General features: G+C 59.4%; 81 protein-coding genes, 1 tRNA gene and 2 pseudogenes (2 of these 84 only partly in view). 55 read left to right on the top strand and 29 right to left on the bottom strand.

Annotated elements, in window-relative coordinates:
- On the top strand, positions 1 to 2,025 hold the 3' portion of the coding sequence (locus tag C4S68_RS06230; RefSeq protein WP_160115028.1) for a two-component regulator propeller domain-containing protein. The gene continues 1,086 nt to the left of window position 1, outside the view; only the last 2,025 of its 3,111 coding nucleotides appear in the window; the start codon falls outside the window, past its left edge; its stop codon occupies positions 2,023 to 2,025.
- A gap of 22 nt (positions 2,026 to 2,047) precedes the next feature.
- Here the strand turns inward: C4S68_RS06230 and egtD are convergent, their stop codons facing one another.
- On the bottom strand, positions 2,048 to 3,139 hold the full coding sequence (gene egtD, locus C4S68_RS06225) for an L-histidine N(alpha)-methyltransferase (RefSeq protein ID WP_235011395.1): 1,092 nt from the start codon (positions 3,137 to 3,139) through the stop codon (positions 2,048 to 2,050).
- 117 nt (positions 3,140 to 3,256) lie between these two features.
- Positions 3,257 to 4,384 carry an NAD(P)H-dependent flavin oxidoreductase gene (locus C4S68_RS06220; RefSeq protein ID WP_103932049.1) on the bottom strand — a complete coding sequence of 376 codons (1,128 nt, stop codon included), beginning with the start codon at positions 4,382 to 4,384 and terminating at the stop codon, positions 3,257 to 3,259.
- Positions 4,385 to 4,948: 564 nt separating this feature from the next.
- Here C4S68_RS06220 and C4S68_RS06215 point away from each other — a divergent pair.
- The 4 genes and pseudogenes from C4S68_RS06215 to C4S68_RS06200 all read left to right on the top strand — a co-directional run bounded on the left by C4S68_RS06215 (position 4,949) and on the right by C4S68_RS06200 (position 10,166).
- Complete coding sequence (locus C4S68_RS06215; RefSeq protein WP_103932048.1) at positions 4,949 to 5,758, top strand: serine/threonine protein kinase; 810 nt, start codon at positions 4,949 to 4,951, stop codon at positions 5,756 to 5,758.
- A pseudogene (locus C4S68_RS23785) lies at positions 5,759 to 6,238 on the top strand (ATP-binding protein); the annotation flags it as partial.
- A 2,699-nt stretch (positions 6,239 to 8,937) separates the two neighbouring features.
- Positions 8,938 to 9,093, top strand: a pseudogene (locus C4S68_RS23780) (hypothetical protein); the annotation flags it as partial.
- Between the two features lie 257 nt (positions 9,094 to 9,350).
- Positions 9,351 to 10,166, top strand: a complete 816-nt coding sequence (locus C4S68_RS06200) for a sensor histidine kinase (protein WP_103932045.1) — start codon at positions 9,351 to 9,353, stop codon at positions 10,164 to 10,166.
- Between the two features lie 132 nt (positions 10,167 to 10,298).
- On the opposite strand, the gene C4S68_RS06195 is transcribed toward C4S68_RS06200, so the two are convergent.
- The gene (locus tag C4S68_RS06195; RefSeq protein WP_103932044.1) at positions 10,299 to 10,802 is read right to left on the bottom strand and encodes a GlcG/HbpS family heme-binding protein; all 504 of its coding nucleotides are present in this window, start codon (positions 10,800 to 10,802) and stop codon (positions 10,299 to 10,301) included.
- Positions 10,803 to 11,102: 300 nt separating this feature from the next.
- Between C4S68_RS06195 and C4S68_RS06190 the strand changes: the two genes are divergently transcribed.
- The 4 genes from C4S68_RS06190 to C4S68_RS06175 all read left to right on the top strand — a co-directional run bounded on the left by C4S68_RS06190 (position 11,103) and on the right by C4S68_RS06175 (position 14,539).
- Entirely contained in the window at positions 11,103 to 11,960 is an 858-nt protein-coding gene (locus tag C4S68_RS06190; RefSeq protein ID WP_103932043.1) for an enoyl-CoA hydratase/isomerase family protein, read from the top strand.
- 76 nt (positions 11,961 to 12,036) lie between these two features.
- Complete coding sequence (locus C4S68_RS06185) at positions 12,037 to 12,903, top strand: N-acyl homoserine lactonase family protein (protein ID WP_103932042.1); 867 nt, start codon at positions 12,037 to 12,039, stop codon at positions 12,901 to 12,903.
- Between the two features lie 230 nt (positions 12,904 to 13,133).
- Positions 13,134 to 14,018 carry an alpha/beta fold hydrolase gene (locus tag C4S68_RS06180; RefSeq protein ID WP_235011392.1) on the top strand — a complete coding sequence of 295 codons (885 nt, stop codon included), beginning with the start codon at positions 13,134 to 13,136 and terminating at the stop codon, positions 14,016 to 14,018.
- 47 nt (positions 14,019 to 14,065) lie between these two features.
- Positions 14,066 to 14,539, top strand: coding sequence for a DUF4126 family protein (locus C4S68_RS06175; RefSeq protein WP_103932041.1), 474 nt, complete (start codon positions 14,066 to 14,068; stop codon positions 14,537 to 14,539).
- A 261-nt stretch (positions 14,540 to 14,800) separates the two neighbouring features.
- On the opposite strand, the gene C4S68_RS06170 is transcribed toward C4S68_RS06175, so the two are convergent.
- The 3 genes from C4S68_RS06170 to C4S68_RS06165 all read right to left on the bottom strand — a co-directional run bounded on the left by C4S68_RS06170 (position 14,801) and on the right by C4S68_RS06165 (position 16,594).
- Positions 14,801 to 15,739, bottom strand: coding sequence for an aldo/keto reductase (locus C4S68_RS06170; protein WP_103932040.1), 939 nt, complete (start codon positions 15,737 to 15,739; stop codon positions 14,801 to 14,803).
- 76 nt (positions 15,740 to 15,815) lie between these two features.
- Complete coding sequence (locus C4S68_RS23125; protein ID WP_160115025.1) at positions 15,816 to 15,992, bottom strand: hypothetical protein; 177 nt, start codon at positions 15,990 to 15,992, stop codon at positions 15,816 to 15,818.
- Positions 15,993 to 16,171: 179 nt separating this feature from the next.
- The gene (locus C4S68_RS06165) at positions 16,172 to 16,594 is read right to left on the bottom strand and encodes a redoxin domain-containing protein (protein ID WP_200821484.1); all 423 of its coding nucleotides are present in this window, start codon (positions 16,592 to 16,594) and stop codon (positions 16,172 to 16,174) included.
- A gap of 359 nt (positions 16,595 to 16,953) precedes the next feature.
- On the opposite strand from C4S68_RS06165, the gene C4S68_RS06160 reads away from it, so the two are divergent.
- The 9 genes from C4S68_RS06160 (at position 16,954) to C4S68_RS23935 (ending at position 23,790) form a co-directional block, all read left to right on the top strand.
- Entirely contained in the window at positions 16,954 to 17,499 is a 546-nt protein-coding gene (locus tag C4S68_RS06160; RefSeq protein WP_103932039.1) for a YceI family protein, read from the top strand.
- A 364-nt stretch (positions 17,500 to 17,863) separates the two neighbouring features.
- A complete protein-coding gene (locus tag C4S68_RS06155) occupies positions 17,864 to 18,316 on the top strand; it encodes a type 1 glutamine amidotransferase family protein (RefSeq protein ID WP_200821483.1) in 453 nt (150 codons plus the stop codon).
- Between the two features lie 43 nt (positions 18,317 to 18,359).
- Positions 18,360 to 18,506, top strand: coding sequence for a hypothetical protein (locus C4S68_RS23365; protein ID WP_200821482.1), 147 nt, complete (start codon positions 18,360 to 18,362; stop codon positions 18,504 to 18,506).
- 134 nt (positions 18,507 to 18,640) lie between these two features.
- The gene (locus tag C4S68_RS06150) at positions 18,641 to 19,363 is read left to right on the top strand and encodes an SDR family NAD(P)-dependent oxidoreductase (RefSeq protein ID WP_103932038.1); all 723 of its coding nucleotides are present in this window, start codon (positions 18,641 to 18,643) and stop codon (positions 19,361 to 19,363) included.
- Positions 19,357 to 19,842 (top strand): RidA family protein, encoded by a 486-nt coding sequence (locus C4S68_RS06145; protein WP_103932037.1) that lies wholly within the window; start codon positions 19,357 to 19,359, stop codon positions 19,840 to 19,842. Before C4S68_RS06150 ends, C4S68_RS06145 begins: the two co-directional genes overlap by 7 nt.
- A gap of 137 nt (positions 19,843 to 19,979) precedes the next feature.
- A complete protein-coding gene (locus C4S68_RS06140) occupies positions 19,980 to 20,891 on the top strand; it encodes an RNA polymerase sigma factor (RefSeq protein ID WP_103932036.1) in 912 nt (303 codons plus the stop codon).
- Positions 20,892 to 20,952: 61 nt separating this feature from the next.
- Positions 20,953 to 21,732 (top strand): alpha/beta fold hydrolase, encoded by a 780-nt coding sequence (locus C4S68_RS06135; protein WP_235011391.1) that lies wholly within the window; start codon positions 20,953 to 20,955, stop codon positions 21,730 to 21,732.
- Positions 21,733 to 21,909: 177 nt separating this feature from the next.
- Entirely contained in the window at positions 21,910 to 23,274 is a 1,365-nt protein-coding gene (locus C4S68_RS06130) for an epoxide hydrolase family protein (protein ID WP_103932231.1), read from the top strand.
- A 60-nt stretch (positions 23,275 to 23,334) separates the two neighbouring features.
- Positions 23,335 to 23,790, top strand: a complete 456-nt coding sequence (locus C4S68_RS23935) for a response regulator (RefSeq protein ID WP_407641097.1) — start codon at positions 23,335 to 23,337, stop codon at positions 23,788 to 23,790.
- Between the two features lie 165 nt (positions 23,791 to 23,955).
- On the opposite strand, the gene C4S68_RS06120 is transcribed toward C4S68_RS23935, so the two are convergent.
- The 3 genes from C4S68_RS06120 to C4S68_RS06110 all read right to left on the bottom strand — a co-directional run bounded on the left by C4S68_RS06120 (position 23,956) and on the right by C4S68_RS06110 (position 27,747).
- A complete protein-coding gene (locus tag C4S68_RS06120) occupies positions 23,956 to 24,585 on the bottom strand; it encodes a response regulator transcription factor (RefSeq protein ID WP_103932033.1) in 630 nt (209 codons plus the stop codon).
- Positions 24,586 to 24,662: 77 nt separating this feature from the next.
- The gene (locus tag C4S68_RS06115; RefSeq protein ID WP_103932032.1) at positions 24,663 to 25,037 is read right to left on the bottom strand and encodes a response regulator transcription factor; all 375 of its coding nucleotides are present in this window, start codon (positions 25,035 to 25,037) and stop codon (positions 24,663 to 24,665) included.
- A gap of 337 nt (positions 25,038 to 25,374) precedes the next feature.
- Positions 25,375 to 27,747, bottom strand: coding sequence for a PAS domain-containing protein (locus C4S68_RS06110; protein ID WP_103932031.1), 2,373 nt, complete (start codon positions 27,745 to 27,747; stop codon positions 25,375 to 25,377).
- 294 nt (positions 27,748 to 28,041) lie between these two features.
- On the opposite strand from C4S68_RS06110, the gene C4S68_RS06105 reads away from it, so the two are divergent.
- Entirely contained in the window at positions 28,042 to 32,100 is a 4,059-nt protein-coding gene (locus tag C4S68_RS06105; RefSeq protein ID WP_103932030.1) for a carboxypeptidase-like regulatory domain-containing protein, read from the top strand.
- Between the two features lie 27 nt (positions 32,101 to 32,127).
- Here C4S68_RS06105 and C4S68_RS06100 read toward each other — a convergent pair whose 3' ends face one another.
- A complete protein-coding gene (locus C4S68_RS06100) occupies positions 32,128 to 32,790 on the bottom strand; it encodes a hypothetical protein (protein WP_146072037.1) in 663 nt (220 codons plus the stop codon).
- 140 nt (positions 32,791 to 32,930) lie between these two features.
- Between C4S68_RS06100 and C4S68_RS06095 the strand changes: the two genes are divergently transcribed.
- The 5 genes from C4S68_RS06095 to C4S68_RS06075 all read left to right on the top strand — a co-directional run bounded on the left by C4S68_RS06095 (position 32,931) and on the right by C4S68_RS06075 (position 41,448).
- On the top strand, positions 32,931 to 34,229 hold the full coding sequence (locus C4S68_RS06095) for an MFS transporter (protein WP_103932028.1): 1,299 nt from the start codon (positions 32,931 to 32,933) through the stop codon (positions 34,227 to 34,229).
- Between the two features lie 229 nt (positions 34,230 to 34,458).
- Positions 34,459 to 35,883 (top strand): TolC family protein, encoded by a 1,425-nt coding sequence (locus C4S68_RS06090; protein ID WP_160115023.1) that lies wholly within the window; start codon positions 34,459 to 34,461, stop codon positions 35,881 to 35,883.
- A 25-nt stretch (positions 35,884 to 35,908) separates the two neighbouring features.
- Positions 35,909 to 37,201 (top strand): HlyD family secretion protein, encoded by a 1,293-nt coding sequence (locus C4S68_RS06085; RefSeq protein ID WP_160115022.1) that lies wholly within the window; start codon positions 35,909 to 35,911, stop codon positions 37,199 to 37,201.
- Between the two features lie 12 nt (positions 37,202 to 37,213).
- Positions 37,214 to 38,797 (top strand): DHA2 family efflux MFS transporter permease subunit, encoded by a 1,584-nt coding sequence (locus C4S68_RS06080; RefSeq protein WP_103932025.1) that lies wholly within the window; start codon positions 37,214 to 37,216, stop codon positions 38,795 to 38,797.
- 95 nt (positions 38,798 to 38,892) lie between these two features.
- Positions 38,893 to 41,448, top strand: coding sequence for a glycogen/starch/alpha-glucan phosphorylase (locus C4S68_RS06075; RefSeq protein ID WP_407641093.1), 2,556 nt, complete (start codon positions 38,893 to 38,895; stop codon positions 41,446 to 41,448).
- Positions 41,449 to 41,486: 38 nt separating this feature from the next.
- Here C4S68_RS06075 and C4S68_RS06070 read toward each other — a convergent pair whose 3' ends face one another.
- Positions 41,487 to 41,873: a DoxX family protein gene (locus C4S68_RS06070; RefSeq protein WP_103932023.1), complete on the bottom strand. Its 387-nt coding sequence runs from the start codon at positions 41,871 to 41,873 to the stop codon at positions 41,487 to 41,489.
- Positions 41,874 to 42,174: 301 nt separating this feature from the next.
- On the opposite strand from C4S68_RS06070, the gene tkt reads away from it, so the two are divergent.
- From tkt to C4S68_RS06045, 5 genes are all read left to right on the top strand, one after another.
- Positions 42,175 to 44,172, top strand: a complete 1,998-nt coding sequence (tkt, locus tag C4S68_RS06065; RefSeq protein WP_103932022.1) for a transketolase — start codon at positions 42,175 to 42,177, stop codon at positions 44,170 to 44,172.
- A 124-nt stretch (positions 44,173 to 44,296) separates the two neighbouring features.
- The gene (locus tag C4S68_RS06060) at positions 44,297 to 45,202 is read left to right on the top strand and encodes an NADP-dependent oxidoreductase (protein WP_103932021.1); all 906 of its coding nucleotides are present in this window, start codon (positions 44,297 to 44,299) and stop codon (positions 45,200 to 45,202) included.
- A 60-nt stretch (positions 45,203 to 45,262) separates the two neighbouring features.
- The gene (locus tag C4S68_RS06055; RefSeq protein WP_103932020.1) at positions 45,263 to 45,739 is read left to right on the top strand and encodes a VOC family protein; all 477 of its coding nucleotides are present in this window, start codon (positions 45,263 to 45,265) and stop codon (positions 45,737 to 45,739) included.
- Positions 45,740 to 45,817: 78 nt separating this feature from the next.
- Positions 45,818 to 46,708, top strand: coding sequence for an MBL fold metallo-hydrolase (locus tag C4S68_RS06050; protein ID WP_200821481.1), 891 nt, complete (start codon positions 45,818 to 45,820; stop codon positions 46,706 to 46,708).
- Positions 46,678 to 47,430, top strand: coding sequence for a DNA-3-methyladenine glycosylase (locus C4S68_RS06045; protein ID WP_235011390.1), 753 nt, complete (start codon positions 46,678 to 46,680; stop codon positions 47,428 to 47,430). The genes C4S68_RS06050 and C4S68_RS06045 overlap by 31 nt, the downstream gene beginning before the upstream one ends.
- A gap of 15 nt (positions 47,431 to 47,445) precedes the next feature.
- On the opposite strand, the gene glgX is transcribed toward C4S68_RS06045, so the two are convergent.
- Positions 47,446 to 49,506, bottom strand: a complete 2,061-nt coding sequence (glgX, locus tag C4S68_RS06040) for a glycogen debranching protein GlgX (protein ID WP_103932019.1) — start codon at positions 49,504 to 49,506, stop codon at positions 47,446 to 47,448.
- Positions 49,507 to 49,691: 185 nt separating this feature from the next.
- Between glgX and C4S68_RS06035 the strand changes: the two genes are divergently transcribed.
- Both C4S68_RS06035 and C4S68_RS23120 read left to right on the top strand, forming a co-directional pair.
- Positions 49,692 to 50,600 (top strand): class II fructose-bisphosphate aldolase, encoded by a 909-nt coding sequence (locus tag C4S68_RS06035; protein WP_103932228.1) that lies wholly within the window; start codon positions 49,692 to 49,694, stop codon positions 50,598 to 50,600.
- Between the two features lie 1,148 nt (positions 50,601 to 51,748).
- Positions 51,749 to 51,831: transfer RNA gene (locus C4S68_RS23120), tRNA-Glu, on the top strand.
- A 90-nt stretch (positions 51,832 to 51,921) separates the two neighbouring features.
- On the opposite strand, the gene C4S68_RS23775 is transcribed toward C4S68_RS23120, so the two are convergent.
- The 4 genes from C4S68_RS23775 to C4S68_RS06010 form a co-directional block, all read right to left on the bottom strand.
- A complete protein-coding gene (locus C4S68_RS23775) occupies positions 51,922 to 52,149 on the bottom strand; it encodes a tyrosine-type recombinase/integrase (RefSeq protein ID WP_160115021.1) in 228 nt (75 codons plus the stop codon).
- Positions 52,150 to 52,157: 8 nt separating this feature from the next.
- Complete coding sequence (locus C4S68_RS23770) at positions 52,158 to 52,910, bottom strand: tyrosine-type recombinase/integrase (protein WP_103932016.1); 753 nt, start codon at positions 52,908 to 52,910, stop codon at positions 52,158 to 52,160.
- A 339-nt stretch (positions 52,911 to 53,249) separates the two neighbouring features.
- Entirely contained in the window at positions 53,250 to 54,788 is a 1,539-nt protein-coding gene (locus tag C4S68_RS06015) for a TolB-like translocation protein (protein ID WP_103932015.1), read from the bottom strand.
- Between the two features lie 15 nt (positions 54,789 to 54,803).
- Entirely contained in the window at positions 54,804 to 55,676 is an 873-nt protein-coding gene (locus tag C4S68_RS06010) for a winged helix-turn-helix domain-containing protein (RefSeq protein WP_160115020.1), read from the bottom strand.
- Between the two features lie 507 nt (positions 55,677 to 56,183).
- On the opposite strand from C4S68_RS06010, the gene C4S68_RS06005 reads away from it, so the two are divergent.
- The 5 genes from C4S68_RS06005 (at position 56,184) to C4S68_RS05985 (ending at position 66,967) form a co-directional block, all read left to right on the top strand.
- A complete protein-coding gene (locus C4S68_RS06005; protein ID WP_160115019.1) occupies positions 56,184 to 61,823 on the top strand; it encodes a beta strand repeat-containing protein in 5,640 nt (1,879 codons plus the stop codon).
- Between the two features lie 35 nt (positions 61,824 to 61,858).
- A complete protein-coding gene (locus C4S68_RS06000) occupies positions 61,859 to 63,193 on the top strand; it encodes an NHL repeat-containing protein (RefSeq protein WP_103932012.1) in 1,335 nt (444 codons plus the stop codon).
- Between the two features lie 9 nt (positions 63,194 to 63,202).
- Entirely contained in the window at positions 63,203 to 63,385 is a 183-nt protein-coding gene (locus C4S68_RS05995; RefSeq protein WP_103932011.1) for a hypothetical protein, read from the top strand.
- A 43-nt stretch (positions 63,386 to 63,428) separates the two neighbouring features.
- On the top strand, positions 63,429 to 65,315 hold the full coding sequence (locus tag C4S68_RS05990) for an NHL repeat-containing protein (RefSeq protein WP_103932010.1): 1,887 nt from the start codon (positions 63,429 to 63,431) through the stop codon (positions 65,313 to 65,315).
- Positions 65,316 to 65,764: 449 nt separating this feature from the next.
- Complete coding sequence (locus C4S68_RS05985) at positions 65,765 to 66,967, top strand: serine/threonine-protein kinase (protein WP_103932009.1); 1,203 nt, start codon at positions 65,765 to 65,767, stop codon at positions 66,965 to 66,967.
- Positions 66,968 to 67,569: 602 nt separating this feature from the next.
- Here C4S68_RS05985 and C4S68_RS05975 read toward each other — a convergent pair.
- Together C4S68_RS05975 and C4S68_RS05970 are read right to left on the bottom strand one after the other, a co-directional pair.
- A complete protein-coding gene (locus C4S68_RS05975) occupies positions 67,570 to 69,096 on the bottom strand; it encodes an acetyl-CoA hydrolase/transferase C-terminal domain-containing protein (RefSeq protein WP_200821479.1) in 1,527 nt (508 codons plus the stop codon).
- A gap of 81 nt (positions 69,097 to 69,177) precedes the next feature.
- Positions 69,178 to 70,857: a hypothetical protein gene (locus C4S68_RS05970; protein ID WP_103932007.1), complete on the bottom strand. Its 1,680-nt coding sequence runs from the start codon at positions 70,855 to 70,857 to the stop codon at positions 69,178 to 69,180.
- Positions 70,858 to 70,994: 137 nt separating this feature from the next.
- Here C4S68_RS05970 and aceA point away from each other — a divergent pair, with 137 nt between their 5' ends.
- Both aceA and aceB read left to right on the top strand, forming a co-directional pair.
- On the top strand, positions 70,995 to 72,284 hold the full coding sequence (gene aceA / locus C4S68_RS05965) for an isocitrate lyase (RefSeq protein WP_103932006.1): 1,290 nt from the start codon (positions 70,995 to 70,997) through the stop codon (positions 72,282 to 72,284).
- Between the two features lie 84 nt (positions 72,285 to 72,368).
- On the top strand, positions 72,369 to 73,961 hold the full coding sequence (gene aceB, locus C4S68_RS05960) for a malate synthase A (RefSeq protein ID WP_103932005.1): 1,593 nt from the start codon (positions 72,369 to 72,371) through the stop codon (positions 73,959 to 73,961).
- Positions 73,962 to 74,050: 89 nt separating this feature from the next.
- On the opposite strand, the gene adhP is transcribed toward aceB, so the two are convergent.
- From adhP to C4S68_RS05945, 3 genes are all read right to left on the bottom strand, one after another.
- A complete protein-coding gene (gene adhP / locus C4S68_RS05955; protein WP_103932004.1) occupies positions 74,051 to 75,085 on the bottom strand; it encodes an alcohol dehydrogenase AdhP in 1,035 nt (344 codons plus the stop codon).
- A gap of 62 nt (positions 75,086 to 75,147) precedes the next feature.
- Entirely contained in the window at positions 75,148 to 75,525 is a 378-nt protein-coding gene (locus tag C4S68_RS05950) for a DUF779 domain-containing protein (RefSeq protein ID WP_103932003.1), read from the bottom strand.
- Positions 75,525 to 76,217 (bottom strand): aldehyde dehydrogenase family protein, encoded by a 693-nt coding sequence (locus C4S68_RS05945; protein WP_103932002.1) that lies wholly within the window; start codon positions 76,215 to 76,217, stop codon positions 75,525 to 75,527. Before C4S68_RS05945 ends, C4S68_RS05950 begins: the two co-directional genes overlap by 1 nt.
- 80 nt (positions 76,218 to 76,297) lie before the next feature.
- On the opposite strand from C4S68_RS05945, the gene C4S68_RS05940 reads away from it, so the two are divergent.
- The 4 genes from C4S68_RS05940 (at position 76,298) to C4S68_RS23925 (ending at position 79,272) form a co-directional block, all read left to right on the top strand.
- Positions 76,298 to 77,575 carry an RNA polymerase sigma factor gene (locus C4S68_RS05940; RefSeq protein WP_103932001.1) on the top strand — a complete coding sequence of 426 codons (1,278 nt, stop codon included), beginning with the start codon at positions 76,298 to 76,300 and terminating at the stop codon, positions 77,573 to 77,575.
- A gap of 56 nt (positions 77,576 to 77,631) precedes the next feature.
- Positions 77,632 to 78,033, top strand: a complete 402-nt coding sequence (locus tag C4S68_RS05935) for a YciI family protein (protein WP_103932000.1) — start codon at positions 77,632 to 77,634, stop codon at positions 78,031 to 78,033.
- 44 nt (positions 78,034 to 78,077) lie between these two features.
- The gene (locus tag C4S68_RS05930; RefSeq protein ID WP_103931999.1) at positions 78,078 to 78,809 is read left to right on the top strand and encodes a dihydrofolate reductase family protein; all 732 of its coding nucleotides are present in this window, start codon (positions 78,078 to 78,080) and stop codon (positions 78,807 to 78,809) included.
- Between the two features lie 190 nt (positions 78,810 to 78,999).
- A complete protein-coding gene (locus C4S68_RS23925) occupies positions 79,000 to 79,272 on the top strand; it encodes a GNAT family N-acetyltransferase (RefSeq protein ID WP_146072032.1) in 273 nt (90 codons plus the stop codon).
- On the opposite strand, the gene C4S68_RS23920 is transcribed toward C4S68_RS23925, so the two are convergent.
- From C4S68_RS23920 to C4S68_RS23560, 6 genes are all read right to left on the bottom strand, one after another.
- Positions 79,179 to 79,580 (bottom strand): integrase core domain-containing protein, encoded by a 402-nt coding sequence (locus C4S68_RS23920; RefSeq protein ID WP_103931998.1) that lies wholly within the window; start codon positions 79,578 to 79,580, stop codon positions 79,179 to 79,181. The two genes, C4S68_RS23925 and C4S68_RS23920, sit on opposite strands and share 94 nt — an antisense overlap.
- A gap of 497 nt (positions 79,581 to 80,077) precedes the next feature.
- Positions 80,078 to 81,838, bottom strand: coding sequence for a capsule assembly Wzi family protein (locus C4S68_RS05915; RefSeq protein WP_235011389.1), 1,761 nt, complete (start codon positions 81,836 to 81,838; stop codon positions 80,078 to 80,080).
- A 134-nt stretch (positions 81,839 to 81,972) separates the two neighbouring features.
- The gene (locus tag C4S68_RS05910) at positions 81,973 to 85,179 is read right to left on the bottom strand and encodes an efflux RND transporter permease subunit (protein WP_103931996.1); all 3,207 of its coding nucleotides are present in this window, start codon (positions 85,177 to 85,179) and stop codon (positions 81,973 to 81,975) included.
- Positions 85,176 to 86,321, bottom strand: a complete 1,146-nt coding sequence (locus C4S68_RS05905) for an efflux RND transporter periplasmic adaptor subunit (protein WP_235011388.1) — start codon at positions 86,319 to 86,321, stop codon at positions 85,176 to 85,178. Before C4S68_RS05905 ends, C4S68_RS05910 begins: the two co-directional genes overlap by 4 nt.
- The gene (locus C4S68_RS05900) at positions 86,318 to 87,559 is read right to left on the bottom strand and encodes a TolC family protein (protein WP_103932225.1); all 1,242 of its coding nucleotides are present in this window, start codon (positions 87,557 to 87,559) and stop codon (positions 86,318 to 86,320) included. Before C4S68_RS05900 ends, C4S68_RS05905 begins: the two co-directional genes overlap by 4 nt.
- A gap of 618 nt (positions 87,560 to 88,177) precedes the next feature.
- Positions 88,178 to 88,435 carry a hypothetical protein gene (locus C4S68_RS23560; RefSeq protein WP_235011421.1) on the bottom strand — a complete coding sequence of 86 codons (258 nt, stop codon included), beginning with the start codon at positions 88,433 to 88,435 and terminating at the stop codon, positions 88,178 to 88,180.
- Here C4S68_RS23560 and C4S68_RS05895 point away from each other — a divergent pair.
- The 9 genes from C4S68_RS05895 (at position 88,355) to C4S68_RS05855 (ending at position 103,154) form a co-directional block, all read left to right on the top strand.
- Positions 88,355 to 89,359, top strand: coding sequence for an ATP-binding protein (locus tag C4S68_RS05895; RefSeq protein WP_235011415.1), 1,005 nt, complete (start codon positions 88,355 to 88,357; stop codon positions 89,357 to 89,359). The genes C4S68_RS23560 and C4S68_RS05895 overlap by 81 nt on opposite strands.
- Positions 89,356 to 90,021, top strand: a complete 666-nt coding sequence (locus C4S68_RS05890) for a response regulator transcription factor (RefSeq protein WP_103931994.1) — start codon at positions 89,356 to 89,358, stop codon at positions 90,019 to 90,021. Before C4S68_RS05895 ends, C4S68_RS05890 begins: the two co-directional genes overlap by 4 nt.
- Positions 90,022 to 90,912: 891 nt before the next feature.
- On the top strand, positions 90,913 to 91,944 hold the full coding sequence (locus C4S68_RS05885; RefSeq protein WP_103931993.1) for a LacI family DNA-binding transcriptional regulator: 1,032 nt from the start codon (positions 90,913 to 90,915) through the stop codon (positions 91,942 to 91,944).
- An 18-nt stretch (positions 91,945 to 91,962) separates the two neighbouring features.
- Positions 91,963 to 92,940: a carbohydrate kinase family protein gene (locus C4S68_RS05880; protein ID WP_103931992.1), complete on the top strand. Its 978-nt coding sequence runs from the start codon at positions 91,963 to 91,965 to the stop codon at positions 92,938 to 92,940.
- A gap of 311 nt (positions 92,941 to 93,251) precedes the next feature.
- Positions 93,252 to 96,590: a TonB-dependent receptor gene (locus tag C4S68_RS05875; protein ID WP_103931991.1), complete on the top strand. Its 3,339-nt coding sequence runs from the start codon at positions 93,252 to 93,254 to the stop codon at positions 96,588 to 96,590.
- 78 nt (positions 96,591 to 96,668) lie between these two features.
- Positions 96,669 to 99,512, top strand: coding sequence for a PIG-L family deacetylase (locus tag C4S68_RS05870; RefSeq protein ID WP_160115017.1), 2,844 nt, complete (start codon positions 96,669 to 96,671; stop codon positions 99,510 to 99,512).
- Positions 99,513 to 99,536: 24 nt separating this feature from the next.
- Positions 99,537 to 100,889, top strand: coding sequence for an APC family permease (locus tag C4S68_RS05865; RefSeq protein WP_103931989.1), 1,353 nt, complete (start codon positions 99,537 to 99,539; stop codon positions 100,887 to 100,889).
- Positions 100,886 to 101,803 carry a carbohydrate kinase family protein gene (locus C4S68_RS05860; RefSeq protein WP_103931988.1) on the top strand — a complete coding sequence of 306 codons (918 nt, stop codon included), beginning with the start codon at positions 100,886 to 100,888 and terminating at the stop codon, positions 101,801 to 101,803. Before C4S68_RS05865 ends, C4S68_RS05860 begins: the two co-directional genes overlap by 4 nt.
- The gene (locus tag C4S68_RS05855) at positions 101,793 to 103,154 is read left to right on the top strand and encodes a family 4 glycosyl hydrolase (protein WP_103931987.1); all 1,362 of its coding nucleotides are present in this window, start codon (positions 101,793 to 101,795) and stop codon (positions 103,152 to 103,154) included. Before C4S68_RS05860 ends, C4S68_RS05855 begins: the two co-directional genes overlap by 11 nt.
- A gap of 773 nt (positions 103,155 to 103,927) precedes the next feature.
- Here the strand turns inward: C4S68_RS05855 and C4S68_RS05850 are convergent.
- Both C4S68_RS05850 and C4S68_RS05845 read right to left on the bottom strand, forming a co-directional pair.
- Positions 103,928 to 105,022, bottom strand: coding sequence for a beta-propeller domain-containing protein (locus C4S68_RS05850; RefSeq protein WP_103931986.1), 1,095 nt, complete (start codon positions 105,020 to 105,022; stop codon positions 103,928 to 103,930).
- 107 nt (positions 105,023 to 105,129) lie between these two features.
- The gene (locus C4S68_RS05845) at positions 105,130 to 107,532 is read right to left on the bottom strand and encodes a glycoside hydrolase family 95 protein (RefSeq protein WP_103931985.1); all 2,403 of its coding nucleotides are present in this window, start codon (positions 107,530 to 107,532) and stop codon (positions 105,130 to 105,132) included.
- Between the two features lie 541 nt (positions 107,533 to 108,073).
- Between C4S68_RS05845 and C4S68_RS05840 the strand changes: the two genes are divergently transcribed.
- The 4 genes from C4S68_RS05840 to C4S68_RS05825 form a co-directional block, all read left to right on the top strand.
- On the top strand, positions 108,074 to 108,586 hold the full coding sequence (locus C4S68_RS05840) for a hypothetical protein (protein WP_103931984.1): 513 nt from the start codon (positions 108,074 to 108,076) through the stop codon (positions 108,584 to 108,586).
- A 132-nt stretch (positions 108,587 to 108,718) separates the two neighbouring features.
- Positions 108,719 to 109,774 carry a Gfo/Idh/MocA family protein gene (locus C4S68_RS05835; RefSeq protein ID WP_235011414.1) on the top strand — a complete coding sequence of 352 codons (1,056 nt, stop codon included), beginning with the start codon at positions 108,719 to 108,721 and terminating at the stop codon, positions 109,772 to 109,774.
- A gap of 566 nt (positions 109,775 to 110,340) precedes the next feature.
- Positions 110,341 to 113,709 (top strand): TonB-dependent receptor, encoded by a 3,369-nt coding sequence (locus C4S68_RS05830; RefSeq protein ID WP_103931982.1) that lies wholly within the window; start codon positions 110,341 to 110,343, stop codon positions 113,707 to 113,709.
- A gap of 819 nt (positions 113,710 to 114,528) precedes the next feature.
- Positions 114,529 to 115,343, top strand: the 5' portion of a protein-coding gene (locus tag C4S68_RS05825) for an MFS transporter (protein ID WP_103932224.1). Its footprint extends 502 nt past the window's final position; 815 of the gene's 1,317 nt are visible here — the first part of the coding sequence; its start codon is at positions 114,529 to 114,531; its stop codon lies off the right edge, out of view.

The raw sequence follows: 115,343 nt of genomic DNA, 5'->3' as shown, positions 1-115,343 counted from the left end.
CACTTCAGCGGGAGTTCAAGAGGGCCTGACGGACGATTGTGGTTTGCCAACAACAGCGTGGCGCAAACGATCGATCCGGCTCATATGGCAGGCAACACGTTGCCGCCGCCGGTGTATATCACCGGTGTTGTAGCAGATCGAAAGAGCTCCCCGCCACAGGAGGGTCTCAGGCTGCCTGCACTCACCCACGATCTCGAGATCGACTACACGGCACTTAGCTTCTCCGCTCCGAAAAAGGTGATGTTTCGGTACATGCTTGAGGGCCGCGACACGAGCTGGCAGGAGCCAGGGCCGCGACGCCAGGCGTTTTATAACGATCTGGGTCCCCGTCATTATCGCTTCCGCGTGATCGCCTGCAACAACGACGGAGTTTGGAACGAGATTGGAGCGTCACTGGACTTCTCCATCGCTCCGGCTTACTACCAGACGGCGTGGTTCCGTGTTTTGTGCGGCGCGGCGTTTCTGGCTTTGCTTTGGGGTTTGTATCAACGGCGGCTTCGGCAGGTGCAGTCGCAGTTCGACGCGAGTCTGGCGGAACGGGCGCGGATCGTTGAAGAACTTCGGAGGGTGATCGACAGCATTCCGGGGTTCGTATGCGCGATGAGTCCCGAGGGTGAAGTCGTGCTTCTCAATCGGCAGCTCCTTGACTATTTCGGCAAGACGTTCGAGGAGATGAGAGGAGGTTGGGCGACCAACGAATCCATTCATCCAGAAGACCGGGCCCGCTCACTCGAAATCTTCAAGCACTCGATCACGACCGGAACTCCTCACGAGTACGAACAACGTTATCTCCGAGCGGATGGCGTCTACCGGTGGTTCCGCCGAAGCGCACGACCCATGCGAGACGCGGAGGGCAGAATCACAGGCTGGTATGCACTGATGACCGACATCGAAGACCGGAAGCGTGCCCAGGTGGAGTTACAGCGGAACGAGGCTTTCCTCGCAGAGGGGCAACAACTCAGCTCGACCGGCACCTTTTCCTGGAGCCTGGAGAAAGAGGATGTTGTGGTTTCAGAAGAGGCACGCCGCATCTTTGACTTTGGAGCGAATGAGCCAGTGACGCTGGATCGGATCGGCGACCGGATCCATCCGGAGGATGCTTCGATGTTTGCGGAAAAGATGGGACAGACGCGAGATTCGGGACATGACCAGGACTACGAGATTCGACTGCGTCTGGCGGACGGCATCGTGAAGTATGTGCACGTCACCTCCAAAGCGAGCCAACGGGAAGATGGCCGCCTGGAGTATATCGGGGCGATTCAGGATGTCACCGAACGCCGGCTTGCGGAAGAGGCTCTGAGCCAACTTCGGTCGGAGCTCGCGCATATGGCACGGGTGACGAGCCTTGGGGCTTTGACGGCATCGATCACGCACGAGATCAGCCAGCCCCTGTCCGGGATCGTGACGAACGCCAGCATCTGCGTCCGCACGCTCTCGACGGGGGCTCCAAACATCGACTCGGCGCAGGAGGCGGCTCGGCGCATTATTCGTGACGGCAACCGGGCATCCGACGTGATCACTCGGCTGCGCGCCCTTTTCAGCAAGAAGGAGTTCACGGCCGAAGTGGTCGACTTGAATGATGCTGTCCGCGAGGTCATTGCGCTCAGTTCGGATGATCTGGCACGGGACCGGGTGATCCTCCGGCAGGAGCTTGCGAACTATCTGCCTCGAGCTCTCGGGGACCGCGTGCAGTTACAGCAGGTCATCCTCAACCTGCTCCGCAATGGCTCCGATGCGATGCAGCGCGTCGACGATCGTCCGAGGGAGATGGTCATCCGGACGGAGGCGGACGGAGATGGCTACGTGCGGCTGACAGTTCAGGATTCGGGCGTGGGCATCTCGCCGCAGGGCATTGAGAAGCTGTTTGAAGCTTTCTACACGACGAAGGGCGACGGCATGGGGATGGGCCTCTCCATCAGCAGATCCATCGTAGATCGTCATCATGGCCGGTTGTGGGCGACGCCGAATGATGGGCCAGGGGCTACGTTCTCCTTCTCTATACCCTGCGCGACGAATACCCCTTAGCATCTCTGGCTTCAAGGCAAGCTCAGTCGAGTCGATCCCATTTGCATCTGCGGTTGAGGGTGAGAGCGTACCAGCGGCGGGGGTCTTTCCAGGTGGTTTCAATCTGAAAGCCAGCGGCTGACAGAAGATCGCCAAGTGTCTGATCGGTGAACTTATAGCTGTTTTCCGTATGGATGGTTTCACCGCGTAAGAAGTCAAGCTCAAGTCCGAGCTGGCGAACCGAGACGGTCTGGCGGCGCAGACTCTCGAGGTGCATCTCCATTCGAGACTCGAGGGGATTCCAGAGAGCACGATGCCTGAAGCCCATGAGATCGAAGTCGGCGTCAAGCTCCCTGTTGAGTCGATTGAGGATATTGAGATTGAACGCAGCTGTGACACCTTGGCAGTCGTCATAGGCCGCGATCAACGTGGGCTCCTCTTTCACGAGATCGGTCCCAAGGAGAAGGGCATCGCCGTGGTCTAACTGGGCAGCAAGATTGCGGAGGATAGGTTGTGACTCCTTCGGCGTGAAATTACCGATGCTTGTGCCGAGATAGAGGGCGAGCGTTCTGCCATCGAACGGCTCCAGCTGGGGCGGGGTGTCAACGTAATTCACGACGAGCGGCTCCAGGAGGACGTGGGGAAAAGCACTTTCAACATTGCTGCAGGCCATCTCGAGAGCTTCTGCTGAAACGTCGAGGGGCATATAGATCACGTCGATGTTCTTGCGAGCTGCGGCGGAGAGCAGCATGCACGTCTTTGCGGCGGACCCTGCACCGAGCTCGACGATACGGAGCGGTTGTGGACCATCGAAGACTGAGCTCAGGATGGCATCCGCGTGGCCTGCGAGCAGTGTGCGTTCCGTGCGTGTGGGATAGTACTCGGGCAGGGAGGTGATTTGCTCGAAGAGATGCGATCCGGCTTCGTCATAAAGCATCCAGGGCTTGAGAGAGCGCGGCCGCGATTGGAGTCCATTCCGGACCTCCATGGCAAGTTGAGAGGCTACATCGCGAGGAGCGGGAGGTGTGCCTTCCTGTGAGGGATCAACACGGACAAATGCGCCCGAATCGGGGAAGTTACTCAAGGCAGGCAATGTAGGCGGATAGGTCGTCCGTGCGGTGTAGGCGTTATTCATCGGCTTCTCCTGTACCCCTCCAGTAGGCCGGGAGCAGCAAAGGAAAACAATCAGCCAATGGTATGGGCTATACGTTCGTATCCGCGTGAGGATGCTGCATCAATAGGAAGTGTCCGGCTAGATTGCAGGGGTGGGGGCCTTGTCCTGGCTATAGGAGTCTCGTGTCGAGGGGATCCGCGCAGCTGCACCTCGGACGAGCGAGTTAAGTAGATCTTCCACGGCGACGCAATGGACGAGATTAGCGCTCTGGCCCGCCCAGAGGGCGAGTAACTCAGCCTTCCCAGCTTGCTGTGCGGGCGCTGCGAGATGGCGCATGAGGGATCGCTGCAGCGGGTAGGGCAAAATCTCCGCGCCGCTGCGGTTCATGGATTCCATAAGCTCATTCTGGATACCCCGGGCTAACCTTCCCGTGAACCCGCGAGTGAGTCCGGTATGCCCGGCGTGATGGCTCAGGATTGCTTCTCGATGGACTGGCGGCGCTCCAGATTCTTTGCACGCGAGAAAAGCCGTGCCTATCTGGACACCTTCTGCGCCAAGGGCAAACGCTGCGGCGATGCCGCGAGCATCGGCGATGCCGCCGGCCGCTATGACCGGGATCGTAACAGCATCGACGGTCTGCGGAACGAGTGAGATGGTCCCGGTTAGAGAGTCCTCGGAGGACCGCAGGAACGATCCCCGGTGACCACCCGCTTCAAAGCCCGATGCAACCACCAGATCGACGCCGGCCTGCTCGAGAACCACAGCCTCTTCAACCGTGGTTACTGTGCCGATCGTTACGATTCCTTGTTTGCGGGCTTCTTCCAGAATCTCCCTGGGTGGGACACCATAGATGAAGGAAAACACGGGTACTTTGGCATCGAGCAAGACGCGGGCCTGATCTTCGAAGCGCAGGCGCTTATAAGGCGAAAATGCCGGCTGTTTGCCTCCGACCGCGTCGATATGCGGAGCGAGATGCGACAACGCTTGATGGAATGCGGCCGCGTCGGAAGATGCTGCGCCATCGTCCTCCATTGACAGCCATAAGTTCATCGCGAAGGGTTTTGATGTCAGCGATGCGATCTCGCCGATGATGTCCTGGATGGCATGGGGATCAAGACCATGGGCGCCAAAGGATCCAAGGCCACCGAAGTTGGACACTGCCGCAGTGAGTCGCTGCGACGAGAGGCCTCCGAGCGGGCCTTGGATGATGGGGTAGTCGATGCCGAGCGTTGCAGCGACCCGGGTTTCATTCCACGTCTTGGGCATATCACCTCTCGCAGCCGGAAGCTGACTCCGACACACTGCCTAACAGATTCCAGAGATGATGGGAGGGATTCGACGCAAGCGGAATCAATTTCTCCCAACGCCCGAGTGGAGGCGGCACGACGAGGTGGCGGGACCAGTCGGCTTTCGGCGTTGCGATTCTAGGTCCTTGTCTGCGGCTCTGGGCAGCGAGTCTTGTTGTAATCGATGGTCCCTGACTCATGCAGCAAGTCGAAAGATTGAATAGACAGGACGCTTTAGCGCCTTCCGCCTCCAAGTGTGCTTCCATAGAATGGTCGTCCACAGAGAGACTTTCGCTGAGCCTCTTCTGAGCCAATATGTGGGTAACGGTTTCCCAGACAACAGGCGGGCCCGGTTGCTGCGGCCCCGGCTAGTGAGGATACGTTCGATGGCTGTCCCTTCCGGTTACTCGGCTGAGTTACTTCGCGAGGGCGGTGAGTTCACTTTGTATCGCGGTATAGAACTCGGCAACCAAATGCCGATCCTGGCGGTGGAGGTTACAGCGGATGACCCATCGTCTCAAGGTCTCCGGCGGCTGGAACATGAGTGCTCACTCGGGGGGAGCTCGATGCAGCATGGGCCGCTCAGCCGCTTACACTCACGCGGCAACACGGACGGGCGACCCTCATTCTCCGTGATCCGGGCGGAGAACCTCTGGATTCGTTGATCGAACGGCGTAAGGGACAGGGGATCGATTTGACTTGGTTCCTGAGTATTGCGAATGGTCTAACGACCGCGCTTAGCGAAGCCCACCGCAAAGGGATTATTCACAAAGATGTGAAGCCTGCCAACGCACTCGTCGACGGGTCCGGGCGTACATGGTTGATGGGCTTCGGTTTCGCGTCTCGGCTTCCGCGCGAGCGTTTAGCGCCCGCCCCTCCTGAGATCATTGCGGGTACGCTGGCCTACATGTCCCCGGAGCAGACGGGGCGGATGAATCGCTCGCTGGACACCAGGAGCGATCTCTACTCCTTGGGCGTGACGCTGTATGAAATGCTGACGGGTACGCTCCCATTTACTGCCGGCGATCCTCTCGAATGGGTTCACTGCCACATCGCACGCTGGCCAGCGGCGCCGACTGATCGCCGTGCAGTTCCTGAGACATTGTCGGCCATCATCATGAGGCTGCTCGCCAAGAATCCGGAGGAGCGCTATCAGACAGCGACCGGGCTGGAGAGCGACCTTCGGCGGTGCTTAGCGGAATGGCAGACCGACGGCCGCGTCCGGCCATTTCAACTCCGCCTGGCAGACCTGCCGCACACGCTCCTGATACCGGAGAAGCTCTACGGGAGGGAGCGCGAAGTGGATGCGCTCCTCGCGGCGTTCGATCGCGTTGTGGCGCAGGGAAGCACCTAGCTGATCCTTGTCTCTGGCTATTCAGGCGTGGGCAAATCTTCTGTCGTGAATGAACTGTACAAAGCTCTGGTTCCAACGCGAGGTCACTTCGCGGGAGGCAAATTCGAGCAGTATCAGCGAGACGTTCCCTACGCTACGCTGGCTCAGGCATTGCGCGCGCTGGTGCGTCAGATCCTCGTCAAGAGCGAAGCCGAGGTAGGGCAATGGCGACGGTCCCTGCTGGAAGCGTTGGGGCCGAACGGCCAGTTGGTGGTGAGCCTCATCCCCGAACTCAAATTCGTGATCGGCGAACAGGCCCCGGTGGGAGAGCTGCCGCCGCAGGAAGCGCGTGCGCGGTTCCACCTCGTGCTGAAGCGTCTCCTGGGAGCCTTCGCGACCTCGGAGCACCCCCTAGCATTGTTCCTCGACGACCTGCAATGGATCGATACTGAAACGCTGGAGTTGCTGAAGAGTCTGGTTGCTGATACGGATGCGCGCCCCGTGCTGTTCGTTGGCGCTTACCGCGACAACGAGGTGGGTGCGTCCCATCCGCTGACGCGGACCCTGGCGGCCATCCGTGAAGCGGGGGCAAGGATGCAGGAGATCGTATTGTCGCCGCTCAGTCCGGACGATGTGAACCAGCTCACAGCCGACGCGCTCCGCAGCGGGAACAGCGTGGTTCGCCCGCTGACGGACCTCGTCTACGAAAGGACCGGCGGTAACCCATTTTTCACGATCCAGTTCCTCAAGGAACTGGAACACCAGGGGCTACTCCGGTTCTCACCGAGGGCCGCGATCTGGAGCTGGGACGTTGATCGGATCCGCGCAAAAGGGTACACGGGCAACGTCGTCGACCTGATGGTAGAGAAGCTGAGCCGATTCTCGGATGAAACGCAGGCGTCGTTGAAACAACTTGCGTGCCTCGGGAACAGCGCGCAGTTTGCTGTGTTGCGAGCGGTGTATGTGAATTCCATGGAGAGGATTCATGACCAGCTTTGGGAGGCAATCCGGACGGGCCTCGTGTTTCGGACACAGGTCTCTTATCGATTCGCCCATGATCGCGTCCAAGAAGCGGCCTACTCGTTGATCCCAGAGGAACAGCGAGCTCTGGCTCATTTGCAGATCGGCAGAGTTCTCGTGAAAAGTACGCCGAAAGACAGGCTGGACGAAGCGATATTCGACATCGTCAACCAGCTCAACCGGGGATCGTGCCTCATGACTGATGGTGGCGAGCTCGAGCGGACAGCCGAACTGAATCTGATCGCCGGCAGACGAGCGAAGGCATCCACAGCCTACGCCTCGGCATTGAGCTATCTTCTTGCGGGCCGCGCTTTGTTGAGCGAAGAGGCTTGGGGGGATCACTATGATCTTGTCTTCGCCATCGAGACTCTCATCGCTGAGTGCGAACTGCACACGGCGGAATTGAGCGCGGTCGAAGGCCGACTCACTATGTTGGCGCAGCATGCCAGGAACGCCCACGACGTAGCGGTTCTGACACGTCTGCAGATCACTCTTTATACGACGTCGGATCGCAGCGACCGAGCAATCGATGTGTTCCTCGACTACCTGCGACGCAGCGAAACGGAGTGGTCTCGGCACCCCACGCGAGATGTCGTCCTGCAGGAGTACAACCGGATTTGGTCGCTGGTCGGCAAACGTGAGATAGAGGACCTTGTGGATCTGCCGTTAATCGAGGATCCGGATGTGCTCGACATGCTGGATGTCTTCACGGAAATTGTCCATCCAGCCATGTCCTTCGATGAGAATCTATCGACCCTGGTGGTCTGCCGGTTGGCTAGTCTCTGTATGGAGCACGGCAACTGTGACGCGGCGAGTTTTGGGTATGTATGGTTTGGCATGTTTGCGGGACCGCGCTTCAACAACTACGAAGATGGCTACCGATTCGGCCAACTCGGCTACCAACTCGTCGAGAAGCGCAACCTGACTCGCTATCAAGCCAGAACATACATCTCGTTTGGCACACTCACACCCTGGGCAAGGCACGCGATGGAGGGACGAGAGCTATTTCGAAGGGCGTTCGTTGTCGCGCATCGAACGCGAGATCTCACGTTCTCCGCTTATGGCTGGCATGCATTGATCACAAACTACCTTGCTGTGGGAGACCCGCTCGCCGTGGTGCAGTCGGAGGCGGAAGAGGGTCTTCGCTTCCTGAAGAAAGCAGGCTTCGGGCTGGTCACAGAGAACTGCGCGGCCCAGTTGGGACTCATCAGGACGCTTCGCGGCCTGACCTCGACATTCGGATGTCTTGATGCTTTCGACTACGACGAGTTGGAGACTGAGCGGCGTCTAGCGAGTAACCCGTTGCTCGCGCTGGCTGAATTTTTCTATCGGACACGGAAGTTACAGGCGAGATTCATTTCCGGCGACTATGCTTCGGCCGTCGAAGCGTCTCTGAAGGCACACCTCTCGCTATGGCCGGCCGCATCGCAGGTGGAGACGGGAGACTTTCGCTTCTATGCCGCACTTGCGCATGCCGCCGCGTGGAACTCAGCGACCTTCGAAGAGAAGCGTGAGCACATCGCAAATCTGACGGACCACTATAGGCAGTTGGAGACCTGGGCGCTCCACTGTCCTGCAAACTTCCGAACAAAGGTCGCACTTGTAGGAGCAGAGATCGCTCGGATCGAAGGCCGAGTCGTTGACGCGGAACATCTGTACGAGGCCGCGAGCGGTGCAGCGCGCGACAACGGCTTTCCTCATTACGAGGCAGCGGCAAACGAATGTGCAGCGGAGTTCTATTCCGCAAGAGGCTTTGCCAAGATCGCTCACATGTATTGGAGAGATGCGCGCGAGTCTTACATGCGCTGGGGTGCGACCGCAAAAGTACGGCAGATCGAGGAGCGGCACCCGGAGGTCAGGGCACGAGGGAGTTCATCCGACCCCGGCACGATCTTCGCGTCCGTGGATCAACTTGACCTGGCGACGGTGATGCGCATATCGGAGGCTGTCTCGGGTGAGATCGAACAGGAGAAGTTAGTCAGTACCCTGATTCGTACAGCTATCGAATATGCTGGCGCCGGCCGAGGTCTATTGATCCTCGCATGCGGAGGCGGATATCGAATTGAAGCCGAGGCGATTGCGAGCTTGACTGGGATCACTGTCACGCGGCGGCAGGCCGACATCAGCGACACGGAGTTACCAACAGCCGTGTTGCAGTTCGCCCTGCGAACGGGGAAAGCCTGCTCCTGCACGATGCCGGATCACAGGGCTCCTTCACCACAGATGTGTACATTCGCCAGCGTCGCGCGCGATCCATACTGTGTTTGCCTATTGTGAAGCAGACGAAGGTTGTTGGAGCACTTTATCTGGAGAACGATCTCTCACCGAATGTGTTCACTCCGGACCGGGTTGCAGTATTAAAGCTACTGACGTCGCAGGCTTCGTTTTCGCTCGAAAACGCTGCCCTTTATACCGATCTGCAACTTCAAGTGGAGTTGTTGCAGCTTCTCCCCGCCTCCGCCTGGACACTCAAACCTGATGGGACGCCAGATTTCGTAAATAAGGTGTGGCTTCAATTCGCCGGGCACGCTCTTGACTTCGTTCGATCCCATCCTGAGGCGTGGATGACCGCGGTTCACCCTGAGGATCGGAGATGGCGGCGAGGGTTCTTGGGGAAGGTGTGCAATCGGGGCAGGATTTTGCGTTCGAGACGAGATCTCTTCGCGCCCAGGACGGCACCTACCGCTGGCACCTCCAACGGGCCGTGGCTCTGCGTGATGCTCAAGGAAGTGTCCTGAAATTCGTCGGCACCACCATTGACATCGATGACCTGAAGCATGCCGAGGCTGCTCTACGCCAGGCGCAGGACGACCTCGCGCGAATCAACCGGGTGTCGACCATGGGAGAACTGGCAGCATCGCTCGCTCATGAGGTCAGTCAGCCGATCAGCGGTGTCATCACGAACGGGAGCGTCTCCCTGCGCAAGCTCGGGCGCGATGAACCGGATGTAGAAGGGGCCCGCGTAGCTGTAGACAGGATCGTAAGAGATGCGCATCGTGCTGCTGAGATCCTCGACAGGATTCGGTCTCAGTTTCAAAAGGGCCCGCCGAAGAAGCAGCTGCTCAATGTGAATGAGATCATCGTGGAAACGGTGGCGCTCTTGCGTAGTGAGGCTGTGCGATATGGGATCTCAGTCCGGACTGAACTGGCGAGCGAGCTTCCGCAGATCATCGGAGATCGCGTGCAGTTGCAACAGGTCGTGATGAACCTCATCGTCAACAGCGTCGAAGCGATGAGAGACTTCGACGGAACGCGGGAACTGGTCATCAAGTCAGAATGCGGTGAAAGTGGGCGGGTTCTTGTTTCGGTCAGCGATAAGGGAGCAGGCATCGCTCCCGCGATCGCAGAGCAGATCTTCGACCCAGTCTTTACGACAAAACCGCATGGCACAGGCATGGGCTTCGCATGAGCCGGTCGATTGTCGAGTCGCATGGCGGTCGCTTGTGGGCCGTGAGCACACGGGGGCCGGGTGCTACGTTTCACTTCGATATCCCCGGTTCAATTCCACAGCGCAGGTAAACGCCCCCGCAGAGACGTCCTTTCAAGCGATGATGGCTGCGCCGGCCTTGCTGACGACCTCATCCTGCGAGTCGGCGCCTCCTGAGCAGCCGATGGCGCCGATGATGACGCCGTTCTCGATCAGGGGAATGCCCCCCCGCGATGCGATGATGCCGTCGAACGCGAGCAGATAGTTCAAGCGCGAGAGTTGAACGCCATCTTCGAAGACTTTGGTTGCGCGGCGGAAGGTGGCGGCTGCCCGCGCCTTATGCTCCGCAATCGCGATTGACGCGTACATCGCGCCATCCATCCGTTGGAACGCGACCAATAGACCGCTCGGATCGACAACCGCCACATTCATCTTCCAACTACGAGCCTTCGCTTCTTGAACGGCCGCGTGGATCACGGACTGGGCCCGGTCGAGCGAGATCGGCGATCCGTAGGGCACATCGAAGGGCATCTCGGTGGGGATCGCATCGAGCGGGTCCAGCGGGTTCAGCGGTGTCGGCTGCGCGTGGGCGGGGAGGGCGACCGTTTGTGTCGGCATATATCTTCCTTTCGTGGTCGCACAGAACTCGAACACGGACCCTTGATCTTCGGTCAGGGGTCGATCAAACCAGACGCGGCATCGAGAAGCAATGAGCCGTTGGTATCGGCGATACGTTCGTGTCGAGTACGCGGGCAGGGTGCGTGGGCATGGAGGGGGTGCAGGTACCCATACAAAAGTGCCGCCCGACACCATGGTCTGATTGCGTGCGAGGTAGCGTTCTGGCGGAATGAACGAGTTGAAGGCCGCCTGGCCAGAGCCGGCTTCAGTCGATGGCGGGCAGACACAAAGGAGCACTTCATGACAGACGTAGCGGGAACAAAGACCTCAACGCAGCTTCGCATCACACGGCAATCGCCTTCCTATTGGCGCGTGACGATCGACAACCCGCCGATCAACGTGATGGGGCCGGAGATGGTCGTCCAGTTCCAGGAAGTGATCGGTGCGCTCGAGTCCGATGAGGATGTCAAGGTCGTCGTGTTCGACAGCGCTGTCGACGACTACTTCCTGAATCATTCGGACTTCCTGGCCAAGCTTGAGGACCTGACATCTTTGCCCGCGGGTCCCACGGGCCTGCCACCATGGCCTGACTTTCTTGCAAGGCTGACCCGGCTGCCTGTTGTGTCGATTGCGCTCATACGCGGTCGTGCGACCGGCAACGGCAGCGAGATCACGTTGGCCTGCGACATGAGCTTTGCCAGCCGCGAGAAGACCATCATCTCGCAATGGGAGGTCGGCGTAGGCATGGTCGCAGGTGGTGGCCCCATGGCGCGGTTGCCGCATTTGATCGGACGAAGCCGCGCTCTCGAGATTCTCTTGAGCTCCGAGGACTTGAGAGCGGAGCAGGCTGAGGCTTACGGGTACATCAATCGCGCTCTGCCTGATGTTGAGCTCGATGCTTTCGTTGAGGCGCTTGCGACCAGGATTGCGAAGTTTGATAAGTGGGCGATCGCGAACACCAAGCGATTAGTGAACACCAGCCTGCCGCCGGATGTCGAGTTAGGAGCAGGGTGGGAAGCTTGCATCGCTTCGCTCGGCCGGCCTGCCGCGCAGGTGGGAATCAAGGCGCTGTTGGCGTTGGGCTTTCATAAGCCCGGCGACGCGGAAGATCGACTCGGATACTACCTGGGCGAGATCGCGCATTCACCGAGGGACTAGCGGTTGCCCAGCGTGCCGCGGGCATGAAGCGCGATCACTCATCATCACACCAAAGAAGTCTCGAATCGGGGAGCTCATGAAGGCGAGCGTTAGAAGGACGTTTCTGATTGTCGCGCTGGCGTTGGCGGCTGTCATTCCTAGGGCGCGGCTTCTTGCGTCTTCCAATGCGAGGAACTCCTCTGGAGTGGACCGGCTTTACGTAATCGACTGCGGAGACGGTAGCGGCCCGGACGAGTCGCGCTGGACACCTGGAGCCAATGTCGGAATTTCTGTGGGCTTCCCCGGACATTGCTACCTCATCCACCATCGTCGAGGATGGTTTCTCTGGGACACAGGCGTCGACGATGCGGTTGCCCGTTTGCCCAACCATGAACTGGTGTTGCACGAATGGGGTCTGGGCACAGGCCCCATCTGGCGCAAGCCGGTGACCCTCGCCGCTCAACTGGAGGAGATCCAAGTCAGGCCATCGGACATCAAGCTGATGGCGGTGTCGCACAGTCATCCTGATCACGCAGGGAACGTCGAGATGTTTCCGAATGCGGTCATGCTGGTGCAGCGTGCCGAATACGGATGGGCTGGGAGCCGGCAGGACACGGTTGCGTTCAACAGGAAGCATCCGGTAAAACTCATTGCTGGCGACTACGACATCTTCGGCGACGGGAGCCTGGTGTTGCTGTTCACTCCCGGGCACACCCCTGGCCATCAATCCTTGCTTGTCAGGCTGCCGAAGACAGGGCCGGTAATTCTTAGTGGCGATGTCGCGCACTTCCAGACAAGCTTCGAGCATCGCTATGTTCCCTCCAACAATTGGGACAGGCAGGCCTCGCTGCGGTCGATGGACAAGATCGCCGCGGTGCTTGCTCGGGAGCACGCGCAACTCTGGATTAACCACGACCAGAGCCAAAGCGACGCGCAGAAGAAATTGCCCGCCTATTACGAATGATGCCGACACCAGCGTTAGCGGCACGCGCAACAACATCGAGGAGAGTGATGATGGAACGGACAATCAATGGGCCATCGAGGCGTCAGTTCGCGTTGGCAGGGATCTCCGCGGGAGCTGCGCTCCTCGCACCACGCGCCCTTCTTGCGGGCGAACCTGGGCGTGCTACAGAAACGTGGGAGCATGGGCCAGAGTCTAGCGCGGAGCGAGCGATACCGACGTCATTCGCTTCCTTGAAGCAGGTCAATGCGGGACTGCTGAGCGTCGGCTACGTAGAGGATGGTCCGGCGGGCGGCCCAGTTGTGATCCTTCTGCACGGGTGGCCTTACGATATACATAGCTTCGTCGATGTGGTGCCGGCGCTCGCCTCCAAGGGGTACAGGGTGGTCGTCCCGCATCTGCGTGGATTCGGAACGACAACCTTTCTATCCGAGAGCACGATCCGTAACGGTCAGCAGTCCGTGGTCGCGATCGACATCATTGCGCTCATGGACGCGTTGAACATCGGGAAGGCAATCGTCGCTGGTTTCGATTGGGGTGCGCGAACGGCAGACATCATGGCGGCTCTCTGGCCCGAGCGTTGCCGTGGGCTTGTCTCCGTGAGCGGGTATCTGATCGGCAGCCAGGCGGCCGGGAAGGCACCGCTGCCCCCGAAGGCCGAGCTGCAGTGGTGGTATCAGTTTTACTTTGCCACTGACCGTGGACAGGACGGATACGCGAAATACCGACGGGACTTCGCGAAGCTCATCTGGCAACTCGCGTCGCCAAAGTGGGCGTTTGACGATGCGACGTTCGAACGAAGCGCAGCAGCGTTCGACAGTCCTGACCACGTGCAGATTGTGATCCACAACTATCGCTGGCGCCTGGGGCTGGCTGAGGGTGAGCCGAAGTACGACGAGATCGAGAAACGGTTGGCTGTGGCGCCCGTGATAACAGTGCCATCCATCACGATGGAGGGCGATGCCAATGGGGCTCCGCATCTCGAGGCGAGTGCGTATGCCGGTAAGTTCTCGGGAAAATATTCCCATCGCGTTGTGACCGGCGGTGTGGGACACAATCTGCCCCAGGAAGCGCCAAACGAGTTTGTCCAGGCCATCCTGGACGTGGACGCGTTCTAGTCAGCGCATCTCTCGCGCAGCCTGGGATGGTTTTGAGGGAGGTAGCAATGGTCGTCGGTGTGCTCGCGTTTGCGATAGGGTTTACGGCTGGCCTTCGCTGCTTCACGGCGCCCGCCGCGATCGGCGTGGCCGCTCGTTGGGGCAGCCTCCACTTGGCGAATACATGGTTGGCATTTCTGGGCTACGCTTGGACGCCATGGCTTCTGACAGGCGCGGCTGTGGGTGAGATCGTCAACGACAAGCTACCCAACACACCGAGCCGCAAGAGTCCCCCGCAGTTTACCTTTCGCATCGTGAGTGGTGCTCTGTCCGGAGCCTCGGTCGGTGCGGTCTCGGGCTGCCCCTTCAGTGGGATGTTTGCCGGCATACTGGGTGCGATCGCGGGGACATTTAGCGGGGCATCTGGGCGGCAGAAGCTGGTCAGGATCTTCGGAGGGCGCGAATTGTGGGCGGCCCTAAGCGAAGACCTCGTTACGATCCTCATGGTGATCCTCGTTCTGCTCTGCGTCGTGAAGGAGTGAGGGGACAGACGTCACAGAGCGTGGTTGAACGCACGCAAGGCCATGCAGCTAACACGCGGAATGCGCGCGTTGCGCTTCGCCCGAGGAGCGAGGGCGTTGCGACCGCAAATGCTGCGCGCGGTGAGTTTCCTGGTTTGCAACGTCTGAATGATAAGAAAGGGCATGGGAGTACTAACGGCCCCGCCAGCGCCTAGCGCCCAGGCGGGGCCTCATGTTTCTGTAGCTCAACCGCACGTCGCGGAGGTCATCACTGGATACGCGCTATCTGCCTTGAGCAATGAAGCCAGGTACGCCCGTCGTCACAACACTGTTGAGCCGGACCCGCGTTTCGATGCGGTTGATCTGGTCGAACGCATCCTGCGGCAGGGGGGTGATATCAAAGTTCTCCCTCGCGCGCTCAGCCGACTTCGGCGTCGTGAGGACCGCGGTGCCGCGCTGCACAGCCCACGCCAGTAGAACCTGTGCGGCCGTTTTTCCCACTCGCCCTGCAATCCTCAAGATCACTGGGTCCTCAAGGAGCCCGGGCCTTATCCCGTGACCTAATGGAGCGAACGCGAGAAGCACGATGCCCCTTTGCTTGCAATAGTCAAAGAGCTCCCTGTCGGGGAGGTATGGATGAGCTTCGACCTGGACCACCGCAGGTTTGATCCTGGCTGCGTCGTGGATCGGGGCGAGATCGCTCAGCGTAATGTCTGAGAGCCCGATGGCGCGGCAATTGCCGCGATCCACGAGGTCTTCCATGGCTCGCCATGTATCGAGCAACGTGACACCCTTGTCGTAGAGGACCTTCCCCTCGGCGTCACGTGGATCCGGGTTGTCTCCGGCCTGAAAGGCGAATGGGGTGTGGATGAGATAGAGGTCCAGATAGCTTATCCCGAGCCTCTGGAGGCTCGCTTCGAACGCGGGGCGTACACGCTCGGGACGATGGTTGGTGTTCCACAACTTCGTTGTAATGAAGAGATCTTCACGAGTCGTCGCGCTGGCATTGAGCGATTCGCGCAACGCGTCACCGACCTCGGTCTCGTTTCGGTATCGCTCGGCGCAATCGAGGTGTCGAAATCCGGCTTGAAGTGCATCTCGAGTGGCACTCCGGGTCAAAGAAGGGTCAGGGATAAGCGTGCCAAATCCAAGCGCAGGCATCTGTCCGACGCCCTGGTGGAGAGGCAACCTCAGTTTGCGAAAATCCAATGATTCGGTCATTCAACCTCCTGGGCGAGGCCTCTGCCCAGCCTTTTGGAGCGTCGCTATCGACGCGGCGACGCCACACTGACGGACGTTACCAGATTGCTGAAGCAATCCAGAGTGCCAACAGCAGGACGAGCAGAATCAGCCCAATCGCTCCGAGATACTCGAAAAGAACAGTATTGGGGTGTTTGTAGAAATAGTCGTCGTCGTCCGACATCTGATACACGCGCAACGGGCGCTTCTGCTTCTGCGGAGGGGCGGGTGCCATAACAAGTCTCCTTACTCAGTTGCTGACGATGACGCTTTCTTGTTCCAACCATGGAAAGGAGATCGATCCCCTGAATTCCACGCGCCGCGGAGGCCGGTGGCACTTAGGTCCCAGTCGGGCCGAACCTCGCTCGTGACGGTGCGGAGATCGTGCCAGAGATCGATGGAAGATGGGCGACCTCAGAACCAATAGCCGTTATATATCCGATGAATCACCAGCCCGGGTTTGAGTATGAGCGTGTGGGGAATCATCGGATTGTGCTCAGGATCGGTGTACTCCTGGATGTCCAGGTCTCGTTGCACCGTCCGCCCAGGATCTGAGAGGAACGTCCACTGCGCACCCACGGACGCACGCAGCTCCTGAAGATCGTGATGATCGTCGGTGGAGATCGTAACAACCTGAGTGTAAGCAACTGCGATCTTCGGATAGAGCGCGGCCAACTCGAGATGTTGCTGGTGCTCCTTCGGACAGTAGTTCCCGCGCGCAAGAGTCAGAATGAGGGGATCGTCGCCCTGTAACTCACTCAGCTTCCGAAGCGTGAGCGTGTGGTCGGGAAGTTGATAGTCGGGAAAGACACGCCCAGGAACAATGTCAAAGCGCATAGCAAGATCCCTCCATGATGAGTGGACGCTGACGAAGCTGCACGAGACGGAGCCACATGCAGCCAAACAGCCCCTCTACGATCCTGATTAGGCCATGGGAATAACCTCTGATCTATTGGACGATGGTGTCGGCCCACACTTAGGTATTCATCGATACCAAAGCTCTATAGATTCGGGCCGAGTCTTCTAGTCTGATCCTCCATGCGAGCTCCAAAGCGCATGCCTCTGTGCCCTTTGAGTGGTTCACCGTCTCAATTCTGCCGTGATGGCGCTGTGACGCTTCCACGAAACTCGCATCATCAGGGACCAGTTACTTTCGGCTCCGCCTCACAAAATTCGATCAAATGGAGATACGCCTCATGATTCCCACGCAGACTTTCAACCTTTGGAAGATCGATCCTGCTCATTCAGTAGCTGGGTTCAAGGTCCGGCACATGATGATCTCGTACGTGAAGGGACATTTCACTGGGCTTACCGGTGTGCTGAAGCTGGACAACACCGACTTCTCCCAATCCAAGGTCGAGGCCTCGGTCCCAACGGCCGGTGTTCAGACTGGCGATTCCAACCGCGACGAGCATATGCAGGCGGCTGAATTTCTCAATGTCGCGGAGTTTCCGACGATCGATTTCAAGTCCTCAGACATCCGACCGACCGGAGCTTCCAGCTATCTGGTGGTCGGCGACCTCACCATCCTTGGCGTTACGAAGCGCGTGACCGTGACCATTGAGGATGTGAGCGAGCCCGCGGGCGATCCCTGGGGCAATCAACGCATCGGACTTTCTGGATTCGCCAAGATTGATCGCCGAGAGTTCGGACTCGTATGGAACACGGCATTGGAGACCGGCGGGGTGCTGGTGGGCGACGAGGTTACGATCACACTCGATGTCCAACTGATCAAGCAGTAAGGCGGCAGATGGCGTTCGTATCTCCGTCCACGCTGCAGTTCGCAGCAATGCGGATTCGCAGAGGATGAGCACGCGCTCATCTCGAACACGGCAGGGACAGACAAAGTCATGGCGCGGCGTTCCAGGCCGCGCCGACATCTGCAGCCTATGTGCATCCGGTTCTCCCGGCGGGCAGATCCCCGATACCTGGCATGCCCTTGGCCCCGTTCCGAAGTTATCTCCCATACCTTGGTATTCCTGCGGTTATACCAAGGTATGGGCGATACCTACGTCCAATTGTTTCGCAGGAACCGCCCTGCTTTGATGTCGCTAGTGGATCCACTCCAGTTGAGGATCTGTAACGCAGACGTGAAGGAGACGGCAGATGAAGATCGCAATGGTACTTACTTCACATGATCAGTTCGGGAACACAGGTCTCAAGTCCGGTTTCTTGTTTGAGGAGTTTGCGGCGCCTCACTTCGTGTTTCGGGATGCCGGTGTGGATCTGACGCTTGCGTCTCAGAACGGCGGGCAGCCTCCTCTCGACCCCAAAAGTGATGTCGCCGCAGACCAGACGCCGGCCATGGAGCGATTCAGGCAGGATGAAGTTGCCGAGAGTGCTGTTTCGCAAGAGGTGAAGCTCGCCGACCTGAAGTCGGAAGACTTCGATACGGTGTTCTACGTGGGGGCGGCCCTGGCCCGATGTCGGATCTGGCCGAGAGCCCGGTCTCGATCGTACTGCTCGAGTCTTTCTACAACTTGGGCGAGCCCATTCGCGTTGGTGTGCGATTCTCCCGGGCACTTCGGCATGTCACGTGCCAGGGGGAACCGGTCGTGAAGGGCGAGCACGTGACGGGTCTACCGATGGCGAAGATGCAGAGATGCAGTTCACCCCTGTGGCCCCGTTCCTTGTCGACGGGCTCATGCGGCTCAGCGCGATCTTTGAGAAGAAGGCAGACTTGCGGCCGCTCGTCATTGTCGATGGACGTTTGGTGACGGGCAAAAACCTGCGTCGTCGACCTCTATAGCCGAGGCCGTCCTCGATCTGCTCTCCGGCAAAAAAAATGGAGGCTGCGTGAAGGCGGCGTTGGCCGCGGCTGATGTCACAGGATTTTCGCCGGCGATCTCTTTTTGAAGCACCGAAACAGAATTGGGGTTGGATATGGCAAAGAAAAAAACAGTCATCGTGACGGGCGCCTCACAGGGCATCGGAGCGGTCGTCGTTCGTGAGTTCCTCGACCGCGGCTATCGAGTGGTTGCGACGTCGCGCAACGCAACGAAGGCAGGCTTTGCGCTCTCACCTGACCTTGCGATCGTGGATGGGGATATCGGTTCGGTAGCGACGGCCGAGCGTGTTACTCAGACCGCGATCAGCCATTTTGGTTCGATCGACCACGTCGTGAATAATGCGGGGATCTTCTTGGCAAAGCCCTTCACGGACTACACACTCGAAGAGTTTCGGGGTTTCGTCTCGACCAATCTGGAAGGGTTCGTCTTCATCACCCAACTGGCGGTTAAGCAGATGCTCGCTCAGGGGACTGGAGGCAGCGTCACGACGATCACGTCCTCGCTGGTGGATAACCCCATCGCGGGCGTCACGGCATCGATTCCGATGATCACCAAGGGCGGGCTCGAGGCGGTCACCCGCAGCCTCGCCAGCGAGTATGCGAAGGAGCACATACGCTTCAACGCGATCGCGCCAGGCATCGTCGATACGCCTCTTCATCGGAACACTCCGAGAGACTTCATGAAGACCCTCTCGCCGATGGGGTCGATCGTTGAACCGAAGGACATTGCCGATGCCGTGCTGTATGTGACCGAAGCGAACCATGTCACCGGGGAGGTGCTGCACGTGGACGGCGGTGCGCACACGGGCCGATGGTAGCGGCCGGGGAGTCCCGGTCAGGGAATGCCGAACAGCGGTTGCAGGAGCTTGGCATTCAGCTGCCGGATGCGCCCACACCCCTGGGCTCCTATGTGGAAGCTGTACAGACGGGGCGGCTCCTCTTTCTCAGCGGGATGCTCCCTATCGCAGACCACAAGCCGAAGTACGTGGGGCGGGTTGGGGCAGAGCTTGATGGAGACGCGGCCAGGGATGCTGCCTACACAACGGCGTTGAACGCACTGGCCACGGCGAGGCAGTATCTGGGGTCGCTCAATCGGGTGACTCGTGTCGTGAGGCTCGGGGTATTCATCGCGACCTCCGGGGATTTCTTCGATCAACCACGGGTAGCGGACGGAGCGTCGGACCTCTTCCGGGAGGTGTTCGGAAGAGAGAAGCTGCCGGTCCGTCTTGTCCTGGGTGTCGCAAGCCTTCCGCTCGGCGTGCCGATCGAACTCGAGGTCATTCTCGAGGTGACGTAGATCTGCAGCACCGCTGCATCGCACCGTTCGCATCGCGGACCGTCTCGTTTGTCGGGCCCGTTGCTGATGGCCCACGAACATCGACTTAGGAATGAGCTCTAGACCAGAAATGCGCCGATCGGCGAATTGAGGGAGCAATGGATCTGCATAGTGATCACAGCTTTCGGCTCTTGACACCATTCATCCCAGATGGTGGTGCCAACAAGGGAGTCGGTCAACGCCCATTACTGAAACACCGCGACCTGGTCGCGGCTGCACAGGCCGGCTCTCACGGAGCGTTTGACGACCTGTGGGCGCTGTACTCGCGGCGGATCTTTCGAACGGCGCTGGGGATTACACGAAACCCGCATGATGCGGAAGACGCTGTTCAGGATGCTTTCATGCGCGCATTCCTGGCTATTGGGAGCTTCGAGAGCCGCGCCAACTTCTATACGTGGCTGACCCGAATCGCAATCAATTCGGCGTTAGGCATCCTGCGTAAGCGCCGCTCTCGACCGGAGGAAGTCTCCATCGTTTTTAGCCCATCCGGCGAGGGCGACGGCGTAGACGAGGGTGCGAGGGACCTGGCCCCCGATCCTGAACGGGTCTATGCGGAACAGGAGGAGCGCGAAAAACTCATGTGCGCGATTGGCAAGCTTCCGGGGCACCTTCGGATCGTGACACGCGCAGTGATCACAGAGGATTGCTCGGTGAAGGACGTCGCATGTCGCCTGAACATCTCTGTTCCGGCGGTCAAATCGCGGCTATACAGAGCTCGCATCATGCTCCGTGCCTTGACGGCTTCGCCGCATGTCGTGGGGGTGAGCCACCGGCGCATGGTCGCGAATGAAGCGCCGGCAAGGAAGGTAATTTCCGCATCCTCTTGTAAGTCCATGGAACCCGTGAAGGGGTGCAGCAACACGGTAGCGTTCGTGCGCCAGGAAGGAAGTACGAGATATGTGCAGATTGTTTCATCGGATCGCTGCGGCTCTAGCGATTGCGCTGGCCGGCAGTGGGGAGCTCCATGCACAGGAGAGAGGGAGACCAATGGAACAGCAAGTCTTCTATAGGACTGTGAAAGTTGACGGGCTGTCCGTGTTCTACAGGGAAGTGGGCCCAAAGGATGCTCCTGTGATTCTGTTGCTGCACGGACTTCCGTCATCGTCGCGAATGTTTCAGTCGCTGCTGGCAAGACTTGGGGATCAGTACCATCTGATTGCTCCGGACTACCCGGGCTATGGTCATAGCGACTGGCCCGATCCCAGGCAGTTCAGCTACACGTTCGACGCCATCGCCAACGTGATGAACGGCTTAACGGTCGCGCTTCGCCTGTCGCACTACACGCTCTACATGCAGGACTATGGCGGGCCAGTTGGCTTTCGGATGGCATTGGCGCATCCGGAGCGTGTGCAGGCTCTGATCGTGCAGGATGCAGTCGCTCACAACGAGGGCCTGGGAGCCAATTGGGCAACGAGGCGAGCGTTCTGGGCAGATCGGCCTGCCGGTGAAACGGCGCTACGGAGCGACCTGCTGTCGCTTGCGGCTACGAAGAGACGGCATGTCGGTGATGATCCAACGGTAGAGCTCTACGACCCGGATCTGTGGATGGACGAATATGCCTTCCTGAACTCTCCAGGGCAGGCGCAGATCCAGAGCGATCTCTTCTATGACTACCGCACGAACGTTGAGGCATACCCGACGTGGCAGGCATGGATGCAAAAGACGCATCCGAAGCTCCTCGTGCTTTGGGGCCGGCACGACCTTTCATTCGATCCAGGAGAACCGGAGCGTTATCGCAGAGATGTCCCGAGCGCCGAAGTTCACGTGCTTGATGCTGGCCACTTTGCATTGGATACGAAGGCCGATGAGATCGCGACGTTGGTCCGTGGCTTCATGAAGGGCCAGAAGTGATCTTCGTGTTTATCGAAAGTACCGTCTCGAGCTCTCGCGGCGATTGGGCGAAGGTATCGATCGACACCAGCGTTCAATAGCGTGCTCTGCACTCACCTGGTCTGATCACAACTGCCGAACGCGTCACGAAGAAAAGCAATGCCCGAAGCGACGTTCATTTGCGAAGGAGAAGACATCATGTTGCATGACGACGTACAGATCCCAAACGGCGCGGCCATACCTGCAGCTAGCAGCGGAGCCACTCGGCGCAGCTTCCTTGCGAGCTCGGCGGCCGCCGGCGTTCTCAGCCTCTTCTCGGTCGGCTCGTCCGCCGCCGGTCCAGCGTCTGCCGGCGGATCGACGAAGCCTGAGGATGCGGGCTTCGGGACCGCGGCAGTACGCTCCTTCAGCGTCAGCTTCCCGAAGGCTGACTTGGCCGACCTGCGTAAACGTGTCAGCGCGACACGCTGGCCAGAGCGCGAGACTGTCGGCGATACCACGCAGGGCGTTCAACTCGCGACCATGCAGAAGCTTGCCCAGTATTGGGCGAACGACTACGACTGGAAAAAGATAGAGGCGAAGCTGAACGCTTTGCCGCAGTTTGTCACGACGATCGACGGACTCGACATTCACTTCATCCACGTCCGTTCGAAGCACGCGAACGCGTTGCCCGTCATCATCACGCATGGCTGGCCGGGATCGATCATCGAGCAGCTAAAGGTCATCGGTCCGCTCACCGACCCGACGTTGTATGGGGGGACGACCGAGGATGCGTTCGACGTGGTGATTCCTTCGCTTCCTGGATACGGGTTTTCCGGGAAGCCTACGACGACGGGCTGGGATCCAGCCCGGATCGCGCGGGCGTGGATCGTGCTCATGAAGCGGCTGGGATACACGCGGTTTGTGGCCCAGGGCGGCGACTGGGGGAACTCTGTGACGGAGTTGATGGCTCTCCAGACTCCTCCCGAACTGTTGGCCATCCACACCAACATGGCAGCCACTGTTCCACCCGAGATCGAGAGGGCGCTCAACCTGCACCAGCCTCCGCCGTATGAGCTCTCTGCCGACGAGAAGCGCGCGTGGGATCAGCTGGATTTCTTCTATCAGCATGGGTTGGGGTATGCCGAAGAGATGGCGGCCCGCCCGGAGACACTGTTCGGCATCGAGGATTCGCCGATCGGCCTCGCTGCGTGGATCCTCGATCATGATGCGGCGAGTGAGGCGCTCATCGCACGCGTCTTTGACGGACAAGCCGAAGGGCTGACGCGAGATGACATCCTGGACAACATCACGCTGTACTGGCTGACGAGGACGGCTATCTCCTCGGCTCGTCTCTACTGGGAATACAAGGGCGGCTTCTTTGATCCGAGGGGTGTCTCTATCCCTGTCGCCGTGAGTGCGTTTCCTGACGAGATCTATCAGGCGCCCAAGAGCTGGGCCCAAGAGGCATATCCCAAGCTCATCTTCTACAACCGGCCGCCCAAGGGTGGGCACTTCGCTGCATGGGAACAGCCCCAGCTGTTTACTGAGGATTTGCGAGCCGCGTTCAGGCCGCTTCGGTGATCCGTTCGGAACCGGCTGGATCAGCGAGAGGAGACAGGCGTGGCGAGCGAATGGGACGATATGGTGATCGTTGAAGAGAACCCGGTGCTGGCGAGTGCGCTTGCCGGGATCTTCAGGGAAATCGGGTATACCGTCCGCGTCGCATGTGAGGGGTTAGCTGCGTTGAGGTGCTTGCGAGAGCGAGTCCCCGATGTGCTCCTATCGGACCTGGAGATGCCCTGCATGTCCGGCTTTGAGCTTCTGCCGGTTGTGCGGCGGCGATACGCCTTGATCGGCGTAATTGCGATGAGCGGAGCCTATTCCGGCGTGGCTGTTCCACTTGGCGTCCCAGCCGATGCGTTCTACGCCAAGGGATGTGGTCCTGTCACACGGCTCCTCGAGCTGCTACATGCAATGAAGGATGAGCCGAAACGTCATGCTGTGCGCTCCACGGTCCGAGTTGATTCTGACGCGACCACGCGCGCGCGCTGGGAGCCAAACAAGCTCAGGCCCCGAGTTGAGCCGGAGGCCGAATGATCAACATTCTGCTCACTTCCGCTATGTTCGCCTTGATGAAGTGGGCATTCGCGAGGCTGCCTGGATAGGCGCTCAGCCCATCCGAGCAGGCCCACAGCAGGGAAGACTCACTGATGTCAGATGGAATGATTCTGGAGCCGCCGCGGATGAGTCCCGCGCGACGTGTCATGCCTGGTGAACCGATGTAATGCGAAGTCTCGCCGCGATCTTGACGAGGCCGGCAAGCGAATCCGCCTGCATCTTCTGCATCACCTTGCCCCTGTGAGCCTTAACGGTGATTTCGCTGATGCCCAACTCCATACCCACCTGCTTATTGGAAAGTCCGGAGACGACAAGGGCCAACACCTCTTTTTCCCGGGGGGTCAGTGAGATATAGCAGTCGCGCAGCGCCCCAGTCTCAGCATCGCGGCGGAGCATCGCGAGGCTTCGTTCAAGGGAATGGCGGATAGCGTTGAGCAGCACCTCGTCGCTGAAGGGTTTCATCAGGAATTCGACCGCGCCCGCTTTCATCGCCTTGACTGTCATGGGGATGTCCCCGTGACCTGTGATGAATATGATCGGCATGTCTTTCCGGCCGGGACCAATGCGTTGTTGCAGGTCGAGGCCATTCAGATCCGGGAGCGAGACGTCGAGGATCAGGCAACTCGGAGCAACGACACGCGGACGGTCAAGGAATTCCTGTGCGGACGCAAAGGTCTCCGGCTCCCAGCCCTCACAACGAATCAATGATTCCAGCGACTCCCGTATCGAGATGTCGTCGTCGACAATGAACACGATCGGCGTGGACTGCGGCATAGCGGTGACCTCGAGGGACGTTCAATCAGGGTTGGTGTCGGGGCTGTGGTTTGTGCCCAGGTACGTGGAGGGGTGGTCTATCCAGTGTGTAGCGCCATATTCACGGCCGTCAAAATGTCCTCTTCGCTGAAGGGTTTTAGTAGGTATTCGACAGCCCCAAGTTCGAGCAGGCGCGGGCGCGCCGTTTCGTCTCTCTGCGCGGTGATGAAGACGATTGGGATGTTGTTGCCACGGAGCTTCAATTCGCGTTGGAGTTCAGGCCCGGACATTCCTGGCATCGCAATGTCCAGGATGAGGCAATCAGCTTGAGTCAGATCGTCGGACGCGAGGAACTCTCCCGCGGATGAAAAGGCGTGCGCGGAAAAACCGAACTCCCTCAGCAAGTCCGGCAGCGACTCGCGTATGGATTCGTCGTCGTCAACGACGGAGATGAGCGAACACCTACTCTGCATAGCTTCTCATCCCACTTTGCTTGCTGCTCAAATCGGCCCTCGAAAGAAGGTAAAGATTGCCGCAGTCCACGGAACAAGCAATTCAAAACGAAATCTGTGCCACGGTCTGCGCGAGTCGATACCCGTAGATCACAACGAGCACGACTCGCCAGCTCTATTGTTCGGTCGACTTTGTCCGCCAGTCTGTGATTCCACGGCAGTTCCGTGTCAACAGAATGCGCGAAAGGTGGTGCCGCTGTCGATCCTACTTAGGTATCGACCGCGCCGAAGTGGCTGAGACCGGCTGCCTCCGGGCATTGTCACGGGTTGCCTGCAGGGGCGCAGCGGGATCGGAGCATCAGAGCGCGGCGCGCGGAATGCAGAAGGCGAACGTGGCGCCGCGATCCTGGTTGGCTTCTGCCCAAAGGCGGCCATCATGTCTTGCGATGATGGAACGGCTGATAGAGAGACCAACGCCCATTCCTTTGGCCTTGGTGGTATAAAACGCGCCGAACAGTTTTTCGACGGTATCAGGATCTACGCCGATCCCGGAATCCTTGACCAGGAGCTTGACGCTATCGGCGTCGTGTAGCGCGGTCCGAACCAGCAGCGCCCTCGGGCGATCGTCAACTCCAGCCATCGCATCCGCGGCATTCAAGAGGAGGTTGAGGATGACTTGCTGCAATTGGACCCGATCAATGCTCACCGGTGGTAGTTCGTCCGCGAATTCTGTTTGCAGGATGGCACCGTTCCGGCGTAGCTCGCCGAGGGAAAGTGCAATGACCTCTCTCGCGACGTCATTGAGATCCGCGATCTCCATGACGGGCGGCTTCGTCGAAAACAGGGCTCGCAGACGCTGAATCACATCTGTCGCACGGTTGGCATCCCGGATCGCGCGCCTAGCCGTCTCGGCTGCGCCAGGCAAATTCGGAGGTGTCGCGGCCAGCATGCGGACACAAGTGTTCGCGTTGGTCAGGATCCCGGACAACGGTTGACTGACCTCGTGGGCGATGGACGCGGTCATGGCATTCAGGGTAGCGACTCGCGCCACATGGGCAAGCTCGCCGCGAGTCCGGTTCAGTGCTTCCTCAGCTTGTTTGCTCTGCGTGATGTCCTGCACTGCACCCATGAGGATCGGGCGACCGCCGATGTGTTCGATGATCTGTGCGACCCCGCGGAGGTGCTTCTCGTTGCCCTCGGCAGTGAGGATACGGAAATTGAAGTCGGACCCACTCCCTTCGAGCCGGCGGTGCGTTTCCGCATCGAACAGCTGCAAGTCATCTGGATGGACCTGGGCGCGGATCACGTCCAGGTGTGCCGGCGTACCTGGATCAATTTCAAAGATGTGGTAGAGCTCTGCCGACCAGTTGTGTCGATCCTGCTGGAGGTCCGCGGTGAAGCTGCCAGTCTTACTCAACCGCTGCCCCTCCGAGAGCTGCACGAGGGCTTCGCGCAACTCACGCTCGCGTGCCTGGAGGACTGCGTCGCTCTCGGCGCGATCGATGGCGATGCCCGCGATTTTCGTAAACCGGTCGACGAGATCCGCTTCCTGCAGGACTCGGGTTGCGTGCCCGGATCGATGGGCAGCAACGACACCAGACACCTCGCCGGAGGCCGATTGTATGGGCAGCGCGCAGCACGAGTCGAAGTCGAGGCCGGTCATGACACGAAGCCACGGACAGTCGGTCCAGCGTGGGTCTTGGGTGAGGTCCGTCGTGATGACGGGAGTTTTCTCGATCACTGCCAGTGAGCACGGATCCTCGCGACGATCAATGGAGATCGCTTCGAGGGAATCGCGGAAGACGTTCGGCAGCTTGGGAGCAGCCCCGAGGTGGAAGCGCTTCCTATCGGCGGCAACAACCAGAACGATGCAGAAGCAGCCGACGCATAACTCCTCGACATGACGACTGAGGGCGTCGAGTATCTGTCCGAGAGGTTCGCTCCGCGCCACTCTTTCCAGCAACCTGACTTCTGCAGCGAGCAGATCTTCCGCGCGCTTTAGATCGTCGACATCGATCTGAAATGTGACATACCGGACGACGTTGCCCTGAGCATCACGTACTGGCACGCACTTTGCGCGCGTCCACCGGTAGACCCCGTCCGGGTAGAGCATGCGAATCTGCGAGTCAAACATCTCGCCCGTCGTGAGCAGGGCTGTCATATTTTCGAGGTTGTTCTGGTGGTCGTCAACGTGAATGATCCCAGACGTCGTCCACTGCTTCAACTCCTCAAAGGTCATGTCGAAGTCCTTGAGGGACTGAAGGTTAGTGAATTCCAGGACTCCGGCCGTGTTCAAGAATCCTGCTTGAAGAGGCACCATGTCGAACAGGCGACGCAAACGCCCGTCCGTTGCAGTCCTCTCATCGGCGTCGGAGCCGAGCCAGCACCAGCGCTGGTGGAGGAGATCGTCTTCAGGTAAAGGCGAAGGGCGGAACACAAACCAACGATGTTGTCCGTCAAAGCGGCGTAACCGCGCGTCGATCTCATTAGGTACGCCGGAGCGCCTGATGCTGTCCCAGGTCTGCATGAAGAGCGCCACGTCATCTGGATGGATCGCGGTCTGCCAACCCAACCCGACCGTCTCCTCGATGGCGAGTCCTGTGTATTCGGACCATGCGCGGTTAGCGAAGCTACTCTGGCCGTCAGCGTGTGTCATCCAGATCAACGCAGGGAGTGCATCGACGACACTTCCGAAATCGAGCGAGGTGCCCGCATGTGATTCTCTACGCATTGCCTCGGATGATAGCCGGGGAGTTGTGGGGATGGACCGATACCAAGGTGCCGATCAATACCTTCGTCTTATAGATCGCCCGCTCCCGCTTCTGTCTTAATCACACTGTCAATCAGGTATCCATCGATCCGAACTGAACAACTTGATGTCTCTAGCCCCGCGTTTGGAGCAGGCTCGTCAGTGAACTACCGAGGGTCTCAGTCCTTGCGGAGTCCGTCTAGCCGAGTCGCCTTGCAAGCAAACCGGCGAAGGATTCAGTGGCATCATGCAGCTTCGACCGCATATGGAGGTTTTGTGCGTCTCAAAGAACACCGCGTCTCCACACTTCTGCTGCCGGTAGCGTTGTTTGGCCTGGCACACATGCGGACCTTCGCACAAACTACATCAGTATCGGGCGAAGTGATTGATCCGGGTGCGGCCGTTGTAGTGGGAACGGTGGTGAAGCTCACGGACACAGCTACGAGGCAAGCGCTAACCGCCACGACCAACGGTGCTGGCCGTTACTTCGTCTCAAGCGTCGCGCCCGGCGTTTACAGCATCACGTTCAGCAAGGCCGGATTCTCGACGCGGAGGATCGACAACCAGCGCGTCGATGTGGGCCTCGGGCTGACACTGAATACAGTGCTGAATCTGGGGTCTGTTTCGACCGTGGTGGACGTAGATCCGTCTGCGGGAGCGGAGTTGCAGACGATGAATTCGACGGTCAGCAGCGTGGTCTCGGGAGAATCGCTGACGCTGCTGCCAAACACCGGACGAGATGCCGCAACCTTCGCGATCCTGCAGCCGGGGGTGTCACCAGAGGGAGCGAACGCCGGTGCCTCCTACGACCAGAACACGTTCCGGCTCGATGGGGGCAACAACTCCAACGACGTCGACGGAAGTTCGAACATCTACACTCCGAGCTTTGCGACGGCCTTGTCTCCGGCGGGTGGCATCTTCGGCCACAACGAAGGAATGTCGGCCCCGACCGGAACGGTACCGACTCCTGTCGAGAGTATCGAGCAGATCAAGGTCGCGAGCAGCGGCATGACAGCGGATTTCAACTCTTCGTCGGGAAGCGAAGTCCAAATGGTGACGAAGCGCGGCACCAATCAATTCCATGGGGCGGTGTATGAATACTACTTTGCCAGCAATGTAGGCGCGGCGAATTCATGGGACGACGATCACACACCGCATGGAAACCTTCCATATACTCCGCTCCCAGTTACGCACAATAATCGATTCGGTGCGGCGATCGGCGGGCCGGTGTTGCCAAAGATGCTCGGGGGAAAGACCTACCTCTTCTTTAACTACGAAGGGTTTAGATTTCCGCAATCTCAAGTGTGGGATGCCACCGTCCCGACAGCCATGATGCGTGCGGGGGTGGTTCAAATCGATCAGGCGGGCACGTACATTCCCTACAATCTCAATCCCTATCCTGTCACCGTTGGCGGTGTGACCTATGCGGCTGGCTCGTGCCCTGGCGCCTGCGACCCGCGAGGCATCGGGCTCAATCCCATCGTCTCGCAGATCTGGCAGAGATTCATGCCGCTGCCCAACAACTTTTCCGGTCCCGGCGATCATTACAATACTGCCGGATATCTCTCCACGATCAAGACTCCCGTGTCGTCAAACAACTTCGTGGGGCGGGTCGACCATGACTTCGGGGAGAAGTGGCGGTGGTTTGGCAGCTATCGGGCGTATCACGCTACCGTGACAACCACGAGCCAAGTGGACATCGGCGGTGCCATCGGAAATGACAAATTTGGTGTCCCAACCGCTTTGTCACAGCGGCCGCAGGTTCCCGAGTATTGGGTGACAGGACTAACTACGAACATTAGTTCCACTACCACCAATACGTTCAACTTCAGTTTCCTCCGCAACTTCTGGCAGTGGGGTGATGCAGCTGCTCCTCCTCAACTTCCGTCGCTGGGCTCAGCGGTCGAAATCGGCGGGGAGAGCAGCAACGCATTGATCCCGTATGACGTCGACACGGCAGATACCCGCCAGCGCTTCTGGGATGGCCACGACGCGACGTTTCGTGACGACGTCAGCAAGATCATTGGCAATCATCTCCTGCAGTTCGGTGGCATCTATGAGCACAACTACGACTACCACGTGCGCAACGACAATGGTGGTGGCATCCAGAACATGCCCGTGGACAACATCAGTACGGCAGCAGGCGGCGTGACCTATCCCTCTCAGTATCAGCCTGCCAACCTGCCCGCTTCGCAGATCGGTACCTACAATACGCTCTACACGGAGGTTCTCGGCATCACTGGCGAGTCTCAGCAGTTGTATACCCGAAGCGGACCGAACCTGACTCTGAATCCGCCAGGGTCTGAGATGTTCGACCAAAGCACCATCCCCTTCTACAACGTATATATCTCCGATACCTGGCATGCGAAGCCCACGTTAACGTTGACGTATGGTCTGGGTTACGCGATTGAAATGCCTCCGGTGGAACGAAACGGGAAGCAGGTCGAACTGACGGACACTGCGGGGATCCCGATTGTAGCCAGCGATTATCTGGCCAAGCGACAGGCTGCAGCGCTCAACGATCAGGTCTACAATCCCACTCTTGCCTTCGCCACCATCCGGAACGTGACCGGTGGCGCCAGCACCAAGTACCCCTACAAGCCCGACTATGCGGAGGTCAGTCCACGTGTCTCTGCGGCTTGGAGTCCGAAGTTCACTCAAGGCGCGCTGGGGGCCATCTTCGGGGATGGCATGACCGTGATCCGCGGCGGCTATGGCCGTGTCTACGGACGGTTGAATGGAGTGGCCCAGGTCGTGTTTCCTTTGCTCGGAACGGGGCTTGGCCAGGCGATCGCGTGCATTGGCGCAACATCGAGTGGCCAATGCCTCGGGCAATCCAGCGTGAATCCGACCAATGCCTTCCGCATTGGTGTGGATGGAATGACAGCACCTCTGCCCGCGATTTCACAGACCCTTCCTCAGCCGTACATCCCCGGTTTCAACGGAAATGCGTCAGCTGGCTCAGGGACGGTCATTGACCCGAACTTCAAGCCATCCCGGACCGACAATTTCAATGTCGGCATCCAGCGCGAGATCTCGCCCAAACTGATCGTTGAGGCAGGATATATCGGGCGAATCATCCGCAATGATTTCCAGGGAATTGATCTGGATGCCGTGCCGACCATGACCACACTGAATGGTCAGAGCTTCGCCTCGGCGTTTGCCCAAACGTACATTCAATTGTGTGGGCTCGGCCCTTCTTGCCTGGGCAACAGCACCGTTTCGCCACAGCCTTTCTTTGAATCGGCTCTGGGCGGTCCACTGTCGACCTTCTGCAGCCACTACAGCAGTTGCACGAGCGCCCTTCTGCAGAACTCGACCACGAGGAATCAGATCTCGACGACCAGCGTCTACGACTTGTGGGCCACACTGAACCAATCGTCTTCCTGGACGTTGGGCCGCACCATGCCGAGTTCTCCGATCAATGGCGGCAGCGGACAACTCTCCGCCATTTACATGAATACAAGTGAAGGCTACGGGAACTATAACGCCGCGTATGTCTCGTTCACGGCGCACGATTGGCACGGTCTCATAGCGCACACCAATCTTACGTATGGCAAGGCGCTCGGAACGGACACACGCCCGCAGGCGCAAACCAGTTACACCGCTCTCAACCCGTGGGACCTGCATTCCATGTATGGGCCTTACGCGTACGACTATCGATTCATCTTCAACCTGGTGATGCTCTATCAGGATCCGTTTTATAAGATACAGAGAGGGTTGGTCGGTCATCTGGCGGGCGGCTGGAGTATCGCACCACTCTTTACCGCCCACACAGGCAGCCCGTGGCAAGTCTATAACTACAATAACTCCTGCGAGTCTTTCGGCGAAGGGAATTGTAGCGCGGAGGTAAGCCTGGACGGCGCGGTGCTCTCATCCCGATTCACCGGGGGAAACTCGCCGCACTACAATTTGAAAATCTCCCAGAGCGCGGCCGCCAATCCTTTGGGCGTCGGCGTAAACACGAACCCCAATAACGGCGGGGGCGGCGTGAATATGTTCTCTAACCCGATCCAGGTGTATAACGAGTTCCGCCCCTGCATCCTGGGGTACGACACCAGCTGCGGAACGACGGGACAGATCCGCGCGCCGGGCTTCTGGAATCTGGGCACCACAGTCTCAAAGGATATAGGGGTCTGGAAAGATGGGCGGGTTGGCGCGACGCTGATTTTCCAGTTCACCAATATTCTCAATCACACCGCGATGAACGCGCCGTCTATGGCCCTCGACGACCCGGCTGACTTTGGCAATATGAGCAGCAACAATGCCTATTTTGGCGTAGGTGAGGCCTTTCACCCGCGTCAGACGGAGTTCGGGCTGCGCGTGCATTATTAGCGGTATGAGCCGGATCGTAACGAGAACTTATCGGACTTCGATCTCAATGAGCTTCGCTTCGGTTTGGGTAGAGATGCTGCAGGGGGCGCCCGCTGAAGCTAGGATCCATTGCCCAGGTTTGCGGAGTGGCTTCTTGCCGACAGTCACATGCCCAGAGACGAGGATCACGACAGTTGGCTTGTTGTGAACCTGTTCCGTCTCTCTCGTCGCAGCGCTGAGTGTCACCGCATAAATCAGGAAGGCCCTACTCTCTTTCGCAAGGACTGTGGCGGGAGACGAAGAGGGTGGGTCCGTGGACCAACCGCTGTTTCGCATGTTTTCGACCATGACGGTATGAAATATACCAGCGCCGACATTTTCAACGGCGTGGATAACGGGAGCTCCCGCGAATTCCGCCACGACAATGTCGCCGAGGGAACAAGGCTTCACGATGTCACTCCAGTCGGCCTTATGGTTTCGAGTTCGCATGTTTGAGCCGCTGAAGCACACGCTTGCGGAATCGTGCGCATGCACATGTTCTGGTTGGGAGGTCCCGGAAGGCATGGTGGGTTCGAGCACGCTCAGGACGTCACTCTCGAATTTCAGATGTTCACTCGGGAGCTTTTCTATCGGCAATTGCGCGGTTGCTCCCACCCACGCGACGAGGATCGCTCCTGCTGACAAGCAATGTAATCCAGTCATGTTGTTCATCCAAAAACACGCTATCACGCTCGACCATTCGCAGCCTCACAAGGAGATTCGCGTTGCGTCCGGAGCGACAGACTGGCGCTCCTAACTGCTTACTCCCCACGATCTGGTCTCGGCACGTGGAGACACGCCAGGAGAGATTGATGCTCCGAGTCAGCTCGTTTTACGGTTGGAGGCTGCTTGCCGCCCTTGCTGCGATTGCTTCCGTCAACCAGGGAATGACGTACCTGGGCGCGGGGGTCATCAACGCTCCCATGGCAAGAAATCTGGGGCTTAGCCGCGGCATCTTGGGACTGGGTTCCACGTTCTTTGTTCTATGTATCGGCCTCTCGGCACCGCTCGTTGGAGGCTTGGTGAATGCGTTCGGCTCGCGCCTGTGCCTTGTATTTGGTTCATTGCTCGTTGCGCTGGGTGCAATCCTCCTGGCGACAGGCGCGAGTCAAGGCTGGCACTTTGTCGTCTGCTATGGGCTTCTACTCGGTATGGGCTGCGGATTCGGCTCCATGATTCCGGCGCAGTCCTGTGCCTCGCTTTGGTTCGAAAGAAGGCGCGCTACAGCTCTGGGACTTGTCCTGGTCGGGACTGGTGTGGGGGGCGCAATCTCGGCACCTCTGCTCACTCATGTAATCGTGACGGCACATGGGAATTGGCGCGCAGGTTGGTGGTGCGTCTCTGCTGCTGCGTTTTTGGCTGGGATGGTGTCCATCGCATTCGTGAAGGATAGCCCCGACGATCTGGGGCAGGTTCCTGATGGACAGGAAAAGCTGGTCGGCGAGATCGCCGATGACGCCGCCGCCCGGCACTCGCGTGTCTATCGGACTCGAGATCATTGGACAGTCAGGGAGGCAGTTCGCACACCCGCGTTCTGGCTACTCACTTTGGCCGCCGTCGGCGAATCCGTTCCGGGCACGGCGGCGGTAGCCCACGCGATACCCCATCTGCGTGACCTCGGCCACACCGCAGAAGCGGCTGGCTCCGCGCTCGGAATTTTCTCGGTGTGTTCGATCCTGGGAAGTTTGATCGTGGGATTCTTCTGTGACCGGATGGATCCACGCATTGCTTGGGCCGTCTCCATCGTGATTATTGGATCTTCTTTGTTGATCGCGACCCGCGCCGAAAGTAATGTCGGCATGTACCTGTTTACGGGCATGCTTGGGTTCGGGTCGGGATCTGCCCTGACTTGTTGGCATGCGACGGTGGCAAACTATTTTGGGCCGGCCTCATTCCCCTCGATCTTGTGCGCACAGATGCCAATCAGCACCACGATCGCTGCGGCGTCTCCCTTCCTTGTGGGCGTGGCCTACGACGTCCATGGTACCTATACTCCGGCCTTTCTCGCGGTGTCCGCGCTTTCGGTGTCGACGGCAATCCTCTTGCTCGTCGCCGGCCCACCGATGCATACCGTCCGTACCGACCCGAGCCGATTGATGGCGAATTCCTGAGGCGTACGGCAACTGATGTTGAAGTCGTAAAGTCTGTCCACAATAACCGGGGTGGGATCACACGTGATCCGCGATCACGACCCCATCGGCGATCGCGATGACCGACACCTAGGTGCCTATCAATACCAAAGCTCAATGGATTCCGCTTAGCCCCTCTGCTCTGATTGTGGAGAGAATCTGGATCCGCATGGGGTGTGCGCGTTCACTTGCCCCGAGGGAGCGATCGACGATGAAATCGGAAATCAAATTCCGGACGAGCCAATGGTTAGTTGTTGCGACTCTCCTTGTCCCATACTCAACGATTCTTTTCGGCTTGCGGCCCCAATTTTTGAAAGCGCAGAATCTCCAAGCTGGCGTCGCGCCCGTTGAACCGGCGACGCCGTCGAACGCACCTTATCGCAGTGACGCCCTCACACTTGCGGGAGCGGTTGACTTTGCACTGAAGCAGAACCTCGATCTCCAGATCGCCAATATTGAAACTGCAAAGCGTCAGCAGGACGTTGAAATCGCACGGTCAGCGCTGCTACCGACTGTGGGCTTCGAGGCAGATGAAAGTGTCAATCGGCATAACCTGAGGGCTCTGCTCGGCATCGAGATCCCGATCCCCACTGTCCCACATAACATCGGACCTTATCAGGCGGTTCATGTCGGGCCTACGTTCGCGGTTCCGGTGTTTGACCTCACGTTGGTTCGTCGTTACCAGGCCAGTGGGCATCGCTTGCTTGCTGGCGGGGCCGATGAGTCGACAGTTCGGGAAGAAACTGTCCTGTTGCTTGTCAGCGAATACATGGCACACCTGCGTGCAATCGCGGCCATCACGGCGGCTGAGTCGCGCGTCGAATTGGCCACGCGCCTGGCCCACCAAGCGGATGACCTGCTAAAGGATGGCGTAGCAAGCAGGATCGATGTATCGCGTTCCCAGGTGAGACTCAGAGAGGAACAGCAACGATTGATTGACGCGCAGCGCGATGCCGACACCTCGCTGTACGCATTGCGGCGCATCATGAACATGCCTGACAGCGAGAAGATTGCATTTACCGACCGGCAGGACTTCTTCCGGACGCCGTCATTCGATGTCTCAGACCCTCTGGCGACCGCATTGCTGCAGCGCCCCGAGCTGAAATCCCTGAACGAGGGGATCAAGGTGGCCCAATCGGACCATAAGGCCGCCGTGGCGGAGTCTGTGCCGAAACTCACTTTTGATGGGTTTTGGGATGAACAGGGGCAGACATTCAACACCTCCGCTCCGGGATACCAGTATCAAGTCACCATGAGCGTACCCATCTTCACCGGTGGGCGGCTCAGTGCTGAGCGGAGGAGCACGCAATTGGCGGAGCAGCGGGCGCAGAAACAACTCGCACAGGAACGAGATGTGATCACCGAGCAGGTACACGACGCGCAGATAGAGTTACAGGCCGCGCTCCACCAGGTGGAGCTTGGTCGCGAGGAAGTGCAGCTGGCCCATGAGGAAGTGTCGCTTTCGCAGGGGCGCTTTCAGGCCGGCGTGACCGACAACATCGAGGTCACGGCCGCGCAGGACTCGCTTGCTCACGCTAACGATGCGGAGATTGGGGCGCTATTTCGCTACAACATCGCACGAGCAGAACTCGCCCGGGCCACGGGCGCCGCCGGGCAGACCTACGCCCATCCCTAACACTTATTCGAGAAAGGAGACGACCATGAGTGAAGCGGTTGTAGACCCATCGACCGAAGAATCGGCGACGGCCCACGGCGCTGTAGAAGCAGAAGGTATCACGGGGCGCAAGAAGACTCTGCTTATCTGCGGCGGTGCGGTGGTGCTGATCCTGTTGCTGGTCTTCGGCATTCGATATGTGGTGTGGTCATTCCACCACGAAGAGACAGATGATGCCTATCTGGCGGGACATCTTCATCCAATCAGCGCGCGCGTTTCGGATACGGTGCAGCGCGTCTTGATCGACGACAACGAGCATGTCGTTGCGGGGCAGACACTCGTCATTCTCGATCCCAACGACTATAAGGTGAGATTGGATCAGGCCAAGGCTGCGCTCGATGCGGCCAGCCGCGGGGCTGCGACGGCGGACGCAGCGATCCTCTCTACGTCGCAGTCTGCGACGGCGCAGACGACCGAAGCGGTGGGCAGCATTGGAGAGGCGAAGGCTTTGATCCAGGCATCGAAGGCCGCCGTAACCGCAGCCGAGGCGGGGGTTCCGCGTGCGCAGGCTCAGCTTCGGGAAGCAGATGCAACATTGCAACGCGACGATACCGACCTGCAGAGGTACGAGGACCTCTACGCGAAGGAACAGATCTCAAAGCAGACCGTTGATCATCAGCGCGCCAGCTATAAGGTGGCCCTTGCCGGACAAGCCGCGGCACAGGAACAGGTGCGACAGGCCCAGGCCCAGCTGATAGCAGCTCAGCAAGGCGTCGTGCACGCGGAGGCCCTGCTGACGAACTCCCAGGGCGGGTTGCAGTCCGCGCAAGCTGTAAGGCTCGAAACACGTGTGCGCGAAAGACAATTTGCGACAGCAAAGGCCGCGGTCGCGCAGGCCACGGCGGCGATGGAGGACGCGAAGCTTCAACTTTCCTACACCATCATCACAGCTCCAGTAAGTGGACGCATTGGCAGGAAGTCGGTTGAGGCAGGGCAGCGCGTACAGATCGGGCAGCCGCTGATGGCGATTGTCGAGGATCAGCCATGGGTTGTCGCCAACTTCAAAGAGACGCAACTGGAGAAGATGCGCGCCGGCCAGAGCGTCGATGTTGAAATCGACACGTTCCCGAAGCACAAATTTCATGGACACGTGGACAGTCTCGCCCCGGGTTCTGGGAATGAATTCGCGCTTCTGCCTCCAGACAACGCCACTGGAAATTTCACCAAGATCGTGCAGCGAATTCCGGTCAAAATCGTTCTCGATCAGGACAGCGTGCGTCGGTACGAGAACCTGCTTTCGCCTGGCATGTCGTCAGTCGTCACTGTGGCCACGAGATAGAGGAGAACTTCCATGGCAACCGCAACGATCAACCCAGCGACGGGTGCAAGAAGTAACGCGGCGGAAACCGGCGATCATGTGTCGTTGAAGACTTGGATCTGTGTGACCGGGGTTCTTCTCGGCTGCTTTATGGCTGTGCTCGATATCATCGTCACGAACTCTTCGCTTCGTGACATTGCCGGAACATTGGCCGCAAGCTCGGATGAGATCTCATGGGTGCCGACGGCGTATCTGGTTGCCGAGATCGTCGTGATTTCTTTGACCTCGTGGCTCGCTGCGGTGTTTTCACTCAAGAGATATCTCCTGGTGAACTCGATCCTTTTTGTCATCTTCTCAGTGTGCTGCGGCCAAACGCATTCGCTGAGCCTGATGATCCTCTTCCGTGTCCTGCAGGGTTTCACGGGCGGCGTCCTGATCCCACTCTCATTCGTCGTCATCCTCACGTATCTTCCTCCGTCGAAGAGGGCCATTGGCATGGCGATGTTCACCATCACCGCAACGTTCGCTCCTGCCCTGGGGCCGCTCCTCGGCGGATGGTTGACTGACAATTATGGATGGCCATTCATCTTCTACATTAACGTCGTTCCCGGGATTCTGCTGATCGCCGCAGTGTGGTTCACCATGGAGCAGCAGCCCATGAACTTAGCGCTGCTGAAAAAGGGTGACTGGTGGGGAATCGTCACTATGGCTATAGGTCTGGCGGCGTTCGAAATCGTACTCGAAGATGGAAATCGTAAGGACTGGTTTGGCGATCCGGGGATTGTAAAGCTTGCATCGGTCGCTGCCATCTTCATTCCCGCCTTCATCCTGATTGAACTACGACAGAAGGAACCCCTCGTCGACCTGCGCCTCTTTGCGCGCCGGAACTTCGGGCTCGGCAGTATCGTCAACCTGACCCTTGGGATTGGTCTCTACGGCGTCGTGTTTATTCTGCCGCTATACCTGGGACAGATCCATGGCTATGATGCAACGCAGATTGGGACGGTCATCATCTGGCTGGGGCTACCGCAGCTCGTTGTTATCCCGCTGATCCCAAAACTAATGAAGGTCGTCGACGCGCGAATCATCATCGGCACAGGCATCCTACTCTTCGGCGGCAGTTCTTTCTTGGATATCCATCTCAATTCGAATTTCGCAGGGCCGCAGTTCTATATTCCACTCATCATCCGTGCGGTGGGGCAGCCCCTCATTATGACTCCTCTATCTGCCGTCACAACGGCCGGCATGGCGGAGGGCCGCGAGAGCGGGTCGGCATCTGCACTCTTCAACATGATGCGCAACATAGGCGGGTCGATCGGGATCGCCGGTCTGTCCACCCTGCTGTCCGTGAGAGAGCGGTTTCACTCGGAACGCATCGGAGAGTCCGTGACGATCTACTCGCAAGCTCTGCAGGTACGCCTGCAGGAAGTGGGGACCTACTTCATGTCTCATGGCAGCGATCCCGCGTCCGCCCAGGGACGGGCGATCGATGTCGTTGGTGGAGCGATTCAGCGTCAGGCGTTCCTGTTTGCCTACAGCGACTGCTTTCTGGTTCTGGGCTGCGTTTTGCTCGCTAGCGGGGCGACCCTGTTCTTTATGAGAAAGACGAAGCTGTAGGGGGCGGTGGGCGGCCACTGAGGTCCGCGATACGATTCTCTCGCCGCTCTCGCGAAATTCACCATCTCAATCCGCGTCGGTGCATCCCATTAAAAATGGGTGGACGAAATCCAGCGTTCGACGGAGAAGGCGGTAACCGTATGCCGGAACAAAAGCACCGAGCTCCAACAGCCCAGAATGATGGTCAACCACGGGGAGACGCGCCCGCCGGTGACGACCGCACTGGCACGACCGCCGAGGAGATCGCAGCGTCTTTCCATGGCCACCTGACACGAACTGTTGGCCGGCCACTAGAGCGAAGCAGCGTGATCGATCAATATCATGCGCTTTCGTTCACGGTACGCGATAGTTTGATGGACCAGTGGCTGGAAACGATCGAGACCTACAGGCAGGAAGATGTGCGTGTTCTTGGGTATCTCAGTGCCGAGTATCTTCTTGGGCCGCACCTGCCGAACGACTTGTTGAATCTTGATCTGACGCCAGAGACCGAGCAGGCGATGAAGAGTGTGGGCTTCGACCTGGAAAGCATAGCTGCCGAGGAGCCCGAGCCTGGTCTCGGTAACGGCGGCCTCGGCCGACTGGCGGCATGTTTTCTCGATTCGCTCTCTACGTTGGATGTACCGGTGATCGGTTACGGCCTCCGTTACGAGTTTGGGATCTTCCGTCAGGAGATTGTGGATGGCTGGCAGGTAGAGACGTCCGACAAATGGTTGCAATTTGGCAATCCATGGGAGATCCAGGCCTCCATGTCACTGGTGGTTGGCCTATTTGGCCATACCGAGACCTACACGGACGACCAGGGCGCTGTCCGGCACAGATGGGTTCCCGGCTACAAGGTGAAAGGCATTCCGTTCGATACGCCGATCCCGGGGTATAAGACGCGTACGGTCAATCGACTGAGGCTCTGGAAGTCGGAAGCCGTCGATTCGTTTGATTTAGGCGTCTTCAACAGTGGCGACTATGCCGGCGCCGTACGTTCCAAGATGGAGTCGGAGACGATCAGCAAGGTGCTGTATCCGCCAGACGAGAAGGTGGAGGGCAAACGGTTGCGGTTGACCCAGCAGTTCTTCTTCACATCATGCTCTTTGCAGGACATGGTGCGGATACACCTGTCGCTGGGAAAGCCGCTCGAAGAGTTCGACAGGAAATGGACGGTGCAGTTAAACGACACTCATCCGTCGATCGGTATTGCCGAGCTCATGCGTCTACTGATGGATGAACATGAGATGGGTTGGGACGATGCCTGGCGCGTGACGCAGACCTCGTTTGGATACACCAACCACACGCTGCTGCCCGAGGCGCTGGAGCGGTGGCCGTTGGACTTGTTTGGAAATCTCCTGCCGCGGCATCTTGAGATCATCTTTGAGATCAATCAGCGGTTTCTCGACGATATGCGTCGCCGCTATCCTAACGACGACGCGCGAATGCGCCGCATGAGCATCATCGGAGAAGACGGCGAGCGCACCGTGCAGATGGCGCATCTGGCCGTTGTGGGTAGCAAGGCGGTCAACGGAGTTGCCGAACTCCACACGCAACTACTGGAAGAAACAACACTGAGTGACTACTACGAGGCGTTCCCTGAGCGATTCAGCAACAAGACAAACGGCGTGACGCCGCGCCGCTGGCTGATGCTCTCCAATCCGGAGCTCACGGGGTTGATCAACGAGGCCATCGGCACAGATTGGCACAAGGATTTGTATGGCCTGAAGTTGCTGGAGCCGTATGCAAGGGACACAGAATTCCTCAACCGCTGGCGGAAGACGCAGGAGGGCTCAAAGGGCCGGCTCGCCGCGTACATCAAGGAGATGATGTCGATCGATGTAGATCCCACATCGATGTTCGATGTGCAGGTCAAGCGGCTGCATGAGTACAAGCGGCAGCATCTGAATGCGCTGCACATTCTTTCGCTCTACTGCCAGATAAAGAGCGGCGCGGTGAAGGACCTCACGCCGCGCACCTTCCTTTTTGGCGGCAAAGCCGCGCCGAGTTACACGATGGCGAAGCTCATCATCAAGCTCATCTGCCAGATTGGCGCGCTCGTCAACAGCGACCCGCAGGTGAACCATCTTCTGAAGGTCATCTTCCTTCCGAACTATTCTGTCTCTCTCGGACAGCGCATCTATCCAGCGGCCGATCTCTCCGAGCAGATCTCCACCGCTGGCTTCGAAGCAAGCGGCACGGGTTGCATGAAGTTCATGATGAATGGAGCCGTCACCTTGGGGACGCTTGACGGCGCCAACATCGAGATCCGCAAAGAGGTTGGGGAAGAGAACTTCTTTCTCTTCGGCTTGACCGCGCCGGAGATCAGCGATCTTCGGCATGCAGGCTACAACCCACGCGGCTACTACGAGAAGAGTCCGCTGCTGCGTGAAGCGCTGGATGGATTGCGGGATGGGCGGTTCTCAAACGGGGATCGCGGTTTATTTGCGCCCCTGGTGAACGACCTGTTGAACTCCGATCGCTACCTCGTGCTCGCTGACTTCGACGCGTATGTTGCGGCCCAGCTGGAAGCAGGCAAGGCCTACTCCGACCCCTCTCGCTGGGGACCGATGTCGCTCCTGAACACGGCGAGATCGGGCAAGTTTTCCTCCGATCGAACCATCCGCCAATATTGTGAGGACATCTGGGAGCTGCCGGTGGGGAAACGATAACCTCCATCTGACGGGCGCGTAGCTCGGCATGCTGTCCCTTACTTCAGCAGCACATACTTTCCACCATCCGTGGCCGCGATCAGCAGATTCATCAGGATGAAGATTAGCTCGTAGTGCCAGCCGTACGTCTTGTCTCCCCAGAATCCAATGTGCCAGGAGAAAATTTTCTTCTGCATCGCTCCGAGCATGAGGAGGATCAGTCCAAAGGCCGCAAGCTGCGTCAGAACGCCGAAGGTGATTCCCAGACTGCCGGCGACCTCGGCGATTCCCAGAAAAATGGTGAAGCCCTTCGACATCTCGATGCTCTTCGAGCGCGCTTCCGGGTCCTTCAGGTGGCTGTAGCCGCTGGTGATGAATACAAGCCCGACCATAAGTCGAAGTAACAGGATGCTGAGATCGGTGAAGTGGGCGAGTTGAGGGAACATCGGGACGTTCTCCTGGCAGTGCGTTGCGCTTCCGACTAGTATCGATCGGCGGCCTCAATTAGGTCAGAATACCGCTGACGAATCTATTGGACGAACGTATCGGGGGTCGTCGATGCGCAGCAGGCATAAGCATGGCCTCGTGGGGTCTGACACCTTGGTATGGCCAATACTATTGGCCAATTGATCCGCCGCAGGACCAGCGGTGTAATCGTCCCATTGCGGTTGGCCTGATCGAGTGGCTGAGGCTCTGAAGCAGCCGCCGCCCAGACCGTGCGTAGCCGTCAAGGCGTGTGAGGGGACGATGACTGATCAGCAAGACAATGGCTCCCTTGATCAACTCTCAATCAACACCTTGCGAATGCTCGCGATCGATCAGGTGCAAAAGGCCAGGAGCGGCCATCCTGGTGCGCCGCTGGGTTGCGCGCCGATCGCCTATGTGCTCTACCACCGCGTGATGAAGTACAACCCGAAGGATCCTCACTGGTCCGATCGCGATCGCTTCGTCCTGTCGAATGGGCATGCCTCGGCCTTACTCTATGGGGTGCTTCACCTCACTGGTTACGATCTGCCCATGTCGCAGTTGGAGTGCTTTCGCCAGTGGGGATCCCAGACGCCCGGCCACCCAGAGTACGGTCATACGCCTGGCGTTGAAGTTACAACCGGTCCGCTGGGTCAGGGCCTAGCGATGGCTTGCGGTATCGCGATGGCCGAACGGTGCCTCGCAGCGGTCTACAACCACGAGAACCACACGCCGGTGGATCACTACACGTATGTCCTCTGCGGTGATGGCGACCTGATGGAAGGCGTGTCGCACGAAGCGGCGTCACTGGCTGGAACACTTGGTCTCGGCAAGCTCATCGTGCTCTATGACGACAACCTGATCACGCTTGACGGCCCCACGGAACTCAGCTTCACCGAGGATGTGACGGAGCGCTTTCATGGTTATCACTGGCACGTGCAGATGGTTGAAGACGGCAACGATCTCGTCGCGATCGAGAAGGCAATTCTTGCGGCCAAGGCTGAGTCCGGCAGGCCGTCGCTCATTCGCGTTCGTACGATCATTGGCTATGGGTCCCCTGGCGCAGGAACCAATAAGGTCCACGGGGAAGCGCTTGGCGTGGAAGCGGTAAGGGCCACGAAGCGGAACTTCGGGTTCCCCGAGGATAAGAGCTTCTACATTCCTGAAGACGCGCGCAGGAATTGGCTGCAGGCTGTAGAGAAGGGCGAGAAAGCCCAGGCAGAGTGGCAGGCCAGGTTGAACGAGTACAGCAAGTCATACCCAACGCTTGGGAGTCAGTACCTTCGGACGTTTGGTGCCAGGCTGGAAGAAGGTTGGGAGAAGAGTCTGCCGACGTTTCCACTGGAAGCGCCCCTTGCAACGCGCAACGCGGGTCAGGCAGTGATGAAGGCGATTGAGAACGTTGTGCCCGAGCTCTTTGGCGGCGCCGCCGATCTGACAACCTCGACCAAGACGATCTTCAAGGACTCGCTCAGTTTCCACGTTGATCCAAACGGCCGCAACGTGTTCTTCGGAGTGCGTGAGTTTGGCATGATGGCAATGGTGAACGGCATGGCCGCTCACGGCGGACTGATCCCATACGGTTCAACGTTCTTCACCTTCGTGGACTATTGCCGCTCCGCCTTGCGCACGGCGGCCCTCATGGGCACGCACTCGCTGTTCGTATTCACACATGATTCCGTAGGCCTCGGCGAAGACGGACCAACACACCAGCCCGTAGAGCACCTGATGAGCCTGCGGGTGATCCCCGGGCTTACTGACTTTCGCCCTGCGGATGCGAATGAAACTTCGGCCTGCTGGAAGCTTGCGCTGGAGCGCCATTCACCAAGCTTCATGGCACTGTCGCGACAGGACCTCCCGGTTCTCGACGTCGAACAGTTCAACGTGTTCGAAGGCTGCGCGAAGGGAGCGTATGTGCTCGATGCGTTCGGGCGGGACATCATCCTGGTTGCAACAGGGTCAGAGGTAAGTATCGCGCGCACGGCGGCGATGGAGTTGAAGGCGGTCGGCATCAACGCCACCGTCGTGTCCATGCCAAGCTTCAAGATCTTCGAAGAGCAAAGCAGCGAGTACAAGCTGTCGGTCTTCCCGCACGACGTACCGAAGATCTCCATCGAGGCCGGTGCGACGCTGGGCTGGTACAAGTACATCGGGTCGGACGGCATCGCAGTGGGGATCGATCGCTTCGGAGCATCGGCCCCAGGCCCGATTGCGCTCGAAAAGCTAGGCATATCGGTACACCATGTGGTGGATGCCGCAAGGAGCCTGGTCAAGAAGTAGGGACGACGTTCGCGCGCTGGGAATGTATTTACGGAGCAATGCGTGCTCGAGGCGCAGCAGCGACCGATGCCGCTGCCTCGCGTAGCACTGGTGAGGGTTTGACTATGCAAGCTGGAGGCGAGTGATGAAGGCGATTGTTGTCCACGAATACGGCGGCCCAGACGTGCTGAAGCTGGAAGACTATCCGGATCCGGTCCCGGGTGCCGGTGAGGTCCTGGTGCGGGTTGTTGCGGCCAGCGTCAATCCGATTGACTGCCAGCGCCGTGCCGGGCGGACGCAGGACTTTTATCCTCTCCATTTTCCGAGCCTCATTGGAATCGATATGGCGGGAACCGTCATCGGGACTGGACCTGGGGTGGAAGACTTCACTGTTGGTGATGAGGTCTTTGCCATGGTGGACAACACCTACGCGGAGCTCTGTGTCGCACGTGCCGCTGTAGTTGCGAAGATTCCCGAGGGGCTCGATCTGATCCAGGCAGCGGCGCTGCCGCTCGTGACCGTTACGGGTAACCAGCTCCTTTCAGCTACCGAGATCAAAGCTGGCGATACGGTGATGGTCCTGGGAGCTATGGGTGCGGTCGGTCGCTCGGCGGTATTCACTGCGAAGCATTCCGGCGCGATTGTGATCGCTGGTGTCCTCAAGAAGCAACTTGACGACGCAAAGACGATAGGCGCGGATCAGGTGATCGCAACGGACGATGACACCGCCATTGCGGGGCTCCCCTCGCTCGATGCCGTAGCGGATGCGGTTGGCGGTAGGATCGCGGAAGAACTCATCGGCAAGGTCAAGCATGGCGGAACGTTCGCGACCGGCCTCAAGGCGCCATCGAATGCTGGGGCTTATCCTCATGTGCGTGTGGTGCCGGTCTTCTCGCACTTCGATCGAGGCACGCTTGAGTTTATGGCGGCTGCGGTGCGGGATGCGAAATTGGTCATCCCGATTGGTTTGGAGTTGCCACTGCGTGAGGCGGCCGAAGCCCACGTGCGTGCAGAGAAGGGCGGTATCGGGAAGATCCTGCTGTTGCCTTGAGCGTAGTCACGAACCTTGCACACGATGTTTGTAATGAGAACCGTATCGAAAGGAGCACCAATGAGCGACACGCCAAATGAGTCATCAAGCAACGCGGTACAAGTTGAACAGAAGAGCTATGAGATGCCCCCGCGCGAGGGTTTCAGCGTCGCACACTTTCTCACTGTTGCCGATATCGAGCGGTCCGCCAGGTTCTATGAGAAAGTCTTTGACGGTCACATTCTGAGTTCAGGAGATAGTGACGGCGCGCCCGCGTACATTCAGATCGCGAACACCTGGCTCCTCGTGAACGTTGGGGGAGGGCCGACTCCCGATAAGCCTTCCGTAACTCTTAGCGTCCCCGATCCGGACAGGATCAACGGCTTCATGAACATCCGCGTTGCGGATATCCATGCTTGTTACAAGTTATGGAAAAGTCGAGGTGCCGAGTTCATCACGGAGCCTATTCCGAAGTACGGCGAGATTCGCTGCTACATCCGTGATCCGGACGGTTACATCATCGAGGTCGGACAGAGCACCGAGCTGAAATACGGTTAGCACGCGACCGGGAACCGGGCGACTGCTGCGATTGTCGAGTTGAACCGTTACCTGTTTTGCCAGCGAAGGGAGCCTCAGATGTGCGGTACAAATGGCTTGAAAGAATCTGCCGGCGTGACCATGCCTGCCGCATCGAGCACGTTGAGTGTGAACGTGTTCACCGCGCCGGGGAAGCCTATGGTTGGCGAGCGGCCAAAGCCCTTCGGCGAGCCGCTGGGGTTTGATCCCAGCACGTCGACGTTGATCTACGGTGACCACGACGCGGTGCTGGTGGATGCCATGACGACTGTGGCTGAGGCTGAGGCTCTGGCGAATTGGATTGCTCTGCACAATCGCAATCTGGAGACCATCTACATTACGCACGCTCACTTCGACCACTTCTACGGCTTGGGGGTCTTGCTCGACCGCTTTCCAGGTGCCCGGGCGATAGCGGCACCCAAAGCCCTGGAGGCCATGAAGGCGTCGTTTACGCCGACCGTGGAGCGACTGGCCCGCCAGTTGTTTCCCGGGCAAGTTCCCACGAGGCTTGTTTCTCCCGAGCCCTACGAGCAGGACACATTCACGCTCGAGGGCCACGAGCTGCGAATCATCGAGCAGGGCCGCACGGATTGTCCGGATTCAACATCGTTGTACGTCCCGTCGATCGGCCTGGTTGTCGCCGGCGATGTCGTGTACAACCAGTGCCGCATGTACGTCGGCGACACTACCCCCGAGAGCCGCCGGAATTGGATCGCAGCGCTGGACCGGTTAGCCGCGCTGAACCCCTCGATGGTTGTGGCTGGTCATAAGAAGCCCGGCGCGCCCGATTCTCCCGCGGCGATCCAGGAGACCAAGCGGTACCTGGAGGATTTCGATCGGTTGCAGCGGGTCGCCGCGTCTGATCAGGAGTTGTTCGACCAGATGACCGAGCTCTACCCGCATTGGGTTGCGAACCAGTCGTGGTTGATGTTCGGATTCCCGCAGCCATAACGCGCCTCAGCCGGTTGACGAGCGATAGAGAGAAAGCATTCGGAGCTTTCCGGGCTCAGCCCTCCGGCAAGCTGGATAGGGCAATTCAATTGCAGATAGCGTCTCATCTCGCACAGGAAATTCGGAGGCTATCTCGGGCGAGCTTGCCAACGGATACGGCTGAGCTGGCGAGATACCTCATCGGAAAAACCATTGTTCGCGAGATCGGCCGAGGCAGATTGATCGGCCGCATTGTGGAGACGGAGGCGTACCCTCCGGGTGACTCGAGTGGCCACGCGTATCGGGGGCGGACAGCCAGGAACCAGTCGCTCTTTCTCGGCAGGGGATTTGCCTATGTGTATTTCATCTATGGAACGTCGTACATGCTCAATGTGACGTCCGAGAAAAAGGGAACTGGAGCAGGCGTGCTCTTGCGCGCCATTGAGCCGATTGGCGGAATTGAATCGATGGAGCGGTTCCGCGGGACCGACAAACTCACAGATCTGGCGAGGGGACCGGGGCGGCTTGCGGAAGCCTTGGCGATCGACCGGCGCCTGGATGGCGTTGACTTGTGTGCCGATGGCCCTCTCTGGCTTGGAGCTGCCGTTCGGGAGACCGGGCAAATCCGCAGGACGGTTCGCATTGGAATCAAGCGTGAGGTAGATCGACCATTGCGCTTTATCGAGGAGAGTAACCCATTCCTGAGTGGCCCGCGTTTCGAGGCAAGAGGCCGGCACGGCTAAAGTGCCTCGGTGGTGTCAGGAACTCATCACTCCACAACCTCCAGTTGTCAGTAAGACGATCGATCGAGACTGAACGACATATGTGGATTGATCGGTCATCTCCTCTCCTTGCCGCAGAAAATCCGACGGCGGATCCTGGAACGTATCGATCAGCCGACGCCATGGACCACAGCCATCAGGACGAGGGGGCAAGGCGAACGGCAGGGTCTCCCAATAGGCATTGAGCATCAGGTGAAAGGCGCCTCCGCTCTCGAGGTTGGCCGTGGCAGCGAGGCTGTGTGAGTCGACTGAAAGATCCGGAGCCCAGAGGTGAACTCCGTGCCACTGGATGTTGGCTCGCTGGAGGAATTCGTTGAGCGACAGGGAATCACCTCTGGGGCTTGCTGCAAAGCTCAGCCGCAATTGAATCAGGAGGCGGGTGAACCTGTAGAGATCGGCATGCTTATTGCGGAGGTCCCAGTCGAACCAGCTCAGCGCATCGTTTTGGCAGTATGCGTTATTGTTGCCGAACTGGGTTCTTCTTACTTCGTCTCCCATCAAGAGCATCGGAGTTCCAATTGAGAGCAGGGTGACCGTCAGAGCGTTGCGAATCTGGCGTGCACGTAGTCGCTCAATTTCTGTGTCGTCGGTGGGACCCTCTACTCCACAGTTCCACGAGTAGTTGTCAGAAGCCCCGTCGCGATTGTTTTCCCCATTTGCTTCGTTGTGCTTTCCGTTGAAGGAGAAGAGGTCGTTGAGCGTGAAACCATCGTGGCAGGTGATAAAGTTTATGCTTTGCTCGGGCGGGTGGCTTGGCTTTGTATAGATGTCGGGGCTTCCGACGAGCCTTTGCTTCAGATTGACGACGGTGCCTCGATCCGACTTGAGGAAACGTCGGACATCATCACGGAAACGGCCATTCCACTCCTTCCAACGGTCGCCAACGAACGACCCGACCAGGTAGAGTCCACCTGCATCCCATGCCTCGGCGATCAGCTTCCGGCCTGCAAGTACAGGGTCGGAGTCGATCTCCCAAAGGATGGGAGCATCATCAACGGGCTTTCCGTGCTTGTCGCGGGTCAGCACAGCCGCAAGATCAAAGCGGAAGCCGTCTACATGCATCTCGGAGACCCAGTATCGTAGGCTGTCGCCGATCATGCGGCGGAGGACGGCATAGTCGCTGTTGAGCGTATTTCCTGTGCCTGAATAGTCTGAGTATTGCGAACGATCATCCGATAAGAGATAGTAGAGCCGGTTATCGAGTCCCTTGAGGGAGAACGTAGGCCCTCCATTTCCGCCTTCAGCCGTGTGGTTGAACACCACGTCGAGGATCACCTCGATGCCGGCCCTGTGCAGGGCCTTCACCATGTCACGGAACTCGTCCAGACAGCCTAGCGGATCGACACGAGAAGAGTAACCGACGTGGGGAGCAAAGAACCCCATCGGGCTGTATCCCCAGTAGTTCTCCAGTCCGTCCGGCGCATCCTGGGCGTCGAATTGGAAAACGGGCATCAGCTCAACCGCGGTAATGCCCAGGTCTTTCAGATAAGGGATCTTCTCGATCAGGCCCGCATACGTTCCTCGCCGCTCCGCCGCGACTCCGGAGTTTGGGTGGCGTGTGAATCCGCCAACGTGCACTTCATAAAGGACAGTGCTCGAAAAGGGATGGCCAAGAGGAGAATCATCCTCCCAGTCGTAGATGCTGAGATCTGCGACAACACTCCTGGCGCAAGCTGACGCGTTGTCGCCGGGTTTCGCGGCGGCACTTCGTTGATAGTTCTTCGTCGAGAGGGCTTTGGCATATGGATCTAGGAGCACCTTTTCAGGATCGAAGCGATGGCCCTGATCAGGCGCGTAGGGCCCACTCATCCTGTACCCATACAACTGACCCGCTCTTAGGCCTGGCACGTGAACATGCCAATAGTGCGACGTACGATTTGTTCCGGGATAGAGGTCAATGATGCGATATGGCTGCGCGGCATCCTCGGACTCGAAGAGCAGCAATTGCGCGTGGGTTGCGTAATAGGAGAAGACGCTGAAGTTCACGCCCGTCGTGGTGACACTTGCGCCTAATGGAGATGGGCTTCCCACATTCATCCTCTATTCCTCGATCCCCACCAGACGTGTGATTAAGCCGCGGCTCCAGAAGCGACACTATTAGCCGATTGTATTGGCCGATACCTACGTACCTACCGATACCAAAGTTCAATGGGATTAAAGAAATCCTCGTGGTGTGATCTCTCAGCAGGCTTGCACAGGTGGGTTGAATGGAGGAGATCAGGATGCGCTCTTTATCGCAGCTGTTGGAACAGGCAAAGATGGATAGGGTGGCGATCGGTCACTTCAATGTCTCCGACATGGTGCTGCTGAAGGCGGTGTGTTCCTCCGCCATGGATCTGCAGGTCCCTGTGCTGGTGGGCGTGTCCGAAGGAGAGCGACGGTTCCTTGGGACTCGTCAGATCGCTGCGCTCGTCCGCAGTCTCCGAGAAGAGTTCGGCTTTCCCATCTTCCTAAATGCCGACCACGCGCACTCGCTGGAAAGCGCCGTCGAGGCTGCGCGTTGTGGATTCGATGCGGTCACGTTTGATCGTTCTGCGCAGCCCCTGGAGCAAAATATATTCGAAACGCAGCTGGCAATCCAGACTCTCAAGGCCATCAACCCCGCCATCCTGGTCGAAGGAGAGATCGGCGACATCGGAACCGGCTCTGAGATACACGAGGCGGAACGGCAGGAGCCTCGGACTCTCACAACGGCACAGGAGGCTCGGCAGTTTGTCGAGGCGACCGGTGTGGACATACTGGCACCGGCGGTGGGTAACAGCCATGGGTTGATGAAGAGCATGGTGTGGGGAACGGCGAAAAAGCACCTGGACGTTCCTTTGATTGCTGAGATCAAGAGGGCAGTCCGAATTCCGTTGACGCTGCACGGCGGATCCGGAACCGACGACGAAGACCTGCGAGAGGCGATCGGCGCAGGTGTCACCATCGTCCATATCAATACAGAACTGCGAGTGGCATGGAGACGCGGTCTGGAGGCAGGGCTTTCGGAAGACATCAACCAGGTTGTCCCGTACAAGATTCTTCCCAGCGCGGTGGAGGCTGTGAGCCGAGTTGCGCGCTCGCGGATGCAGCTATTCAACAACGGACGTCTCGGCTTCAGTGTGAAAAGCGTCACTGAAACTGCAGCGTGAGTTCGGTCGGCGTTTGGCATGCCTAGATGATCGGCTCACCACTACTGCTGAGAAGAAGGAGAAGCTGACCAGTGAGAACTCCACAAGAAATTCGTGAGCTACAAATACAAGTCGTCCGGGATAGGGAAACGTACGGGCGGATCCAGCGCCAGAAAGAGGAGCTTCAGACGAACGTTCCTCTGGATGGATTTTCTGGTGTGTCCTTGGAACTCAAGTATCGCGGCCAGATGGAAGTGCTCGCAAACTCGATTCGTAGGGGCGAGCAAGTGTTGGGTGCTGAGGGTGGTCAATCCGATTCGACTCAAGATACTAGTGAGCGAGCCGAGGGGCCCATTCAAGTTGCATGAGGGCTTGCCTATCGGCCACCAAGAGTCTTTTTTTCAGCGCGTCCGCCCATCGGAATACCTCAACTGTCCTTCAGCCGGGAGGGAATTAACGAAAAGATTGGTTGGTGATTTAACTAGGGTCGGTTAGTTGCCGTCTAACGTATATGCGCTTGGGCCATGCGCGGGCTGAAGAAGCTACGCCACCTTGATGCCATCGTAGGTTTCGATGCCAAGACGACCGGTTTTGACGGAGATCCGATTGATGGCGCGGGCCCTCCTTCGAGATCACCTCCTCGAGGCAGATGAGCCATATCCGCGATCGGCGCCCCCAAGCTCGAAATCGACCTTTGCAAGCCAACCATGCCCAACAAATACAATCAGTTACGGCGTCCGGGGCCCCTTCACCACGGAAACATGGGGTCAGCTCCTCCGACGATGCCAACAGCAATTGGGGTTCTAGGCTGCTGTACAACTGTGCTGTACATAGGGCTCCATAAACGTCCCGAAACTCCTCCGAACTCCCCGCAGCGCACCATAGTTCACAACAACATACGCAAGTCCTGGCCGTTTCGTAATCGGCTGGTCAACGGTTGGAGTCCGTCAGTGTGCTCACTGTCGTCCACAATCCGCGGTTCAGCTTGACTGACAGCAGGCGACACCCAGGTACATTCCGAAATCACATCCCCCGGACGATTTTGCAGGAGAGGTTTGGTCAGCTTGGTATCGAAAACGAATCCACATTCCGACGACAGCGGATCGTGGGTTCAATGAGGGTTCAATAACTGCTCCTGAATGCTCCAAAACGGCTTATTTAAGCCAACCGTCCCCAATGCTGTCAATCAGTTACAGCGTCCCCGACCCCTTTCACGGTGGTAACACGGGTTCGAATCCCGTCGGGGACGCCAACAAAACAAAGCACTTACAAGTTTAGGACCCGAAAAACGTGGGTTCAAAAAGGTTCAATAAGGATTCCCGTCTGTGGGAATCCAGGGTTCCTACGTGTCGTGCTCATTCTCTGAGTCGCCCAGGATCTGACGGACGACACGGTTGTGGGCACTCCGCTTTACCTCTGTTACAGCCTGCGTATAGACATCCATCGTCACCTTGAAGTTGGCGTGGCGGAGCGTCTCCTGGATGGTTTTCACGTCCTCTCCGTTGGCCTTCATCAGAGTGCCGAGGCTGTGCCGCAGCGTGTGCCAGCCGAACGGATCGGTGATCTTCAACTTGTCTCTCAGAACTGGCTTGAGGTAGACCCGGTAGATCGAGCTCGGCCAGTATGGTTGCTTACCGGCTTTGCAGGGCTGGCGAAGACCCAATCTTGTGGCTGGTTGTAGGCGCAACGCTGCCGCCATGCAAACAACACCTCGGCAACCTCCGCCCCGATCGGAACCGGCTTTCGGGAGGCCTCTGTCTTGCAACGCTCGATGCGCTGCTTGACGACATCTCTCGTGACACGCAGTTCCAGAGTCTCGAAATCGACATCTTCCCACTTCAGCCCGAGAATCTCACCGACACGCAGGCCGGTAGAGGCGCCCAACAAAACAGCTGTCTTGGGAAGATCGACCAGCTTCTCCAGAAACAGCTTGATCTGCTCTGGCGAGAGGATGGTCGGGATTCGGGAACGCTTTGCGCTCTGGCGGACATGGCGGATCGGATTGGAGCTTACCCACCCCCAACGCTGTCCGTGGCTGTATAGAGCGCTCATGATGTTCCTGATCTTCGCCTTCGAACCCTTGGACATGGGCAGTGACTTCAACCACTGCTCCACTTGAATCGGTTTTACTTCCGTCAATCGATACGAACGCCAGCGAGGGAGGATCCACTTCTTGAGATAGCCCTGATACGTGGTCTGCGTGGAAAATGACTTTCGTGTCTCGTCATCTCCCGCCTCGCTCCCCAGCGGCCGTGTGCCTTGCACGATGTCCGGCAGCCCGTGTTGCCTATAGTGTTCGACCAGAGTTTCAAGACTGATCGCCTGCAGCACCTTGATCTTGCAGATTCTGCACGCTCTCCTCCTCTAACTAGTCGGGGCTACATGGCTGGATGGAATGATCCCGAGTCATCTCATCGCGGCGTGTGAATGGTACCCAGCCCGCACTGTTTGATGAGAAGGTCGAGACAATCTACTGCGGTCTGACCGAGCAGGTTAGTCAGTAGATGATCCGCAAGCGTGCGTTGTTGGTCGTTCGAGACCATCGCCGGGTCCACCTAGAGCGGAAGGTCCTGGACGTCTCGATCGAGCGCAGCACGAGGTCAGGCCAGTAACACATTGAGGGTGGCGCCCCTTACGTTCGATGAATGTGACCGCGAGGGAGAGGCCAACTCAGCGGGTCCCGATCCAGACATTCCTGTTGAGTGGTGTGCGTCCTGGGAAGGCGATCTTCTTTCCATCGCGTGAGAGGACCGGCCAGATCGAGTCCGGGCTTTGGCGCAGGAGCGTCGTGTGGCCCGCAGGATCACGGTAGACGAGGTCGAAACCTTCAGCTGTGTGGGTCTCGATGAAGAAGGATCTGCCCTCGGCGGCCCAGACCGGTTCCAGCACCGACCCGAAGCCTGGCAGGGGGAGATCTGTGAGCTCGTGCGTTGCCGCTGCGTGTCCGGCCGCTCGCAGCGAGAGCAGTTCGATGCCCGGGTGAACCGGATCATGGTCCGCCATGGCGACTGTGCGGCCGTCCGACGATAGCTTCCAGTCGCCGAAGACGGTCGGCTTCCATGGAATGCGGGCAAGCTCTACCCCTCGTCCGTGCAGAGGGTCCAGATCGTAGAACACCAGCTGGCTCTTGCCCTCGCGCTCTCGCAGCACACAGGAGCCGCTGCTCGAGTTCGAGCAGTTGAAGCTCTCCAGCTCGCCGGGCACGGACAGCATCTGCGGTGTGCCGCCCTGTGCCGGGATGCGTCCGATCGCCTGGAGTCGCGCCGGATCGCCCACATATTGGAGGAACAGGATCCACCGGCCGTCCGGGGTGTAGTGACCGACCGCGGAGGTCTTTGTATCGATCACCACCTCCAGCTTGTCGGTGCCGACACGTTGTCTCGCGACCACCGAGGTCCCAGCATATCCGTTGTCGAAGAGTAAAACGTCGCCGGAGGGGCTCCAGTTGGTTGGGTAACTGGTGGAGGTGTGATGCGTGAGCCGCGTGACGTGCTCCAGGGAAGGGGTGTTCTCGGACCAGTGGAGATCCGCGACATAGACATCCGTAGCGTGCCGGTCCAGGATGGCTGAGAAGTGATGTCCGTCGGCCGACGCCGAAAGGGAAGCCGCAGCGTAGCCGTTGGCCCCCCATATCGAAGCTCCGGGCTGGAGGATGGTGGGGGTGTCCAGGATCGCTCCGGTGTCGGGATCGGTCATCACCCGTGAAAGCGAGAGCCCGGAGTCGCGGGTGTTCGTAGGGAAGAACAGCTCGCCGCTTCTCAGTAGTACAGCCGAGTCGAAGTGGAGGCCCGGTGCACTCGCCAGGAGCTTTCCGTTTTCGGCGTCATAGCTCTGGTAGATCCATTTGTGTTCGATTTGGAGTTGATCGACCGGATTGTTCTTCGCGGCTTTGGCTTCCTCTGCGGATGGCTGGATATCGCGGCTGCGGTCGGTGACGATCCTCTTCCCGTCGGGGGACCAGAGTACCCAGAGGAACGCCTCTCCTGAGTCTTCCGGTTGCAATCGGCGGGCGTTCTGACCGTTGGCATCCGCGACCCAGAGCTGTGTCTGCCGCCCACGGGTAAAGACCACCCGCTGTCCATCAGGGGAAAAGGTGGCGAGTTCCGCGTTGTCGAAGAGCACCCTGGGCTGGTCGCCGCTGAGGGAGACTGCCCAGACCTGGTCCTGCTGGGGAACTGAGCCAGCTGCTGCACCGCTCACGAGGATCATGTGCTCCTGCGGATGTCAGGCGATGCGATCCACGCGCAGGCCCGCTGGAGCGTTCAGCAGGTGATTGACCCCGGTAGCCATCGCCCGGACCGTGATGCCGGCGTGGTCCGCATACGCCAGCGACTCCCCGCTGGGCGAGATCGCCTGAGCGGTGAGATTGTCCTCCGGCTCGTCGAAGGTGATGGGCCGCGTGTTGCGGAAGAAGGAGGCCTCTCCGGCGTGGGCATCGGCTTTCGCTGGTGCGTGAGCGGCGTCATGGAGCCAGCGCACTCCAAGGGCGGCCAGCAACAGGAAGCTCAGCGCGGCGGCGGCGAAGACGTTGCGCGCACGGAAGATCCCAGGCAAAGGGCGACCTGCAGGGAGAGCCGAGCTGACCGGCGTCCCCTCGCCTGCTTGCGCCGAAGCGGGGCTGATCAGGAGCTCGGCGGGCTGGCTTGGGGAAGGCTGACTTGAGGAGGGCGACGTCTCCGTTTGTTCCTCTGCAGTCGCAGTCGCAGTCGCAGTCGCTTCGGTCTTCGGCGTCGCGCCGGGTGGGGCCGTGGGGACGACCAGAGTCACCGGGGCCGCGAAGCGATATCCCGTACCGACCACTGTGGCGATATAGACGACGTCCCCACCCGCCTGCGCCAACTGGCTGCGGAGCCGGCGGACGGCATTATTGATGCCACTCTCGATGTCGATGGTGCCGTGTTCGTCCCACAGGGTGGAGGCGATCTCGTCGCGGGAGATCAGGTCGCCCGGCCGGCTCACGAAGAGCAGCAGCAGCCGGTTCACCGCATTGGGAAGGGGGACGACCTCATCGCCGAACCGAAGGTCCTGCTGCGATGGATCAAAGGCGAAGGGCCCGAATTCGTAGTACCGCGAGCTGCGTCGAACGCCATCCCACACGATGACAGTGCCTTTATCTGGACAGGTTCAACGTGCGCAAACGAGTCCACATACCTTTTTGAGCTTTGCAATCAGTGATTTACCGATGTCATAGCGATTATAGATCGTTTTTAGCCTGGTTCCATTGCTATGCCGTGAGCACCCAGCCTATGTTGGCTCATCTTCTTCTGCAGCGCTGACCTCACCCTTCGGCTCCGGCCAACTCGTGAGTTTCATCGCTGTGCCTCAGGCAGAAGACCGGGCCCTTTCTTTCAAAACCCTTGTGGCGAAACAAGCTTCCTTAAGGAGGCCACGGGAGAGCCTTGCCTGCGGCAGCCGCAGAAGGTTCTCCCATGTCTCGCGCACGCGCATCGTCGATCGCTCGCTTCACCTGTTGTCTGGTTTCTTCGTCTCCCTGAGGTTCCGATCATGCTCTTCGCTCCACGTGCCTGGAAGTCTTCCCTCCAACTCCTGCAGCGCCGGATCGTCGGATGCGCACTCCGGACACGGGCTGAGCAGCAGGACAGGGTGGATCGTCCGCAGTCCAGAGCACGGCGGACGCTGCTCGCACTGGCGGCAACGCTCGCCATGGCTTTCACTGCGGGGAACGTGGCCCAGGCGCAGACGGTCGTTCAGACGACGCTCGCGAACCTCTACACGGCGCTCGGCACCGCACCCAATGGCGCGGTCATCCAGATTACGACCAGCGGCACGATGGCTTTCTCCGCGATCTCATTTACGAGGAGCCATACGATCGAGAACGTTAGCGGCGGGGCGGTCGTTCTTGTTGGGTCGAATCTGGGAATTATCAATTCGTCTGTCACATGGTCTGGGATCAACTTCCAGGGCGTGACTTCGAGTACGGAGCCAGTTTTCTCCATCGGCGGAAGTAGTGCGAGCCTGACGCTGATCGATTGCTCGATCTACGGCAACAACGATGTGGGCAGCAACGGCGGTACGGGCTCCGGCGCAGCTATCTTCACTGGCGGCGGCACCACGGTCACCCTGATCAACACCACCATCACAGGCAACTCCGCCCCTGGGGGTTTAGGAGGGGGCATCTTAAATGGCGGGAAGCTGACGGTGATCAACAGCACGATCACGGGCAACTCGGCCTCGGGTGCAGGCTCCGGGGGCGGCATCATCAGCAGTGGCACGGTGACGTTAATCAACAGCATCGTCAGCGGCAATACCGCAGGCTCTTACAATGACGTCGATGGCACCTATACCGATGGCGGCGGCAACGTCGTCGGCCAGACGGCCACGCAGATCGGGTTGCAGTCGCTGAACTACTACGCCAACGGCATCACCCAGACGATGCCCCCGGCCACTGGCAGCACGGCGATCGGCGCGGGCGTCTACCAGACCGGCGAGCAGACCACCGACCAGAACGGCACCCTGCGCCCCAACGTCCCCGGCGCGGCCATCGACAGCGGCGCGGTGCAGGTAAGTCCGATCCTGCAGCTGGTCGTCAGCAACGCGACGGACGCCACCGCGACCACACCCAACTGCGTGACGCTGGCCAGCAGCGGCAACTGCTCCCTGCGGGACGCACTGGGGCAGGCCGCCGCGAGCGCGGACACCTTCGCCGAAATCACCTTCGATCCTGCGGTCTTCACGACGGCGCAGACGATCAAGCTGAACAGCGTTCTGGCTGCTTCCAAGAGCCTGTCGATTACAGGCCCCACGGCCCTTGTCACGATCTCGGGGCAAAACTCGACGCCGGTGATGACGGTGGCCTCCGGCAACATCGTCGGGCTCACGGGGCTGACGATCGCCAATGGTCAATCGAGTGGAAACGGCGCGGGCGTGAACAGCGCCGGCACGCTGGTGGTGACCAACAGTACCTTCGCAAACAATGCGAGCAGCGGGATAGGAAACGGCGGCGGCATTTATTCGTCGGGACCTTCGCTGACGGTCATCGGCTCCACGTTCGTCGCGAATACCTCGACCGGCGGTGGCGCCATCTACAGTTCGTCGCCGGCAACGATCTCCAACAGCACCTTCAATGACAACGCTGGAAACTCCGTCGGCGGCGCCATCTTTGCAACGGGCAATACGTTGTCCATCCAGAACAGCACGTTCAACGCCAACTCCGGCACTGCGGGAGGAGCGTTCCGTTTCAACGGCGCCACGCTGACCGTGAACAACAGCATCCTCTCGGGCGACACAGGATCAACCGCCGCGGAGTGCTACGCCCCTTCGGCAACCTGCCCCACGAACGGAAGCAACGGCAACGTGGTGGGCGTGGCTGCAAAGCTCGCCAATCTTCTTTGGTATGGCGGTCCCACGGAGACCATGCCTCCGCTGGCCGGCAGCCCAGCCTTGAACGCAGGAACGTACGTCTCCGGCGAAGCGACCACCGATCAACGCGGTGCCGCGCGGCCGGCCTCCGGCACGATCGACGCGGGAGCCGTCCAGGTGACGGGTGACGCTCCGATGGTCGGGCGCGTGATTTACAACACGGGCCCAACCACAGGCGGGACATCTGTTGCCGTCTCGGGAACCGGCCTCGATGCTGGCACCCTCACGGCGTTGAACCTCGGTGGGAACTCGTACACCGCAGGAACTGGCAGTGGGACCTACGCCGTGGTCGCCGCGACCAGCACATCTCCCGCAGAGCTTTCGACGACGACCGTCGCAGGAAGCGCCGGCACCACCGATACGACGGTCACGTACACGGCAGGAACGGGATACGCTGCAGGCACAAGCCCGGCCAGCTTCGAGGATGAGTTCACCTACTACGTCCCGGTGGCGATCTCTCCGGCCGCCGGGACCCTGTCGCTGACGAAGGGTGCGAGCTACTCCCAGGCCTTCACCGTCGCGGGAGGCTCCGGCAGCTATACCTACAGCCACACGGGCACGCTGCCCACCGGCGTGACGTTGAGTCTTGCCTCGGGAGGCAATGGCTGGGTGCTCAGCGGCACGCCCACCGTTACCGGCCCCTTCAGTCTCGGACTCACGGCTACAGACGCCGCAAACGTTGCCTTGTCCGACACGGAGAACTACACGATCAGTGTGGCTGCGTCGTCATCGCCAGCCACGCACTTCGCGGTCACGGCTACATCTTCGCAAACCGCGGGCAGCGCGTTCACCTATACCGTCACTGCTGAGACGGCCGCAAACGCGACGGCGACGAGCTACAGCGGCACCGTGCAATTTACGAGCTCGGATTCCAATGCAGTGCTGCCGGCCAACGCCACGCTGACGAATGGTGTTGGCACCTTCAACGCAACGCTGAAGACCTCAGGCTCGCAGAGCCTTACGGCGACCGACACGGTGACCTCATCGATCACCGGTTCGACGTCCTTCTCCGTGACCTCAGGCGCGCCGGCCTCTCTTGTCGTCGTGAGTTTGAACAACCCTGTGCCCTACTGGACCGGGTCGAGCTTCGTTGTGACAGCCTACGATGCCTTCGGCAATGTCGCCACTACGGACAATGATGCTTTGACGATGACGAGCCCAGCGACGCACTTCGGGGCCCCGGCGCCATTCGTGCTCAACCAGGGAACGGTGGAGCAGAATCTTGCCATAGGAAATTCCGGCCAGCAGACGGTGACGGCGACCGATGCCGCGACGGGTCTCTCGGGATCCGTCATCGTCACCGTGGCACAGGGCTGGGCGCAGAATTTCTCGGTCTCCGCACCTGCGTCAACCTACCTCGGCCAGACCACCCCGTACACGGTAGTGGCCCTGAACCTCTTCAACGACCCGACCACGGCTTACAGCGGCACGGTGCACTTCACGAGCAGCGACGGCTCGGCCACGCTGCCTGCCGACGCGACGATCACCAACGGCACGGGGACCTTCACGGCAGCGCTGGGCACCGTTGGTTCGCAGACCATTTCTGCTACCGACACGGTGACGAGTTCCATCACCGGTACGTCGGGCAGCATCGCGGTCTCCATTCCGAACCTCGTCGTGAACACCACGGCCGATCACGCTGCTACAGCCTCCAACTGCACGCCGCAGACGTCGTCCGGAACCAACAGCACCGATACAGCCTGCGCTCTGCGCGACGCCATCGCCTACGCGCAGAGCAACGGCTACAGCTCCACCATCACAGGCTCGGGCAACATTACCTTTGACTCCACGGTCTTCAACGCAGCGAAGGCGATCAATCTGCTGTCCAGCCTGAGCACGCTGCAACTGGGCTCGAATACCACCATCACGGGAGCAACCACCGGCACCGGCGGAGGCGTCACGAATCTGGTCACGGTCAACGGCAACAACAACGCCGGCAATACCGTCTTCACGATTCCCAGCAACATCCTCAACGTCGCTCTCAACAACCTGACGATCACGGGCGGCAACACGACGCTGAATGGCAGCGGCATCGCCAATAGTGGGTCGCTCACGCTCTCCAACAGCACGGTGACGGGCAACAATGTCACCGTCTCCAGTGGCGCGAAGGGTGCAGGCATCTACAACACGGGCACCCTCACCTTGATCAACAGCACGGTCTCGGGCAACACCATCACCGGAGGCGGCAACGGCGCTGGCATCTGGACCAGCGGGCCCCTGGTGGTGGAGAACAGCACAGTCGCGGGCAACAGGATCAGCGCGAACGGCAACGGCGCCGGCGTCTACGGCAACGCGCTGGTGGCGATCAATGACAGTACGATCTCCGGCAACACGATCGGCGGCTCTGGCTCCGGCGCGGGAATCTTCAGCGCCTCTCAGCTGAATCTGGGCAACACCATCGTGGCCGGCAACAGCGCACAGGGTGACTCCGAAGTCGCTGGCGCCTACACGAACCAGGGTGGCAACCAGATCGGCACTGCCGTTACGCTTGCCCCGCTCGGGAACTACGGCGGCCCGACGAGGACCATGCTGCCGCTGCCAGGCAGCACCGCGATCTGCTCGGGGTCCAGCGGTCAGGTCCCAGGCGGGATCTCTGGCGACCAGCGTGGTGATGTCTTCAATCCGCTCTGTACTTCAGGGGCCGTGGACGCTGGGGCAGTTCAGACGAACTATGCTCTGGCGTTTTCAACTCAACCGAGCTCTGTCAATGCAGGCTCAGCAATGGCGCCTGCGCCCGTGGTTACCGTCACGGAGAGTGGCGTGACCCTGTCGGCAGGCTCTCCGAGCGTGAGCGTGACCGACGCCGCGAACGACCTCAGCACCACGCCAGCGACGGCCTCCGCGAGCCAGGGTGTCGCGACTTTCAGCAATCTCATCTTCACCCGCGGAGCCGCTGCCAACACGCTCACCGCGACAGTACCACTGACGAACTCCATCCATCTGACCGCGCAAAGCAACAGCTTCAACGTGACCATTCCGGTGACGGTGACGGCGAACTTCCTCGGCGCCGCCACAACGCTCGCGCAAGGTGCGAGCACCGGCTTCGCGGTAGGTATTGCAAATACCAATGGAAGTCCTGTCAGTGCAGTCGTGGTGAATGTGACCTTGCCGTCAGGACTCCAGGTGGTCGCCAACAGCATGACGCAGTCTTGCGCGGCGACCGTGAGCTACTCTCCATCGAGCACGGCCATCGCGATCAGCGGAGTGGCGCTTGCCACCGGCGGAAGCTGCGAAGTCTATGTGACGTTGGCTGCGACGGCCTCCGGCACGCAGACCGTCTCTGCAGCTGCCACTGTGGCGGGCACGGTCTTGCCGGCAGTCGCCGCCTCGGTGGCCGTCAGCGCAGCCACTCCGAGCGTCTTCATCCTCAATGCCGACTCGACGCTGTTGAGCCTTAGCGACAGCGCTGTATCCGCCGGAACATTTGGCACCAGCTCCGGCTCTGCGACAGCGCTGGGGCTCGCTGTGGACAGCTCCGGTGACCTGTGGGGTGTATTGAGTTCCAACATCATCATTGCGAGGACGAAGGCCGGCGTGACGCTCCCCGTCGCCGGAGCGAGTCTTGCGGGACTTTACCTGCCGACCGCGCTGGCCATCGACGGCTCCGGCCGCGTATGGATCGCCAACGGCAACAGCACGTTGTCGGTGCTCAACAACGATGGCTCTGCGGCGACCGGGCAGACGCCAGTAGCTTCAGCGGCGGCGATCAGCACGCCGGCAAGCCTCACGATCGATAGTGCTGGCAGTGTATGGATCGCCAATCAAGGCAGCAACACGGTGACGGAGGTCATCGGAGCGGCAACGCCGGTGGTGGCTCCGCTGGCCAACGCGGTGAGCAGCGCCACCGTGGGAGCACGGCCATGAGGCTTCAACAAGAGATCGCGATGAGGAGCAGCAGCATGTTCAACACACAATGCATGAAGCAGGCGGCGGCAGCCGGAGCAACCTTGCTCTGCCTGGCGCTCACAGGCTGCGGCGGGCTGCTGTCGTCGGCAGGCACAGCCACCGGCACCACGGCCATCACCGGCGCGAAGCTGAAGGGCTCGGTCCATGGCGGACAGCAGCCAATCTCTGGAGCGGCGATTCATCTCTACGCTGCCGGCGTTACAGGCTATGGCGCTGCGGCGACCGACCTGCTCAACGTCACCGTGACGACGGCTTCGGATGGCTCCTTCAACTTCCCGTCCAGCGCCTACAGCTGCATCGCTGGGCAGCAGCTCTGGATCGTCGCCATCGGTGGCCAGCCCGGTGGCGTTGCAGGGGTGAACACCGGCGCTGCGAACATGGCGGCCCTTGGCGATTGTGCCTCCATCAACGACAGCACCTTCGTCGACCTGAATGAAGTGACGACGGTGGGCAGCGTCTTCGCTCTAGCGCCCTTCATGTCGAACTACTCCTCGGTCGGAGCCAGCGCCACGAATGCAGCGGGACTCGCGCGTGCGTTCGCGTCGGTCAACAAGCTTGTGAACGTGGCCACCGGTGCAGCAGTGGGCTCCGCATTGCCCGCCGGCGCTACGGGACCAACCGCCGAGATCAATACGCTGGCCGATGCCTTGTCCTACTGCATCAACTCGACGGGCGGTCACGCCGGCGATAGTGGAACAGCCTGCGGCAATCTGTATACGTGGGCGACGCCATCGGGTGGCTCTGCCCCGACCAACACCATCGACGCTGCTCTCAACATCGCGCACTATCCCACGCAGCGCGTCTCAAACTTTTTTAACTCCGTGCATACCGGGGCGCCGTTCTCGCCGCGCCTCACCACCGCACCGTCCGACTGGACGATGGCGATCACCTACGCTCCCACTGGGATCTCCGCGCCGAAGTCCACGACCGTCGACGGCAGTGGCAATGTCTGGATCGCCAACTCCGGCAACAACACCGTCACCGTGCTCTCACAGCAGGGAAGCGTCGTGTCGAGCCTGAGCGGCAACGGCCTCTCCGCGCCTGCATCGATTGCGATTGACGGCAGCGGCAACGCCTGGGTGACCAACCTGGGAGGCTCGAGCGTCTCCACCTTCACGTCCTCCGGTGGCGTGTACGGCAGTTCGCCCTTCACGGGCTCCGGCATGCTCAATCATCCCGGCTCCATCGCCATCGACCCCGCCGGTCAGATATGGATCGGCAACACTGGCAACCAAAGCCTCAACGTCCTGAACAGCAGCGGAGCTCTGATGACCACAGTCTCCACCGGCGTCACCGCACCGACCGCTATCGCGATCGATCCGAAGTAAAGGGAACCCATGAAGAACAAGCGCATGCTGCAACTCTGCGTCATCGTCCTGCTGGCGGGCATGGCGACCCGCGCGCACGCCATCGGAGGTTGCGATGAGTCCCCCGAACTCCCCACGGATGTGCTCTTCAGCTTCGCCGTCGCTGCCTTTGGGGGAGTGGAGCTGTTGCGGCGGAGAAGCAGCCGCAAGTGAGCGTCACCGCAGAGTGTGGCCTCGAGGAAGTCGCCGCCCGAGCATGCTGACGCATCAGGAACAGGCAGAACATACGTGGCGTCACCTGGCCTCGCCCGACCTGTGGCTGCGTCTCGCGGCCTCGGTCGCTATGGTGGTCATGCTCGGCTGCGCAGGGACCATCTCCACGACGACCAGCACCGTCACGACCGTTACCCCTCAAGGGGCCGTCCTCCAGGGCCATGTGCATGCCGGCCAGCAGCCCGTTGCGGGAGCAACGATCTCGCTCTACGCCGCCAGCACCAGCGGATACAAGGCGAGCTCTGTAAGTCTGCTCACGCAGTCCGTGACCACGGCGGCCGATGGCGGCTTCAGCACGACGTCCTACACCTGCACCAGCGGGCAGCAGCTCTATCTGGTGGCGTCGGGTGGCAATCCAGGGCAGGGCGTCAATAGCAGCCTCGCGCTGATGGCGGTGCTAGGCGACTGCGCGAACCTCGGCACGGGTGCGTCCGTCACCCTCAATGAACTCACCACCCTTGCGAGTGTCTACGCTCTGGCGCAGTTCATGGGGAGCTCGACCGCGCTGGGCGCCAGCGCTACGAATGCCATGGGACTCGCCCATGCGATGGAGCTTGCGCAGGCCCTCGTAAATACGTCCTCCGGAGCAGCGCCTGGAACCACCCTGCCTGCGACGGTGACGTTGCCCGCCGCGAAGCTGAACACGCTCGCGGATGTTCTGGCGGCTTGCACCGCCACAAAGGGCGGTATCGCGAACGATGGCTCGACGTGCGGTACGCTCTTTGCGCTCGCACCCTCCAGCAGCGGTTCCGCACCCTCCAACACCATCGATGCCGCTCTCAACATCGCGCATCAACCCGCGAAGAACGTCGCACGGCTCGACGCACTCGCAGGCTCGTCGACTGCCTTCACGCCGCGGCTCAGCAGCGCTCCGCCGGACTGGACGATGGCCCTCACCTGCAGTGGCGGCGGGCTAAACAACCCCAGCGCGGTCGCAATCGACTCCACAGGCAGTGCATGGGTGGCTAACGTCGCCGGTGCTGCGACCAAGCTTTCACCTCTCGGGGAGCCAGCAGCAGGAAACGGATTTGCCGACGCGAGTCTCTACGAGTCGTACGGTGTTGCGATCGACGCGCAGGACAACGCGTGGATCACCAATACGGAGTCCCAGAGCGGAGTCAACGGCGGAGACGGCAGCGTTACCAAGCTGAACTCCGCCGGGCAGGTACTCTCCGGCACGGGCTATGTCGACGGAGGCATCTACTTTCCCGCCGCCATCGCGGTCACGCCTGCGGGGAAGCTGTGGGTCGCTGACTACGGACAGGCCTCCGCGACGTTGCTGAACGCAGACGGCACATCTGCCGCTGGGACTGCCGCCTACGTCTCGGCAAGTTTGCCCTATCCTGTCGCTGTAGCAGCTGATGCCGCTGGTGACGCATGGTTCGCCGCCTACGGGGCCGCGGTCCATGTCACCGCCGGCGGTTCGGTGACACCCTATGCCTGCTGCCACGATGCTCCTTCGGGCATCGCACTCGATCCCTCGGGCAACGTGTGGATCACCGACTACGATGCCTCCTCACTGCTCGAGATGAATGCAGGCGGCACGATCCTGCAGACCCTCACAGGCTCCGGCGGCCTGGCGTTTCCGCAGTCCCTCGCCATCGATGGCGCAGGCAACGTGTGGGTGACGAACTTCCAGAGCCGCACCCTCAGCGGCTTCTCCGCTTCCAGCGCCGGCAGCCTCAGCACGGCACTCGCAACGGCAACCGGCTTCGGCAGCGATGCTGGACTAGCCCAGCCAGCCGGCGTCGCCATTGATGGCGAGGGGAATGTTTGGGTCACTAACTCCTCCGCAGGCAGCGTTAGTCTCTTCATCGGTCTTGCAGCCCCCCTGCGCACGCCAATCCTGGGATTGCCCAGGACGCCGTAGCTGATAGCGCCAGTCGAATGATCGATCCGTGCCGCGCGGGTGGTGCGCAAGACCACAAGCTCGACGTTGCGCCAGACCGCGCTTCTGCTGCGAATACTCCGCGGTTGTACGGCGACGGTCCGGGCTTACAGGTTGCCCAAAGCGAAGTCGTGCAAGATAACGGTGTCCAGGCTGAAGATAGCCATCTGGCGTTGCCGGAAACGCGCCCTAGGGGATTCTCCGTTGTTGAAAGGCACGCTTGTCCACATATGACACACGCGGCAGCTTAGGCTGAGGTCATAGGTTGTCGATCTTGCGTTCTTCGCATCATCGAGGAAGCTTCCGATACTCGCACAAGAACCCAATGTGACAGGCTCACAACACTCTAGGTCACGTCATTGCCAAGGCGTGGCTGAAGATGCAGCTTTCATCGCGGCCGTCCACGCTGGCCGCGCATCCCAGGTGAGTCTATGGACAGTCAACGATGGCAGCGCATCCAGCACGCCTTCTTCTCGGCGCTTGATCTACCGGAAGACGAACGCGAAGCCGCAATCCGCGACCAAGCCGGCGACGATAAGGAATTTATACGCGAGGTGCTGGCTCTCCTGGCGAATGACAGCGAGCCGCACATCATCGTCGATCATGGCATCGCGGCGATCGCCGTCACCATGCTGGGAGCTGCTCAAGAAGAATTCGCCTCGATGGAGTTCGGGCCCTACGAACTCAGGGATTTTCTGGGCGAGGGTGGGATGGGGATCGTCTATCTTGCCCGGCACCGAGGAAACGGCAAGATCGTTGCCATCAAGATTCTTCTCGATGCCCGGCTTTCGCCTGCCCGTTATGCTCGATTCGTCCGCGAGCAACGTATGCTGGCGAGTCTCAACCATCGCAATATCGCCCAGCTGTTTCATTCCGATGTGCTTTCGGACGAGACTCCCTGGTTCGCCATGGAGTTAATCGGATCTCTATCCGAGGAGAGCGGCGTTGCGACGAAGGCTCTTCCGATCGACGAGTTCTGTCGCGAGCATCATTGCACTCTCGATGATCGGTTGCGGCTGATGAGGTCCGTCTGCGACGGCGTGCAGCATGTGCACAGCACCATGCTGGTTCATCGTGATCTCAAGCCTTCGAACATCCTGGTCACGGAGGACGGAACACCGAAGTTGATCGATTTCGGTATCGGCAAGGAACAGGAAGACGAGGACGCGAGCGCGAAGCGCACAGAACCAGGCCTGCGTTTGATGACGCTGGCTTACGCCGCGCCGGAACAGGTTCGCGGAGCTCCAGCCCTTCCTGCAACGGGCATCTACTCGCTCGGGGTTGTGCTCTATGAACTGATTGCGGGTTGTCAGCGTCGCCATTCAGCGATGGTGTCGGAGCCCTCTTTTCCGTCAGCGTCGACGACGAAGCACCCAGACTGCACGCCCGTCGCGACGCCCCAGTTGCATCCGGGGTTTTGCCTCGCCCAAGAGGAGAGCTCAGTCCTGTCGGTAATAGCCTTTGTCGACCAGCCCTTTAGGGTTGGCGTCTTGCCCCTTTTTCTTGAGGGAACGGAGCCTCATCCCACGATTGAGCAGGTCCAACGTTTGGGAGTGAATCGGGAGTTGTGCCTTCACAGGCTTGGTTGCTTCGCGCATCGATCACCTCCGTTGGAAGCTTTCGATTGCCGTTGAGCGGGGCGGAGACCTTCGGAGAGAAGGCGTTGGATCTCGGAGACGGGGATCAGCACGCGGTGACCCAGCTTGACGCTGGCACACTTGCCGAGGTCGGCCCATTCGCGCCAAGTCCAATCACTGATGCCGGTGATGTCCTTGGCTTCCTTGAAGGAGACGAACTCACGGACAATGCCATGAGTCTCGCCCATAGTCAGTTGGATTGTCTCGATCGTTCCGTCCCACGGGGCATTCTTTCCTGTAGGAATAGGGGTATTGGTAGCTCGCCTCATAAGCGCCACTTGAACCAATAGCTTATGCCAACTAACGGCTGCTAACAGACTGCTATGAGTCAGTGGTACGAAGCACCTGCGAAGGCGCTTGGCATGTTGAACTGAAGAGAACCACTGCCTCTCAAGCGTGCTCAAGAGGCAAGCCCGGACATCAGCCTCGGTGGTTGAACCTCACCAGGGGCGGACGTGCGGCATGGCACAGCGGCGCCTCTGATCGGTCACACGAAGCCCACGGGCTGAGGCCCGGCTGGCGTACGCGACTCCGAAGAGGCGGTGGTCAGAACTCCAGCTATATAGGTTCCGAAACCTGGATGAAATTGCGCAGGGGAGCTAACGGAAACTGCGAACTCCCGGTTGGTGGCTTCGTCGTTCACCATCGCATCGACCCCGTCTCCCTTGCGGCCTGATGCCAGGCGAATGCGCGCTCCAGCACGTGTGGCGTTTGCCCTCCACGCGCCTTCGCTTGTTCCAGATAGCCGTAAAGCGGGTCGCGGTAGCTTGGGTGCGCGCAGTTTTCGATGATGAGTGGCGCTCGCTCGCGGGGTGCGAGGCCCGCAGATCGGCGATGCCTTGCTCGGTGACCAGCACGTCCACGTCGTGCTCATTCGTGTCGACGTGCGGTACCATGGGCACCATGCTCGAGATGTCGCCATCCTTTGCTATCGACTTGGTCACGAAGATAGCGAGGCGGCCGTTGCGCGCGAAGTCACCGGAGCCTCCGATGCCGTTCATCATGTGCGTCCCATTCACGTGCGTGGAGTTCACGTTTCCGTAGATGTTAGCTTCGAGTGCGGTGTTGATGCCGATGACGCCCAGGCGGCGGATGACCTCGGCGGCGTTGCTGACGTCCTGCGGACGCAGCACTACGTGCTTGCGATAGCGCTCCAGGTTGTCCATCACCTTGCGATACCAGAGGCCCGATACAGTGATGGAGCTGGTCGACGCTACGAGCAGCTTTCCCGCGTCGATGAGTTCGAAGGCGCTGTCCTGCAGCACCTCGGAGTACATCGTCAAGCCCTCGAACGGGCTGTCGAGGAATCCGGAGAGCACAGCATTCGCGACCGCTCCGATGCCGGCCTGAAGCGGCATCAGAGAGTTCGTAAGCCGGCCCTGCTTGACCTCGTCGAGGAAGAACTTCGTGAGGTGCTGGCTGATGAGGCGCGTATCGACATCCGGAGCCTCGATCTTCGCGGGGCTGTCCGGATGGTTGGTCGAGACGATGGCGACGATCTTCGAAGGATCGACCGGGATGGCGATGGCGCCGATGCGATCTCCGGGATGACGGATCGCAATGGGTCCGCGATCCGATTCCGAGCCGACCTGGTAGAGGTCGTGCAGGCCCTCAAGCTCTGCGGGGACCGCATGATTGATCTCTACGATGATCTTTTTCGCCTGCTGCGCAAAGATCATTGAGTTGCCGACCGAGGTTGTGGGGACGATGTGGCCCTGCTCGGTGATGGCTACTGCCTCGAGGACTGCGATGTCTACCGGGGGAAGGCTGCCAGAACGAAGCTGTTCTGCTGTCTCACCTAGATGCTGATCGACGAACATGACTTCGCCGGCGTTGATCTTGCGGCGTAGCGTGGTGTCTACCTGGAACGGGAGGCGCCTTGTGAGGATCCCCGATTCAGCTAAGACCTTATCGGTGTCGTAGCCGAGGGACGCGCCGGTCAGGAGCGTGATGCGGATCGGCTCAGTGGAGAGGCGATTCGCCAGCGCATGGAGGACACGCTTGGCATCGCCGGCACGCGTGAAGCCGCTCATTCCAACTCTCATCCCATCCTGGATGTGAAGAGAAGCCTCTTCAGCGGAAACCACACGCTTCGCCAGCGGGGCATAACGGATACGTTCGCTCATTGTTCCTGGACCATCAACTTTCTTTCGATCATCGGTATGCTTCCGTTGGTGCTTCAATACGGGCTGAGCTCTATTGAGCCCTCAGCTTTTCAGCAGGAGCCGTCGGACCTTCTTGGGCGATGTGGATAGAAGTCGCGCCACTCGCAGTACGCGTTTCTGTTCCTGCATCCATAGCTGGGTTACGAGAAGCTGTGAGAAGTCATGGAGTATCGCCTGGAGACTGTTGCCCTCATACGCTTTGAGGAGCCATGGCGCCAAAGAGCTCTCTCCGGCTTGGCTTGCAAACAGTTTTTCCTTGAGAGCATTGACCTCCTCGATGACGTAGTCGGCTTCGCCGGGCGCAAGCAGGTCGGTGGCGGCGGCGATACAGTCACGCAACTGGTCGTAGTCATGGAAGAAGTTGTTGGCTGCCACTGCGCCCAGCGCGAGTTGCGCATGCAGCAGGAGTCTTCTGCTTTGCATGCGCTGGGCGATCGAGATGGCTTCGAGGCACTTTCTTTTGGCCCGCTCAGCCCGCTCTGGAAACTCATCCGGAGAGCCAATGGCTTCTTCGACGTACGCGTTCTCGATCAGAGCCTGAAGCGTGATGGCACGTGCCATCAGCAGGTTACTCTTGGTGCTCACTGCGGTTCGGAGCGCTTCCGAAGCGTCGGCGTCCGCGATCTGGAGCTCACCTTCATCGAGATGAAGATGGCCTGATGTGAGCACCGCGGTGGCGTAGTTGAGCGGATGGCCATGCTGTTCCGTGATGGCCTTGGCTCTCGCGAGATCTTCCACGGCGCTCTCATAGAGCTTCTTCTGCTTGCGATAAAGAGGCTGCTGCGATCCACTGCGGCTGGCCCCGGTTGCGGCGCGCTGCCTGGCTGCTGCGTTGATCTGCTTCCGTAGTTGCAACGCGACCAGCCGCTTGACGAAAGCGAGATTGGTGAGGGCGCGGGCCAGATTCGCGTGGTTCGGATCCTTGTTTTCGTACCAGGCAATGGCCTGGCGAAAGTGCTGCAGCGACCTTGTATAGTCGCCTCTGCGACGTACCATGCGGCCTCGCGCCGATTCGATGTTGGCGCGTGCGACCCAGTGGTCGCTGTGCGCGAGAACCTTCTCGGCCTCGTCGTATAGGGCTGTGGCAGCTTCCTCCTCGCCAAGTTGGAAGGCCGCCCAGGCCTCCTGTATCTGGATCACCGCGATGTACACCTGCGAATCAGGACGTTTCGCTGCCAACTTGCGTGCGGTCCTGAGATCCTTGATGGCCTCCGGATATTCGGCCTTGCGGCGATGGGTTCTCCCTTTCCAGAAGTACGCTACGCTGCGTGCCTCGGATCCAAGCAATTCGGTGTCGAGGCGGAGGACGGTGTCGAGGATCTCGAGGGTACGGTCCAGATCCTCAGCCGCCAGCGAGACGAAGGCCTCGACGAGCCGGAGGCGAAGGAAGCCGACGACGTCGAGATGCCGCCGCGTTTCAAGATCGACCTTGTCGAGGATGCCCTGGATGAGGCTCGCATCGCGATAGCCCGCATCGATCCATTGCGCCAGGACAAAAAGCACCTCTGTTCCATGTGGTCTCAGGAGATCGAGATCATCCCATAGCATCTGCTGCGCATCGAGATAGGCGCAGCCTTCGGTGATGCAACGCTTGCGAAGGAAATCCTCGGCGATGTGAAGGAAGTCCCGCGTGAGCTCCCCGGATGGCGCGCTTTTGTCGTGTTGCAGTGAGACCTTGGAAAGAGCTTCGTGTTGCGGCTTGGCCGATCGATGCATGGTCATCAGCTTCTCATCTCGCTTAGCGCACAGGGTCGAACTGACAGGTAGGTCAATGTGATCCACCCTTGCTTGCTGAAGATTCTTGCGTCCGCTGTACTGGGTATGTCAAGCAGCGTTTCGCTTGAACCCGAGGAGAGACCATGAGCCAGCAGGAAGAGATCAGGAAGATTGAACAGGAGTGGAGCACCGCCCGGTTCTCCGGTGTCGAACGTCCTTACACCGCGGAAGATGTCTACAAGCTGCGCGGAACGGTCCATGTTGAACACAGCCTTGCGCGGCGAGGCGCGGAGAAGCTCTGGAATCTGGTGAACGGTCCGCAGCATGTTGCGGCCCTTGGTGCTCTCACCGGCAACCAGGCAGTGCAGATGGCAGATGCTGGTCTGAAGGCGATCTATCTCAGTGGCTGGCAGGTCGCCGCCGACGCCAACACTTCGAACCAGATGTACCCGGACCAGAGTCTGTATCCGGTCAACAGCGTGCCGCAGGTCGTGCGGGCCATCAACAACGCGCTGCTGCGGGCTGACCAGATCGCACACAGCGAGGGCATCGCAGACAAGGACTGGATGCTGCCAATCGTCGCTGACGCTGAGGCTGGATTCGGTGGTTCCCTCAATGCGTTCGAGTTGATGAAGTCGATGATCGAGGTTGGCGCGGCGGGCGTTCACTTTGAGGATCAGCTCTCCTCGGCAAAGAAGTGCGGGCACATGGGCGGCAAGGTGCTGGTGCCCACACGCGAGGCGGTACAGAAGCTCATCGCCGCGCGTCTTGCGGCGGATGTATTGGGTGTCCCGACCTTGCTGGTGGCACGCACCGATGCCAACGGCGCCAAGCTGCTGACGAGCGACTGCGATCCTGTGGACCAGCCCTTCGTTACCGGCGAAAAGACTATTGAGGGATTCAGCTGTCTCACTGGGGGGCTCGATGTGGCGATTGCGCGTGGCCTTGCGTATGCGCCGTACTGCGACCTTATCTGGTGTGAGACGTCGGAGCCCAACATGGAAGAGGCCGCGCGGTTTGCGCGGGCGATTCACGAGGTCTATCCCGGCAAGCTGCTGGCGTATAACTGCTCGCCGTCGTTCAACTGGAAGCAGAAGCTGAACGATCAGGAGATGGCTGAGTTCCAACTTCGTCTGCGCGATATGGGCTACAAGTTCCAGTTCGTGACGCTGGCCGGCTTCCATGCGCTCAACCTCTCGATGTTCGAACTGGCGCGGGCGTACAGCAAAGACGGCATGCTGGCCTACTCCGGACTCCAGCAGCGTGAGTTTGCGCTTGCGCCCCAGGGCTATGGCGCCGTGCGGCACCAGCGCTTTGTAGGCACGGGATACTTCGATCGTGTCTCGACGGTCATCTCCAGTGGTCAGACCTCGACCAATGCGCTCGCTGGCTCTACAGAAGAGGAACAGTTCGACGCTGCGTTCGCTCACTAGCGCCAGTAGTTTTCTACTTTGTCCCACTTCGAGGGCGGATGCGCACGCCGCCGCCCTCGTTTTCGATTTAGAAAGGATCGCTCCATGAGCTCCGCCCTCGCTACGCCGATACGTCCGACATCCTCCCATGCAGACCAGGAATACAAGCTGTTGTCTCCTTCTGTGCTTGACTTCGTCCGCGAACTCGATCTGAAGTTTGGCGCAGAGAGAGTCAACCTCCTCAGCAAGCGTAAGGCCCGACAGATGGAGTTCGACAATGGCAAGCTGCCGGACTTCCTCGAAAGCACAGCATGGATTCGTGCGAGTGAGTGGCGTGTTGCTCCTCCACCTGCGGAGCTTTTGGACAGGCGTGTGGAGATCACTGGCCCTCCGGAACGCAAGATGGTCATCAATGCTCTGAATTGCGGTGCGAAGGTCTTCATGGCGGACTTCGAGGACTCCAGCTCTCCTACCTGGGAGAACTGTATCGCCGGACAGCAGAGCCTGTACGAAGCCAACTGCAGGCAGATCTCGTTCACGTCGCCGGAGGGGAAGCAGTACCGTCTCAACGATCAGCCTGTTGTGCTGTTTGTGCGGCCGCGCGGCCTGCACATGGATGAGGTTCACTGCAAAGACTGCCATGGTGCGGTGTCGGCTTCGTTGTTCGACTTTGGGGTGTACTTCGCGAACAACTACGAAGTGCTGCGCCAGCGGGGAAGTGCGCCGTACTTCTACATTCCGAAGCTGGAGAGCCACGAAGAGGCGAGGCTGTGGAACAACATCTTCAACTTCGCGGAGGACAAGGTGGGACTCAAGCGCGGCACCATTCGCGCCACCGCCCTGATCGAGACGATCACCGCAGCATTTGAGATGGATGAGATCCTCTACGAGCTGCGCGAGCACTCCGTTGGCCTGAACTGTGGTCGATGGGATTACATCTTCAGCTTCATCAAGAAGTTCAGTGCGCGTCCTGACTTCATTCTGCCGCAGCGTGGCGATGTGACGATGGATCAGCCATTTCTTGCCTCGTATGTGCGTCTGCTCATCGATACTTGCCACCGTCGTGGAGCGCATGCGATGGGAGGCATGGCCGCGCAGATCCCGATCAAGAATGATCCGGAGGTGAATCGTGAAGCCATCGACCGCGTGCGGAAGGATAAGCTGCGCGAGGTGATGGCGGGGCATGATGGCACGTGGGTCGCACATCCAGGGCTGGTGTCGACGGCGATGGATGTCTTCAACGAGTACATGCCCGGACCGAACCAGATCGATCGCCCGGCTACGAAGCATGAGCCGGTGACAGCCGCAGATTTGCTGACGATTCCTAATGGGCATATTACCGACCTTGGCTTCCGCCGCAATGTGGACATCAGCCTGATGTATCTCGAGTCCTGGTTGCGTGGGCAGGGATGCGTGCCGATCTACAATCTGATGGAGGATGCCGCGACGGCAGAGATCTCTCGCGCTCAGTTGTGGCAGTGGAATCACTACGGTGTCCATACCGACGACGGGCGGCTGGTCGACACGGAGCGTATACGCGCCGCCATCCAGAGCTTTCTCGCGGACAAGAAGAAGGAGCTTGGGGACGGCGGTTTCGCGAAGGCGAAGTTTTCCCGGGCTGCAGAGATCCTCCTCATGCTCTCCACAGGGAGCTTTCGTGAGTTCCTCACCACGGAGCTTTACGGGGACCTGCATTGATGTTGCCGCCACCTCAAATTGATCTGGAGCAGGTGCCGCAGTGTGGGGAGGAACGTCCTCCCCGGCTGCGGGTCTGTCTCCTGGTCCTGCTATGTCTTTGCGATCTCCATCACGATGCGGCCGTCGATCTTGCCGGCACGCATACGGTCGAAAATCGCATTCACGTCCTCTAGCGCAGCCGTCTGGTAGGTGACCTTGACCTTGCCTTCCGCAGCAAAGCTGAGGCATTCGGAGAGATCGATGCGTGTACCGACGATCGAGCCGCGCAGCGTCTTGCGATTGAGCACCATGTCGAAGATGGAGAGCGGGAAGTCTCCCGGAGGCAACCCACACAACGCCATGACGCCCTTGCGACGCAGGAGGTTTTCCGCCAGTGCAAATGCCTTGGGCGAGACTGCGGTGACGAGCACTCCATGTGCCCCTCCGCCGGTAGCATCCATTGTCTGCTGGATCGCATCCGCATCCAGGCCGTTCACGGTTACATCGGCTCCGAGTTTCTTCGCGAGGTCCAGCTTCTCCTGCGCGATATCGACGGCGAGCACGTGCAGTCCCATCGCTTTGGCGTACTGTACCGCAAGATGACCCAGTCCACCTATGCCGGAGATCACAACCCATTGCCCGGGACGAGCTTCGGTTTCCTTGAGGCCCTTGTAGACGGTGACGCCCGCGCAAAGGATCGGTGCGATCGGAGTGAAGTCAACGTTCGCGGGAAGGTGACCGACATAGTCCGGGTCGACCAGGACATATTCGGCGAAGCTTCCATTCACCGAGTAGCCGGCATTCTGTTGCTGCTTGCACAGTGTCTCCCAGCCCGTGAGGCAGTATTCACAGTGGCCGCACGCGCTGTAGAGCCAAGGTACACCGACGCGGTCGCCTTCTTTCACGGTCTTGACGCCCGCGCCCACGGCGGTCACGATACCGGCGCCTTCATGTCCGGGGATAAACGGAGGCGTGGGCTTGATGGGCCAATCGCCTTCAACGGCGTGCAGATCGGTGTGGCATACGCCGGTGGACATCACCTTCATGAGTGCTTGCCCTGGACCCACCTCTGGGATGGGAACCTCTTCGATGACGAGTGGCTTCCCAAATTCACGAACGACCGCGGCTTTCATTGTCTTTGCCATACGAAACGACCTTTCGTGGTGCTGCTTGCGTGATGTTTCTCGTGAGCGCGTTGAATGTGGCTCTAGATGCGATCTGTCTCGCGGAGCTCCCGGATCTCCGCATCTGTGAAGACGCGGGAGCGCGTGATGAACGTAAGCCCTTCTGGGCCTTCGAGAGAGAATCCGGCCCCAAAGCCGGGGACGACATCGACGATCATCTGCGTGTGCTTCCAATACTCGAAATACCGTGTGGAGATATAGAAGGGAGATTCGCCAATGTCGCCCAGCAACACATCGCTGCTGCTCAAGTGCAGCTCGTCGAGGGGAAAACACATCGGCGCGCTACCCTCGCAACAACCTCCGGACTGGAAGAAGATCACCGGTCCGTGCTCGGCCCTGAGCTCTGCGATGAGCTTCAGGGCCGCAGCCGTGGCGATGACGCGAAGTGGCTCGCCCTCCATTAGTAGATCCCCAGCGCCTTGATCCCATAGCTCACCAGCTGACATTTCGTCTGCTGATAGTGATCCAGCATCATCAGGTGATTCTCTCTGCCTATGCCGCTCTGTTTGTATCCACCGAAGGCCGCATGAGCAGGGTAGAGGTGATAGCAGTTTGTCCAGACTCGACCCGCTTCGATGTTGCGGCCGAAGCGGTAGGCTCGATTCAGGTCACGTGTCCAGATGCCGGCACCGAGCCCGTAGAGCGTGTCATTCGCGAGTTCCAGAGCTTCCTCATCGGTCTTGAAGGTCGTGACGCAGAGCACGGGGCCGAAGATCTCTTCCTGGAAGATGCGCATCTTGTTGTGGCCTTTGAAGACTGTGGGCTGAATGTAGAAGCCACCGCTGAGGTCGCCTTCCATCGTGGCCGCTGCGCCACCGGCCAGTAGCTCCGCGCCTTCCTGTCGCCCAAGGTCCAGGTAGGACATGATCTTGTCGAATTGCTGCTTGGAGGCCTGGGCGCCAATCATTGTGGACATCTCCAGTGGACTGGCCTGGCGGATGGCCTTGATGCGCTTCAGGGCACGCTCCATGAAGCGGTCATAGATACTCGTACGACATGGCGACAACTCGTCAAATTTAGTGGCAGGGCCCCGCGCCCTTTTATTCCGATCTGTTATGGCTTGCTTAGTCCAAAGCTGCCCATAATCAGCCATTAGCCTGTCAATGGGACGATGGGGCGGCAAACAGCCAACTGTAGTTGTGCCGTGTCCGTCCGTTTGCTAGTTTGACATGCATGCCATCGAATGCGCCCGAAGATCTGAGTAGGACCATAGAGACTCTTTACCGGTCGGAATCGGGCAGAATTCTGGCGACATTGGTGCGCCTGCTCGGCGATCTCGATCTCGCCCAAGAGGCCATGCACGAGGCTTTCGCTGCCGCCCTGCAGATGTGGCCGCAGACAGGCCTCCCGAACAAGCCGCGCCCTTGGCTCATATCGGCTGGACGATTCAAGGCCATCGACATGATGCGCCGGCGGGGACGCTTCGACGCGGCACTGGGTGACCTGGCACTTCATCTCGAAGCGCGAGCCAATGGAGCGCCTCAGGAAGAGGAGATGGGGGACGATCGTCTTCGTCTCCTCTTCACCTGCTGCCATCCTGCTCTGCCAGCGGAGGGGCAGGTTGCGTTAACACTGCGGGAAGTCTGCGGCCTGACAACAGATGAGATTGCCCGGGCATTTCTCCTGACTCCGGCCACGCTTGCTCAACGGATCGTTCGGGCGAAAGGTATCATCCGCGATAAATCGATTCCTTACCAAGTGCCGGTGTCGCAGGAGTTATCGGCGAGGTTGGGGGCAGTACTTCAGGTTGTCTACCTGGTGTGCAACGCGGGTTATTCTGCGGAAGTAACAGGAGCCGGATTGAGCCGCGAGGCGATCCGGCTGGGGAGACTGCTCCTCGACTTTCTCCCGGAACCCGAGGTGATGGGCTTGTTGGGGCTCATGCTGTTGCAGGAATCGCGCCGCGCCGCTCGAAGCACGGTAGATGGAGAGCTGACCCTGCTGGACCGGCAGGATCGCTCCCTTTGGAATCGAGATCAGATCGCCGAAGGCATCGCGCTCACCGAAAGTGCTCTTCGATCGCATCGTTTCGGTCCCTACACCCTGCAGGCGGCCATCGCGGCAGTTCACGCAGAGACTTCCTCGGCAACGTCCACGGACTGGCGCCAGATAACGCTGCTGTACGACCGACTGATTCGGATACAGCCATCTCCGGTTGTGGAACTCAACCGTGCAGTTGCCGTCGCCATGTCCGGAGATCCCGAGCGAGGGCTTCGTCTCATCGAAGGCCTTCTAGCCCGGGACGAACTCGCCAACTATCCCCTCGCTTACTCCGCCCATGCGGATTTGTGTCGCAGGCTAGGGCGGTTTCCGGAGGCTCGTGCCTGCTATGAGAAGGCCCTTGCCCTGACTTGGCAGAAGCCGGGGCGTCGTTTCCTCGCTGCGCGGATCGAGGAATTTAAAAACAAAATTGGCTCCGCTGTCGATTTCCCCATAGCCCAACGACTATAGGGTGAACAATCCAGCGCGTCGGTTGCGTTGCTGGCAACCAACATAAGGAGAGACATATGAAATACATCTGTTTGGGATATTACGATCCAGAAAAACATGCGAGCATGACCGAGGATGAGCGAAACGCAATGGTGGACGAATGCTTTGAGTTCGACGACCATTTGCGCATGAATGGGCACTTTGCTGCAGGAGAAGCTCTTCAACCTCGCGAATCCGGGTTGAGCCTGTATTGGAAGAATGGCAAAGTCGCGACCACAGACGGTCCGTATGCCGAAACCAAGGAGCAACTCGGCGGCATTCTTGTTCTGGAAGCGCGCGACATGAATCATGCAATTCAGCTCATGTCGCAGCATCCATCCTTGAAGTATGGGACGCTTTTCGAGATACGTCCCGCTGGCGATTTGAGTGAAATGATGAGGGCCAGCGAACAGCGGCGGCGCAGGCGCACCTCCCGCTGAAGTACACAAAGGCTCCGCACAACATATTGAAGGAGAGGGTTCGGATGTCAAAGGTTCGAGTCGCGGGATTTGGTGTTTCGTTGGACGGTTTCGGCGCTGGGATCGAACAGAGTCTGGAATATCCGCTGGGAAAGCGGGGACGAGAGATATTTCAGTGGTTCTTCCATACTAAGACCTTTTGCTCCATGGTCGGGAAGGAGGGAGGAACCACAGGAGATGATACAGACGAGATGTTTGCGCAGCGCGCGATGGGGAACTTCGGTGCCTTCATCCTCGGCCGCAACATGTTCGGTCCTGTGCGCGGTCCATGGCCAGACGACTCCTGGAAGGGGTGGTGGGGTGAGAATCCGCCATACCACGCACCTACCTTCGTTCTCACCCATCACGAGCGTGAACCTCTGGTGATGGAGGGGGGAACCACCTTCCACTTTGTGACGGGCGGATTCGAGGAGGCGCTGGTCCTTGCGAAGGAGGCGGCCGGCAGCAAAGACGTCAAGATCGGAGGCGGAGTGGCCACGGTGCGGCAGTATCTAAGAGCGAGCCTAATCGACTCTCTTCACATCGCGTCGGTGCCCGTTCTTCTGGGTCAAGGAGAGCCGCTGTTCAATGGTCTGGACCTTCATGCGTTAGGGTTTTCGATAACCGACCGCAAGACTTCGGAATACGCGACCCATCTTGTGCTCGAGAAGACTCAGAGCGGCACTTCATGTCCAGCCACCTTGATGAAGGGAGCTGATTCAGGTAGCGATACATGTATCAGGGTGTATTCACACTAGCGGAGTACCTCGACGATGAGGACGAAGCCCTTTGTAAGCGTGAACGGGCCCCAATTAAACTGGCGCTCCCGGGGGGGGCAGGAACCCCGCGACTTAGTTCAAGCGCCCATGTCGCCGGGAGTGTTTCTGGACTCACGCACAATCGCCATAGCGCGTTTCAGAGGACGCTAGCGAACTGCTCGGAGCAACCATGTTTCCCGCGCCCTCTGCCTATCTGACGTTTCGACGCTGGACCGAAGACGATACCGCATTTGCCGAGGCGTTATGGTGCGATCCGGAGGTGACTCGCTTCTTCGGCGGAGCTATGAGCCGGGAGCTGGCGCGCGATCGACTTCTTGCTGAATGTGAACGTGACAGAAGTCTCGGTATTCAGTATTGGCCAATATTCTTACGTGACACTGGCGAATTTGCAGGGTTCGCTGGCCTACGCTCTGACCTGCCCCATCTGTTCAGCCATTTATAACTGGAGTTTCTCTTGGTTGATGGTTGTGGTTTGCGAAGGGAAAGGGGCCGTGGCCCCTCTCGCTTCGAGCGTTCGGCGGAATTCCCCCGGGTGCGATAGTCGAGCGCCGAGCGGGGTCTTTCTTCGTTGTACTCTATCCGCCAGGTTTCGAGCGTGGACCGGACATGATCTAAGGTACGGAACCAGCTTGCGTTGAGGGATTCGTTCCGCAGTCGGCCATGGAAGGTCTCCACGTGGCCGTTCTGTATCGGCCGGCCGGCCGGCATTTGGACCGGCGCGACGCGGTGGTTGTCGGCACACGCCAGCATGCGGCTCGAAGTGAACTCGGGACCGTTTTCTGAGCGACAGCCTTAGGGCTGCCATGCTCAGCGATCAGCCGCTCCAGCACACTCGTGAGGCGGCCCCTTCAGGTTCAGCTCGGAAGGACGCGCCTCTTCGTGCCGCCGTGCCGAACGTCGATCAGGATGCACCGATCGAGAGCACACTGGACTTTAGGTACCAGGTCTTTGCCGAAGACATCGAAATGCTCGTGAGGCGGTTTCCAGATACCCTCCCTTGAACCTTCAGGAATAAGCGCACTTCCGGGGGACCACGGCTCACATCGGCGGACGCAAGCGACTATCGTTCCTGTCACCTAAGTAGCCGCTAGACCGCCGCACAAACGGCTCTAGGAACGTTACGCCCCCGATCTACTCACAACGCGCACCATATTCCGCCACAACATACGCGAGACCTGGTCGTTTCGGGGGAAATTCCTGTACCGGGAGAGCGTGAAGAGGTCCTCTCCAGTGAAGCCCCGCGCCAGTTATCTCCGGGCAAACCACGTGATCTGCATGCTCACGGATGCGTCGCTATGGGGTCCTGTTTGATAGACGGGGGCCTTCCAGCGCTCGTACTGTTCGGTGCCCCGCAGTTCGAAGTCTTTACGCAGGCGCTTCACGGCATTCACCTGGAAGATGTTCTGAGTCGTTCCGCCAGGGATGAAGTCGTTCTCCGCCTTCGCATTGCGGTACGAGAACTGGACGTTTTCGCGGGGTGACAGGTGATAGGTCAACCACGCCTGACCACCTTTCGACTCGCGGCCGATGGCATCACCCATGATGAATCCCTTATTGGTATAACCCTGTTTCTCGACATACTCCGTGTAGAGAAAGCTCCCGCCGGTGCTGCGTCCGGTTGCAGGATCGGTACTTGCCGCCTCTACTCGCATATCGAGATGTGGCGCATGTGGGAAGTGCGATAGGTAGAGGCCAGGGCGAATGCCCGCGTGACGAGGCGCGTCGATGGGACTTACGTCATCGTGCACGAGTGAGTCTGAATACAGCGTTAGCCAATTTCGGACGAAGGGAAGCCGGTACGAAAAGTCGAAACTGCCAAAGCGCGCGCCAGGATCGTTCCGCGATTGCTTCTCCGAAGCGGGGACATTTTGAAAGCTGAAGAAGCTGTGAAGAAAACTATGAACGGTGATGGGGGTATGGCCTTCTCCGCCCCAGATCGTTCCTCGCTCAAAGCCCATCTCGAGGTTGCTCGTCGGCTTGAAGCTGATCTTCTCGAGGTGAAACCAGGGAACGTTCGGGTCGGTGTGGCCCTTGAGGCTGCCGACAAAGAACTCATAGCGAAATGGACCGGTGAGTGTCGAAAGCCACGGTACGTGGAGCGGTTCCACGCGGTCGATCTGGAAGGTATAGATGCTCTCGGCATTGTTTGTGCCGGCAAAGCTCCCTCCCTGGCCAGGCCCCAGCCAGTGATCGGTCTTGCCGAACGAGATCTCATGCTGGAACAGACGGTAGGAGAGCGTCGCTTCGATAATGCGGAAGTCGTTGGCCGCGGCGATCGGCCCGCTGGGAATCGTTGGCTGGTTCGGATTGCTGGCGAGAGGAATGCCATCGATCGTCGAGAGAAGGGAAGTCAGCGATGGGGAGTAGCCAGGCGCGTCCGGCGCGTGTTGGTACTCGCTGCGGAAGTAAAGCGAGAAACGTCCGGCCTGACTGCGTGTGCTGAAGCCGGCGATGGGATCGAAGCCGCTCTGATAGGGACGGCCGTAGTCGTTGGCGATCGTTTGACCGAGGTGGAAGCTATCGCGCAGCGGTGTTCCGGCGACGCCTCCAAGGCGAACGTAGGCGCTCTCGAAGTTGTTGCGAGGACGCAGGAAGTTTGACGCTTCTTCCTGTGGAGGTTGAATCTCTGCCTGAACCGCGAGGTAGATCCGCGCGGCCTCCTGATCGCCGTGCTCCGCGTTGATCTTGCCGGCAGTGCACTCCAACATATGGGAGATGCTCAGCCGAGTCCACGGCCGAAGGCCCTCGAAGCCGGAGTCGAGGTACCCAAGCGCCTGAAGGCGGTCCAATGCGGGGTAGATCCAGCTGTCCATCGGGATGTAGCTGGTGTCGACGGAAGATGCGTTGTCCTGCGATACACACCCCGGCCTTGCCCGATCGTGGATGACGTCGAGGATCGGAGAGGATCGATTGTTTGATGCATTTGCGGTCACGCTCTGTCCACGGATAGCGGGGTTGGACGACGCTATACCGGCCAGGATGCACACAACGCAAGTGAACGCTTTCATGTTTTCTCAATCCTTAAATGTTGCTGCTGTGTCCCAACGAGTTCGAGCATTGCAAGAGCGACTGAGCAGAATCTGAAGTGAGCCCGACAGATCGGCTTGTGGCGACCGATATCCCTTGCGTAAGGATCTCCGGCTCATGCCTCGAACTCTGGTTCGGGCTCGGGCAAGACGTCGTGGTCGCCTGCAATCCATACGTAGAGTGTCGGCAGAAGAAAGATACTCAACACAAGGTCAGAGATCAGGCCGCCAACGATAACGATGGCGAACGGGCGTTGCGAGTCAGAGCCGATTCCATGCGAGAAGGCCGCGGGGATCAGGCCCAGCGTGGCGACCAGCATGGTCATCATGATGGGGCGGAGGCGAAGCACAGCTCCTTCAATCGCTGATTCTTCAATCGAGCGCCCACGTACACGAAGCTGATTCATGTACTCGAGCATGATGACGCCGGTCTGCACGGAGACCCCGAACAGGGCAAGGAAGCCAACGCTGGAAGACACGCTGATGTTGGTATGAGTTACAAGCAACGCCAGTAGCCCACCTACACGGGCCATGAGCACGTTCATGAGAATCAGGCTGGCCCACTTGAACGACTTAAACATCATGTACAGGATGATGAAGATGAGCAGGATGGTGAGAGGCACGATGATGGCCAGCCGCTTGTCTGCACGCTGCTTGCTCTCATACTCGCCTGCCCATGTAATGTGGTATCCGGTAGGCAGTTGCACCGTCTTGTTGACTCGGTCGATCGCCTCCTCCACGGTACTGCCCAAATCTCGATCGCGGACGCTATACTTCACGGCCACGTATCGCTGCTCGCCTTCGCGATAGATCTCCTCGGCACCGTCGGTCGTGTCGATCTTCGTAAGCTGCGCCAGCGATACACGCTCCCCAGTGGGTGCGAGCAGGCGGACGTTCTCGATGGCCTGGCGCGTGTCGCGATACTGCTTCTGGTACCGCAGTACCAGGTCGAAGCGAGCTTCGCCTTGCAGAACCTGGCTTACTGCGTTGCCTCCGACTGCGGTCTGGATGGCGTCCTGCACGTCAGCCACGTTGATTCCCCAGCGTGCTGCGGCTTGCCGATCCACGGTGAAGGTGAGGTTGGGTTGGCCGATGATGCGAAAGAGGCCAAGGTCTTTCACTCCCGGAATCTTGCTCATCACCGAGACGACTTCGTTGCCTTTCTGCTCGAGCGTCTTGAGATCGTCGCCATAGATCTTTACGGACAACTCGCCCTTCACACCGCTAACGGCTTCCTCCATGTTGTCTTCGATGGGTTGGGAGAAGCCCCAGATCACTCCTGGGATCTTGTCGAGTTGCTGGTTCATGGAGGCGATCAGATTGTCCTTGTCCTGGTGGAAGACGGGACGCCACTGATCCTTCGGCTTGAGATCAACGAAGTATTCGGTGTTGAAGAAGCCGGTCCAGTCTGTCCCATCATCGGGCCGGCCGATCTGGCTCACGACGTTGGTTACCTCTGGGAATTGCGCCAGAGCCAGGCGTGCTTGATTTGAGATCGCGAGACTTTCGTCTGGGCCCGTAGATGGCGCAAGAGAGCCTCTTACCCAAAGCGCACCTTCGTCGAGATGGGGAAGGAATTCGGAGCCGATGACGCCGCTATAGAGGAGGAATATCGCAAGCCCGAGACTCACGACTCCGATGCCCACCGTGATCCAGCGATGTTCAATGGCCTCGCCGAGCCTCTTCCGGTACGTCGCAGTGAGGAAATCCATCACCGGGTTGTGCCACTCCTTCGCCTCCTTGCGGAACATGAAAGTGGCAAGCACGGGAGCGACAATCATCGAGTAGATCAGGGCACCCAGGAGAGCGAAGGCCACTGTCCACGCCATCGGTTTGAACAACCGTCCTTCGACTGCCTGAAGTGTGAAGATCGGCAGGTATGCCGTGATGATGATGCCGATGGCATAGAAGACGGGACGCTGCACTTCATGGGCGGCGGCGCGGATCTTCTCGCGCGGTGTTTCATCCGAATGGTTGGGACGATTGAGATGGCGAACGATGTTCTCGATCATCACGACGGCGCCATCGACAACCATGCCGAAGTCGAGAGCTCCGAGTGACAGCAGGTTCGCAGGGATGTGGCGAAGATCAAGGCAGATGGAGGCAAACAAGAGCGCGAAGGGAATCGTAAGCGCCACAATGATTGCACCCCGCACATTGCCCAGGAAGAGCATCAGGATAATCACCACCAGGACGATGCCTTCGGTGAGGTTGTGCAGCACGGTATGCGTCGTCACGTGGATGAGGTCGCTGCGATCAAGAAAAGGGACGACCTTTACCCCGGGCGGGAGCAAACCATGCTTTGCCGCAACGGCCGCCTTCGCCCGATGGAACCAACCGCCCGGTACTGCAGGCTGGGCTTCTGTGCCATTGAGTTCCGTGACCTTCGCTTCGATGCCGCGCAGCGCCGGATCCGCGTCTGCTCCTTTCTGCAGCAGCAACGCCCCTTCCACCACATCGGGGTTGTCGATGAGCTGGCCGTTCTCGGTCCTATAGGTCTTCGAGATTTGCCCAAGTCGGATCTTGGGACCTTGCTCGACGATGGCGATGTCTTTGACGCGTAGCGGCGTGCCATTCTGCGTCTTGATGACGGTGTTCTCGATCTGCTGCACGTTCGCAAACAGACCGACAGCTTGCACGTTGATCTGCTGTGCCCCGGCAACAATAAAGCTTCCGCCAGCGTTGGTGTTATTGTTCGAGAGCTGCTGCTCTACCTGCGCGATGCTGAGACCGTAGGAGACCAGTTTGTCCGGGTCCAGGCGGATTTGATATTCCTTCGTGAGGCCGCCGAAGCTGGCCACATCGACGATCCCCGGAACGCTCTTGAATTGCTTTTCCAGCGTCCAGTCCTCGACCGATTTCTGCTCCATCACGTCGAAGTGAGGGTTCTTGCTCTCTACGGTGTACCAGTAAATCTGGCCCGCCGGGCTCCAGTCCGTTTGCAGCTGCGGTGTAAGGCCCGCAGGCAGGGTCACCATCGTCATACGTTCGAGCACGCGCTCACGATTCCAGTTATTGTCTGAGGAATCGTTGAAGTTCATGATGATGCTGGAGATGCCGGCTAGGCTGAAGGAGCGCAGGTTCTTCATGTCCGGAAGGCCGGCCATCTGAATCTCGGTCGGAACCGTGATCTGCTTCTCGATGTCTTCAGCGGAGTGCCCGGGCCACTGCGTGATGATGTTCACGTAGTTGTCCGCAACATCCGGGTACGCATCTACCGGCAGGTTATGAAATGAGATCGCGCCCCACGCGAACAGCAGCAACGCGACGGCGATGATCAGTAGCCGATTGGTGAGAGCAAAGTCCACGACGCGACGAATCATTGCGCCTCCAGCGTGGCAGCCAGCTGCAGCACGTTCGAGACGACAGGCTGACCCGCAGAGATTCCGGAGAGGACCTCTTGTCGATTACCCGGCAGCATGTTGCCGCTATGCACCTCGATGCGGCGGAACTGTTTGCCTCCCGCGGGAACGTACACCCAGTCACGGTCATGCAGGTGCAGGATGGCCGATGCAGGGACGACCGCATGCACCTCCGTCTGCTTACTGGCGAGCGTGGCGTTCACGAACATGCCAAGCTTGAGGAACCCGGGATTTCGGACTTCGAGGCGAACCTTTGCGGTGCGGACGCTGGGATCGAGAATAGGGTCGATCTCAGAGATCATCCCCTGGAGGGCGCGGCCCGGGTAACCGGTCACGTGAATGTCCGCGGACTGTCCAACGGCAATCTTCGGGAGATCGTTCTCATAGACGTCGCACAGAACCCAGATTGTGCTGAGGTCGGCGATGGTGAATGCGGTTGAGGATCCGGAGTACGTTACCCCCACTGCGGCGGCGTTGGTCACGTTCTGCGAAATGATGACGCCGCTGATCGGTGCGTAGACGGGAACAATGCTGCTCGGATGGTTCTTATTGACGCCAAGGTTGCGGAGCTGTTCCTCTGCCGCGTTAAGGTCGGTATTTGCGTCCTTCTCGCTGTCTTCGGCCTGTTCGAGCGCGCTGAGAGGAACGGCTCCGTTCTGATAAAGGTCCTTTGCGCGAAGATATGCCTTGTTCGCCAGCTGCTCGTCGTTCACCGCCTTTAGATAGCTATCGAAGGCGTTGGTGATGTCGTTGCTTTGGACCTGCAGAAGCAACTGGCCCTTCTTCACCTCGTTCCCAAGGCGAGTCTTGATATCGATCACGCGGCCGCTCGCAAGAGAGATGACGGGGACTTCGCGAGATATGTCGGGGTTGATCGTTCCCGTGACATTGAGTTGAGCGGGAGCATTGATCTGTTCCGCGGCGACGATGGGGAACAGCCCGGGCTTATCCACCTTCACGAGGCTCATGTCGCCGGTCTCGGTGGGTGCCGTCGGCTTGGGTGTGCCATCAGCGGGATTGAACTTCTGCTTTTCGCAGGCCAGCAGGCCGAAGCACAGCGTGGCGGCGGCGAGAACCTTGAGGCTTGAGTTATGGAATGTCATTGAATCACCTCGCGACCGACGGCAAGATTGAGTTGACCTGCGGCTGTTAGATAGGTGCCGATGAGCTGCAGGTAAGCCAGCTCTACGTTGCGGAAGTCGCTCTGCGCGTTCAGCAGATCGAGGAGCGAAGCGCCTCCGCGCTGGTAGGCATAGGTCACCGTGTCGCGCACGCGGGTCGCCTGATCCAGGTACTTTGCCTTGTAGGGGCGAAGAAGGTTCAGCGTGCTCTCAACCTGCACATACGCCGAGTCAACATCCGAGAACACCTGGGCGTTTACGGCGTCCTCCTGGCGCTGGTTCTTTGCGATGTCGAGCTGAGTTCTGGCTTTCTCGCCCTGGTTGCGATCGAAGATGCGGAGAGGAATGCTCACACTCAGCCCCAGCGCGACGTGGTCGTAGAGATTGTTGAACGAGGGGTTGTAGGTAAACCATGTTCCATAGGTTGGATCCGTCGACCCGTTTGCTACGGCAAGCCGATGGTTGGTGAGCGCTTGCTGGACGGATTGGTAGGAGGCCATCAGATCCGGACGCGTTGCCAGCGCGATCTGCTGGAATGCTTCCACCGACTGCAGCTGGTCGGAGAAGTCAAAGTCGCCTTTGACATCGAACCGCTCGACGGGTGTCTTGTCGTCGAGCAACTGCAGAAGCATAATCTTTGCCTGGCGAAGGTTCACGATGGCAGCTTCAAGATCTGACTCATACTGCACGCGCTGAAGCTCTATGCGATCGAAGTCGATCTGTGCGATATCGCCCTTTTGAAATCGCAGGCGACTGATCGAGATGAGATGGTCGTAATAGTCCAGCTCTTCCTTGGTCAGCGCAAGCACGGCCTTGGCCTGCAGAGTCGACACAAACTGCGAACGCAGGTTGAACAGAAGGTTGCGTTCCAGATCGGCGTGTTGCGACGCGGCAATCTGCGTCCCTTGTTTGGCGCTTGCAAACCGTAGCTCCCGCTTACCTTCGCGTTCATGCAGGTAGCTGAAGTTCGGGGACACTTGCGTTCCGGCTGTTGGCCGCCAGTAGCCTCGATATGGCGCGAGCTGCGTTCCGTCCGTGTTTAACGCGAACTGAGGGTTCGGACGGAGGTAAGCGGTAATTTCCTCCGCCTTCATTTCCTCCACGTTGATGGCATCAGCTCGCAGTGTGGGATTTTGCGCTTCGAACCGGCGCTTGATCTCATCCCAGCTAAGTCCCACCGGGTTTGAGGCTGCCGCCTGTGCTTCTTTGGCCGATTGCATCGGCTGGTTAGGCAGGCCCGCGATGCCTGTCTGTCCCAATGAACGGGGCGGTGGGGGTTGCGGTGCATCGATCTGCGCGGAAGCCTGTATTCCCACGGACAAGAGCAACAGCAGTGCAACGTTGCAGCAACGACCGGAGCATGTCACTCTCCGCCCCTTGAACCTGCCGCCGAAGGCATGACGCAGCTCAACCTGATCCGGTGAACTTTTCTGGGCGATCATTCAGCCAGCGTAGGGCAGATCAGCGCGCGGTCGAGGCTATCTGGAAGCCAACACAGGCTATCTTTTGGGCGAGGCCCACGTGCGGGCTTCGCAGGCACGTATTGTGGACAATAGGGATGTTGCGTGAGTTGTCGAGCATCCACGATTGCATCGCCCCGCTTGCGAGTCGCTATGTTCTCTCCGTTCGTGCCGCTAGATCGATGGAGCAAGTCACGTGTCCTCTTCACATCTGGCGCGCTCATTCTCCTCATCGCAGGCGTGGATTGGCGCGTTGCCGACGACATCCCTCTGGGCTTTCTTTATTTGGTGCCGATGTTGATGCTCGGCAGAGTACTTACGCGGTGGCAGATTGTGCCCACGGCCGCTGTACTCACTGTCTTGACGGAGAACTTCGATTCATTCTTCTGGACCTTCCGAACGGGTCTCCCGAGGGATGTTCTGTACTTTGCGGCATATCTCGCGATCGGCATCTTCGTGAATGAATCGGCCCGAAACCGACAGATCATCGAGCGGCACGTCAGCGAGATCGAGCGCGAGAGTGCAGCCAGGCAGTTGGCGGAAGAACAACTGAAGGTGCTCATTGAGACCAGCCCTGCAGCGATCTTCACCACCGACGCGGATGGCTGTGTGGTGATGGCGAACGATGCCGCTCATCGCATGCTGGCGCTAGCACCCGGTGACCTTTGTGGACAGCTTCTCGATCGCTTCTTTCCCGGGCTATCGACGGTGCCGCATCACAACCTCAGCAGGCACTTCTTTCGCACAGTGATGCAGTCGCGAGGAGTCCGCGCGGACGGCGATACATTTGTAGCCGAGATCTGTTTTTCGACGTACGCCACGAAAGCGGGTGTGCGTCTGGCGGCGATGGTGCTTGACTCCTCCGAAGAGCTACGAACGCATGAGCAGAGCAGCCTACACCAGATGCTCGTCGGCTCGCGCATTGCCGTCTCGGCTGTCTCGCACGAGGTGCGAAATGTGTGCGGCGCCATCAAGGTTGTGCATCAGAATCTTGTGCGCGGACTGGTTCTCAAGGGCAATAGTGACTTCGATGCTTTGGGGAATTTGGTTGTGGCGCTCGAGCGGATCGCGGCGGTTGACCTCGGTCAGTATCCTGAGAACAACACAGCGGTCGACCTGATCGCGGTACTCGATGATCTCAAGATTGTGATTGCTCCTACCGTCCAGGAGGGGGACATTGAATGTACTTGGCATGTTGACTCAAGCCTCCCTCCTGTCTGGGGCGATCGAACCAAGATCATGCAGATCTTTCTTAATCTGATCACCAACAGCGTGCGGGCTCTACGTCAATGCGACCGAGAGCGGCGCTTGAGTGTCACAGCGCGCTCCACGCACGGTGGTGTGGCCGTCGATGTGGTGGACAATGGCGGAGGCGTGTCGCGACCGCAAGAACTCTTCCATCCATTTCAGCCTGGTGCTCGGGCGACGGGCCTTGGCTTGTACCTCTCTCGCGCCTTCGCCCGATCGTTTGGTGGCGACCTTCGATATTGTGGCCAAGAGGGGGTCGCTTCTTTTACCGTGAACTTCAATGCGGTTCCCCTAGAGGACAGCGGGCCATGACCGACATGGTTCGCATCCTGCTGATCGACGATCACACGATCTTCCGCGAAAGTTTGCTTCGTCTGCTTGTCAGCGAACCAGGACTTGAAGTGGTGGCTCATTGCGCCACGATCACTGAAGGCCGCGACATCTTAGCGCGAATGGACGTTCATATTGTGCTTCTCGACTATGACCTGGGTGAAGAAGCCGGAACGACGTTGCTGACACATCTTAAGGAGAGGAATAGTGCGGCACGAGTGGTTATGCTCACGGCAGGCATGATGCCTAGCGCGACTTTGACCGCGATAGACGCCGGTGTGGCTGGTGTTGTGCTGAAGCATAGTGGGACGTCACAGCTTCTCGAGGCAATTCGCAAAGTCGCTAACGGCGGCACGTGGTGGGATACGGCGTTTCTGAGATCGATTCTCTCCGGTAGCGACAAGCCGAACGATGTTCCAGCGAAGCAAACGCGGGACCTGACCAAGCGACAACAGCTCGTCCTGCGTTGCATCCTCGACGGGCTCTCCAACAAGGAGATTAGCGCTCACTTGGAGTGCTCAGAGGCAGCGGTGAAGGCAAGTATTCAGGAATTGTTTGCAAAGGCAGGCGTTCGGACCCGCACGCAATTAGTGCGGATCGCCATTGAACGGTTTTCCGCTGATTGGCTGCAGGGTATGCCCTAATGCTTGCAACCAAGAGTTCGAAAACGTCCTATCTAAGCCAGCCATTCCCAATGATAGAAATGAGTTACCGCGTCCTGGCCCCTTTCGTGGCGATAATAGGGGTTCGGCTGCTCTGAGAATGCCGACTTCTCCATGGGCATCCCCTACGAGCGATCCAGCAGAATGCCTTTGCCATGCTACGTAGCGCAACCTAGCCTTAAACTGGCAGGCAAGTCCACCGCGTGCCTTTGGCTGGGTGAATTAAATGACGTCCGAGGCACGTGCTTCCCATCCGAGAGACAGCCCATTAAGCCTGGCGCTCGCACCGCGTTGCCGCTGGCAGTCTGCGACAGGCGTTGCGGGGTCCCCGGTCAGAACGACAGCAGGCACCGCGGCGAGCCGACGAGGTTCCTGCATCTGAAACATGGAAGCTGCCTTTCGCAAGAGCGCCTTCGAGGACCATCTCCGTCGCTGAAACCGACCTGCAGGTTCGTCGAGCGACCGGTCTTCGTTGGCTCCGCGTAGGACTTGGGACGCTGATATGATACCTGCTGTTGCTCGCATGTTGCTGATTTCATTGATGAAGTTGCGTGTGTGAAGCAGTGATGGCTGGCGGTCTCATGTCGAAACATACAACCTCGAGCGGGGAATGGATTAGTCCCATCCGGGGACTGTTGGACGAGTTGCCCCTGTCACAGGCTGATCTGGCCAGCCCCCTGGGCGTCTCCCGGGCCACCGTCACTCGGTGGATGAAGGGAAGCCACGAACCTGCCAGCGCTTCCTATCTGGCGATGGGAAATCTCCTCGGCTATCCAAAGGGTGGTTACTTCTGGGAACGAGCTGGAATGGAGCGCTCGAATGCGTTTGAGGAGCGGCTATCGCACTTCACGCTAGAATGCCTCCATCTCCTGTATGGCCATTCGTCTCCGAGACATCGCGAAAGATCTGAACCTATCCACGATGACCATCTCCAAGGTCCTGCGTGGGCAGACGGACGTCAGCGCGGAGACCAAAGCCCGCGTGCTCAAGCGCATGGAGGAGCTCAATTACCGCCCCAACATCACCGCCCGCAGCCTCCGCACCGGGCATACGTACACGGTTGGTATGGTCGTACCGCGGCTCGAAGGCGCATTTACCCCGCTGCTCGCCGAGGCTATCAGCGAGGTTTTCCGCAAGGAGGGGTACAGCCTGATTCTCGCCTCTGCCGATGGCGACGCGGAAAACGAAGAGCGCGAGACAGACTTGCACCTCAGCCGACAGGTTGACGCTTTGCTCTTCTGCCTGCGTGACGATGCCTCCGATCTTCCTCAAGCCCTGCGTGAGCCGACAACGCCCGTCGTCCTTATCGGCCATCGCCCGGCAAGGGTCACCTCGCTATCCATTGGCCTCCGTGAAAACGAGGTTGGCTTGCTCGCTGCGCAACACCTCCTGGAGCGCCGATGCCGGCGTATCGCCTACCTGCGAGGACGCCGTACCGCCGTCGCCGATCAGCGCTCGGCAGGGTTCCGCGACGCCATGCGCGAGGCCGGAATCACCTTGAGGCCGGAGTGGGTGATGGAGCTCGAGCCGCACATCGGACTGGACGGCGAGCCGGAGACGGAGTTCAAGGCTGCCCGTGCTGCTGTCAGGAAGCTCATCGCCTCGTCGCCCCGGCCGGATGGCATCGTTTGTTCCACGGATCTCGCAGCCGCAGGGGCCTGTATCGCGCTCCGTGAGGCTGGCTTCTCCGTTCCCGAGCAGGTGCAGGTTATGGGCGTAGGGAACACCCCCGCCCTGTGCGAGCCTTTTGGCCTCACCAGCCTCGATCTCGCTGCCGCCGAGATCGGTCGCCGGGCAGCCCGCATGGCGCTTCGCCTCATCCAGAAGAGCGATGTGGCGTCGCTGCGCAGCGTAAGTCTCTCGCCGGCCGTAGTCGCGCGGTCTTCCACGCGCGTGCCCAGTTAGGAATCGTCAGGAGTCACGATGGCAATCAAGCAAGCCTCGACCCGCAACTTCGACCTGGTCATCTTCGGAGAGTTCTTCTCGGACATGGTCTTCTACAACCTTCGCGCCCAGCCGCGTTTCGGAGAAGAGGTAAAAACCGATTCATTCCTCATCGCTCCTGGAGGGGGATTGGCGACTGCGGCGATCGCGGCGAGCCGCCTCGGCTCCGCGACGGGAATCCTTACGCGCGTCGGCGCGGATGCTCCCACGCTGCCGACCTGGAACCAGATCCTGGGGGAGGGCCTGGACACCTCCGCCTGCTCGATCCTGCGTGATCAGCCTACCGCTCTCACCGTATCCATCGCGTATGGATCGAATCGCATGATGGTCACGCACGAGCCGATCAACCACCAGCTGGAGGAAATGCTCGCGCAGCCGCCGGTGCAGGCAAAGCTCCAGCGGGCGCGCCATGTGCACTTTGCCTGCGCGCTGCGCCGCCCGCGCGCATGGGCGCCGGTCATGAGGAAGCTCCGCGAAGAGGGAATTACCGTCTCCGCCGACTTTGGCTGGAACCCTGAGCTTTCCCCCACGCAGCTGCACTCGATCGTCAAGGACTGCCAGTTCATCTTTCCGAATGAGCACGAGGCCAAGGCTATCACCGGCGCCAGCGACGCCTCGCGCGCGCTCGAAAGGCTGCAGGACTGGGTTCGTGTGCCGGTAATCAAACTGGGCAAGCGTGGGGCAATGCTCATGGCCGGAGGCAAGGTCTATCGGCAGCCCACGCTGCCCATACCGGTGGTGGACGCGACGGGTGCGGGCGATGCTTTCGATGGAGGCTTTCTCCATGCCTTCCTGCATGGCGGCGACTGGGACACTTGCCTCCGAGCCGGAAACATCTGCAGCAGCCTCTCAGCATCGCAGCCCGGAGGATCGCAAGGGTTGCCAAACCCCAAGGAGTTCCGCCGCCACATGGCCGAGCTCAAGGCACAGGCCGGGCGAATGCAGACTCGCGGCTGATTCTGGTTTCGCGAGGGCACGTGTTTTCCAGTGCCGCTTGGTGTCGACGACGTTGGTGAAACGGGCAGCGGAGGGAAGCACGATTCCCTGGCAAACGGGTCCGCCAGACTCATGTCGAGCAAGGCTTTCATAAAAATCTGTTGACAACGAAACCCGTCGACGCTACGCTTTGCACCAATCACGTTATCGATAACGATATCGATAGAGATCTGACGATCTGCTAGAGTCCCGCGAAGCGCCCCACACGGGCCCTGGTCGTTTGGCCCTCTTACTCTTCATCGGATCGATGCAGTTCGAAGGGAGACTGGAAGATGATCCCATCAGTTTGGTCCAAACCCATCCTGGCGTGCGTGCTGCGCATGTCCGTTCTATTGCTGGCTGTTCTGCCGGCGATGCGAGCGCACGCTCAGTTCAATAACGGCGCTATCGCGGGAACGTTACGCGACAGCTCCGGCGCTGTGATCCCCAATGCGGCGGTCACGATCCGCAACGTCGACACCGGTGTCGTCACCGCACTGAAGACCAACAGCGACGGCGCCTATGAAGCTCTCGCACTGATTCCTGGTTCTTACACCGTAGAGGCGACCGCACAGGGGTTCAACATAGCGAAGACCGCCAACGTGGACGTGCACGTGAAGACGCGCGCGCAGGTGGATCTCACGCTCTCCGCCGGCGCACATAACGAAGTCGTTGAAGTGAATTCCGCTGCTCTGGCGCTTCAGACGGAGTCCGCCGATGTGGGTAATGTGGTTGGCAAGCAGGAAATCAACGATCTTCCGCTGAACGGCCGCCGCTACTCCGATCTCGCGCTGCTGGAGCCGGGCATCTTCAAGGATCCCTCCGCTGCCAATCCCGCAGCCGATCGCTTCAGCTCGAATGGAAACCTGGAACTGCAGAACTACTTTGCTCTCGATGGCATCGACAATAACTCCGGTTCAGAGAACCTGCAGGAGGGCTCCGTGCAAAACGTGCAGCCACCACCGGATGCGATCCAGGAGTTCCGTCTCCAGACGCGCACGTACTCCACGGAATGGGGCAACTCCGCGGGCGCGGTGGTAAATGCGACCACGAAGAGCGGCACCAATCAGTTTCACGGCGATGTGTGGGAGTTCGTTCGCAATAGTGCGATGGATGCGAACTCGTGGGTGAACAAGCATGGCTCGACCGTGTTGCCGAAAGGACACTTCAGCCAAAACCAGTTCGGCGGTACCATCGGCGGCCCCATCAAGCGTGACCGGATCTTCTTCTTCGGCGACTACCAGGGGTTGCTTAGCTCCACCGCGGACACCGTACTCTCCGTCATCCCGACGGCCGCGATGCGCACAGGCGATCTTAGCGAGCTTTCCAGCCATTATCCGCAGTATCACTTCGCGCCGACCCAGACCAGCCAGACCGGTTGCATTACGAACAACGTTATCGCCTCCAATTGCATCGACCCGGTTGCCAAGGCCCTGATGGCGCTGATGCCGAACCCCAATAACGTGACCTCCAGCGATGGCAAGTTTGACGGTTCGAACAACTACGTCAACGTCTACCAAGCTCCGGCCAAGAACAACTCCTTCGACGGCCGAGTTGACGAGACCATCAACTCGAAGAACACGCTCTTCGGCCGCTACAGCTTCCTGCAGCAGCACCGTCAGGATCCGCCGTGGACTGGAAACCTGGCGATCGGCAACGGCGGCTTTGCGACCGACTACAACATCCGCAACCAGAGCCTGGCGCTGGGCCTCACGACGGTCCCGACATCGTCGATCGTGAACCAGGCGCGCTTCGGTTGGACGCGCGACAGCGCCCATAGCAATCCCATCGGTGTGACGCTGGGCCAGTCGGCGGCCTCATCCATCGGACTCAACGGTATTCCTTCAAGTCCCTATACCGGTGGCCTCCCGCCGTTCAACATCTCCGGTGGCTTCCGTCGCATTGGCGTCGATCTCTATCGTCCCCAGTTCCAAGCCGCGCAGGTGTGGCAGGCGATCGATAACCTGACGATGCTCAAGGGCAACCATAGCCTGATGTTCGGCTATGAGTATCGCCGCGACACGCTGAACTTCTTCGACCTCGCGGCGCCCCAGGGATACATGGCCTTCACCGGCCTTTTCTCTTCGACCAACGGCTTCGGGATGGCGGATTTCCTGCTCGGGAACGTCGCGCAGACGATCTACGATTCGCAGGTCGTCGTGCATAACTTCCTCTACGGTCATTCGTTCTATGGGCAGGACACCTGGCGCGTATCTCCGAAGTTCACACTGAACTACGGCGCACGCTATGAGCTCTTCTCGCCATGGTTGAACCACAACAACCGTCTTGCCAACTTCTCGACCACGGGCGGTGGCTCGATCTACACAGCGGCAAACGGCGGCTGGCTGCAGCGCAGCACGCTGAACCCGGACAAGAACAACGTCGCTCCTCGCGTCGGCTTCAGCTATCAGGCCTTCCCGAAGCTCGTCTTCCGCGGTGGTTATGGCGTCTTCTATCAGTTCGTCAACCGTATTGGCTCGGAGTCGCAGCTTGGCCAGAACCAGCCCTTCCTTACCTACGTCCTGGACAGCCGCACCACAACAGCCTCAACGCCGGTGTTCCAGCTGCAGAACGGTTTTCCAGGCGCAACGTATGCGAACTCCGTTGCCCCCCTTTATATCCAGAAGACCAACTGGCAGGACCAGAATCAGCGTACGAGCTACATCCAGCAGTTCAGCTTCGGCCCGCAGTTCCAGTTGACTCCCAGCACCGTGGCCGAAGCCGTATATGTCGGCAATCTCGGAAGCAAGATGAACAGGCTGCGCAACGCCAATCAGGGGCAGGTTACGGCCATCACCGGCGGGGCGCCGACGGTCGTCTTTCCCTACGCCAACCTCAATAGCGGCGGAACGCATGCCTTCCTCGAAGAATCCACGGACGACGGCGTCACCAACTACCAGGGTCTCGAGTTGAGCCTGAAGCGGCAGATGTCTCACGGCTGGTCCTACCAGGTGAGCTATACCTGGGCGCACAATTTCTCTGACTTCGCCGACAACCTCACCGCCGGCTCCACGCCGCAGAACGCCTACGATTACGAGCATGAATACTCGCAGGCTCCCATCGATCAGCGCAATCGCTTCGTCGCCAGCACGCTCTATCGCCTTCCCATAGGCAAGGGCGGACTGGTGCTGAACAACGACTCGAAGGCCGCAAGCCTCATCGGTGGATGGCAGGTGAACGCCATCGTCACCATGCAGGCGGGGCTGCCCTTCAGCATCACTGCGGTGGACAATAGCCAGACGGGCGGCAGCCATGCAGCGTACGCCAACTGCACCGGCGATGCGTTCTCCGGCACCACGCGGAACCGGCAAACCATCTCCACCCAGGCGGCTGCAGGAACGTATCTGAACATCGGTGCCTTCAGCCAGCCCTCCAGCGGCACCTTCGGCTCCTGCCGTCCTCGTGGATACGCTGGTTCTGGCTCACAGAACGTGGATGGCAGCCTCTTCAAGCAGTTCGGTTTTACTGACGTTCGCAAGCTCGAGCTGCGTTTCGAGTTCTTCAACCTCTTCAACCACGCGAACTTCGCCAACCCCGGCAGTGCTATCAACTCGCCCGCGACCTTCGGCAAGGTGAGCAGTGTCGTCAACACCGCGCGTCAGGTCCAGATGGCCGCGAAGTTCTACTTCTAACCCTCCAGGATGCGAGCCGGCGTTTCTTGTACGCCGGCTCTACAGACTTCGGATCGCTGCCTCAGGATGAAACCGAGTATGCTCCGCTCCATGTATTCCCGCGTTCTGTATCGCCGCGTTGCCTGTTCTTCGCTTGCAGTCGCCGCTCTGTGCGCGGCGCCCGCCGCCACCTCCCTGCGCGCGCAGGATAACGGCGTCAAGGCTGACGCTCTGCCTATCCCACCTGATCAGGGCGCTGCCGCCGCGTGGCAGGCGATCAAGAAGCTCCACACCCGCGCCAGCGTGCTGATGGTTGTGGCGCATCCGGACGACGAAGACGGCGGGACCCTGGCCTATGAGAGCCGCGGCATCGGCGCACGCGTCAGTCTGCTCACGCTCGACCGCGGCGAAGGCGGTGCGAATGTGATGAGCTCGGACTACTGGGACGCGCTTGGCCTGGTGCGCACGGAGGAACTGCTCCAGGCTGGCCGCTACTACGGGCTCGACGGCCAGTACTTCACCTCGATGGCGGATTATGGCTTCTCGAAGGAACTCGATGAGGCCCTCGGGCAGTGGGGCCATGATCGCGTTCTTGAGCAGGTCGTCCGCGTCGTGCGTACTGTGCGACCGCTGGTCATCGTCTCCGTCTTTGTCGGCGGACCCACGGACGGCCACGGCCAACACGCGACTGCAGGACTGATGGCGCAGGAGGCCTTCAACGCTGCCGGTGATCCCACGAAGTTCCCCGAGCAGATCACCAGGGAAGGGCTCAAGCCCTGGAAGCCGCTCAAGGTCTACGCCCGTGCACCCATCTTTCGTGTCACCGAGAAGGGGATGTACGACTATGCGACGCACTCCTGGGTTCCGGTCGGTGTTACGAACCATGTCACCGGTAAGTGGGAGCCGGGCAAGCCGTCCGTTACGGTCAACATTCCTACCGGTACCTTCGATCCTATGTTGGGGGACAGTTACGTGGACATCTCGCGCACTGGCCTCGGCTTCCAGAAGTCGCAGAACGGCGGACCTGGGGTGCCGCTCGTCAGCTCGCAGGACTCGGCGTATCACCGCTTCGGTTCGCACATCGACGCCGAGGCCACGGAGCGGACTTTCTTCGACGGTATCGATACGACGTTCGAAGGCATCGCCGAGCTCGCACCGTCAGCACCTGGCACTTTGCGCGATCAGCTCAAGCAAATAGACGGCCACATCTCTGCCGCACTCTCCGGCTTCACTGCGGTGCAGCCTTCGGCGGTAGCACCGCACCTCGCTGAAGGAAAGCTGGCACTCGAGAAGCTCATCGTTTCGATTGAAGCCGGTCCCTTGGCGGACCAGCTTTCAGAAGAAGCCAGGTACGACATCCTCTCAGAACTCCGGATGAAGGATAAGCAGTTCAATGATGCGCTTGCGGCGACTCTGCAGGTCTCGCTCGAAGCCGAAGTGACGCAGCCTCCTGCGCCTGGCGCCGATCCGATGATGGCCATGATGCGCGGCTCGCGTGAGACCTTCCAGATGGCCACGCGCGGACTCAGTTTTCCAGTGAAGGTGCATCTCTACCAACCTGCGGCCGAAGGCCTTGCGATCGAGAGCGTCGGCCTTGAGTCGTCTGCGGAGAAGGCCTGGCACGTCGAGCCCGCGAAGGCTCCCGCAGAGCTGACTGCGGCGAAGGCTCTCGATATCGTCTACAAGGTGACCGTTCCTGAGGATGAGCCTTACACGAAGCCTTACTTCACTCGCAGCAACCTCGGCGAGGCCTACTATCAGGTGGACCCGAAGGCGCCGAAGAATGTCCCGCTGCTCGCGTATCCACTCACGGCCAAGGCCACCTTCCGCTACCACGGCGCGGCCTTCACGAGTACTGGCACGGTGCAGGTCGTCAGCCGCGTCACCGGCCTGGGCACGGTGCGCAACCCGATGCCCGTGGGCCCGGAGCTGTCCGTCTCGCTCACACCTGCGGCGGGCATCGTGCCACTCGACATGCAGCACACCTCCGTCACAGTGCGCGTGCGGAACAACATGTCAGAGTCAGCCGAGCCGGAGGTCTCTCTCGCGCTTCCCCCCGGCTGGACGGCTACGCCTGCAACCAGCACGCTGCACTTCAAGCAGCCCGGAGAAGAGCAGAGTGTCAGCTTCGATGTCACACCGAAGGTGGCGGACGGCAAGCAGTACACCATCACCGCTATCGCTTCGCTCAAGGGGAAGAAGTTCGAGCAGGGCTACACGCAGATCGGCTATCCGGGTCTGCGGCCGTACTTTCTTTACGCTCCGGCGAAGTACGAAACGACAGGCACGGATGTAAAGATCGCTCCAGGCATTACCGTCGCCTACGTCGAGGGCAGTGGCGACGATGTTCCCGTAGCGCTCGAGCAGATGGGCGTGCACGTCACGTATCTCTCCGCGCAGGACCTTGCCGGTGGGAGCCTCAACCGCTTCTCGACGATTGTGCTTGGTGTTCGCGCCTATGCCGTGCGTCCTGACCTTATCGCTAATAACGCGCGCCTGCTGGAGTATGTGCACAACGGCGGTACGGTGATTGTGCAGTACAACACGCCGGAGTTCGACCACAACTACGGCCCATACCCCTACGTGATGAGCGGCGATCCAGAGGAGGTTACCGACGAGAAGTCCATCGTGAAGATCCTCGAACCTTCAAATCCGATCTTTACCTGGCCGAACAAGATCGATACGAAGGACTTTGACGGCTGGATCGAGGAGCGAGGCTCCAAGTTTCTGCAAAGCTGGGACAGCCACTACACGCCTCTGCTGGAGACGCACGACAAAGGGCAGCCCGATCAGAAGGGCGGCCTCGTCTATGCTCGCTATGGCAAGGGCATTTATGTTTACAACGCGTATGCGTTCTATCGCCAGCTTCCTCTTGGCGTTCCGGGCGCTTTCCGGCTCTTTGCCAATATGCTGAGCCTGCCAAAGAATCCTGACGTTCACTAGGAGCCGGGACACATAGAAGGAAGTATGCAGCAAACGAACACCAGCGCCGGACACCTCGAGCGGGGGATGGGCCTGTGGGGCGCCATCGCCGCCAATGTGCTCAACATGGTGGGCGTCGGCCCGTTCCTCACCATCCCGCTGGCGCTTGCGGCTATGGGAGGACCGCAGGCGATGCTCGGATGGGTGCTTGGAGCAGTGCTCTCGCTATGCGATGGCATGGTCTGGGCCGAGCTTGGCTCGCGCTTTCCAGACTCCGGCGGTCCCTACTATTTTCTCCTGTACGGCTTTGGCGAGCACGGCCTCGGTCGCCTGCTCGCCTTTCTTTTTCTCTGGCAGTCACTGCTTACAGGCCCCATCTCCATCGCATCGGGCGCCGTTGGCTTCGCGGACTACGCCTCTGTCTTTCATGCCCTCACGCATACGCAACGGGGCTTCATCGCGATGGGCGTCTGCCTGCTGAACGTTGCGCTGCTCTACCGCAGCATCCGCTCGATTGCTACGATCTCAGTGCTCGTCACCACGGTGGTACTCGCTACCTGCCTTTGGATATTCATCGCCGGTGCAACGCACTTCCACGCCTCGCTCGCGTTCGACTTCCCCTCCGGCGCCTTCCACCTCTCTCGCGGCTTCTGGATGGGCCTCGGTTCATCCACCCTCATCGCAACCTACGACTACGGCGGCTATGGGAACGTCTGCCTGCTTGGCGGGGAGATCCGTCATCCGCGCCGCACCATCCCGCGCGCTCTCATCGCCTCCATCCTCCTCGTTGCGGTAATGTATCTCGCGATGAACCTCGCCATCATCGGTGTGTTGCCCTGGAGTTCGGAACTGCACTCGACCGCCATCGTCGCCGACCTGATGGCCGCGGTCTACGGTCCATGGGCTCCCCAGGCCGCGAGCCTCCTCATCCTCATCGCCAGCTGGGGCTCAGCGTTTGCGATCCTGCTCGGCTACTCGCGCATCCCGTACGCCGCTGCTGTCGATGGCGCCTTCCCCGCGGCCTTTGCGCGACTAAGCCGGAAGCACGGTACCGTCCCTGTCACGTCGCTGCTCTTTATGGGCCTTCTGTCTGCGGTGCTCTGCTTCTTCACGCTGGAGACCCTCATCGCTGCGCTCATCATCGTGCAGACGCTATTGCAGTTCATTGCGCAGTGCGTGGCCGTTATCCGGTTGCGTGTGCTCCATCCGCAGGCTGAGATCTACCGCATGCCGCTCTTCCCGCTGCCCGCCCTGCTGGCCATCGCGGGCTGGCTATACATCCTCGGCACCAGCAACTTGCGCTTCCTCGCAACGGCCGTCCTGCTGGCTGTTGTGGGCGTCGCGTATTACCTCGTCCAAGCCCATCGCAAACAGGAGTGGCCGTTCCGGCACGCATGAGTTACGACGTCACAGTGATCGGAGAGATCTATCTGGATCACGTCTTCAGCGGCTTCGCCGGTTGGCCTGGCCCCGGGGAAGAGATCTTCACCGACAAGTATCAGTGGGAGCTCGGCGGCGGCGCCGTCAACACCGCCTGTGCGCTCGCCCGCCTCGGCCGCTCTGTGCAGCTCATCGGCGTCGTCGGCCGGGGTGAGTTTCCCGCCATCGAGCAGCGTCTCGCGCACTTCGGAGTCTCCGCGGGCAACCTTGTTCTCTCCGACACCCGCACCGGCGTCACCGTCAGTGTCTCCGTCGCGGAGGAGCGCACGCTCTTCAGCTATCGCGGCGCCAACGAGCATCTGCTCGCGCTGCTCGAATCCACTCCCAGCCTGTTGCGCAGCGCTGCGGAATCCCGCCACGTGCACCTCGCGCTGCCACTGCCCGCAGGCTCCATAGCGACCGTCGTCCGCGTTCTCGCGTCGGATGTCGCCACCACTTCACTCGACGTCGGTCACGACGTCGCGTGGCTCCAATCCGATTCCAGCGCGCAAGTGATGCAGGCCGTGGACTACCTGCTCCCCAACGCGAAGGAAGCGCAGGTGATGAGCGGCAGCGTTTCCGGCTATCTCGATCGATGTCGTGCCTTGGGCTGCAGCGCTGTCGTGAAACTTGGAGCCGCTGGTGCGGTGATGGTCGCCGAAGGCCGTGAGGTGCGCGTCGCTCCACCGTCAGTTCAGGTGCTCGATACCACCGGCGCGGGCGATGCCTTCGACGCCGGGTTCATCGATGGTCTGCTCGCCGGCCTGGACCCTCGTGGCTGCCTCGAGCTCGGCTGCATCTGCGGCTCGCTCTCCACGCGCGCCGCCGGCTCGCTGGAAGCGCTGCCCTCGCGCGAAGAGATCGCAATCGTGAAGGAGACGCATGTCGCGTAAGATCGGTTTTCTCGGAGGCGGAGGTGTTCGCACCCCCCTCGTCATCTTCGGCATCAACGAGGCCGCGCGAGAACTCGATGCCGCCGAGTTCGTCATCTACGACATCGACGCCGAGCGCGCTGAACGCATCGCGCAGCTGGGCCGCGAGATCGTCCGACGAGAAGGCGGCACGCTGACGATCCGCGTCGCCACGACTCAGGAAGAGGCCATCGAGGATTCAAGCTTCGTCCTCAACAGCGTGCGCGTCGGAGGCATCGAGACCCGCGCACGCGACGAGCGCGGAGCAATCGCGTGCGGCTACCCAGGCCAGGAGACCACCGGCCCCGCTGGGATCGCGATGGGGCAGCGCACCATTCCTGTCGCCATCGCGCAGGCCAAGCTCGTCGCGAAGCTCGCGCCTGAAGCTTGGCTTATCAACTTTACCAACCCCGCCGGTCTCATCACGCAGGCCATTCTGCAGCACTCGAGCGCGAAGGCCGTCGGTATCTGCGATACGCCTACCGAGATGCTGCACCGCATCGGCGAAGCGTTCGGCGCAACCCCGGCGGACGTGCAGTGCGACTACGTCGGCCTCAATCACCTCGGCTGGGTTCGACGCATTCTGCTGCGCGGCGAGGATGTCACCGACCGCGTCTTCGCGGACGACGCCATACTCCGCGCGCTCTACTCCGCGCCACTCTTCGATCCCGAACTCATCCGCGCTTTGCGTCTTTTGCCCACCGAATACCTCTTCTTCTACTACTCCCGCACGCGCGCCCTCGCGAACCAGCTCAAACAGGGAAGCACTCGCGGTGAGCAGATCGCGCAGATGAACGAGTCGTTGATGAGCCGCTTGATGAGACTCCTTGCGAACCATGAGGACGGCGCTGCGCTCCAGGCCTACATTGACTACCTCAACCTGCGCTCCGGCTCTTACATGAAGCTCGAGGGCGAAGGCCGCTCCGCCTTCGACGGCGAGACGCTCGACGCTGATCCCTTCCGCGCCGCTTCCGGCTACCACCGCATTGCGCTGGATGTGATGCGCGCCCTCAGCTCCAGCGAAGAGCATCGCGTCATCGTGAACGTCCGCAACGGCTCCACGCTGCCCGAGATCGCGGCGGACGATGTGATTGAGACCACCTGCGCCATTGGAAACGGGCAGATCCGTCCGCTCACTATCGATCCCACGCCCGAAGCCGTCCGCGGCCTGGTACTTGCGGTCAAAGCCTACGAACGCGCCGCCATCCGTGCCGCCATTACCGGCAGCACCCGCGACCTCCGCGCCGCGATGCTCCTTTATCCCGCCATCGGCGAGTGGGAGCCGAGCGCCGAGATCCTGAAAGTTCTACACCTGCGATCTGCACATCTCTGAGTCGCTTCTTCCCTCATCCAGGGCCGTATCAACAAGCTCGGATCTGGCCGAAGACTAACACTTCAATTAGCTCTGGAATACCAAGATGAATGAGCGGGTCTGTTTGGCTTGATTTGTATCAGTTGTACTTATAGGAACGGGGCACAACGAGCCATATATGGAGAGCGGCGAAAGGCACGGGGCGGAACAGGTGGTGAGCCTCCTTCGCAGGTCTGAGTAAGGGCAGCGGACGGCAAGACGATGTTGTTGGCCCGAGACGAAGCGTTGATCAGGGAGAAGACTTGCTATCGGTGGCATCGTGAGCAAGGCGGTCTGCAGGTGGACCCGGCGAAGCAGCTTGAGGTGGAAACGCTAAGCCGAAGCAACTGGTGGCGAAAGTGAACCTGGTGACCCAAGACCTGATCCGGCTGGAGGTCGAGAGTTCGGCTGTTGTGGTTCTCTTGAAGGGAGAGCGGAGAGCCGAGTGATCAGCCTTGGTTTTCTTGAACCAGTCTGAGTGATAGAGACTGGGGCCAGAGGGCGGGTCAACAGGCCGATTCCCCAGCTTGAACTTGGCTTAGTCTTTGGGTTTTGGGTCGGTACGCAGTCTCTACGATCAAACTGGTACAAATTCGGCCGGGCAGACCAGGGTCACAGGGCGTAGGACTCTTCCTGAAATGCAGAGGAAAGAGATGCTCGTTGGCGATTTCCATCAAGGGCACCGACGCGATTTCAGGATCTCTTGATGAGACGCTCGAAACATCGGGCTGGAGATCGCGGTGGCATTTGATCACTTAGTGTTCCGATTCTCCTGGCTTTTCGGGAATTCCGGAGTCATCGAGGACTTGCACGGCTGATGCAGGTCCAAAGTGTGTCCAGTCCTGAAGTACCCAAACCACCTTCTTATCGCGCGTAACCTCGACCAACTGCGGACCGTGATGACTGCCGCCTCGCGAGCAGATGACGGTGTTCCCGTTGGCCAGACGAGTCGCAGACTGTGAGTTTTGATAGTCGAATTGTGGCGGGAGGTCCTTCGGGGTGATCTGCCATACGATCTTTTTGTCAGGGGTCACTTCCAGAGTCTTCACATCATGCTCGTCGGTGATCAACGTATTGCCGTTCTTGAGTCGAATTGCGGCCCACGGAGTTGGGACGTCGTAGCTCCAGACTTCGTCGAAATTCTTGTCGTATTCGACGACTTTACCCATGGTCAGGAACGGGACCAGGTAGGTTCCTTGTGCCGTATAGCGCACGTGACGAAATTGTGGATGTACGCTGTGGCGATCCGTGTAGCTGGGAGCGGGCAATACGTGGTCCACTTCAATCGCATTCGTCTTTATATTGACGACCATCAGGTGAGGCGGCAGACCGTTCGCGATGAAGAGCACCTTGTCTCGACCTATGGGCTGACACGCATGGATTTCAGTACCAGCCGGAGCATCGTATCTCCAGACCACCTTCTTGTCCGGGGTGACTTCTGCGATGTATTGCATACGGGTGAAGAGCACATTGCCGTTGGACAGCATCCATACGTCGTCGTACTCGTTGCCAGATCCGGTTGAATACGTCCAGATGATCCTGCCCTTATCGACCAGAAACATCTTGTTGTAGCCTTCGCCGATATAGAGCATGGAGTGCTGGGCCATTCCTTTGCCGGGCAGTCCGGGGGGGACAGGCAAAACAACCTTGGGAGGAGAGACCTCTGTCTCGGACGGCCCCAAGCTCGGTACATTCGGTGCCGTGAAAAGCGGCAGGACCTTCTTGAACCAGCGAACCTCGTTGTGCCCAGTAAAACTACCCGCTTGTCCCGAGGTGGAGAGAAACGCCACGACGATTGAGCAGAGAATAGAGGTGCGAACGTTTGTTGAGCGGAGTTCCTTGAACTTCATGCTTGTTTCCTCGGATAGCAGGAGATCGCAGTCGTCTGAACTCAGAGATTGATACGTGCATCAGCAGACGTCAGGAGGCCTTTGAAAGATCTCAAGGTTGATGCGGATCAAGGGATGGCGGTGAAGACATACGTTTGGCCAACCTTGGTGTCGACTCTGATATCAGCGTTATCCACGCGCTTAAACGTGACACGGTTGCCGCTCGAAGTGCGAACCGTGGCGCCTGCAATTGCCGGATAGCGCAACTTGAGTGGACCGCCGGCTTTAGAAAGGATCTCGAAACGGTCGGCATGTCCATTGGACCAGGTCGCCGAGACCTCGAAGGCGCCGCGCGCAAGCAAGCCCCGATAGCTGCCCTTCGGCCAAGCCTTCGGAAGCGCAGCCAGAGGAGCGACGACCTCCTCGTGGCTCTGCAGAAGCATCTCGCCAACACCGGCACTCACACCCAAATTGCCGTCGACCTGAAATAGCTTCGCCGTGGTGGAGTCCCGGTGGTTGTTCCACAGGTTGTACATCGCATGGTTCGACTGCCATGTGTGGTAACACGCATAGGCCTGGTTGCCATCTCCGATACGCGCCCATGTGGCTAACCGCTGTGCCACGGCCCAGCCCGGAGTGCCCGCAGTCAGTCCACGGCCTTCAAGCGAAACCTTCGCCGCTGCCAACCAGGCTGGCGTCGTCGAGTTGATCAACTGGCCCGGATAGAGCCCAAGCAACTGCGACATATGCCTGTGGTGAATCTCTCCAATCGATCCATAGGTCGTCTCTTCGCGATACTCCTTGATCTGCCCCGAGTCACCAATCACAATCGGGTCGAGCCTGGGCAGCTGAGCCTCGAGAACCGGAATCAACGGGTCGTGGAGATCGAGGATCCGAGCCGCCTCGATCGTGTCGCGGAAATTCTCATAGATCATCTGCTGATCAAATGTCGCGCCAACCGTCTGCAGACTGTTGGCATTTTCCGGCGATGACGATGGCTTTGCGAGCAGCTTGCCATCGACATCCTGGACGAAGCGCGACAAGAAGTTCGCCTGTCCACGCATGGCCGGATAGACGAGCTGGCGGAGAAGTTTTTTGTCGCGCGTGAAATCGTAGTCGTCCCAGAAAAGCATCGTGGTCCACGGTCCGGTGCCGAACCCGGAATGGCTCGTCTTACCACTACGCTCGTAGGGACGCATGGAATTGCCGAGCGCCCAGCCGTTGTCACCGTCGGCAGCTAATCCGGAAGGGTGATATTGGGTGAGGTACTGGGTTGCGAGAGATTGATGGGCAGGAAGATAGGCTCGATAGAAATCAAGATACGGATCAAACAACTCTGGGAGGTTGGTGTTAAATGCGAGCCAGTAGTTCATCTGCTGGTTCACGTTGTGCCAATAGCCTGCTGTCCAGGGAGGGTCTTGATAGACGTTCCACACGCCCTGCAGGTTGGGCGGCAACGCTCCAGATCGGGAGGAAGCGATCAGCAGATAGCGGCCGAACTGGAAGACCAACTCGTCCAGGTAACTGCTCGATTCGCCCGATCGCACCCGATCGATCAGCTTGTCAGTGGTTATCGACGGCATCGGTGTGTCGAGGTTGAAATCTACCCGGTTATAAAGCTTTGTGTAGTCCGCCTCGTGGCGCGATAACAGGTCGTCATAACTGCGGGCAGCCGCCGCAGCAATGGCTTCGCTGACCTTCTTGTGGGGGGCCGGAAAGCCGTTCAGCTTCTCCAGTCGATCAGTAGCCGAGAACACCTGGGAATTTCCGATCGGATAATTGGTGCCAACGGCAATCAGGATCACTGCACTGGTCGCGCCCCGCACGCTGATGGAGCCACCATCAGCATTCTCCGCGGTTAGTGTTCCTCCCTGAGGGATTACCTTGAACTGTCCCTCAAACTTGATCCCGTAATAGTCCATCGTTCCCGCGAGCGTGATGGAATTGCCGTCAGCCTTTACGGTGCCGTGCTTGCCGCGGTTGTCGTCTTTGGTGTGGCGAAAGTCGGCAAGATAGGGAATAGTCGGACGGAGAGTGAAATCCAAGGCGCCGGCCTTCGAAGCCCGCAATCGAACCACGAATACCTTGTCAGGGTAGCTGGCGAAATATTCCCGCTGGTAGCTTACGCCTGCATCGTCGTAGGAGACATGGGCGATGGCACTGTTCAGGACCAGGTCCCGCGAATAGTTGCTGGGCGCCGTGTGCGGAAACTCAAGAAAGACCTCGGCAAAGTTATTCAAGCCGCCGATCTTCTCCGTCGGAGCGTCCACCAGGCTGTTCTCGGTAATCTGTAGCCGTTCCTGCTGCACCCCGCCAAACACGTTCACGCCCATATAGCCGTTGCCCATCGGCAGCGACTGACTGACCCATCCATCGTTGTCATTGGCAGCGGGATGGTCGTACAGGAGCCGCAACGGAGTTCCCGAACGGTCGGCAGCCGAGTTTCGGGCGGCATCTCCCGCGCGAACATGCTGCGAGAGACCGTCGGGCGCTGCGAGCAGGATGACAACGGCTAAAACGATCAATCGCATGGCAGATGATGTCCTTTTCGGAAGATTCAGAAAATCACCTGGCTACACCACCTTCTGGTGGGGTAGCTTGATTTTCATTCGTGCAATGTAATTTACCCTGCGAATCGCAAATTTTACCAGTGAATGATTTCAGGGCTGTCGCGATGCTGGAAGTTGGGCATGGTCCCACGGAAGCAGTCGAGCCTTTCTTCGCTGCTCGCCCCGGAACCTGTGACGACAAAGTTCACGGCAATAGGTTGTTCGGAGATGCCGATATCGGAAGGTCCCGAGGTCGCCGCGAAATGATTGATGCTGATAGCGAATCCGTTGCGCAGCTCTATGTTCGCGTCGCTTCAGGCATCGGCCGCGGAACGCCAGTGTTCGTTGAGGTGCAACCCGGGCGGTCTGCCTGGCTACGGAATAGCTCTATCTTGCGGCACCGATTCTCATTGACAGCCGTTAGGTTTTGCAAATAAAAGATTCGGGGCTTCTGCAGGCCCCCGAATTGCGTTCTAAGCTTCTTGACGAGGCGGAGCGCTCCCTGCGAAGGAAGGGATGCTGCATGGTACTGGTGAGGCGGCCGAAGCGACTGGCATGGGTGATGCTTGCCCTATCGGTTGCATTAGAGGCCGGCGCGCAGGAACTTGCGGCGACGCGCAGCCAGTGGGTCCACTTCGACCATTTGGGGAGGCTGGTCTACCAGCATCTGAAGACGGGCAAGAGAATCCTCGATTTTTCTTATACCGGCTACATGGGCGGCGGTGTTGCGCTTCCGGATGTTCCTGTGAAGGCGAGGGTTGCGCCCACCGGCGGCGATGACAGCGCGTTGATCCAAGCCGCGATTGATAAGGTTTCGAACTTACCCCTGTCACCAGGGTCGGCGAACTGGGGCATCGGCAATCGCGGGGAACAGTTGCTGGACAAGATGAAGACCTACGATCCCGGACCGGAGTTGCCGGTCCTGCCACAGGGATTCATCGAATCGCAGGGAACTCCTGTGGTCCCGGCAAGTCTTTACCTGGAGCAGATGCGGGAGCGTCTCGGTGTCCAGGCGGTGAAGAACATCGGTTATTGATCTACCGGTCATCAGTCCGGTCACGGGCCTGCATGGCGCTTTATAGAGTGGCTACACAGGAGGTGCCTGGATATGTCATTTTCGCGACGAGAGTTTGGTCGTCTTAGTGCGCTTGCCCTCGCAACGCCGCATCTGAATGCGGCTACACGCTCGTGGGCAGCGCCAGACACCCAACGGGTTGGGTACTGCGTCATCGGGCTCGGTCGCATCGCTGCGCACTTCCTGGCAGGCGTGGCGAACTCGCAAAGCTCCAGGGTCACAGCGCTCGTCAGCGGTCATCGTGACAAGGCGGAAAGGGTCGCCGCACAGTATGGCGTGCCGATGGATTCGATCTACAGCTACGAGGAGTTCGATCGGATTGGCGCGAATCGAAACATCGATGCGGTGTACGTGGCGCTGCCGAACAGCATGCACGCTGAGTACACGATGCGCGCTGCCAGGGCTGGCAAGCATGTGTTGTGTGAAAAACCCATGGCGATCAGTTCTGCGGAATGTCGCCAGATGATTGAGGCCTGCACGGTCGCGCGCGTGAAATTGATGATCGCCTACCGGCTGCACGACGAGCCCATCACGTTGAAGGCACTAGCACTTGTCAAGAGTGGGCAGCTGGGGCCCTTACAAGCGATGGAAGCCGCCAATGGCTTCAATATCAAACCGGGCGAATGGCGCTACACCAAGGCATTGGGAGGTGGGGGATCGTTGTTCGATGTGGGCATCTACTGTATCAACGCATTCCGCATGTTTGCAGGCGGAGAACCCTCGGACTGTCACGGGCAGGTATCCACGATGGACCATGATGGGCGCTTCAAGGAGGTTGAAGAGAATGTCTCCTGGCTGATGAGGTTTCCCTCCGGCGCGCTGGCCACCGGTGCTTCTACGTATGGGGCGGATATGAGCGGCTACTATCGGTTGCATGGCGCTTATGGCTGGCTCGAGGTTGGCTCGTACACCTACCAAGGGCAACACATCCAGGGTCGTTATGCGGAAGAGCCGACACGTGATGCAAAGCGTATCGACATAGACGAGACCAGCGATGAACTGGATCCTATGCAGTTCGTCCGCGAGGCCGATCACTTCGCGGAATGCATCCTGCAGAACAAGACACCGAAGACGCCGGGCGAAGAAGGCCTGGCTGACCTCCGCTGCATTGAGGCGATCTATAGGTCAGCAGGAGCACTGCTGAGCTAACGAATCGCTACGAATCCAATATGGTTGTCCGCCGCGGCCAAGCTCGCTGTGGAGTGGTCGGACCGCCTCTTGCAGTGCCCCATCCCTGTCTGCTGCGTGCTTTCCCTGTACCGAGATATCGTGGGGTGGGTGACGCGAGCGTCACCGCGTCGGCAGATGCTGTGCAGCCGTTTCGAAACGTATATGTCGCGGCGTGCAGGATCGCGAGTTCATGGCGGAGAGCACGATTGGCCCAAGACCATCTCATCGCATTCTCCGCGTCTCTGAGACAGCCCTTTGGCCATGCGGTGGTCGGGAGGGGCGCATCGGGATTTCGGACATCGGCAAATTGATCGAAGATCGAACTTTACTTGACAGTCTCCGACAGTTGCAAATATAAACATCGCTCATCACTAATGAATAAAAACTACTCGCCGGCAAGAGAGCGAACGACTGCAAGAACTGTATCCGCAGCCGCGTTCCAGCAGAGCAGAAGCGCAGCTCGCGCGGCGTTGCACGAGCAGGCCTGTCTCTGCAGCGGGAATGCGATAGCAGGACGGAATGGTCCAACTCTGAGGAGGCACTAGATGAACGACCTGGTATTTGCGCATCGTTGGGCGCGGCTGATATTTACCGTGTTCGGGGCACTCTTGTGCCTGTCGTCAGGCACGCGGATGGGCGCACAACTGACGACCGCCACAGTCACGGGCAGTGTCACGGATCCCTCCGGAGCCGCGATCCCTGGGGCAGAGGTTCTGATCTCCAATGTCGACACGCACTACACAGCGAAGGCGGCAACTGACGCAACGGGAGCCTATCGCGCAGATCTAGTGCCGATCGGCAGATATACCGTAACCGTTGAAGCGCCTGGGTTCCAGCGCTATGCGCAGCAGAATGTGACCTTGGAGGTCAACGCGCAGGTGCGCATCGATGCACGCCTGACTCTCGGCGCCGTCTCTCAAGAGGTCACAATCACAGAACAACCACCGGCGATCAATCTCGAAAACGCAACGGTGGGCCGCACCATCAGCACCAGCGAGGTCGAGGACATGCCCATTCTCGATCGGAACATTTACAACCTCTTGACCCTCGTACCAGGCGTGCAGAGCCAGAGCAACGGTAATACTCTCGGCTACCCACAGGAGGTGGTTCAGATCAACGGCAGTACCACGGAGAACAACACTGGTGCGGTGAGCTACTACCTGGATGGCGGCCTGAACATGACTGCCGTGCGCATGACGGGTAACCAGATGCCAAGTCCAGAGGCGCTGGCCGAGGTCAATGTCCAGACTAACAACTACAGTGCTTTATATGGCCGCATGTCCAGCGGTGTCGTGAGCGCAGTCACCAAGTCGGGGACGAACGTATTCCACGGGTCCGTATACGAATTTCACCGCGAGACGAACTTCAATTCAAATTCGTGGGTGAACCCAACAGTAGCGCACGGAGCTATCGTCCGGTCTCCGGTTCATCGTCACGTCTTTGGGGGCGTTCTTGGCGGCCCGATCAAGCGCGACCGCGCTTTCTTCTTCTTCGATTACGGAGGGTACCGCGACATCGCTCCAAAGAACTTCTCGGGTGGTGCAAATCTCCCAACCGCAGCAGAGACGACAGGGGACTTCAGCGCGCTGCTCCCGAAGACGAGCGGCACGATCACGAGCTGCAATCAGACGTTGTCTGCAGCAGACAAGGCTGCGGGAGACTTCATCGTATGCAACCCCACGACGAGGAAACCGTACGCGAACAACATCATTACCGACCCTCTTGATAGTGCGGCGCTTGCAGTACTGAAGTCGCTGCCCGCAGCGAATGCCACCAACTCCGCCGGCCCAACCTATGTCGGGAATATCGGTTTGCCTAGTAGCTACAACGAGTACATGGGTAAGGTAGAAGACCAACTCACGGCGAAGCAACGGATTGTTGGGTCGTACTTCTATTTGAAAGGCGAGAACACGGTCTTCCCAGGCAGCGGCAGTATGCCCTGGGGAGTGCAGTTGCAGGACTACAGGCTGCATGTAGCCAACGTGAGCGACACGATCACGCTGAGTCCTAACAAAGTGAATCAGGTATGGGCTACCTACACGCGCAGCTTTGGCGGTCGCGTCAACTCTCCGGGGAAATCGCTGGCGGATTTCGGTTCGACGTTTGCGGGGCAGGGGCAACTAAGCCTGCCGCAGATCTCGGTGACGAACTACTTTTCGCTCACGAATGCGATCTCGGGACCGACTGCCGGAACCAACTTCTATTCGGTGCGGGATCTATTCATCTGGACCCTTGGCCACCACACGCTGCAGCTTGGCGGGGAGGGTTCTCTGAACAAAGACATCCTGCTCACAGAGCTGAACAACTACGGGGTATGGGGATTCCAGTCGAGTACAAGCGCTCGGACTGGCAATGCCCTAAGCGACTACATGCTGGGCCTTGCGAATAGTCAGACGCAGGATGCTCCTGTTACTGCGATCGATGACTCTTTCTTCTACTCGCTCTTTGCGCAGGATGACTGGCGCGCCACACCGAGGCTAACCTTAAACCTCGGCTTCCGTTGGGATCTGCAGACTCCCCCTACCGATCCACAGAACAAAGAGTCCACGTTCGTCCTGGGGCAGCAATCGACGGTCAATCCGTTGATGCCAACCGGCGAGCTTGTTCCCGGAGACAAGGGGATTACGCGAGGGATCGTTGCACTCCCCGCCCTCCACTTTTCGCCCCGTGTGGGCCTCGCGTGGGACCCCTTTGGCAACGGTCGCACATCGGTCCGTGCGGGGGGCGGCATCTTCTGGGGAGGTATGTCCGGAAACGAGTGGAACAGTACATCAAACTACTATCCGTTCACGCTGCGGTATACCTTTCCTGTCCCGGGCACGCTGGCGAACCCGTATAAGAACTCGCCGTCCCCGTTTCCGTTCAACTACGTGCCGGGGGCTGTCGCTGCAGCACCGGCCGGGGCTGCGATCTTTGGCATGGCGCCCATGTTGCGTTGGCCTCATACCTATCAGATGAATCTTTCCGTGCAGCAATCCATCACGCGCACCTTCGTCGTGGGCGTGGCGTATGTCGGTGCACTGTCGCGCCATCTGATCTATACGGCCGATCTCAACTACCCGGTCTTCAACACAACGACGCCGACGGCGAATACGACCACGAATGTGCTCCAGCGTCGTCCCATTGACACAGGTGTACTTGGAGCGATCAATCAAGCGCAGTCGAGCGCCAATTCGAACTACAACGCCCTGCAGGTTACATTCCAGAAACAGATGCGTCACGGCATCAGTTTCAATGGCTTCTACACGTTCAGCAAGAACATCGAGAGTTACGGGCTCGATACTGCCGGCGAAAATGACATGAACAACCTGCAGTTTGACAAAGGGCCAACGGATAACGACGTGCGGAATCTGTTCAAGCTTTCAGCTGTGTGGCAGCTGGACTACGTGCATCACAATCGCTTCATGGAGGCTGCCCTCAACCACTGGAAGCTCTCTCCGATCGTCACGGTGCGGAGTGGGACTCCGTTTTCGGTCACCACGGGTACCGACAACAATGCTGATGGCTTTTCCGGGGATCGAGCGAATCAGACTGGAAATCCGTACAACAGCTCGATCAACCACAAGAGCCGCACCGCGGAGGTCAGGAACTACTTTGACCGAACGATGTTCTGTAGCTTCACCCTGGCAACCCCCTCGGCATGTCCTGGCATTGGTCCACTCGGTTCAGATGGTTCTTCGCAGCGCGACGGTTACTACGGACCCGGGTCTCGTAACCTGGATCTTGCAATCTTGCGGGACTTCCCAATCCGCGACCATATCGTCTTTCAGCTTCGCGGTGAGTCAACGAACGTGCTCAACCTCGTCAACCCCAGCAACCCCAATAGTTCGATCGCTCTGGCATTGACCTCCAATCAGATCACGGGCGCGGGTGGCATGAGGCTCATTCAGATCGGCGGACGCCTGACGTTTTGAGGCGGTCGTCGGTCCCAGCGTTGGCAAGAGAGTCATTCGTGGGAGCGTTCAGGCGGCTGCATACTTTGGGCACCGGCGCTCCCGTCTTTTGACGGTCACGGTTCTGATCATGCGGTCCAGCACGTGGTATAACAATGCGATTCTGCCGATAGCCCCAGACGGAAACGGAGACGTTGGCTGGTCTCTTTCCTCGACCCACGATCCTCTTACCATGCGGGGGAGATGGGCGCACTGACATTCGAGGCATAGAAGCCATCTACAACCCCGGGGGGCACGACTCAGTTACGCTACCGGTGCATCCTCATCGTTTGAACCGCCGCCTCACGATTCAGGAGAGCCCCTGCCGCAGCTTGAACCTGAGCCACGCCACCGGGCAAGTTGACCTGCTCGCGAACCCGTGTGGGAGATCTCGATAACCATCCGGCGCTGCATGCTTCAGTTTGCGGCGGAAGCTCTTCAACGTACATCCGTCGTCGGATGAAGTTGCTCGAAAGCTGATACCCATCGCATCTGCAGCTACACGACGCTGTCTCTACGACAAGTACACGGGTAGAGAGCCGTGTTGGCGTCTCCACGAGGAAGGAGTCGGCACCATCCAGGCTGCGCGCGTGGCAGAAGCCGATGATTGCGTAGCAGCCGCTGGTTGACTTCCGTGAGCGAGGAAGACACACTCATTGCATATCTCATCCCCTCTACGTCAAACGTCCTATAGGCAAACGCCCGAGGCATAGTTCAATGGAGCATCTCCGGATCAGTCCGAGATATTCGAAGACGACTCCATCCGAGCGCAGCGTTATCGTGCCGCCGGGAGCAACATTGATTTACGTCGAGCGCCGCACTCACGTTCGCTTTCTTCTGGCCTTTTGGCTCTTTGTCCTTAGCGGCGTTGCCTTTGTTGACCGAACCAATATCTCCATCGCGGGGCTCCAGATCAGCTCCGAATATGGATTGGGCAACCAGCGCCTGGGGTGGATCTTCAGCTCGTTCCTGATTGGCTATGCGGGTTTCCAGCTGCCAGCCGGATGGCTCGCCGCGCGGTACGGTCCTCGGCGCGTTCTCTCGCTGGGAGTGCTGTGGTGGGGCGTTGCCACTGCTTTGACGGCTGTGTTGCCATCCGGTATGGCTCACGCAGTGGTGTTGCTCATTGCCGTTCGCTTCGCACTCGGAGCAGGCGAGGCGGTCATCTATCCGGCAGCGAACCAGTTCGTTGCTCGTTGGGTGCCTGTCGACGAACGCGGCTTGATCAATGGCCTTATCTTTGCGGGCGTAGGAGCGGGCAGCGGACTCACACCTCCGTTGCTCACATGGCTGATTACAAATGAGGGATGGCGATCCGCCTTCTGGGCCTGCTCCGCCGCTGGCCTTGCAGCCGGAGCCGTGTGGTGGATCTATGCTCGAGACACGCCGGAAGAACACTCGGGTGTCTACCCGTCGGAGCTGCAGCACATTCGCGAGGGGATAGCAGTTAAACCTGGCGGGGCGTCTCCCGTCGGAGAGTCTCAGGCGGGCGAGGTCGTCCCGGCGGCTCCCGTGATCTCGTGGCGAGCAATTTTTCGACGCCGCGATCTGCCTGCGCTGATGGGGGGGTACTTTGCGTTCGGCTATATCGCGTGGATCTATTTCAGCTGGTTCTT

Source organism: Bryocella elongata (genome assembly GCF_900108185.1).
Lineage (GTDB): Bacteria > Acidobacteriota > Terriglobia > Terriglobales > Acidobacteriaceae > Granulicella > Granulicella elongata.
The sequence above is the reverse complement of the archived record's forward strand: the minus strand, read 5'-3'. Positions and strand labels throughout refer to the sequence as shown.

Coding starts and splice junctions, on each gene's coding strand:
- C4S68_RS05970 (WP_103932007.1), bottom strand. CDS start 70,857: ATGACCATGCATCGATCGGCCAAGCCGCAACACGAAGCTCTTTCCAAG.
- C4S68_RS06015 (WP_103932015.1), bottom strand. CDS start 54,788: ATGATCCTCGTGAGCGGTGCAGCAGCTGGCTCAGTTCCCCAGCAGGAC.
- C4S68_RS06145 (WP_103932037.1), top strand. CDS start 19,357: ATGGTAGCGGCCGGGGAGTCCCGGTCAGGGAATGCCGAACAGCGGTTG.
- C4S68_RS05985 (WP_103932009.1), top strand. CDS start 65,765: ATGGACAGTCAACGATGGCAGCGCATCCAGCACGCCTTCTTCTCGGCG.
- C4S68_RS05865 (WP_103931989.1), top strand. CDS start 99,537: ATGCAGCAAACGAACACCAGCGCCGGACACCTCGAGCGGGGGATGGGC.
- C4S68_RS05855 (WP_103931987.1), top strand. CDS start 101,793: ATGTCGCGTAAGATCGGTTTTCTCGGAGGCGGAGGTGTTCGCACCCCC.
- C4S68_RS23125 (WP_160115025.1), bottom strand. CDS start 15,992: ATGGCACCCGCCCCTCCGCAGAAGCAGAAGCGCCCGTTGCGCGTGTAT.
- C4S68_RS05910 (WP_103931996.1), bottom strand. CDS start 85,179: ATGATTCGTCGCGTCGTGGACTTTGCTCTCACCAATCGGCTACTGATC.
- C4S68_RS05935 (WP_103932000.1), top strand. CDS start 77,632: ATGAAATACATCTGTTTGGGATATTACGATCCAGAAAAACATGCGAGC.
- C4S68_RS06195 (WP_103932044.1), bottom strand. CDS start 10,802: ATGCCGACACAAACGGTCGCCCTCCCCGCCCACGCGCAGCCGACACCG.
- C4S68_RS06165 (WP_200821484.1), bottom strand. CDS start 16,594: ATGCGCTTTGACATTGTTCCTGGGCGTGTCTTTCCCGACTATCAACTT.
- C4S68_RS05945 (WP_103932002.1), bottom strand. CDS start 76,217: ATGGCTGATTATGGGCAGCTTTGGACTAAGCAAGCCATAACAGATCGG.
- egtD (WP_235011395.1), bottom strand. CDS start 3,139: ATGAATAACGCCTACACCGCACGGACGACCTATCCGCCTACATTGCCT.
- C4S68_RS06175 (WP_103932041.1), top strand. CDS start 14,066: ATGGTCGTCGGTGTGCTCGCGTTTGCGATAGGGTTTACGGCTGGCCTT.
- C4S68_RS06115 (WP_103932032.1), bottom strand. CDS start 25,037: ATGCAGAGTAGGTGTTCGCTCATCTCCGTCGTTGACGACGACGAATCC.
- C4S68_RS06130 (WP_103932231.1), top strand. CDS start 21,910: ATGTTGCATGACGACGTACAGATCCCAAACGGCGCGGCCATACCTGCA.
- aceA (WP_103932006.1), top strand. CDS start 70,995: ATGAGCCAGCAGGAAGAGATCAGGAAGATTGAACAGGAGTGGAGCACC.
- C4S68_RS06160 (WP_103932039.1), top strand. CDS start 16,954: ATGATTCCCACGCAGACTTTCAACCTTTGGAAGATCGATCCTGCTCAT.
- C4S68_RS05880 (WP_103931992.1), top strand. CDS start 91,963: ATGGCAATCAAGCAAGCCTCGACCCGCAACTTCGACCTGGTCATCTTC.
- C4S68_RS06085 (WP_160115022.1), top strand. CDS start 35,909: ATGAGTGAAGCGGTTGTAGACCCATCGACCGAAGAATCGGCGACGGCC.
- C4S68_RS06170 (WP_103932040.1), bottom strand. CDS start 15,739: ATGACCGAATCATTGGATTTTCGCAAACTGAGGTTGCCTCTCCACCAG.
- C4S68_RS05885 (WP_103931993.1), top strand. CDS start 90,913: ATGGCCATTCGTCTCCGAGACATCGCGAAAGATCTGAACCTATCCACG.
- C4S68_RS05995 (WP_103932011.1), top strand. CDS start 63,203: ATGAAGAACAAGCGCATGCTGCAACTCTGCGTCATCGTCCTGCTGGCG.
- C4S68_RS05990 (WP_103932010.1), top strand. CDS start 63,429: ATGCTGACGCATCAGGAACAGGCAGAACATACGTGGCGTCACCTGGCC.
- C4S68_RS05890 (WP_103931994.1), top strand. CDS start 89,356: ATGACCGACATGGTTCGCATCCTGCTGATCGACGATCACACGATCTTC.
- C4S68_RS06090 (WP_160115023.1), top strand. CDS start 34,459: ATGAAATCGGAAATCAAATTCCGGACGAGCCAATGGTTAGTTGTTGCG.
- C4S68_RS05845 (WP_103931985.1), bottom strand. CDS start 107,532: ATGCGATTGATCGTTTTAGCCGTTGTCATCCTGCTCGCAGCGCCCGAC.
- tkt (WP_103932022.1), top strand. CDS start 42,175: ATGACTGATCAGCAAGACAATGGCTCCCTTGATCAACTCTCAATCAAC.
- C4S68_RS23935 (WP_407641097.1), top strand. CDS start 23,335: ATGGTGATCGTTGAAGAGAACCCGGTGCTGGCGAGTGCGCTTGCCGGG.
- C4S68_RS05850 (WP_103931986.1), bottom strand. CDS start 105,022: ATGAAGTTCAAGGAACTCCGCTCAACAAACGTTCGCACCTCTATTCTC.
- C4S68_RS05900 (WP_103932225.1), bottom strand. CDS start 87,559: ATGCAATCGGCCAAAGAAGCACAGGCGGCAGCCTCAAACCCGGTGGGA.
- C4S68_RS06050 (WP_200821481.1), top strand. CDS start 45,818: ATGTGCGGTACAAATGGCTTGAAAGAATCTGCCGGCGTGACCATGCCT.
- C4S68_RS23920 (WP_103931998.1), bottom strand. CDS start 79,580: ATGCTGGCGTGTGCCGACAACCACCGCGTCGCGCCGGTCCAAATGCCG.
- C4S68_RS05950 (WP_103932003.1), bottom strand. CDS start 75,525: ATGGAGGGCGAGCCACTTCGCGTCATCGCCACGGCTGCGGCCCTGAAG.
- C4S68_RS05860 (WP_103931988.1), top strand. CDS start 100,886: ATGAGTTACGACGTCACAGTGATCGGAGAGATCTATCTGGATCACGTC.
- C4S68_RS06220 (WP_103932049.1), bottom strand. CDS start 4,384: ATGCCCAAGACGTGGAATGAAACCCGGGTCGCTGCAACGCTCGGCATC.
- C4S68_RS05870 (WP_160115017.1), top strand. CDS start 96,669: ATGCTCCGCTCCATGTATTCCCGCGTTCTGTATCGCCGCGTTGCCTGT.
- C4S68_RS05930 (WP_103931999.1), top strand. CDS start 78,078: ATGTCAAAGGTTCGAGTCGCGGGATTTGGTGTTTCGTTGGACGGTTTC.
- C4S68_RS06155 (WP_200821483.1), top strand. CDS start 17,864: ATGAAGATCGCAATGGTACTTACTTCACATGATCAGTTCGGGAACACA.
- C4S68_RS05975 (WP_200821479.1), bottom strand. CDS start 69,096: ATGAGCGAACGTATCCGTTATGCCCCGCTGGCGAAGCGTGTGGTTTCC.
- C4S68_RS06110 (WP_103932031.1), bottom strand. CDS start 27,747: ATGCGTAGAGAATCACATGCGGGCACCTCGCTCGATTTCGGAAGTGTC.
- C4S68_RS06000 (WP_103932012.1), top strand. CDS start 61,859: ATGTTCAACACACAATGCATGAAGCAGGCGGCGGCAGCCGGAGCAACC.
- C4S68_RS05940 (WP_103932001.1), top strand. CDS start 76,298: ATGCCATCGAATGCGCCCGAAGATCTGAGTAGGACCATAGAGACTCTT.
- C4S68_RS05840 (WP_103931984.1), top strand. CDS start 108,074: ATGGTACTGGTGAGGCGGCCGAAGCGACTGGCATGGGTGATGCTTGCC.
- C4S68_RS06185 (WP_103932042.1), top strand. CDS start 12,037: ATGAAGGCGAGCGTTAGAAGGACGTTTCTGATTGTCGCGCTGGCGTTG.
- C4S68_RS05875 (WP_103931991.1), top strand. CDS start 93,252: ATGATCCCATCAGTTTGGTCCAAACCCATCCTGGCGTGCGTGCTGCGC.
- C4S68_RS06060 (WP_103932021.1), top strand. CDS start 44,297: ATGAAGGCGATTGTTGTCCACGAATACGGCGGCCCAGACGTGCTGAAG.
- C4S68_RS06070 (WP_103932023.1), bottom strand. CDS start 41,873: ATGTTCCCTCAACTCGCCCACTTCACCGATCTCAGCATCCTGTTACTT.
- C4S68_RS06190 (WP_103932043.1), top strand. CDS start 11,103: ATGACAGACGTAGCGGGAACAAAGACCTCAACGCAGCTTCGCATCACA.
- adhP (WP_103932004.1), bottom strand. CDS start 75,085: ATGGCAAAGACAATGAAAGCCGCGGTCGTTCGTGAATTTGGGAAGCCA.
- C4S68_RS06140 (WP_103932036.1), top strand. CDS start 19,980: ATGGATCTGCATAGTGATCACAGCTTTCGGCTCTTGACACCATTCATC.
- C4S68_RS06095 (WP_103932028.1), top strand. CDS start 32,931: ATGCTCCGAGTCAGCTCGTTTTACGGTTGGAGGCTGCTTGCCGCCCTT.
- C4S68_RS23560 (WP_235011421.1), bottom strand. CDS start 88,435: ATGAGCGGCATCGTTCGCCATCACCACACAGCCATCCGCGTCGGTGGT.
- glgX (WP_103932019.1), bottom strand. CDS start 49,506: ATGAATGTGGGAAGCCCATCTCCATTAGGCGCAAGTGTCACCACGACG.
- C4S68_RS06150 (WP_103932038.1), top strand. CDS start 18,641: ATGGCAAAGAAAAAAACAGTCATCGTGACGGGCGCCTCACAGGGCATC.
- C4S68_RS05905 (WP_235011388.1), bottom strand. CDS start 86,321: ATGACATTCCATAACTCAAGCCTCAAGGTTCTCGCCGCCGCCACGCTG.
- C4S68_RS06100 (WP_146072037.1), bottom strand. CDS start 32,790: ATGAACAACATGACTGGATTACATTGCTTGTCAGCAGGAGCGATCCTC.
- C4S68_RS06075 (WP_407641093.1), top strand. CDS start 38,893: ATGGGTGGACGAAATCCAGCGTTCGACGGAGAAGGCGGTAACCGTATG.
- C4S68_RS23365 (WP_200821482.1), top strand. CDS start 18,360: ATGCAGTTCACCCCTGTGGCCCCGTTCCTTGTCGACGGGCTCATGCGG.
- C4S68_RS05830 (WP_103931982.1), top strand. CDS start 110,341: ATGAACGACCTGGTATTTGCGCATCGTTGGGCGCGGCTGATATTTACC.
- aceB (WP_103932005.1), top strand. CDS start 72,369: ATGAGCTCCGCCCTCGCTACGCCGATACGTCCGACATCCTCCCATGCA.
- C4S68_RS06035 (WP_103932228.1), top strand. CDS start 49,692: ATGCGCTCTTTATCGCAGCTGTTGGAACAGGCAAAGATGGATAGGGTG.
- C4S68_RS06200 (WP_103932045.1), top strand. CDS start 9,351: ATGGCGGCGAGGGTTCTTGGGGAAGGTGTGCAATCGGGGCAGGATTTT.
- C4S68_RS23925 (WP_146072032.1), top strand. CDS start 79,000: ATGTTTCCCGCGCCCTCTGCCTATCTGACGTTTCGACGCTGGACCGAA.
- C4S68_RS06080 (WP_103932025.1), top strand. CDS start 37,214: ATGGCAACCGCAACGATCAACCCAGCGACGGGTGCAAGAAGTAACGCG.
- C4S68_RS05915 (WP_235011389.1), bottom strand. CDS start 81,838: ATGAAAGCGTTCACTTGCGTTGTGTGCATCCTGGCCGGTATAGCGTCG.
- C4S68_RS06055 (WP_103932020.1), top strand. CDS start 45,263: ATGAGCGACACGCCAAATGAGTCATCAAGCAACGCGGTACAAGTTGAA.
- C4S68_RS06120 (WP_103932033.1), bottom strand. CDS start 24,585: ATGCCGCAGTCCACGCCGATCGTGTTCATTGTCGACGACGACATCTCG.